Consider the following 111338-nt stretch of genomic DNA (forward strand, 5'->3'; position numbering starts at 1 on the left):
GTCGCCCTCTGAACATTTCGTCCCGAGGTGAGCCGCCCATTCTATATCGTTTTTCGTTTCCGTCAACACCCTCGTGAATCTTTTTTTCGAGGTTGCTGGTGGAGCAGAACCCCTCGTTGGAAGGCGTTTCCGTCGAGGGAGTGAAAGAATAGCCCGGTTTTTAAGATCTGTGAAGAGGTTCTGCACAAAAAGTGTAAAAAAATTTGCGCGCTACACTCGAAACCCTTACCCACACTAATAAGGTGTCCTGATGTTGATGCGCGCACTCGCCTTCTGCGCCCTCGGGCTTCCCTTCGCGGCGTTCGGCGCCAACGCTCCGTCAGTAACGCTCCACGGACGTACGTTCTCCACGGAATTTGCCACCGACGACGCCTCGCGCGAGCACGGCTTGATGGACCGGAAGCACCTGGCTCCGGATCACGGCATGCTTTTTGTGTTCCCTGATGATGAGCCGCGCTCGTTCTGGATGAAGAACACGCTCATCCCGCTGGACATCCTGTACTTCGACGGCAGCCGCCGACTGGTGTCCATGCAGCTGAACGTGCCTCCGTGCCAGGCAGACCCCTGCGCGGTCTATCCCAGCACGGGAAATGCGCGTTACGTTCTGGAACTGGCGGCAGGTACGGCATCGGGCCTGGCCCTGAAGCCCGGCGATACGTTCACTATCGAGGGCGAGCCCGGTGTCATCCGCTGATCGGACGTTCCAAGACCATGCTCACAGGGCACGCCCACGTGATACGGAACGAGCATCGCCACATCAAGGGCGTCCAGTTCGTTCCACTGGTCTTCAAAGGGGATGAATTTCTGCATGGCGGCGTATTCCACGAAAGCGCACATTGCGTGCGCACCACCATGTAAGCAGGGCGATGAGGCGAAACCATGGCCGCCTCATGCCCGATGACGGGAAAAACCCGTCAGTCCATCTCTACCATCTCGAAATCGTCTTTCGTGACGCCGCAATCGGGACACGTCCACGTATCGGGGATATCTTCCCACCGCGTACCTGGCTCCAGTCCTTCTTCAGGCAGGCCCATGGCCTCGTCGTAGATGAAGCCACACACGACGCACATCCATTTGCGAAGGGTGGTGGTATCAGGCGTGCTCTGGCTCATGGCTGGCGTATTGTCGCTGTGCTGGAAAGTCTTCCATTCTGTCACCCCCGGGGCACTGGTTAAAGCGCGCCCCATCCACGGATTTGCATCTCATGAACCTTGCAACTCAACACCGCCTCGCCGGAAAGGGCGTTTATGCCATCACGGACGGCCCGCGAGACGACCTTTTTGCCGCGGTGGAAGCGGCCCTGGCCGGGGGCGCCCGCCTGCTGCAATACCGGGACAAGACCAAGGACGCCGCGCGCCGCCTGGCCGAGGCCTCGGAGCTTTCCAGCATCTGCGCGCGCTACGACGCCACATTCATCGTCAACGACGACGTCGCGCTGGCCGCGCAGGTAGGCGCGGGAGTTCATCTGGGCCGTGAAGATGGAGATGTGGCAACGGCGCGCGCCGCGCTGGGCGAGGACGCCGTGATTGGCGTGTCCTGCTACAACTCCATTGAACGCGCGCGCGAACTGGCTTCTGCCGGCGCGGACTATCTTGCATTTGGCGCCATGTACCCCTCGACCACCAAGCCACACGCACCGCATGCGTCGCTGGATGTTCTGCGGCAAGCCGCCGCACTGGGCCTTCCCATGGTGGCCATTGGTGGAATCACACCGGAGAATGCCCCACCTGTGCTCGACGCCGGCGCGGATTACCTGGCAGTGGTGTCGGCGATTTTCGCCGCCAGCGACATCCAGACCGCGACCCGCCGTTTCGCCAACCTCTTTGACGCCACCCACGGATTTTCTGCATGACCACGAACCACGAACTGTTTCAGCGCGCCCAGGCGGTGCTTCCCGGCGGCGTGAATTCGCCTGTCCGTGCTTTCAAGTCGGTGGGCGGCGAACCGTTTTTCACCGCGCGCGCCGATGGCCCGTACCTGTGGGACGTGGAAGGCAAGCGTTATATCGACTACGTGGGCTCGTGGGGCCCCATGATCGTTGGCCACAACCATCCGCATGTACGCGCAGCCGTGGAACGTGCCGTGCGCGACGGGCTCTCGTTCGGCACGCCCTGCCCTGCTGAAGTCACCATGGCCGAATCCATCGTGGGACTCGTGCCCTCGGTGGAAATGGTGCGCATGGTCAATTCGGGCACGGAAGCCACCATGTCGGCCATCCGCCTCGCACGCGGCGCCACAGGTCGCACGAAGATCGTGAAGTTCGAAGGCTGCTATCACGGCCATGGCGACAGCTTCCTGGTGAAGGCAGGCTCCGGCGCGCTGACCTTCGGCGTGCCAACCTCGCCGGGCGTGCCCAAGGCATCGGCCGATCTGACCCTTACCCTGCCGTACAACGACATCGAGGCTGCGCGCACGATGTTTGCCGAACAGGGCCATGACATCGCGGGCCTCATCATTGAGCCGGTCGCCGGCAACATGAACTGCATTCCGCCCAACGAAGGCTACCTTCAGGCACTGCGCGAGTTGTGCACCCGTCATGGCGTGCTGCTGATCTTCGACGAAGTGATGACCGGCTTCCGCGTGGCGCTCGGTGGCGCGCAGGCGCATTACGGCATCACGCCGGACATCACCTGCTTCGGCAAGATCATCGGTGGGGGCATGCCCGTCGGTGCTTATGGCGGCCGCCGCGACCTCATGGAGCAGATTGCGCCATCGGGCCCGATTTATCAGGCAGGTACGCTTTCAGGGAACCCCGTCGCGATGGCCGCAGGCCTTGCGATGCTGGAACTGATCCGCGAAGACGGTTTCTATGAGCGCCTCACGGCACGCACGCATCAGCTGACTGATGGCCTTGCAGCGGCGGCGGCCAAAGCAGGCGTTCCTTTCAGCTTCAACCGCGTGGGCGGCATGTTTGGCCTGTTCTTCAGCAGCGAAACCGTGTCGACCTACGAACAGGCGACGCGTGCCGACGTAGCAGCCTTCAACCGCTTCTTCCACGCGATGCTGGATCGCGGTGTGTATCTCGCGCCGTCGGCCTTCGAGGCGGGTTTCGTATCAAGCTCACACGACGATGAAGCCATCGCGCAGACGCTGCACGCAGCGCAGGAAGCGTTTGTGGTGGCCGCTGGCGGCTGAGTGGCACGGAGCCTCCGGGCATGCTGCCCGGAGGCTTGCCACGCGTTACGCGACTTTCGATTCGCGCATGAATTCGGCCAGTGTCGCGGCCAAACGCGACAGACCTTCCGCCAACTCTTCATCCGTGATGGTCAGGGGCGGCACAAAACGCAGCACATCCGGACCCGCCTGCAGCACCAGCAAGCCGTGCGCCGCTGCGATATCCAGAATCTCGCCCGCGCGGCCCTTGTAGGCCGTATCGAGCACCGCGCCGATCATCAGGCCACGGCCGCGCACTTCGGCAAACAGATGATGTTCGGCGTTGAGCTTAGCCAGACCCGCACGCATGTCATTGGCCTGGCGCTCCACGTTCAACAGCACTTCGGGCGATGCCAGCTTGCGCAATGCCACGCGTGCCACCGCCGCTGCCATGGGATTGCCGCCAAATGTGGTGCCGTGCGCACCGAACTGCATCACTTCAGACACCTTCGGCCCCACCAGCATCGCGCCGATGGGGAATCCACCACCGAGTGCCTTGGCCAGCGTGACGATATCGGGCGTGACGCCGTCATGGGTGTGCGCGAACAGCGTGCCGGTGCGGCCCATGCCGCACTGAATTTCGTCCAGCACCATCAGCGCGTCATGCTGCGTGCACAGCTCCCGGACCTTCGTGAGGAAGCCCGGCGCGGCAGGCATGACACCACCCTCGCCCTGCACCGGCTCCAGCATCACGGCGGCCACATCACCGTGTGCGAACGCCGCCTCCAGCGCTTCCACGTCGTTGAACGCCACGTAGCGGAATCCGCCGGGAAGCGGCTCGTAACCTTCCTGGTATTTCGGTTGTGCGGTAGCCGTCACCGCCGCGAGCGTGCGGCCGTGGAAGGAACCGTGGAACGTCACGATCACACGCTTGTCCGCCGCGCGACCTTCAGAGGCCGCCCATTTGCGCACGAGCTTGATGGCGGCCTCGTTGGCTTCCGTGCCCGAATTGCAGAGGAACACGCGCGATGCGAACGGCGCCGCCTCGACGATTTCTTCCGCCAGCCGCAGCGGCGGCTCGGAATAAAACACATTGCTCGCGTGCCACAGCTTGTGCGCCTGATCGACCAGCGCGTTCACCAGATCCGGGTCCTGATGTCCCAACGCGTTCACCGCGATGCCAGCGCCCAGATCAATGTAGTCGCGTCCCTCGGTATCCCAGACTCGTGCGCCTTTACCGTGGTCAAGCACCACGTCGCGGGGACGATAGACGGACAGCCAGTAACGCTTGCCGAGCCCGAGGAGGTCGGTGGCTTGGGGATGAGACATGGACAACTCCCGATACCGGCTGCAGCGCCGGCATCTCAACAGGAACAAAAGCGGTCGCACGGTACGCTGCAGTCCGACATCGACCCGTAGGTCCAGCCGAGGGGTCAGGGTTCGATACACCCCTGACGCGCCGAGCTGAATCCGCATCCTATAAGGCTTCGGACCCCCGCGACAACGCGGTGTACGTGTAAACCGGGCGCTGTAACAGGATTGCGACAGGCGAGAAATCACGTTTCAGCGGGAAATTGCGGGATTTCGTGGCATCGGGTGTAACAGGGGCGCGGACGGGCGGCCTACGCCAAACGGTCTATGCCGTCGCGCACTCTCTTCGTTTTCAATCACTTACCTTTGTGGCACGACGATTGCTCTCTGTTTCGGCAGGTCCGCTTGGGTCCCACCCACCTGACGGCACCTGTGTTCGCCTTCCCGACGACCCTGCCAAGCCGGGCGGGCGGATGGAGGCTCCCGTCCCCGAAAGGGGCCGGGAGTTTCCTTTGATTCGTCCGACCGGCTCAGCGAAGCTGATCCAGTGCGAGCTGGTGTTTCTTGCACAACCGATACACCGTGACCCGCGAGACGCGCAGGCGCCTGGCGCACTCGCTCACGTTGAACGCGCTGGCTCGCAGGCAATCCATGATGGCCTCGCGTTCGGCGGAAATGCGCGCGCTTCCCAGGCTGTCGTTGATGCCGTTGCGTTGATCACCCGTCAATTCCAGATCTTCCGGCGTAATAAGCGCATCGTCCGCGACCACGGCCGCGCGCTGCACGCGGTTCATCAGCTCGCGCACGTTGCCCGGCCAGGAAAACGTATTCATGGCGCGTCGGGCGCTGGTGCTGAAGGCACGCGCCCGTGTGCCATAGCTCTCGCGGAAGGTTTCCAGGAACTGCTGCGCCAGCAGTTCGATATCCCCATCGCGTTCGCGCAACGGCGGCATGCGCAGGCGCAGCACATTCAGGCGGTAAAAAAGATCTTCGCGAAAACGCCCTTGTGCCACGGCCTTTTCCAGATCCACGTGAGTGGCAGCCAGAACGCGCACATCCACATGCAGCGACTGACAGCTGCCAATACGTTCCAGCGTTCCCTCCTGCAGAAAGCGCAGAAGGTTGGTTTGTGCGTCCAGCGGCAAATCGCCAATTTCATCGAGAAATACGGTGCCGCCGTCGGCAGATTCAAAATGGCCGATGCGCCGTGACGTTGCACCTGTGAACGAACCACGCTCGTGTCCGAACAGTTCGGACTGCACCAGATTGGCAGGCAAAGCACCGCAATTGATGGCTGCAAAGGGCTTGTCCCGTCGACGGGAAAGACGATGAAGCGCACGCGCGGCCATCTCTTTGCCCGTACCGGTCTCGCCGGTAATCAGCAGCGGCAGTTCCACGGGCGCGAACTTGTGGATATTGCGCGACAGCGCCTGGATGGCCGGACTACTCCCCGTCATCACCGCCAGCCGCTCGTCGTCAGGCAGCGTGGGAGCCCCTGCCAGACCAATGGCCCGCGCCAATGCCTGATGAAGTGCGGCCATGCCTGCCGCGCCCACGATGATTTCTGCGGCTTCGGCCAACCTTCCGGCGACCAGCGGATCCTGCCGGCCGCGCGTACCCACCATCGCGATCCACGGCAGCGGCGTGGCCGCCAGTATCTGATCCAGCGAGGTCAATGCGTCGATGGCATGAGTGCGCAGATCGACCAGCGCCAGTACGGCATCGGACCAACCTTGAGTTTCACCGCTATCACGTCCCGGATCGGCAACCAGCGTTCGCCAGCCAGCCCGTATCAAGCCGAAATGCTCTTCCGCGGACGGCCTGCCAATCCAGACGACGCAACGCCCCGATACTGAGTGGTGCGACATGCCTGCTCCTCGCCCGCGAGGCCTGCCGGCATCACGCGGACACATCCCGAACCTGCCGCCAGCACCCCCTGCAACACCGGCAAGCCCCACCCCGACGCGAATACGCATGTATTCGACGCCATGGGCAGACGGTATACCTATCGGCGTGAAGGCAACCATAAGCCAAAAGCGCTAGCCATCAGCCAGCACCGTTCGCCATCAGGCGGTCACAAAGGCGCGGATCAGAGAAACAGGTCGGGCATCAGGGGCTGGCCGGGTGCCACCGCGTAGGCGTCGAAATTACTTACGCCATTTTCCCGGAGGATCTCTTCGTCGATCACGAAGTTGCCCGTGAATGAGCGGGAGTCACGCGTCAGGACGGCGTGCGCCGCATCGGCCACGATATCGGGCTTGCGGCAGTTCTCGGCACGCACACCGTCGATCATGGCGATGGCGGCCGTGGCGATGACCGTGCGGGGCCACAGCGCATTCACGGCGATACCCATCGGAGCAAACTCCGGGCTCATGCCCAGCACGCACAGGCTCATGCCGAACTTGGCAATCGTGTACGCGGTATGCGGCGCAAACCACTCCGGGTTGAGGCTGGGCGGCGGCGACAACATCAGCACATGCGGATTGGCCGACTTTTTCAGGTACGGCAGGCAGGCCTGCGTGGTCACGAACGTGCCACGCGTGTTCACCTGCTGCATGAGGTCAAAGCGCTTCATCGGCGTGCCTTCCACGCCGGCCAGCCAGATCGCGCTGGCATTGTTCACCACGATGTCGATGCCACCGAAACGCTCCGCCGCTTCGGCGGCTGCGCGCTTCACCTCGTCCTCTTCGCGGATATCCACCTTCAGTGGAAGCGCCTTGCCGCCTGCCGCTTCGATTTCGGCGGCGGCGGTGTGGATGGTGCCGGGGAGTTTCGGATTGGCGACACTGCTTTTTGCCGCAATCACGATATTGGCACCATCGCGCGCAGCGCGCAGTGCAATGGCCAGGCCGATGCCACGCGAGGCACCGGTGATGAAAAGAGTCTTGCCGGCCAACGACGACATGATGGAAACCTTTTTTCAGGGACGCTGGAAGCGCGGAAGAATATCGCGCAGCTCGGCCAGCCGTTGCAGGGGATCATCCAGCTCAAGCATGTGCTGGCATTCGTTGGCATCCAAAGGCAGAAGCTCGGACAGACGAAAGCCCACCCAACTGGCGTCGTCGTAGCGATCCCGGTCGGCTTTCTGCCAGGGTGGCGCCATCTGCTCGGCCAGCCGCTCAAGAATGGTGGTCAGCAGACCGAATTCGGGAGGCACGGGAAGAACCTCTTCTTCCGGCCAGGGCCGTACGTCGCCGCGCAGCAGGCCATCGGAACGCACGCGCGTGCGGGTCACGCGGAAACGACGGCTGCCATCGGCAACGATGCCCAGGAGGCCGTCTTCACGCGTGTGGAAATCCGTGATGGTCGCCAGCGTGCCCACAGCGGCGGGTACCGCCGGAACGCCTGCCTCGCGCCCCTCCAGAATCATGCACACACCGAAACTGCTGTCCGATCGCGCGCACTCGCGCACGAGGTCGAGATAGCGGGGTTCGAAAATGCGCAGTTGCAGCTGCCCGCCTGGAAACAGGACGCTGGACAGTGGAAACAGCGGAAGATCGAGAGCGGGCGTGGTCGCAGCCATGCCCGTCAGTCTAACTCGCGTTCAGTGCTTCGAAGAAGCGCCGCGGTGCACCTTCAAAGCCGCCGTTGGACATGAAGACCACGTGATCACCCGCGCGCACGGTGTCCACCAGGCGCGCAATGAGTTGATCCACAGAAGACACCGCCGCCCCGCGCCCGCTGAGCGCGCCAGTGACCTTGCCAGCGTCCCAGGCGAGCTCGGGCCGGTGCAGGAACACCACCGCATCCGCATCGGCCAGAGAAGGCGCCAGCGCGTCAGCATGGGCGCCCAGACGCATGGAGTTTGAACGCGGTTCCAGCGCTACAACGATGCGCCCGTCGCCCACGCGGGCGCGCAGCCCGGCCAGGGTGGTGGCAATGGCGGTCGGATGGTGTGCGAAGTCGTCAAACACGGTGATGCCCGCGTGCTCACCAATGAACTCCATGCGGCGCTTCGCGCTCAGGAAGGTGGCAAAGGCGGGAAGCAACGCCACCGGATCGGCGCCTGCTGCGGTGGCTGCGGCGAGCGCCGCCAGCGCGTTCATCATGTTGTGCCGGCCAAGCGACGACCAGCGGATGTCGCCGATCAGCTCGTCACCACGACGGACGCGGAAATGCGAGCCGTCTGCCTCGATGGGTTCCGCGCGCCAGTGGCCTGCGTCGATGCCGAAGGTGTCTACCGGCGTCCACGCGCCCATGGCCAGCACTTCGGCCAGCAGAGGATCTTCCGCGTTGACGATCAGGCGTCCCTCACCCGGCACCGTGCGCACGAGGTGATGGAACTGGCGCTGGATGGCGGCCACGTCGGGGAAAATGTCCGCGTGGTCGTATTCCAGGTTGTTGAGGATGGCGATGCGCGGCCGGTAGTGAACGAACTTGGAGCGTTTGTCGAAGAACGCCGAATCGTATTCGTCCGCTTCGATCACGAAGGCCTTGCCGGCCCCCATCCGCGCCGAGACGCCAAAATTGCCGGGCACGCCACCGATCAGGAATCCGGGTTCAAGGCCCGCGCTTTCCATCAGATGCGCCAGCAGGCTCGTGGTGGTGGTTTTCCCGTGCGTGCCGGCCACGGCCAGCACCTGACGACCACCCAGCAGCGTCTCGCCCAGCCACTGCGGGCCAGATACGTACGCCAGTCCTTCGTTGAGCATGTACTCGATGGCCGGATTGCCACGCACCATCGCATTGCCCACCACGATCAGGTCGGGGGCAGGCTTCAGGTGTTCTGCGCTGTAGCCCTGCATCAGGCCGATACCCAGCGCCTCAAGTTGATCGCTCATGGGCGGGTATACGTTGGCATCAGAGCCTTCGACGGTCAGCCCAAGCTCGCGCGCAAGCGCCGCAACGCCGCCCATGAACGTGCCGCAGATACCAAGGATGTGCAGGCGCATGTCGATTCCGTAAGGTCCGGTCGCGGAACGCGTGCCGGAAAGCGGCCCGCCGCCGTGAGGCGGCAGGCCTTGCGATCAGCCGTTGATGGCTGCGCTGGTGCCCGGGAGCACGGCCAGGATGCGGTCGGTGACCTCGTCCAGCTCGCCCACCCCGTTCACGATTTTCAGCTCGCCCTTCTGGGCGTAGAAGTTCGCCACCGGCGCGGTCTGCTCGGCGTAAATCTCAAGACGCTTCTTCACCGTCTCGGGATTATCGTCGGCGCGGTGTTCCTTCGCGAAGCGGATTTCGCAGCGCCCGATGATGGTTTCGCCCGGCACTTCGAGCTTGACCACGGCATCCAGTGGCTGGCCAATACGCTGAAGCAGGCTGGCCAGCGCATCGGCCTGAACCAGATTGCGCGGGTAACCATCGAGGATGAAGCCGCGCGCGGCATCCGGCTGCGCGAGACGCGCTTCCAGCATGCCCAGCAGGATGTCGTCCGCCACGAGGTTGCCGGCATCCATCACGGCCTTGGCCTTCAGACCCAGCTCCGTACCCGCTTTCACCTCGGCACGCAGCAGGTCGCCGGTGGAGATGTGCAGAATGCCGAACCTGTCTTTCAGGCGCGCGGCCTGAGTGCCCTTGCCCGAACCGGGTGCACCGAGTAGCACGAGTCGCATAAATGCTCGAACCCTAGAAAATGGCTGCCAAAGTAACGGCAGCGGCCTCCCCCCGTCAAACCATTGTCTTAAAGGCGTGCTGTCGCGCTACCCTCCCCGGGGCATACCGCACCGTTCAAGAGGAACCGACGCATGGCTCAGGGAAAACTCCTTTACGCCCAGTCTGGCGGCGTTTCTGCCGTGATCAACGCCACGGCGGCAGGCGTCATAGAAACGGCCCGGGACAAGGGCATCAAGGTCTACGCAGCCCGCAACGGCATCCTGGGCGCGCTGCGCGAGGACCTGATCGATACCACGAAAGAGGCAAAGGCGAATATCGCGGCACTTCGCCACACCCCCGGTGGCGCCTTCGGGTCCTGCCGCTACAAGCTGAAGTCGTTCGAGGAAAACAGGGCCGAGTACGAGCGCCTGATCGACGTATTCCGCGCCCATGACATCCGCACGTTCCTTTACAACGGCGGCAACGACTCGGCAGACACCGCCTATAAGGTGTCTCAGGTGGGCCATGCGCTGGGTTACGAGGTCAACTGCATTGGCGTGCCGAAGACCATCGACAACGATCTGGTCGTTACCGACACCTGCCCCGGTTTCGGGTCAGTGGCCAAGTACACCGCCATCGCCGTGCGTGAGGCCAGTCTGGACGTTGCCTCGATGGCAGACACCTCGACCAAGGTCTTCATCATCGAGGTCATGGGTCGCCACGCCGGCTGGATCGCGGCAGCGGCGGGTCTCGCCGGCCAGGGCGCCGATCAGGCACCGCACGTGATCCTGTTTCCGGAGAACGTGTTCGACGAAGCGACCTTCCTGGCCAAGGTCAAAGCCACTGTCGAACGGGTGGGCTATTGCACCGTGGTGGTGTCGGAGGGTGTGAAGGGACCGGACGGCGCCTTTCTTGCCGAATCCGGCGCGCGAGACGCATTTGGCCACGCGCAGCTGGGCGGAGCCGCGCCCGTGCTTGCCGCGCTGGTGCGCGAAAAGCTGGGCTACAAATATCACTGGGCCCTCCCCGATTACCTGCAGCGCTCCGCGCGCCACATCGCGTCGAAGACCGATGCCGACCAAGCCTATGCCGTGGGCAAGGCGGCGGTGGAATTTGCTGCCGATGGGCTCAACGCGGTGATGCCGGTGATCGTGCGTCTGTCCGACGAGCCGTACAAATGGAAGATCGAAGCAGCACCGCTGCAGAAAATCGCCAACCACGAAAAGAAAATGCCGAAGAACTTCATGTCCAAGGATGGCTACGGCATCACCGCCGCCGCCCGCCGCTACCTGGCTCCCCTGATTCAGGGCGAAACGCCGCCACCTTACGGCCCCGACGGCTTGCCGGTATACGTCACGCTGCGCAACACGCCAGTGCCGAAGAAACTCAACGCGTTCAAGGCAGGCTGAGTCGCCCGTGTCCATGGATCTCATTCTTCGTAACGCCCGCCTTCCCGATGGTCAGCAGGGCGTCGACATCGGTATTCGCGGTGATCGCATTGTCGCCGTTCAACCGGCGCTGGACGCCACCGCGACGGAAGTGATCGACGTCGCGGGCCGGCTGGTCAGCCCGCCCTTCGTCGATGCCCACTTCCACATGGATGCCACGCTGTCACTGGGGCTGCCCCGGCTCAACGAGTCCGGCACGTTGCTCGAAGGCATCGCGCTGTGGGGCGAGCTGAAACCCGACCTCACGGTCGAAGCCATCGCGAAGCGCGCCATGGCGTATTGCGACATGGCCGTGGCGCAGGGCCTGCTGTCCATTCGTAGTCACGTGGATGTGTGCGACGACCGCCTGCTGGCGGTAGACGCGCTGCTGGACGTGAAGCAGCGCGTTGCACCCTACCTGGACCTGCAACTGGTCGCTTTCCCGCAGGACGGCCTGCTTCGCTCGCCCACCGCAAAGCGCAACCTGGTCCGCGCGCTGGATGCAGGCGTCGATGTGGTGGGCGGCATTCCGCATTTTGAACGCACGATGGCCGATGGCGCGGAGTCGATCCGCTGGTTGTGCGAACTGGCGGCCGAACGCGGACTGCGCGTCGACATGCATTGCGATGAGTCGGACGATCCGCTGTCGCGCCACATCGAAACCCTGGCAGCGGAAACGGTGCGTACCGGTTTGCAGGGCCGCGTCACCGGCTCACACCTCACGTCCATGCACTCGATGGACAATTACTATGTCTCCAAACTGCTGCCGCTGATCGCCGAGGCAGGCGTTCACGCCATCGCCAATCCGCTGATCAACATCACGCTGCAGGGCCGTCACGACACGTACCCGAAGCGTCGCGGCATGACGCGCGTGCCCGAACTGATGGATGCGGGCGTCAACGTGGCCTTCGGCCACGACTGCGTGATGGACCCGTGGTATGGCATGGGTTCGGGCGACATGCTGGAAGTGGCCTCCATGGGCCTGCACGTGGCACAGATGACCAGCGCCACGGGCGTGCAGCGAGCGTTTGATGCAGTCACGGTCAATGCGGCACGCGTTCTGGGCCTGGACGACTATGGCATCGCTCCCGGTCGGCGGGCTGATCTGGTCGTGCTCCAGGCGGCCGATCCGTTTGAGGCCATTCGCCTGAAAGCCACGCGCCTTGCCGTCATCCGCAGCGGCAAAGTCATTGCCAGCACGCCGGAAAAACAAACGGCGTTGCGGCTTCCGGGGCGTCCCGATCACGTATCGCTGGAGTTCACTCCGGGCTCGCTCGCCTGAACGGGCAGACGGATACCTGACGCGACAGTAAATCCTTTCACCAACCTTTCGGGCCATCCGGTATCTCGTTCAGGTTCGCAAGTTCACGATGCGAATCGCCGGTTATTGCAGCCGGGCAGAGGAGAGACCGGATGACCCTTGTTCGTAGCACCCTTGCCACCCTGGCCCTGTGTGTCGCCGCTGTTTCCGTGGCGCACGCGGCCCCGGATCGCGACGACCACGGCCGCGATCGTCACGGCTACGATCATCGCAATGATCACCGTGACAACCGCCGCTACGATGATCGTCGCGGATACCACGACGGCTACGCCCATCGTCCGCCTCCGGGCTACTACCATCGCCCGCCGCCGCCCCCGCGTTACTACGGACACTGGGAACGTGGTCACCGTTATTACGGCCCGACGTACGTGGTGAATGACTATCGCGGTTACCGCCTGCGTCCGCCGCCGCGCGGGTACCACTGGGTACGCTCGGACAACAGCAACTTCCTGCTGGTCGCCGTCGCCACCGGCGTCATTCTCGACATTGCCACACGCTGATCGCGGCGTCCCGGATAAAGAGAGGCCTTCATGAAAATCATTGCACGCACTCTGCTTTGCATCGCCGTTGCCGCCACTGCGGCACCCGCCTTCGCCTTCCAGCCGCCGCCCTACCCACCGGGCCAGGATCATCGTGACGACCATCGCGATGACCGCAACAACAACCACCCGGGCCCCGGCGACCGTCACGACGATCATCGTGACAACTACGCCGGCCGCCGTGGTCCGCCGCCGCCGCGTGGTGGCCATTGGGAGCGTGGTCACCGCGCACCGGACATCTACCGTCGCAACGACTATGTGGTGAACGACTACCGCACGTATCGCTTGCGCGAACCGCCGCGTGGCTATCACTGGGTGCGTGCCGACAATGATTTCCTGCTGGTGGCCATCACCACCGGAATCATCGCGGACATCATCAGTCACTAAGGCGTTCGTGCAACGCACAACACCTCGCAAGCCATCCCCTGCCTATACTCGGCCCAGCCGCGTCATCACGAGCGGCTTCGGGCCGATGACGGCTCATACAATCCGGGGAGGCTTCGATGCTGCAGCAGTACGGTTTATGGATCGCGCTGGCATGTTCGATCGTCGCGATTGCCTATGGCGCATGGTCAGTGCGCTGGGTGCTCGCCAAGTCCGCAGGCAATGCACGGATGCAGGAGATCGCCGCGGCGATCCAGGAAGGCGCATCGGCTTACCTCAACCGCCAGTACGGCACCATCGGCGCCGTGGGCGTCGTTCTATTCATACTCATCGGCCTATTCCTCGAGTGGGGCACCGCCATCGGCTTTGCGCTGGGGGCCGTTCTCTCCGGAGCGGCCGGCTACATCGGCATGAACGTTTCCGTCCGTGCCAACGTTCGAACCGCAGAGGCCGCCCGCAGCGGCCTTTCTTCTGCCCTGGCGGTCGCCTTCCGCGGTGGTGCCGTCACCGGCATGCTGGTGGTGGGACTCGGCTTGCTGGGTGTCGCAGGCTATTACGGCGTGCTGCGCCACATGGGCTACGAACAGACACATGCACTGCATGCCCTCGTCGGCCTGGCCTTCGGCTCGTCGCTGATTTCGATCTTCGCGCGCCTGGGTGGCGGCATCTTCACCAAGGGTGCAGACGTCGGCGCCGACCTGGTCGGCAAAGTGGAAGCAGGTATTCCCGAGGACGATCCACGCAATCCCGCCGTCATCGCCGACAACGTGGGCGACAATGTGGGTGATTGCGCCGGCATGGCCGCCGATCTGTTCGAGACCTACGCGGTGACGCTCATCGCCACCATGCTGCTCGGCGGCATCATGGCCGAGCAGACCGGGCCCTCCGGCGTACTGTTCCCGCTGGTGCTTGGCGGCGCCTCGATTGTCGCCTCCGTCATCGGCACGTTCTTCGTGAAGACCCGGGGCGGCAAGATCATGAACGCGCTGTACGCCGGCGTGTTCGTCTCTGCCCTGCTGGCGGCCATCGCGTTCTGGCCCATCACCAAGGCATTGATGAGCGACTCCGCCTACGGCGTGGGACACCTGTATGGGTGCGCCATCATCGGCCTGGTGCTGACCGGTGCGATGGTCGTCATCACCGAGTACTACACCGCCACCGAGTACAGCCCGGTGCAGCACGTGGCCCGCTCGTCCACCACCGGACATGCAACCAACATCATTGCGGGCCTGGGTGTTTCCATGAAGTCCACAGCGCTGCCCGTGCTGGCGGTATGCGCGGCCATCTGGGGTGCTTTCGACCTCGCCGGGCTGTATGGCATTGCCATTGCCGCCACCGCGATGCTGAGCATGACCGGCATGATCGTCGCACTGGATGCCTATGGCCCGATTACCGACAACGCGGGTGGCATCGCCGAAATGGCGGAATTGCCGGCTGACGTGCGCGGTGTCACCGATCCGCTGGATGCCGTGGGCAACACCACCAAGGCAGTGACCAAGGGTTACGCCATCGGTTCGGCGGGGCTTGCCGCGCTCGTGCTGTTCGCCGACTACACGCACAACCTCAGCCAGCACTTCGGTGGCGCGGACATCCGTTTTGATCTGTCCAACCACTACGTGATCATCGGCCTGCTCATCGGCGGACTCATCCCGTACCTGTTCGCGGCCATGGCGATGGAAGCCGTGGGGCGCGCAGCCGGTGCCGTCGTGGAAGAAGTGCGCCGACAGTTCCGCGAAATCGCCGGCATCATGGAAGGCACCACGCGGCCGGACTATTCCCGCGCCGTCGACATGCTGACCCGCTCGGCCATCCGCGAAATGCTTGTGCCCTCATTGCTGCCCGTCCTGGTGCCGGTCGTGGTGATGTTCGGCTTCAAGATGCTGGGAGGCGCCGAAGCGGGCGCGCAGGCGCTGGGTGGCGTGCTGATCGGCACCATCGTCACCGGCCTGTTCGTCGCCATCTCCATGACCACCGGTGGCGGTGCGTGGGACAACGCGAAAAAATACATCGAGGACGGTCATTTCGGCGGCAAGGGCTCGGACGCGCACAAGGCGGCCGTCACTGGCGATACCGTGGGCGACCCGTACAAGGACACGGCCGGCCCGGCGGTGAATCCCCTGATCAAGATCATCAATATCGTGGCACTGCTGCTGGTCCCCCTTATGTAAGAAACAGGCCTCTGGCCGTGGCCCCCCGAGGGGTCACGGCCGCCTGGCTTCGTGCTGGCTGGCGATCAGCCGCCCGGCGTATCGCAGGTGACCGTGGCCACCACACGCTGCTTGCCCGAGCTCGCGTCCAGCCCATACCGGTATGCAACCACGGGAATGATGCCGCCACGCTGATGGCACTGGCCCGGCACACGGGGCTGTACCGCCTCGAACGCGCCCGCATTGGTCGAGGCTTCGGCGGTGACGGCATAGGTCATGCCACAGACGGCGTCGCCCTCCGCCCCGCACGGAGCACTGACGCCGGACAGGTCAATGGCAACGACCGATGTGCTGAAGGCCAGCGTGACTAACACCAGCGGGATGATCCGGAGCTTGTTCATGCGCATTCCTCTTCGATGATGGATGGCTTGCTGACGGACGTCGCCTCAAGCCATGCCCGACGCTACGCCGCAGCTTTTCGGCTAAGAATCAGAAGATTCTGAAATGTCGCCCCGAATTCGCTGCATGGCGTCCGGGCGTGCCGGTCGGTCTGTCGGCGATTTTTCGCATCTGGCCCAGAAGTCACGGCTGCGTACGGGCGCGGGTCGGCTATGGTTGGTTTTTCAACCGCAACGGAATCGACCATGCACCGACGCTGGATTGCACTGGCCGTCGCCCTTACCTTGGGTGGCATGACGCACGCACAGAACGCACCTACCCCGCCCGCTTCGCCGGCCACCACGCCCGCCAGCGACGACCCTTACCTCTGGCTGGACAACATCGACGGCGCGAAGCAGCTGGACTGGGTCAAGGCCCGCAACGCGCAGACGGCCAGCAAGTACGCACAGGGCCCGGAGTTCACGGCCTTGCAGGGTCGCCTGCTGGAAATGCTCGATTCGGACGCGAAGATTCCGATGGTCAGCAAGATCGGCGACCACTTCTACAATTTCTGGCGCGACAAGCAGCACCCGAAAGGCGTGTGGCGCCGCACGACGCTGGCCGAGTACCGCAAGGACAAGCCCGCGTGGGAAACGGTCATCGACCTGGACGCCCTGGCCGCCGCCGAGAAGGAAAACTGGGTTTGGCACAGCGCCCAGTGCCTGAAGCCGGACTATCGCCGCTGCCTGGTGTCGCTGTCGCGTGGCGGCGCAGACGCTGACGTCATCCGCGAATTCGACCTTGGCACCAAGACGTTCATCGCGGATGGCTTCACGCTTCCGGAAGCCAAGAGCCAGGTCGCCTGGATCGACGATGACCACATCTACGTGGCCACCGATTTCGGCCCCGGCTCCATGACCACGTCCAGCTACCCGCGCATCGTCAAGGAGTGGAAGCGCGGCACGCCGCTCACCTCCGCCACCACGGTGTATGAGGGCAAGCCTACCGACATGTCGATTTCGGCCTACCGTGATCGCACACCCGGCTTCGAGCGCGACTTCGTGCAGCGCGCGCTGGAGTTCTACAGCAGCGAAACCTATGTGCGCGGCAAGGACGGCAAGCTCACCCGCGTGGACGTGCCCACCGACGCCAGCACCGACGTCGAGCGCGAATGGATGACCATCGAGCCGCGCACCGCGTGGACGGTCAACGGCAAGACCTATCCGTCCGGCTCCCTGCTGGCCGTGAATTTCGACGATTTCATGGCAGGCAAGCGCGATATCACGGTGTTGTTCCAGCCCGATGAACACAGTTCGCTGGCAGGCTATTCGTGGACCCGCCACCACCTCGTGCTGAACGTGATGCGCGACGTGGTCAGCAGCATCCAGGTGCTGACCCCCACGGCCAGCGGCCCCTGGAAATCCGAGGCGCTGAGCGGTGCTCCCGCACTCAGCACCGTCCAGGCCAGCGCCATCGACCCGGACAACAGCGACGAATACTTCCTGACCGTCAGCGGCTTCCTTCAGCCCACCACGCTTTATTACGGCGTGCTTGGCAAGGGTGAACGCGAAGCGCTGAAGCACAGCCCGGCCTTCTTCGACGCCTCGAAGTTTGTGGTGACCCAGCACTTCGTCACCTCGAAGGACGGCACGCGCGTGCCCTACTTTGAAATCGCGCCGAAGACGCTGAAGGCCGACGGCACCAATCCGACGCTGGTCTACGGCTACGGCGGCTTTGAGATCTCCCTGCAGCCGGCCTATGCGGCGGGTGCGGGCCGCGCGTGGCTGGAGAAGGGTGGCGTGTACGTCATCGCCAACATCCGCGGCGGTGGCGAGTACGGCCCGCGCTGGCATCAGGCGGCCCTCAAGGCCAACCGTCCGCGCGCCTATGAGGACTTCGCGGCCGTCTCCCAGGATCTCATCAACCGCAAGATCACCTCGCCCAGGCACATGGGCATGATGGGCGGCAGCAACGGCGGCCTGCTGGCCGGCAACATGCTGACGCAGTACCCGCAACTGTACGGCGCGGTGGTGAGCCAGGTGGCCCTGCTGGACATGAAGCGCTACACCCACATGTCGGCCGGCGCATCGTGGATGGCCGAATACGGCGATCCGGACAAGGCGGACGAATGGGCATACATCAAGACATTCTCCCCCTACGAGAACGTGAAGGCCGGGGTGAAATACCCGCCGGTGCTGTTCACGACCTCGACCCGCGATGACCGTGTGGGCCCGGTCCACGCCCGCAAAATGGCGGCAAAGATGCAGGCCATGGGCTTTGACGCCAGCCTGTACGAGAACATCGAGGGCGGCCACGGCGCGGCCGCAGACAACAAGCAGGCCGCCTTCATGTCGGCGCTGGCTTATACCTATCTGTGGGACCACCTGAAATAAGGTGCAGCGGGGGTGGGCTCGTCCCGCCCCCGCTCTTGGTATCCTAGGCGGCCATTTATCAGCCACCCTCAAGGATCCCCATGGGCCTCCACCTCGTTCCCGCCGGCCGTGACGTGCCGAACGAAATCAACGTCATCATCGAGATTCCGAAAGACGCCGAGCCGGTCAAGTACGAAGTGGACAAGGAAAGCGGCGCGATTTTCGTCGACCGCATCCTCTCCACCCCGATGCGCTACCCCTGCAACTACGGCTACGTGCCGGGCACGCTGGGCGGCGACGGCGATCCGCTGGACGCCCTGGTCATTCTGCCGCTGCCGCTGGTTCCCGGCTCGGTTATCCGTTGCCATCCGGTCGGCATGCTGAAGATGACCGACGAGGCCGGCGCTGATGAGAAGCTGGTTGTGGTGCCGGTTTCCAAGGTGTTCGCGGGCTACTCGCACATCAAGGACATCGAGCAGGTGTCCGGACACTGGCTGGAGCGCATCGGCCACTTCTTCGAGCACTACAAGGATCTGGAGAAGGGCAAGTGGGTCAAAGTCGACGGCTGGGTCGGCGCCGCCGAGGCCAAGGCTGAGATCGAAGCCGGCATGGCTCGCTACAACGCCGAAAACAAGTAATCAGCAGATCCAGAGCTGACCTCACACCCCGGAAACGGTACCGTTCCCGGGGTGTTTTTTTGTCCGGTCAGCCCCGGCCCAGCAGCGTTCGCAGGTCGATGATGGCCGCATTGGCGCGGGAAATGTAGTTGGCCATCACCAGGGAGTGATTGGCGAAGAAACCAAACGGCGAGCCATTCAACACCACCGGGCTGCTGAGCGCCTTCTGCGACTCTTCCAGCTCCCGGATCACCTGCTGAAGCCCCGCATCAGCATTCTTGCTGCGCAGGATGGGCGCGAAGTCGTGGCGGATGGCCTTCAGCTGCTCCAGCAGCGCCCACGTGTAGCCGCGTGCCTCGTAGAAGTTGTCGTCGATCTTGTTCCAGGGCGTGCGCACTATCTGCCCGGCGCCTGTCGACGCGTTGCCAGACGCGTCTGCATTGGGCGCTGCATCCACTTTCAGCTGACCCACGCTCGCAGACAGTCGCTGCGACAGCGAGCCCAGACGCGTGGACACAATTTGCAGATAGTCGGCCAGGTTGTCCGCGCGAGCATAGAAGTGCGCGTTGCCATCGTCCGTGTCACTCAATCGCGACAGATAGCCTTCCATGTGATCCACAGCCTTGCGGTACTGGGACTCGGAACTGGGCAACAACCAGCGATCATTCGGACTGGACAGCAGCGGATCGGCTTCAGCCAGATCCTTGTCTTCGGTGGATTGGGTCTGCGAGCGGCTGAAGTCGTTGCGCAATGCGCGAATCAGGTCCCGCGAGGCGGTCAGCGAGCCGAATTCCCAGTTGGGCATGTTGTCCAGAAACACGCCCGGCGGAAACTTGTCGTTGCTGATGTAGCCGCCGCGCTTGTCCAGCAGCGTTTCCACCGAATGAACCAGCGTGTACGTCGTGACCGCGCCCGTGCTCATGGGACGGTTGATCGACGTCATGTACGCCGTGGTGCTGGTCACCGGATCGAACTGCGGCGGCTCACGGTCCCACCACCACATCAGGGCAAGCACGATGATGGCCAGTAAGGCCACCACCGCGAGAATCAGTTGCGCTAACGGATGCCGCCGGCGCCGGTAAGGAGGGTTCACGGTAGAGGCTTCCATCGGTCGTTCCTTCGCGGTCAGGTCGACCCAAGCTTATACCGCGAACCCCGGCGGCGCCTGAAGATCAGGCCACGGCGGGTTTTGCCGGCTCGCCCTTCTTGCCCAGATTCTCCAGAAGCGTGGCCATGTCCTCGGCGTGCTCCTCTTCCTGCGCCAGAATCTCCTCCATCATGCGGCGCGTGGTCGGATCGTCCTCCCCCAGATACGTCACGATCTCCCGGTAACTGTCCACGGCGATGCGCTCGGCCACCAGGTCTTCCTTGATCATGTCCACCAGATCGTCGCCGGGCACATAATCCGCATGGCTGCGGCTCAGCAGCCCTTCGGGATTGAAATTGGGCGTGCCATTGAGCTGGGTGATGCGCTCCGCGATGCGATCGGCGTGTACCTGCTCTTCGTTGGCGTGCTCCAGAAACTCGGACTTGACGCTTTGCGAGTGAATGCCCGGCGCCATGTAGTAATGGTATTTGTAGCGAAGCACACACACGATTTCCGTGGCCAGCGCCTCGTTGAGAAGCTTGATGACCGTCTCGCGGTCAGCCTTGTAGCCGCTGGTAACAGCGCCTTTGTCGATGTGCTCGCGGGCGCGCTTGCGGATGTTTTCTATATCTGTCTGAAACGGCTTTTTCACGGCCATGACCTGCCTCCTCGTGAAGAGTGGGTTGGGTTGGATGAGCTGACCGGACCCAAGGTAGGCGGGCCACCGGGAAGGTCGGGTGAAGACGCTCCCCTCCCGGCGTGACGCCATCAGGCCTTGCGATAAACCTCCGAACCCATGGCCCTGAACTGCGCAGACATGCCGGCCATGCCTTCTTCCACATTGGGAATGGGCTGATCCCCGTGGACGGCTGCGTAGTCGCGAACATCCTGGGTGATTTTCATCGAGCAGAATTTGGGCCCGCACATCGAACAGAAATGCGCGGACTTGTGGGCATCCTTCGGCATGGTTTCATCGTGGAATTCACGCGCCTTGTCCGGGTCCAGGCCCAGGTTGAACTGGTCATCCCAGCGGAACTCAAAACGCGCCTTGGATAACGCATTGTCGCGGACCTGCGCACCCGGATGCCCTTTGGCCAGATCGGCCGCATGGGCGGCGATCTTGTACGCAATGATCCCGTCGCGGACATCCTGCTTGTTGGGCAGGCCAAGGTGTTCCTTCGGCGTGACATAGCAAAGCATCGCCGTACCGAACCAGCCAATCATCGCGGCGCCAATGGCGCTGGTGATGTGATCGTAACCGGGCGCGATATCGGTCGTCAGAGGCCCAAGCGTATAGAACGGCGCCTCATGGCATTTCTCCAGCTGGCGCTCCATGTTTTCCCGGATGAGCTGCATCGGCACGTGCCCGGGGCCTTCGATCATCACCTGCACATCGTGCTTCCACGCGATCTGCGTCAGTTCACCCAGTGTGTCCAGTTCGCCGAACTGCGCTGCGTCGTTCGCATCCGCCACGCAACCCGGGCGCAGACCATCACCCAGGCTGAAGGACACGTCATATGCCTTCATGATCTGGCAGATGTCTTCAAAGTGCGTGTAGAGAAAATTCTCGCGATGGTGGGCAAGACACCACTTCGCCATGATCGAGCCGCCGCGCGACACGATGCCTGTAACGCGCTTCGCGGTCAGCGGTACGAAGCGAAGCAGCACGCCCGCGTGGATGGTGAAGTAGTCCACTCCCTGCTCCGCCTGCTCGATGAGCGTGTCGCGGAAGATTTCCCAGGTCAGGTCTTCGGCAACGCCGTTCACTTTTTCCAGCGCTTGATAGATGGGCACCGTGCCGATGGGAACCGGCGAGTTGCGGATGATCCATTCGCGGGTTTCGTGGATGTGCTTGCCGGTGGAAAGGTCCATCACGTTGTCCGCACCCCAGCGGATCGACCACACCAGCTTTTCCACCTCTTCGGCAATGCCCGAACTCACGGCGCTGTTGCCGATGTTGGCGTTGATCTTGGTGAGGAAATTGCGACCGATGATCATCGGCTCAGCTTCGGGGTGGTTGATGTTGGAAGGAATGATGGCGCGGCCACGGGCCACTTCATCCCGCACGAATTCCGCGGTGATGCGCGCGGGCAGCGATGCACCGAACGCCTGTCCCGCATGTTGCTGGATCAGTGCGCTGTCGCGCAGCGCCTCCAGACGCTGGTTCTCGCGAATGGCGATGTATTCCATTTCCGGCGTGATGATGCCGCGGCGCGCGTAGTGCATCTGAGTCACGTTGGCGCCCGCTTTCGCGCGCAGCGGCGCACGCAGGCCGGTGAAACGGAATGCGGCAAGGCGCGGGTCCGCAGCACGCGCGCGACCGAATTCGGAACTCAGGCCCTCCAGCTGTTCCACATCGCCACGCTCCGCGATCCACGCGGCACGCAGGGGCGGCAGGCCGGCGGCAAGATCGACGGTGTATTCGGGGTCGCTATAGGGGCCGGAGGTGTCATAAACGGTAATCGGCGGATTGGCTTCGCCGCCAAACAGCGTGGGCGTCGGGTCCTGGAGAATTTCGCGCATCGCCACGCGCAGATCAGAACGCGAGCCCTGGACATGCACTTTGCGGGAGCCCGGAATCGGACGGGTGACAGATTCGGAAAGTTGCTGCGCGGCACGCGCGAGATCGGAAGGCATGGCATTCATCGGCTTGCGTCCTCTTGGATGAGCAGACGAAGCGACGGCGCCGCACACAGCCGCACCCCCGCATGAGGGCGCGTGCTGCGAACGAAGCTCCCTACACCGGTGCTAACCGGATCAGGTTCGAAGGGACTCTCTCAGCCTTGTCGGCACCCCCGCTTCTTGCCGGCTATTCAAGCACGAAGCGGGACGTGGCGCGAGCGATCAGTTCGCGCGGGGAGCGTAAGCGCGCAGGAACATGTCCACGGCGGCCAGGGCGTTGTTGGTGACTTCGTCGGCAAACTGCACGACGCAGTCTTCGCAGCCAAACAGGCGACGCAGCACCAGATCGCCCTTGAGCAGGGCCAGAAACTGCGTGGTGGCGCGCGGAACGTCGTCGATTTCCAGCTGGCCGGCCTGCACGGCGTCTTCAATCAGACGCTGCAGGAGCGTGTGCATGCGCACCGGACCTTCTTCCCACAAAAGACGGCCAAAGCGCGGATTTCCGCCCTGCTGGCAATCCGACAGGATGGCGCGGAAGGTGCCCACCGACTCCGAGTTGGTTTCCATCGCCGAATGGCGGCGCGCGATGCTGGTGAGCGTGGCACGGATATCGGTGCCCGGAGGCGCCGAGAAAAGGTCGTCCGGCAGACGGTCCTGCACGTGCGAGCGGATCACTTCGCGGAACAGGTTGTCCTTGTCGCCAAAGTGGCTGTAAACGGTGAGCTTGGACACGCTGGCCGCTGCGGCCACGGCATCCATGCTGGTCCCGGCGAATCCGCCCTGCGTGAAAAGCTGTTTGGCCGCTTCCAGAATGGCCGCGCGCTTCTCCATATCCTTTGGACGCCCGGGACCCTGGGTCTTCACTTTCGGGTTGGCGTTCATGGTCGCACCTTCACAAACAGGAAACATGGTTTTATTATACGCGTCGGTTTAGTTATTTCCATAACACCAGCCAAACAGCCTGGCACCCTTAATCCTATGTCCAACACCAGCCCGGAACTGCTTCTGAGCCCCGCTTACCGTCAGGCGCAACGCGCCCTGTCGGCGTGGATCGAACAGACCGGCACCGGGGCCCGGCAGCACGCGTTTATTGTTCGCGCCAGCCTCGGTGCGTTGTCCGCCACGGAACGGGGAAGCCTGGCCAGATGGGTGGCCTGGCTGTGCGTAGCGGGTGAATCCCGCGGCGATCTGTCGCTGTTCACCCGGATACGGCGACTCGATACGTCCATCCAGACAAGCGTGGATGAGGCACTGAGTCGTCTGCCCGGAGCGGCAACCCGGCTGGCCGGTCGTGTCCGGCAGAGTGCCTGATTACCTTATCATTAGTGGGGTCGGACCATGTCCGATTCCATGAGCCGGTTTTCCGGCCAGCCATTTCGTTCAGGTGAATGCGATGGATCACAAAAACGAGGCATGACTTCCGTCAGGCTGAGTCGATGACTTCCGGCACTTCGTCGGACAGGTCGCAGGCCGCAGCCTTGACGCTATAGGAACTCGTGCCCTAAGCGCTTATCCTTTCAGCCCTTTTTTCCGATTTCGCAAGGCACTGACATCATGGCGATGAATTTCGAGCAGGCCCGGCAGAACATGGTGGAAAACCAGGTTCGTCCGTGGGAAGTACTGGATTTCCGCGTGCTCGACGCGCTCTCTCACGTACGTCGCGAAGACTACGTGGCATCCGAACATCGCAACATGGCGTTTGCTGATCTCACGCTGCCGCTGGGTCATGGCGAAGTCATGATGAAGCCGGTGATCGAAGGTCGCCTGCTTCAGGCGCTTGAGCTTCAGCCCACCGACACCGTGCTGGAAATTGGCACCGGCTCGGGCTTCCTCACGGCCTGCATGGCGTATCTGTCGCAGCGGGTGACCTCCGTCGATGTACATGCCGACTTCGTGGAAGCCGCACGCACGCGTCTTGGCAAGGCGGGTTTCGCCAACGTGCAGGTTGATGTGGCCGAGGCAGTCAACGGCTACGAGCCCGCTGGCGTTTTCGACGCCGTAGTGGTCACCGGTGCGGTGGCGGCCATTCCGGAGAAGTTCGTGCGCTGGCTCAAAGTGGGCGGTCGCATGTTCGTCGTACACGGGGAATCCCCGGCGCAGACCGCCGTTCTGATTACGCACGAAGGTGACGGTCGCTTCCGCGAGGAATCTCTTTTTGAAACGGACCTTCCCTACCTGGCGCATGCTGCGCCGGTGAAGCGCTTCGTGCTTTGACCCACAGATTTCCCTACACCATTCACGAGGCGACCCCATGCGTTTGAAGCTCCTTACCGTCGCACTGGCACTGGCTGCATGCCCGATGCTGGTCCAAGCGGAAGACCTGCTGGACGCCTACCGTCAGGCCCGGGCCAACGATCCGGTGCTGTCGCAGGCCGACTCCACCCGACTGTCGATTGGCGAGAACGTCGTGCAGTCGCGCGCCCTTCTGCTTCCGCAGGTGAGTGCTCAGCTCAGCCTGAGCCAGACGCAGGTCGCCGGTCCCACGCCGACCGTGGATACCAATGGCAACGTGATCACGCCAGATACCGGCTATGGCCGCACGCGTGATCTCAATGCCACGGTCTCGCAGAGCGTGCTCGATTTCAGCAAGTACGCCAATCTGAAGGCTGCACACTCCGCTGCCGATTCGCAGACGGCGACGTATGAAGCCGCGCTGCAACAGTTGGCCTCCCGCGTTGCCACGGCTTACTTTGGCGTGCTGACCAGCGACGACGCCCTGACCTTCGCCAAGGCCAACGAGCAGGCGCTTGCCCGTCAGCTGGAACAGGCGCAGCAGCGCTTCGACGTGGGCCTTTCGGCCATCACGGACGTACAGGACGCGAAGGCTCAGCACGACTCCTCCGTCGCTGCCGTCATCACGGCTGAGAACACGCTGTCCGACGCCCGCGAAGCGCTGACTCAGATTACCGGCAAGCCGGCAGACAACCTGAAGAAGCTGCGCGAGCAGCTGCCGATGGACGCTCCCGCGCCGAACGATGCGAAGGCATGGGTCGAAGAGGCTGTGCAGAAGAACCCGACGATCCTCGCGTCGCAGTTCAACGTGGAATCGGCCGAGCACACCATTGATTCGGCGCGCGCCGGTCACCTTCCGACCATCGACGCCACGGCCCAGTACGGCCGTTCCAGCAGCTGGAACGAGCGCGGCGGCCTCACGGCTGCCACGCGTGCAGCCAATGGCCGCGGCGCTACCACGGTTGGCCTGACGCTGTCGGTGCCCATCTTCTCCGGCGGCGCCACCCAATCGCGCGTTCGCCAGAGCATCTACGAGCGTGACGCCGCGCAGGATTCACTGGAAGCCTCGCGTCGCCAGGTAGTGCGTGACACGCTGAACTACTTCCGCTCCGTGGTCGCCGGCATCAGCCAGGTGGAAGCCACGAAGGCTGCTGTCGAGTCGTCCGAAAGCGCACGCGATGCAACGCAGGCCGGCTTTGAAGTGGGCACGCGCACCATCGTCGACGTACTGATCGCTCAGCAGAACCTGACCCAGGCGCTCAGCAACTACTCGCAGGCCCGTCACCAGTTCATCCTCAACAAGCTGCTGCTCAAGCAGACGGCTGGCACGGTGGACATCAAGGACCTGGAAGCCATCAACTCGCTGCTTCAGTAATCAGAGAGTCAAACGGCTCCAAAGAGAAACGGCGCGAAAGCGCCGTTTTTTTTATGTCCGGGATGCGTGCCAGCCCTACTCCTGAAGCAGGTTGTCCACCAGCTTCATCACCCGCTGCACGGAACCGCGCTCGCTGTCGAATACCTTGCGCGCTTCTTTGCCCATGTGGTCGCGACGCTTCTCATCGCGCAACAGGTGCAGCACATCCTCGCCCAGCGACTCAGCCGCAGCCACCCGGGCGCCAGCCCCGGCATCCAGCAGCGCCTGGGTGATTTCCTCGAAATTGTGGGTGAACGGGCCGACCAGCACGGGCTTGCCCAGGGCGGCGGGCTCCAGCACGTTGTGACCACCGATGGGCACGAGACTGCCCCCCACGAAGGCGACATCAGAGGCCGCGAAGAAGCGCAGCAGCTCACCCATGGCATCAATGACGAAGCACTGCGTGTGCGCGGACGGCAGACGGTCGCCACTGCGCGTGGCCGTCTGGAAACCCAGGCTGCGCACCGAGGCCTCTACCGCACGGAAACGCTCCGGATGGCGGGGTGCAATAAGCAGCAATGCATCCGGCACGCGACGCAGCACTTCCAGGTGCGCCTGCAAGACCGCCAGCTCTTCGCCTTCGTGCGTGCTGGCTGCAATCCATACCGGTCGCCCCGCGCCCCACGTGGCGCGCATGCTGATGCCTTCGGCAAGCGCATCGCACGGAACGGGCATATCGAACTTGAGGTTGCCGCATACCGTGAGCTGGCTGGGCTCCGCACCCAGCAGGCGATAACGCGCCGCGTCGGTGCGCGACTGTGCCGCAATATGGCTGACGCAACGCAGCGCCTTGCGCACCAGCGAACGCATGCGGGCGTAACCGCGCAGCGAGCGCTCGGACAGGCGCGCATTGGCAATCAGCAGCGGAATGCCATGACGGCGGCAGGCGAAATAAAGGTTCGGCCAGATTTCCGTTTCCACGATAATGGCAAGACGCGGACGCACACTGCGCAGGAAGCGCTTCACGGCAAACGGCAGGTCATACGGCAGGTACACGCTGTAGACCGAATCGCCAAACAGCTGACGCACACGCTCAGAGCCGGTCGGCGTCACGGTGGTCACCAGCAGCGGCGCCTGCGGATAAGCCTCCATCAGCGCCTTCACCAGCGGCTCTGCGGCATTCACTTCACCCACCGACACGGCGTGCACCCAAAGACAACCATTGAGTCGTGGCGATGCGAAGGTGCCGAAGCGTTCGCGCCAACGCAGGTGGTAGTCGCCGTAGCGCATGCCGCGCGCCATCAGCCGCAACATGACCAGCGGCGTGAACAGATACATGGCGAAGTTATAGAGAAGGCGCAAAATTCGATTCCGCGTCAGGGCTGGCGATTATAGCCGTCAAACTCCCGCTGGCCGGACGGCGGCACCAGCACGTTACAATCCCCGACCATGCCAGGTACACCACGCCCCTCGTTCTCCCGCTCGCTGCTGATGCCGCGCCACTGGCCCGCCTGGATAGGCGTGGGCGTCATCTGGCTGATCGCCCGGCTGCCGTTTCGCGTCCTGATGGGCCTCGGCCGGCTGCTGGGCGGCCTCGCGCTTCACCTCAATTCCGGCCGTCGCCGTATCGCGGCGATCAACATCGGCCTGTGCTTTCCGCATCTGTCGCCCGATGAGCAGAAGGCGCTGGTCACCGCGAACCTGCGCGACGTGGGCATGATGCTTGTGGAGTTCGCTCTGGGCTGGCTCGGCACCAACCACGCCATTGCGCGCGTGCCCATCGACATCGAAGGGCTGGAGCATCTGGAATCCGCGCGCGCGGCAGGCCGTGGCGTGCTGCTGGTGGGCGGTCACTTCTCGCATCTGGAGCTGTGCGCGCGACTGGTGTCGCAGCGCATCCGCATCTCCGGCATGTACCGGCGCATGGACTCGGACGTATTCGAATGGATCGTGCTGCGCGCGCGCCTGGGCTACGCCGAGGCGATGTTCGACAAGGACGACCTGCGCGGCACGGTGAAGTACCTGCGTGCAGGCGGCACACTCTGGTACGCACCCGATCAGGACATGCGCAGCAAGGACAACGTGTTCGCGCCCTTCTTCGGCGTGCCAGCGGCCACCATCACGGCGACCCATCACCTGGCCCGCCTTTCCAACGCCGTGGTCATTCCTTTCTTTCATCGTCGTCGCGCGGATGCCACGGGTTACGTATTACGCCTGGGAGCACCGCTTGAGGGTTTCCCCAGCAAGGATGCCGCGGGCGATACCGAGCGAGTCAACCTCGCCATCGAGCAGATGGTTCGCGAAGCGCCCGAGCAGTACCTGTGGGTGCACAAACGCTTCAAGACCCGGCCGCCGGGCGAGCCGCCGATTTACTGAATGGCTCGCTGAACGACTTGCTGAACCGCCTGCCGAAGCAGGTTTTTCGTGAAAGTTTCGCGAAAACTTGCGGGCGTAGAACCTCTACTGTCCCCACAGTCCAAGGTTCCAGATGTCATCGCTCGCGCGATTCATTCGTTCGCTTTCCGGCCGGAGTGAATGGCACCGCTCGCGTGCGAGTGGGGCCGTGTCCACGCTGAAATATGCCGTGCGCAGCGCTGTCGAGTGGAAGGGCCACAATCGCTGGCTCACGTTCCTTGAACAGACCCCGGGCATGCCTGCCGTGGCAGCGAAAGACCGGACGCTGGTCGAACGTTACCAGCACCGCTTCATCCATCTGGGCCTCAGCCGGGCACAGAAGCTGGAGATCCTGTACGCGCATTATCTCTTCGCGTCGCAGAGCTTTCCTTCGCACCTTTTCAGCAAGCTGTATCACGAGCGCACGGCGAACCTCGGTGCGGTGATCCTGCGCGACGGCAGCGAGCTGAATCTTGTGCTCAAGGCGCCGGAACTTCGCGGCCATGAGGGGGAGTTGTCGATCTATCTGCAGAATGCGCAGGGCCAGCGACTCTCTTTTGCCACCGTGACCTTCGCCGATGGTGGCAAGACGCTCCTTATTGGCTGCATCCAGGGTGCGACGTCGGGCGCCGGGCGTGAAGCCATCCGCGAACTGACCAAACAGTGCCACGGCCTGCGCCCGAAGAACCTGCTGCTTTCGGCCATCCATGCGCTGGCCGAAGGCTTCGGCGTCCAGCGCATTCGCGCGGTGGGCAACGCGAACCATCCGTTCGCGCGCATCGCCAACAAGATCAAGGCCGACTACGACGGCTTCTGGACGGAAAGCGGCGGAATCGCCGCCCCCGATGGCTTCTTCGACCTTCCGCTGTACGAGGAAAAACGCCTGGAAGCCGATGTCGAAAGCAAGCACCGCAGTGCCTTCCGCAAGCGCGAGGCGCTGCGTCAGCAGGCATGCGCCCTGGTGACGGATGCCTTCGGCATCACCTCGCACACGACGTCAATGGCGGCCTGAATCCCGCTCGCGGCGACGTTTCTCGTAGAGCTTGGCGTACTTCAGAAACGCATAGAACGCATGGACACGGGCCGCGATGAATCCGGCCCAGCCCGCGCGGTAATGCCCGCGCACAAAGTAGTAACGGGTGAAGGCCACACCCGAATAAAAAACCATGCGCAACCGCAGCGCTCTCGGCGCGCGGGTATGACGGTCGTCTACCTGTAGCGTGGAATAGCGGTTGGCCTTGTCCACCCGACCGGCGATATCGCGCTCGCCGTAGTGGTCGATCACGGCGGCAAGCTGCTGGACCGGCCCGTCCACTTCGATGCTTTCGTGTACCTCGTGGCCGCTCATGCGCGCGCGCTCGCGGTCAAACAGCCGCACGTAGTGATTGAGCCGCGTGCGGTTTGCCTGCCACCGCCAGAACACCCACTCCCGGCGCCAGAGCTTGAACCCTGCCACCTGCGGCGCGACCAGAGCCTCGCGCACGACATCCGCTGCCAGGGCCGGCAGCGCCTCGTCGGAATCCAGCAATAGCACCCAACGATGCGTGGCCAGATCAATGGCCGCCTGTTTCTGGGCGCTGTATCCCGCGAACGGCTGCACGCGGAATACGGCACCGTAGCTCCGGGCAATCGACTCCGTGCGATCGGTTGAGCCCGAATCCAGCACCACAATTTCGTCGGCCCAGCGTACGGAGGCCAGGCACGCGTCCAGCGTGTCTTCGTTGTCCAACGTGGTCACGACCACCGACAACGGCTCACGCACGCACGGGCTCCCCATCGCTGAGGTCCGCATACAGCGCGGCCGCCCACACCGCGAGCAGCCACCAGAACACCAGGCCCCACCATGCGGAATAGAAGGCCATGTGCGTGTTCAGCGGAAACAGCATCGCGGCCAGCGCCACGGTGGCCGGGAAGGCTCGCGCGCGGCCCTCGGGCCCGGCACGACGCCACGCACGCCATGCGATCACCAGCCCCGCCGCCCAGCACAGCAATCCAAGCACGCCGGTTTCAGTCGCGATCTCCAGCAGCAGCTGGTGGGCGTGACAGGCGCCCTCGCCCACCGCGCAGCGCTCGATGCCAACGAAGCGGTCGTCGGTGGTGGTGTAGGAGGGGTAAGCATTGCGGAAGCCGCGCACGCCAACGCCATTGATCGGGTGATCGGCAAACATGCGAAGAGCGGTCTTCCAGATTTCCAGGCGGCCAGTCAGCGCCGTGTTCAGCGATGCCTCCGACCCCTGCGTCACGACCAGCGTATGCGCGATGCGGTCATGCATGCGCGGCGACACCTTCCAGCCGATACCCAGCGCAGCGACCAGCGCGAGAGCGCCCGCCGCGCAGAACGCCGCGAATCGCAAAGGCGTGCGGCTTTCACGCCACAGGAAAGCCAGGCCCACCAGCCCGTAGCAGATCCATGCCGCGCGCGCGCCCGACAGCAGCACCGGGCCTAGCACCAGCAGATAGGCGAGCAGCAGACCCCGCCAGCCCCAGCGCTCGCGCGCGGCCCACAACGCAAAGGGCGCGAATGCGGCCAGTGCGGGGCCAAGCTTCAGATTGTCGGCCCCGAACAAACCCGAAAGACGTTCGGGATTGGACATGCCGCGCAGCCCCCACCCCGTAAGAGCCTGCACCCAGGCATCTGCCACCCACAGCGCCACGACCACACCCGTCCACAGGTACAGCGCGCGGACCTTGCCCGGGCGACGCATCGCAAAGCACGTGTACACCCCCAAAGGCGCAAAACGCAGGATGCCAGCCACTGTTCCCAGTGTGCGGCCGGGAGCCACGGCATCCACGGCAGAAATGAGTGCGGCCAGTGCGTAGGCCGCAAAAAGCATCAGGAAAAGGCGCGCTCCCGGATGGCTTTCCAGCGCGCGCGGCTCGCGCGCAATCAGCAGCAGAGCGCCGATCAGCGAGAGGACCACGCCAAGCTCCGCACTGCGCCCGAACGGCAGAAGTGCCGGGACCAGCCATATCGGCAAAAGGGGCGAACGGAGCGCGGCTTTCAGCGACATGGAATGACCATAGAAGGAGACCGACGCGATTATAGACGTGCGTGCCTCCCCACCGGGCGCGGACGGGTCAGGTGCCGGCAACTACTTCGGCGTACAGCGAAAGCGTGGCGTTCTGCATGTCCACGAGGCGATAGCTGCGCGGCGGCGGAATGGACGGCGCGAAGCGAAGCAACTCCGCCGCACGCTCCACCAGCTTCTCGCGATCCCCCAGCGGAACGCGTCCCGCCGGATAAAGCTCGGCCAGAAGCTCGCCGACGCCGCCATGGGCATACCCCATGACCGGACGGCACATGGCCAGCGCTTCCACCACCGTGCGCCCGAACGACTCCGGACGGGTGGACAGCTGGAGCACCAGCGCGGACATCGCGTAGACATCCCGCACGTCCGGACGGGTGGGAGAAATCACCACCTTGTCGTCCAGGTTGCGCTCGTGAATCAACTGGCGCAGCTCGGCGACATAGGCCTCGCGCCCGGGCTCGTCGGCGCCCAGCAGCAGCAGGCGCGCGTCGATGGCGCGGTGATCCAGATCGGCCAGCAACTCGATGGCGTCACGATGGCCTTTCAGGCGCGTGCCGCGTCCGGGCAGCGTCAGCAGCGGCGCACCGGCCAACTGCGGATACTGTTCAAAAAAGGCCTGCTGCCAGCTGTCGTCCGGACGATAGCCATAAGGAAAGGCATCCGTATCAATGCCACGCGGCACGACGGCGATGCGTGCGGTGTCCAGGCTGGGATAGTGGCGCAGCACGTAATCACGCAGGGTCTGCGACACCACAATGACCCGCTCGCCGCGCATCAGCACCGCACTGTAACGGCCCGGGCTGTTCAACCCGTGCACCGTAGTGACGAAATGCGGGCGCGGCTTCACACCCCGCATGGCCCACCAGCCAATCCACGCCGGCAGGCGCGAACGGGCGTGAACCACGTCAGGCTTCAGTTCGCGAAACAGCTTGCGCAGCTTGCCAACGGTGAACAACGTGGACAACGACTTGCGTCCGATGGGCAACGTGACGTGCCGGCTGCCTTCGGCTTCCAGCTGCGCCACGAGCCCACCGCCGGCCGATACCACGACCGACGTATGACCTGCGGCCACGAGGGCGCGCGCAATCTCAAGCGTCGACCGCTCAGCTCCACCGGCATGCAACGCGGGGATCAGCTGTACGACCGTCATCGCCTTGGGGCTCTGGGTGATTTCGGCGGCCATGGTGGTTATCCGGAATGGTCTGCCGAATCGGCAATCAGGTTACGTACCGGCTTGCGCCGAATCAGTCGCGCAGGATGTAGCGGGCACCGCAATAGGAACACACCGACTCACCACCTTCCGTCTCGATAGGCAGATACACCCGCGGATGTGAATTCCACAGATGCATGCCCGGCATCGGGCATGACAGGGGCAGATCCGCACGGGTGACCTCGTAACGGTTTTCTGCGTTGGCGGGCTTCAGCGGCAGCGCCGCGTCGGTAACAGTCATGATGGTGCTCCGAAAGTACGTCGATTCGGTCGAAGAGGGCATGTTAACAGGAGATAGCCGAAGGAAGATGAGCAAAAAAAAACCCGCGCCGTCACCGGCGCGGGCTCTGAACGCGGGCCCGGAGGGCGCTGGCTCTTACTTGCCGCCCATCTTGGCCTTATAGGCTTCCGATTCGATGGCTTCGGTCGTGATGCGGATCTTGATCTCGTCCGACACGTTGGGCACATAAGCGCCCATGCCAAAGTCCGAACGCTTGATCGAGGCGACAGCGTCGAAGCCGGCCGCCTGAGCCTTCAGCATCGGGTGCTCACCCACCTTGTTGATCGTGACGGCAAGCGTCACCGGCTTGGTGACACCGTGGACCGTGAGGTCGCCGGTGACATTCAGCTTGCCCTTGCCAGCGGCAGCGACCTTCGTGCTCTTGAAGGTGATGTCCGGGTACTTGGCGGCATCGAAGAAGTCCGGCTTCTTCAGGTGATCGTCAAGCGCAGGCACATGGGTGTCCAGAGCCGACAGCGGCAGGGTCACTTCCACGCTGGACTTCGTCGGGGCGGCTTCGTCATAGACGAGCGTGCCCTGCACGCCGCCGAGGTTGGCGGTCGGGTTGGAGAAGCCCATGTGGTTCCAGCTGAACAGGACCATGGTATGGCCAGCGTCCAGGGTGTAGTTGACCGGGGCGGCCTGGGCCGAACCGGCGGCGATCAGACCGGCGAGAGCGAGGTAACGGATTGCGCGCATGGTTATCTCCAGCTGCGGGGTGGGTACTGCAAGGGGCGGACGGCAGTACGAGGCTGCCGCCCTTGGAATCAGGCGATGGTCGCCGCTTCGTCGAAATCCAGGCGCGGCAGGCGGCCGAACAGGTTGGTATTCGCGTCACCGTAACCGATGTTCACGATGAAATTGGACTTGATGGCGGTGCCGGCGAAGAACGCCGCATCGACTGCCGCGTTGTCGAAGCCGGACATCGGACCACAGTCCAGGCCCAGAGCGCGGGCCGCCATCATCAGATAGGCGCCCTGCAGCGAGCCGTTGCGGAAGCCGGTGGCCTGGATGTTGGGCTCGTTGCCCACGAACCAGGCGCGCGCATCAGCATGGGGGAACAACTTGGGAAGCTTTTCGTAGAACTCGAAATCCGTCGCCACGATGGCAGTGACCGGGGCAGCCATCGTCTTGGCCACGTTATTTTCCGAAAGTGCAGGCTTCAACTTTTCCTTGGCCTGGGCCGACTTCACAAACACCACGCGCATCGGCGAGGAGTTGGCGGCCGTCGGGCCGAACTTCGCCAGCTCATACAGGCGATGCAGTTGCTCGTCGGTCACTTCCTTCTCAAGCCACGCGTTATAGGTGCGGGCGGTCAGGAACAGCTGGTCGAGGGCGGCATCGTTCAGCGGAGCAGTCATGGTTATCCTTTATGGGTCAGTCGGGCCGGCACTGTCGGCATCCACACAGTGTAAGCGGGACAATGGTGCCGTGAACCGACGCAATGAGGAACGTAGTGTGCGAAATACGACAACAATCGACCTGACGAGGGTTCCCACCGCGTGACCACCACGGGCGAATGCTGGGTTGTGACCGATGGCGCGGCGGGCAACCGGCGCCAGGCCCTGGCGCTGGCCGAGGCACTGGGCATGCCGGTGCGCGAGTTCATCCTCTCGCTCCGGGCCCCCTGGTCGTGGCTGGCCCCCCGGATGTTGCCGGGCGTCGATCGTGCCTGCCGCCGCGATGGTGCCTGCTTTTCGCCGCCGTGGCCCCGCATTGCCATTGGCTGCGGACGGGCCGCTGCCCTGCTCACGCGGCGGCTGCGGGTGCGCTCGGGCGGCGCCACGCTCGTTGTGCAGATTCTTGACCCACGGGTTTCACCCAAGCACTGGGACGTGGTGATTGCCCCCCGGCACGACGGCCTCGCGGGGCCGAATGTCATCACAACCGCAGGATCACTCAACCCGGTCGACGATCAATGGCTGGGCGATGGGCGCGATGCGTTTGCCTCGCTGTCCGACCTGAAGGGCCCCCGGCTTGCCGTGTTGGTGGGAGGGCCGCGCCGGGACATGCCCTTTGACGCGAAGGCCGTCGGCCACCTCATCGACGCCATCGCGGCGCGCCACATCCTGGATGGCGGCAGCGTCATGACCGTGGTGTCACGCCGTACGCCCGCCCCCGCCGTGTCCGCATTGCGCGCAACCTTACGGGATCTGCCCGGATTCATCTGGGCCAGCGATGAGGACGGTCCCAATCCGTATCCGGGCGTACTGGGCTGGGCTGACCGTTTCCTGGTCACACCCGATTCGGTGAACATGATCTCCGAAGCCTGCGCCACGGGCCGCCCGGTGCACACCTTCGCCGCCAACGCCCTGCCCCCGCGCATCGCCCGGTTCCATGCCAGCCTTCGCGCCAGTGGAAGATTGCACGACACCACAGCCATCACGCCCCCAGAGCAGATCCCGCTGCGCGAAACCGAGAGCATCGCCGCCACGCTGAAAGCCCGGCTTCGCGCACGAACCTGATCGCTATCTGCGAAGCACGTGTGCGAACTCCGCCGCGATCAGCGCATTGCTGAAAGAGCGCTGCACGAAAGGACGCGCTGCCTCGGCCATCGGCGCCCTGCGGCCTGGATCACACATCGCGAGAATGGCATCGCGCCAGGCAGCGGCATCATCCGGAGGCAACAGCAGGCCCGTCACACCGGGCACCAGGGTTTCCGGCAAACCGCCCAGTTCGCTGGCAAGCACCGGCACACCCGCTGCCTGCGCCTCAGCCGACGACCGCCCGAACGTCTCCGGCTCGGTAGACGGAAAAGCCAGCATCGAAAACACGTGGTAATAGGGCGACGGGTCGTTGACCCATCCGAGCATGTGATGGCGCGCGGCAAATGAGTCGGCGGCAATGCTCGCCGTGAGGCGCGGCGTGTCGATGCCGCTGCCAAGCCACACGCAATGCAGTCTCGGCTCGGCCGCCATCGCCTCGCGCAATGCGTCAAGCAGGACGTAGACACCCTTCCCTTCGTGCAGACGCCCCACGTAGCCGACCACGATGGCGTGCTCGTCCAGCCCCAACTCATTCAACAATTTATGCCGCTGTCTGGGACAGGTTTTTCCGAGCGCACGCACGTCCATGGGGTTGTACAGCACGCGCACCCGCGCAGACGGAATGCCCTCATCCACGGCGCGACGTCGTGCGTACTCCGATACGACAAAAAAATAGTCTGCGAGCCACGGCACCAACCGTCGCGACAAGGGCTTCATGGGCCGGACCCGATGCCGGAACAGCGCGACGCGCACGCCATACAGCCAGCCCAGAAGGATGAGCGGCCAGTACTCCTTGCCGAAGTTGCTGACGAGCACATCAGGCCGCAGATCGCGCATGGCACGGACAATCGCGGCGTAGCCCCGGATATCCAGCACGTTGCGCAACGCGGCTGGATACATGCGCACGTCCGTGGCGACGAACTCGCTGGCCATAAGGCTTAAGGGATCCACGGCAGCACCCACGCTGTGCCCGGCCTCTGCCATCGCCGTGGCAAGCGCCACCATGTGCTTTTCAGCCCCGCCACCCCCGCGGGACGAACCGACAAACAGAAGCCTCATGCGCGCCTGTCCTCGTAGCGGGTGAAAGCACGCATCGCGAACTGCGGCAGGATGTGCCGATAAGACACCGCCACCCTGGGCAACCGCAGCAGGTCCGATCCAGGCACCGCGCGGCCCCGCTGCACCGTGGTCGCGCCTTCGTACCCAGCCTCGCGGGTGGCTTCCACCACTGCGTCGTTTACGTCGCCATACGGGTAGCAGAACTGGGTAACCGGCGCGCTGATCACGTCTTCCAGATCCGCTTTGCTGCCGCGCACTTCGTCTTTCATGACCCAGGGACTGCACCGGCTCAATCGTGCGTGCGTACGGGAGTGCGCACCGACCTCCATGCCTGCCGCGTGCCAGGCACGAAGCTGATCGGCATTCATCAGGGGCTTTCGCAAACCCAGACGTTCAGAGTCCCATTCGTTGTACCGACCGACTGCACCACTGACCACGTAGCAGGTAGCGGTGAAGCCGTAGTGCTGCAACAGCGCCAGTGCGTTGTCGACGTTGTCGGCGTAACCGTCATCCAGTGTGATGACGACAACGCGCCCGTGCTCGTCACCGCGCAGATAGGGCATCGCATCGGACATGGACAATGCGCGATAACCCAGCGCATGCAACAGGCCAAGCTGATGGGCAAACGCGCGGGGTTTGACGTAAAGCCCACGGTAGCGCGTGACCCCTCGCGGCAACGGCGCGATGTTGTGATACATGAAAATCGGGATAGGCGAGGAAGTCCTGAGCCCGTGGGGTACCGCCTTCGTTGAACCATGTTCGCGACTTGCCATGAACTCCCTGCGCCTCGTCAGATGGCAGATCACTTCCTGTGACCCGCAGCGTGTGCCTTCCCCATGTTACGACCGAAGGCGGCCCGGCCTGACGGCGAAGATATGCCGCGCATTTTTCGTCCGTTCATATTCGGACGTCTTTTCGCAATTGAGAATTGGCAAAAGAAAAAGTAAGCACTGACAGCACGCGCATTCTTGCGGCGCGCGCAAGAACATGACGAACGCCTACAACTAGCGGTCTATTGATGTGTTACCGATGCCGCGCGCCTGGTGCATGCACACGCGTTACGTGGCAATGGCATGATCCACACGAAAGCCGCCGTTAGGCGTGCACGTAGCGCGCCGCGTCGCCCACCCAGCGTGCAATCAACTGTTCGCAGCGGGCCGGGTGATCTTTCATCATGGCTTCCGCCACGCGCTGCACATCAGGCATCAGATCGGCATCGCGTGTGAGGTCGGCGATGCGGAACTGAAGCTGGCCGGTTTGCCGGGTGCCCAGCACTTCGCCAGGGCCGCGAAGCTCCAGGTCTTTTTCTGCGATGCGAAACCCGTCGTTCGTCTCGCGCATGACCTGCAGGCGCTCTTTCGCCAGGCGCGACAACGGTGCCTGATACAACAGCACACAATTGGATGCGATGGCACCGCGCCCTACACGACCGCGCAACTGATGCAGTTGCGCCAGTCCCAATCGTTCACTGTTCTCGATAACCATCAGGCTGGCGTTGGGCACGTCCACACCGACTTCGATCACCGTGGTAGCCACCAGAACGGCAAGTTCACCTGCCTTGAAAGCATCCATCACAGCCTGCTTTTCTTTCGGTTTCAGACGTCCGTGAATCAGGCCCACCGCGAGTCCTGGCAGCGCAGCGGTCAATTCCGCGTGCGCGACTTCAGCGGCCTGCGCCTTCAACTGCTCAGACTCCTCGATCAGGGTGCACACCCAGTACACCTGCCGTCCTTCGGAACACGCCGCATGTATGCGCCCGATCACTTCGCCGCGTCGCGCGTTGGACACGGCGATGGTCTGCACCGGCGTGCGGCCCGGAGGAAGTTCGTCGATGGAGGAGACGTCCAGATCGGCGTAAGCGCTCATGGCCAGCGTGCGTGGAATCGGTGTGGCCGTGAGCACCAGTTGATGAGGCACAAGGTCTGCTTCAGCCCCCTTGTCGCGCAACGCCAGACGCTGATGCACACCAAAGCGATGCTGCTCGTCCACGATGACCAGCCCCAGTTTGGAAAACGCCACGCCTTCCTGCATCAACGCGTGCGTACCCACGACCACATGCGCACCGTTGGCCGCACGATCCAGCGCTGCCTTGCGCGCCCTGCCCTGTACCTTGCCCGCAAGCCAGACGACTTCCAGCCCAAGCGGCTCAAGCCACGCGCGGAAATTGCGCAGGTGCTGTTCTGCAAGAAGTTCGGTCGGTGCCATCAGTGCCACCTGATAGCCGCTTTCCACCGCAGCCAGCGCGGCAAGTGCAGCGACCACCGTCTTGCCGCTGCCCACGTCGCCCTGCACGAGGCGCAGCATCGGATGCGCACGGGCGACATCGCGCGCCACTTCTGCCGCCACGCGTTGCTGCGCGCCAGTCAGTGCAAAAGGAAGGCCTGCCAGCAGTTGTTCGCGGAGCACCCCGGCGTTCTTCAGCGCGGGCGAGCGGCGCCGCTTGACCGCCGCACGCATGCGCCGCAGGGTCAGATGCTGGGTCAGCAGCTCTTCAAACGCCAGTCGCTGCTGCGCCGGGTGACGACCCGAGCCCAGCTGGCCGAGGTTGGTATCCGGCGGCGGCCGGTGCACGTACATCAGCGCATCGCGCAATGACGACAATCCGAGCGGCCGGCCGATGTCGTCAGGAATCAGTTCCAGCCTGTCGTCTGTGGGCAGCCGTCCCAGCGCTTTGCCAATCACTCCCGCCAGACGCTTCGGCCCCAGGCCTTCCGTCGTCGGATAGATCGGCGTCAGCAGTTCATCCACCACCACCGGATCTCCAGCCTCGATGATCTGGTATTGCGGATGAACGATTTCCAGCCCCTGCGCGCCGTAACGCACCTCGCCAAAGCACAGCACGCGACTGCCGACAGCGAACTGCTCGATCTGCGTCTTGCGAAAGTGGAAGAAGCGCAGCGTCAGCGAGCGGCCGGATTCGTCGCCGATCACGACCTTCAGCTGAGGGCGATAGCGAAACCCGCGTTCTACCGCTTCCACCGTGCCTTCCACCTGCGCGCGGTCACCCGGGCGCAGGTCGGCGATGGGCAGCACGTGGGTCTTGTCTTCATAGCGCAGTGGCAGATGAAACCAGAGATCCTGCACTTCCCGCAGGCCAAGCCTCGCCAGCGTCTCAGCCAGCGCCGGTCCCACGCCGCCAAGCGACGTGAGAGGAGCATGTCCCGCATCAGCGGGCAACATGGGCTTGGCCGGTGACACGTGAGGCCGCGATGGAATCAGGGCAGGACGAGGATCGCGTCCACTTCCACCTGCGCCGCCTTGGGCAGGCCGGACACTTCAATGGTGGAACGCGCCGGATACGGCTGCTGGAAGTAGTCGGCCATCACGGCGTTGACCGCTGCGAAGTTGCCCAGGTCGGTGACGTAGATGCCCACGCGCACGATATCGGCCAGCGAACCGCCAGCGGCTTCAGCCACGGCCTTCAGGTTGTCGAACACGCGACGCGTCTGCGCGGTGATGTCGCCGGCCACCATTTCGCCAGTTGCCGGGTCAAGCGGAATCTGACCGGAGAAGAACACCGTCTGCCCTGCACGCACAGCCTGCGAGTAGGGACCAATGGCGGACGGAGCCTTGTCGGTGGAGATGGTGCTGCGGGTCATGTCAAATTCTCAGGGTCGATACGAACCCTGAGTTTAAAGGAGTCTGAGCTCACGCGGCGCGACACTGTGCTGGCTACAGCGGGTGCCTGTATACGCCACTGACCACACCGGTGCGGCGCACGCGGCGCATCACGTCGGCCAGATGCTTGCGGTTCCTCACCTCGATGGCGAACAGCAGCGTGGCAGCGGTGCTGTCGCGCTCGATGTATTCCACGTTCTCGATATTCGATTCGGCATCCGCGATTGCCGCCGCGACCGTGGCAAGCACGCCGGGGCGATTGAGCACTTCGATACGCAACTCGGCGCGATAGTCACCCGCGACGTCGCGATCCCATTCGATGGCCACGCAGCGCTCGGGCGACTTGCGGAATTCGACCACGTTGGGGCATTCCACGCGATGCACGACGATGCCCTTGCCCGAGGACAGATAGCCGATGATTTCGTCGCCAGGCAGCGGATGGCAGCAGTTGCCGAAGCTGAGCACGCCGCGCTCTGCGCCACTGATGCGGATTTTCTCCGCGTTGTGCACGTGCGTGGTGATTTCGTCACGCGGACCCAGCAGCGCCATGAGCTGCGCCGCCACCTGGTCAGGCATGCGGTTGCCCAGCGCGATGTCCGACAGCAGTTCTTCCAGCCGCTTGAGCTTGGCTTCTTCGAGGAAACGGTCCAGTGCTTTCGCCGGTACGGCATCGAGGTTCATGCCGCGCGCATCCAGAGCGCGATCCAGCATGCGGTGACCGAAATCAACCGCATCCTCGTGCTGGAGATGCTTCAGGTACTGACGGATCGCCGTGCGCGCCTTGCCGGTGACCACGGCTTCCAGCCATGCCGGGTTGGGCACGGCAGAGGGCGCGGTGATGATCTCGACCTGCTGACCGGAGGTCAGGCGTGTGCGCAGCGGCACCAGCTTCTTGTCGACGCGCGCAGCCACGGCGTGGTCGCCCACATCGGTGTGCACCGCGTACGCGAAATCGAGCGCGGTGGCGTTACGCGGCAGCGAGAAAATTTCTCCGCGCGGCGTGAACAGGTACACCTCGTCCGGGAACAGGTCGATCTTCACGTTCTCAAGGAACTCGGAAGCCGACGGCGTGTGCGCCTGGCTGTCTGCCAACGCGGAAAGCCATTCGCGTGCGCGCGCCTGCGCGCTGTTGGCCGGACCCGAATCGCTCTTGTAGGCCCAGTGGGCCGCCACGCCACGCTCGGCCACCGACTCCATTTCCGAAGTGCGGATCTGGATTTCGATGGGCGCGCCAAACGGCCCCAGCAGCACGGTGTGCAGCGACTGGTAACCATTGGCCTTCGGAATGGCGATGAAATCCTTGAAACGGCCATCCACCGGCTTGTACAGGCCATGCACGGTGCCGAGCGCCTGATAGCAGTGCATCGCCGAATCGGTGATGACGCGGAAGCCGTACACGTCCATCAGCTGCGCAAACGTCTTGTGCTCATTGCGCATCTTGGAATAGATGCTCCACGCGGACTTGATGCGGCTGACCGCGCGCCCGGGAATCTTCTCGGCCGCCATGCGCGCTTCCAGGGCCATTTCGATCTTGGCCATGGCTTCGCGGCGGTTGCCCAACGCAGCACGGATGCGCTCGCCGATGACCCGGTGACGATCCGGATACAGCGCGCGGAAGCCAAGATCCTGCAACTCGGCCTTGAACTTGTTCATGCCCAGGCGCTGCGCAATCGGCGCGTAAATTTCCAGCGTTTCGCGCGCGATGCGGCGACGCGAGGTGCCGTCTTTCGCGCCCAGCGTGCGCATGTTGTGCAGCCGATCGGACAGCTTGATCAGAATGACGCGCAGGTCACGCGCCATGGCCAGCAGCATTTTGCGGAAACTCTCCGCATCCGCTTCCTGGCGGCTGCTGAAGCTCATCTTGTCGAGCTTGGTCACACCGTCGACCAGCTCTGCCACCACCGGGCCGAACTCGGCTTCCAGTTGCTCGCGACCCAGCTGCGTATCTTCCAGCGTGTCGTGGAGGATCGCGGCGATGATCGTTTCGGCATCCAGACCGAGCTCGGCCAGGATGTACGCCACCGCAACCGGATGGGTGATGTAAGGCTCACCGGATTTGCGCGTCTGCCCGGCATGCGCTTCGGCACCCACGATATAGGCGCGACGGATGCGCATGACCTGCGGCTGCGGCAGGTAAGCGGACACGCGCTCTTCCAGCGCCTGCACATACGGCGGGACGGGCGTGTTTTCCAACGACGGAGTAACGGGGATAACTTCCATGGAGGCGTCACGTCGCGTCAGGCGACGGCCTCCATGCAACCGCGTGTCAGAACGCGCGGCGCATAATCCGGCAAGCGCGACAGAACGCGCCGCGTGCCGGAGGGATACGCGGGATCAGATGACGTGCGGGGTCGACAGCGACCCGGCGTCATTAGTCATCTCCGCCCTTCGAGAGGTCGTCGTCCACTTCGGTCGCGGCCCACTCAAGCGCCTCGCGCTCGGCACGCTCACGCGCGGCCTTGTCGATCTCGTCGATCATCTGGTTGGTAACGCGACCTTCGGCGATTTCGCGCAGCGAAAGCACGGTGGGCTTGTCGTTGTTCGGATCGATGGTCGGCTCGGCACCCTTGGAGAGCTGGCGGGCGCGCTTCGTCGCCATGAGCACGAGCTCGAAGCGGTTGTCGACTACCTCAAGGCAGTCTTCGACAGTAATACGGGCCATTTCAAATCCTTGACAATAAAGATACTTCTGGTTGTGCAGTTTAGCGGTCCAGGCCGTTGGCTGGCAATTGGCCCGGGCGTATGATGCGCGGTTACCGGTCGCCAGGAAGGCTCAAGTGCAAATTAAAGAACCACGCGGTACAATAAAGCGGTACCCCTTCCCCCACCAAGCCGCCAGAATGCCAGCCAACGCCATATTCAAAGTATTTCGCCGCGCCTTGCCGCTGCTGGCGATTGCCCTGCTGGCCGCCTGCACCGTTGCCAAGCCGCGCACGGATGACCCGGCCCAGAAATTCAATCGCAAGATGTACGCGTTCAACGACTCGCTGGACAAGGCGATCATCCGCCCGGTCGCCGTGGGTTACCGGAAGGTCACCAATCCGCCCGTCCGCCGTGCGTTCAGCGACTTCTACACCAATATCCGCCTGCCCATCACGGTAGCCAACGACCTGCTCCAGGCCCGTCCGAAACAGGCGCTGCAGTCCACGGGCCGTTTCGTGGTGAACCTCACCATCGGCGCGCTGGGCTTCATGGACCCGGCGAGCCAGCTCGGTATCCCGCTGGAAGATAACGATTTTGGCGTGACCCTGGCCCGCTGGGGCGTGCCCGAAGGCGACTACCTGGTGCTGCCGTTCGTCGGTCCCACCACGGTACGCGACGTCTGGAGGCTCCCGGTCGACAGCTACTTCTTCGATCCGCTCAGCATTTACGCCCGCAACCACGACTACAAGTACAGCCAGCAATACCTGCCGCAGCTGCTCTATCTCGTGACCCTGCGTGCCCGCGCCATTGATGCGGAAAGCTTCCTGGCCTCCGCTTACGACCCGTACGTGTTCATGCGTGACGCCTACCGCCAGCAGCGCCTGTACCAGATTTACGACGGCAACCCGCCGGCAGACGTCATCGAGCAGATGCAGGGTCTGGATGAAAAGGGCTTTGACCCGGACGAACTGCTCGAAGAGCAGCACAAGTGGGAACACCAGAACGACAAGCCGGCCGAAAAGCAGTAAGCCAGCCCTCCCACTCGTTCCGCCCGCCCATGAAAAAGCCGCCGACCCTCCCGGGTCGGCGGCTTTTTTCGTACCCGAGGATGCGATCAGACCAGCTGATCGACCCCCGATACCTGCGCCAGCGCATGCAAACCCGCCGGGACATGCACAACATTCAGTGCGCGCCCCTCGCTGCGATGAGCCGCCAGCACCGCCAACAGGCAGGCAAGGCCCGCGCTGTCAGCATGGGTGACACCGGAAAGATCCAGCACCGTCTGGCCACCACGCGCCAGTTCGGCGTTGGTAGCCTCCAGTGCAGCCGCCGCCGTCGAGAACGACAGCGCACCGGCCACCTTGAGGGTGCCGGGCGTCGCGGTCGTCAGCGTGAAGGCGTCGTTGCTCACTTCTTCGCCTGACCGCTCTGGTTGGCCATGTCGTCGATAGCCTTCGAGCCCTGGGTTTCCAGGTCCAGGGTCAGCTTGTCGAGGCCTTCCTTCTTGATCTGCGCATCCACCTGGTTGCGGTAGTTGGTCACATACGAGATGCCCTCGATGATCACGTCGTACGCCTTCCAGTCGCCCGAGCTGCTCTTGCGGAAAGCGTAGTCGACCGACACCGACTTGCCGTCGTCCAGCTTGACCTGCGTGCGGACCAGCGTGCGCTTGTCGTTCGTCTCGCCCGTACCCGGAAGCACCTGCACGCGACCGCGCGTGTAGTTGACCAGGCCTTCGGCATAGCGATGGGTGATGGAGTTGTAGAACGCCTTGGCAAAGCGCTCGCGCTGCTGCGGGGAGGCACTCCTTGCGTTCTGGCCAAGCACCAGGATCGAGGCGTAGTCGATGTCGAAATGCGGCAGGAAGACGTCGTCAATGACGGCGATCATCTTCTCCGGGTCTTTCTTCAGTTCTGCCTGATGACCTTCAATGGCCTTGGACAGTTCGTCGGCGATGGTCTGCACGATAGCTGTGGGCGACTGATTGACGCCGGCCGCCGGAGCAGCAGCGTCCTGCGCGAAAGCCGGGGTGGCGACCACGCCGCCGAGGGCAAGCGCGAGAGCCAGAGTGAGTTTGCGAACCATGAGTCGTCTCCTGATACCGGCTTATTTTTTACCGGAGGATGCATCGGGCTGGCCGCCAGAATTGCCGGCGCCATTCTTGTTGTCGCTCGGCGAACCGTTCACAAGGAACTTGCCGATCAGATCCTCCAGTTGCAGTGCAGACTGGGTCAGGACCATCTCGTCGCCGTCCTTCAGGTACTCCGGCGAGCCGCCAGGCTGGATCGCAACATACTGGCTGCCGATCAAACCGCTGGTGAACACCGCCGCCGCCGAGTCATCCGGTATCTGGGAGTAGTTCTTGTCGATAGCAAGGGTGACGAACGCATCAAGATGACCCGGCTGGATCACCACGCTGTCCACGCTGCCGATGGGTACGCCGGACATCTTCACCGCGGCGCCGGTCTGCAGTGAGCCGACGTTGGTGAAATGGCCCGTGACCTTATAGGTGCCGCCCAGACGATCCGCAGCACTGCCGCCGCCGAAGAACTTGCCGATCATCTCTTCCAGCTGCTGGGCCGGACGGGTGAACCCGATGGTGCCACCTTCGGCCAGGGTCTTCTTCGACTGGCCAAACTGGATGCCCACATACTGGTCGCCCAGCAAGCCGCTGGTGAAGATCGTGGCCACCGAGTCATCGGGGATATCTTCGTGTGCCTTGTCGATCGACAGCGTGACCTTCGCCTCTTCCTTGCCGGGCACCAGATCAATGGCCTGCACGGAACCCACGCGGACACCGGCAATCTTCACCGGAGCACGTGCCTTGAGCTGGCCGACGTTGGCGAAATGGGTTTCGACCGTATAGCTGTCGCCCTGGCGGGAGTTGGCCACCGAGGTGGTCTGGGTGGCGAGGTACGCCAGTGCGGCAAAGCCAAGCACGATGAACAGGCCCGTGCCCACGGCATAGGAACGTCTCTGGGTCACGGTGCAATCCTCGAAATAATGGGCGAAAGAATGGGAGTCGTCATGGCGGGTCGGCCCCTCAGATCAGGAACGAGGTGAGGACGAAATCCAGCGCCAGGATGGCAATGGACGAGGCGACCACGGTGCGCGTGGTGGCGTAAGCCACCCCTTCGCTCGTGGGGGGCGTGGTGTAACCCTGATACACCGCGATCAGCGAGACCACGATGCCGAACGCGATGCTTTTCAGCAGTACGCCATTGATGATGTCTTTGTGCACGTCCACCGTCGCGGTCATGTTCGACCAGAAGGTGCCGTTGTCGATGCCAAGCCAGGTAACGCCGACCAGATGGCCGCCAAACACACCCATGGCGCAGAACACCACACCCAGCAGCGGCAATGCCACCACACCCGCGAGGAAGCGCGGCGCCGCTACATAGGCGATGGGGTCGACCGCCATCATTTCCATGGCGTCGAGCTGATCGGTAGCACGCATCAGGCCGATTTCAGCCGTGATGGAGGTGCCGGCACGACCGGCGAAAAGAAGCGCAGTGACCACAGGGCCCAGCTCGCGATAAATCGCGATGGCCACCACCGTGCCCGTGGCCGACGTGCCGCCGAAGATCGACAACACATCGTAAAGCTGCAGGCCAAGCACCATGCCCACGAACAGGCCGCAGGTCATCACGATGGTGAGGCTCATGGCACCCACGAACCAGATCTGGCGCAGCGTTTCGCGGAAATAGCGGAAGCTGCGCGGCACCGCCGCCAGCAGGGTCAGCAGGAACAGGCCGCACGCGCCAATCTGCGCGAGGCTCTGGGTGACCACGCCACCACGATCCATGCGGGCGTTCATAGGGAACCTCCGGGAAAACCGAGCGCCGTGGCGTAATCGCCGGCCGGGTACTGAAACGGTACGGGACCATCCGCTTCGCCGCCGAAGAACTGGCGCGTCCAGGGCGAGCCATCGGTGGCCAGCGTGGCAGCATCCCCCTGCGCCACGACCTTGCCGTTGGCGATGAGGAACACGTGGTCTGCAATGTGCTGCACGGCTGCCAGCTCATGCGCCACCAGAATGCTGGTGATGCCCAGCGTCTGGTTGAGCGTGCGGATGAGCTTCAGCACCTGATTCAGTGCAATGGGGTCAAGGCCGACAAACGGCTCGTCATAAAGAATGAGTGCCGGATCGAACACGATGGCCCGGGCCAGCGCCACACGACGGGCCATGCCACCGGAAAGCTCGGTCGGCATCAGGCGCGCGGCACCACGCAGGCCCACGGCCTGCAGTTTGGTCAGCACGATATTGCGGATGAGGACTTCCGGCAGCTTCGTGTGCTGACGCAGCGGGAAGGCCACGTTCTCGAACACGTCGAAATCGGTAAGCAGTGCGGAATTCTGAAACAGGTATCCCACCCGCTCGCGCAGGCGGAACAGGTGCTCGCGCGACAGATCGGGCACGTTTTCGCCATCTACGCGCACTTCCCCGCGATCACCGCGCATCTGCCCGGTGATGTGCTTCAGCAACGTGGTTTTGCCGGTGCCACTGGGGCCCATGATCGCGGTGATCTTGCCGCGGGGGATGTCCAGGTCCAGCGAATCGAAAATGGTCTTGCCGTTCAGGACCGTGGTAAGGCCGCGCACGCGGACGATCGTGTCGTCGGACCCGGAGCTGGCTGTGTCGGTCATGAGCAAATCATTCGCCAAGTGAAGTGGGACAAAGTAGCGGAAGCCATCGCAGCACGCCATGGGACAGGTCAGGGCGCGAGCAGTTCCTCAATGAGCGTCTCGTGGCGGCGCCACTGCAATGACGTGCGCTGACGCACGGCATGCACGATGGCCCGCAGATCAGCCAGCGCGTCCTCGAAGCGGTCGTTGACCACGATGTAATCGAACTCGTGGGCGTGCGAGATTTCCTCGCGCGAGTTGAAGAGGCGGCGCTCGATGACCTCCGGCGCATCCGAGCCCCGGCCGCGCAGGCGGCGCTCAAGCTCCGGCCGCGAAGGCGGCAGGATGAACACGCTGACGCAATCCGGTTTGCGCGAACGGATCTGGCGGGCGCCCTGCCAGTCGATTTCCAGCAGCACGTCGGAGCCGGATTTCAGCTTGTCGTTGACCACGTTGCGCGAGGTGCCATAGAGGTTGCCGTGCACCACGGCGTGCTCAAGAAAGATGTCCTCGGCGATCTCGCGTTCGAAATCCGGGCGCTCCACAAAGTAGTAGTGCCGGCCGTATTCCTCCCCCACACGCGGCGGACGCGTTGTATGGGAAATGGACAGCGAAATGCCCGGCTCGCATTCGAGCAGCGCATTGACCAGCGTGGATTTGCCAGCGCCCGAAGGGGCGGCGACCACGAAAAGGGTGCCTTCGATCATTCGGTAATCCGCACTATCCGGGGTCGGGTTTCGTCGGTGGCAGGCGATTATAGCGCCTGCCTGCCCCAACCCGCCCATTGTGGCGGTTACTCGATATTCTGCACCTGCTCGCGCATCTGCTCGATCAGCACTTTCAGCTCGACGGCGGCGTTGGTGGTACGCGAATCCACCGACTTGGAGCCGAGGGTGTTCGCCTCGCGGTTGAATTCCTGCATCAGGAAATCAAGGCGGCGACCCACCGGCTCCTTCAGCGCCAGCACGCGGCGGGCCTCGGCGATGTGCGTTTTCAGGCGATCCAGCTCTTCATCCACGTCCACGCGGGTGATCTGCAGCACCAGTTCCTGCTCCAGACGGCCCGGCTCCACCGGCTGGCGGATATCGGCAAGACGGGTTTCCAGGCGAACGCGCAGGGCGGCCTGGATCTCCGGCAGCCAGCCGCGCACATCGCCCACGATGCGCTCGATCTGGTCCAGGCGCTCGGAAATCATCTCGCCCAGCTTCGTGCCTTCACGGCCGCGCGTGTCGGCCAGGGCCACCAGCGCGCGGTCCAGTACGTCCAGAAGGGCGGCCTGAAGCGCGTCCGCGTCCGTTTCGGCCTGCTGGAGCACGCCAGGAAAACGCAGCAACTCGGTGAAATCGACCGTCATGCCGGTGAAGCGGCCCCGCATGTTCTCAGCCAGCTGGGACAGGCGCCCCAGCACCGCATCATTGACCACCAGGGTGTCTGCCGAGGCGCCGTCGCTGCGCAGGCGCACGGTCACATCCACTTTGCCACGCGACAGCTTGCCGGCGATCCGCTCGCGCAACGCACCCTCGAAATTGCGCATATCCTCGGGCAGCCGGGGGCTGATTTCGAGGTAGCGATGGTTCACCGTGCGCAGCTCGCAGGTCAGTAAACCGGAGGGGCCTGCGTGCTCCGCAGAGGCGTAGGCGGTCATGCTGCGGATCATAGGGAGGACCTGTTTGCGCGAAGGGAAAGGAGGCAATGGTAAACTTTCCCACCCGCCGCCCCCAAATCAAGCCAACCCTATGACCGTCATCCGACCCAGCGGTCGCGCCGCCGACCAGCTGCGCGCCGTCTCCATCGAACGCCACTTCACCCGCCACGCGGAGGGTTCGGTGCTCGTTTCCTTCGGCGACACCCGCGTTCTGTGCACGGCCAGCATTGAAGAGCGCGTGCCGCCCTGGCTTCGCGGCAAGGGTGAGGGCTGGGTCACGGCCGAGTACGGCATGCTGCCGCGCGCCACTTCCGACCGCACGCAGCGCGAAGCCGCGCGCGGCGGCCAGGGTGGCCGCACCATGGAAATCCAGCGACTCATCGGCCGCTCGCTGCGTGCCTGCGTGGACCGTGCCGCCCTCGGCGAGCGCGTCATCACGCTGGATTGCGACGTGATCCAGGCCGATGGCGGCACGCGTACTGCTGCCATCACCGGCGCGTACGTTGCCCTGGTGGATGCCGTCGCCACGCTGACCAAACGCGGTGCCATCAAGCGCAACCCGATCCTGGGCGCCATCGCCGCCGTATCGGTGGGTGTGTACCAGGGCATGCCGGTGCTGGATCTGGACTACGCCGAAGATGCCAACTGCGATACCGACATGAATGTCGTCATGAATGATGGCGGCGGTTTCATTGAAGTGCAGGGCACGGCCGAAGGCCACGCTTTCCGCCGCGATGAACTGAACAACCTGCTCGATCTGGCCAGCAAGGGCATCACCGAACTGGTCGCCGCACAGCGTGCTGCCCTGGAGCTGCCGTAATGGCCGATATCCGCCCCGCCACCCTGGATGATCTGGACGCCATTGCCGCCGTGCACCGCGCGGCCTTTGGCCGTGAAACCGAAGCCAACCTGACGATCGCGCTGCACAAGGCCGGTCGCGCCCCCATCTCGCTGGTCGCCGAAGACGACGGTACGGTGGTTGCGCACGTGCTGTTTTCGCCGGTCACGATTGAACAGGGTGACGACGGCAAGGCCCTGGGCCTGGCACCCGTCGCCGTGCTCCCGGACTACCAGCGCCAGGGCATTGGCCATGCGCTGATCGAAGAAGGCATCGGTGCGTGCTTCGTGGCCGATGCACGTGCCATCTTCGTGCTGGGCTCGCCGGTGTATTACTCCCGCTTTGGTTTCAGCAAGGCATCCGCGCACGCTCTGCACGACGCCTACGAAAGCGGCAACGCGTTTCAGGTGCTGCCGCTGACCGTGGACGGCCTGGGTGACTATCGCGGGCGTGTGGATTACGCGCCCGAGTTTGCAGCGGCAGGAACCTGATCGCATGCGTATCGTTCTGGGCTCCAGCAATGCCGGCAAGGTTGCCGAACTCAACCAGCTGCTGGAAGGCAGCGGCATCGACCTGGTGACCCAGACGTCGCTCGGCGTCACCGACGCGGACGAAACAGGCCTCACCTTTGTCGAGAACGCGCTAATCAAGGCGCGTCACGCAGCGCGCATCACCGGCCTGCCTGCACTCGCGGACGATTCAGGCATCTGCGTTGATGCCCTGGGCGGCGCGCCGGGCCTGTATGCGGCGCGCTACGCGGGCACGCATGGCGACAGCGCGGCAAACAACGCCAGGCTTTTGCGCGAACTCAACGGCGTGCAGCCGCCCTGCCGTCGTGCATATTTCATCGCGGTGCTCGTGCTGCTTCGCCATGCGGATGATCCGGCACCGCTGATCGCCGAAGGCCGCTGGTACGGGCAGATCCTCGACGCGCCGCGCGGTGAGAAAGGTTTCGGCTATGACCCGCTGTTCCTGCCCGATGGCCAGGACGTCAGCGCAGCCGAGCTCGATCCGGCCACCAAGAACCGCCTCAGCCATCGCGGTATCGCGCTGGACATCCTTCGCGCGCGTTTCGCGGAATTCTGATGTTGCTGACGCCGCCACCGCTGTCGCTGTACGTGCACATGCCGTGGTGTGTGAAGAAGTGTCCTTACTGCGATTTCAACTCGCACGGCGTGCGCGGTGCGCCGCCGTACGAGGCATACATCGACGTACTGCTGGCTGACCTCGATGCAGACCTTCGCGACTTTGCGCAGGCGCTGCACGGTCGTCCGGTGGAAACCGTGTTTTTCGGGGGCGGCACGCCCAGCCTGTTTGCACCCGAACTGGTCGGCCGCTTCCTGGACGGCGCGCGCGAGCGGCTGCCGTTCGCAGCGGATGCCGAGGTTACCCTGGAGACCAATCCGGGCACCGTCGAGCACGGCCGTTTCGACGGCTATCTGGCGGCCGGGGTCAACCGCATCTCCTTTGGCGTGCAGAGTTTCGACGACGACAAGCTGCGCCGCCTGGGCCGCATCCATTCGGCCGGCGAAGCCGAAGAGGCCGTGCGTCAGGCTCAGGATGCCGGGTACAGCAATATCAATCTGGACCTGATGTACGCCCTCCCCCAGCAGACCCTTGAAGGTGCGCTGGAGGACGTGGAACGAGCCATCGCGCTCGGCCCCACCCACATCTCGCATTACCAGCTCACGCTGGAACCGAACACTGTCTTTGCCGCCAATCCACCGCCCCTGCCCGATGACGATGCGGCATGGGCCATCCAGGAAGCGTGCGAAGCGCGGCTGGCCGCTGCGGGATATGGCCAGTACGAGATTTCTGCGTACGCCCAGCCGGGTCGCCGGTGCGCTCATAACCTCAACTACTGGCGCTTTGGCGACTACCTCGGCATTGGCGCGGGCGCGCACGGCAAGATCAGCGATGCGTCGGGCGTGCACCGGCGCTGGAAGTCCCGCCATCCAAACGCCTATATGGATGCCCCCGGGCTTCCGGCGCGCATCGGCGGCGACAGTCTGATCGAGGCAGCCGACCTCCCCTTCGAGTACATGCTCAACGCGCTGCGCCTCATCGACGGCGTGCCCGCTGCCGATTTTGCACAGCGGACAGGCCTGCCTGCCGCCGCGATTGCCGCCGACCGTGCCGCCTGCATTGCCCGTGGCTGGCTGCACGACGAGCCTGACCGCCTGAAGACGACCGAGCTGGGCCAACGCTTCCTCAACGACGTCATCGGCGCCTTCATGCACTGACTGGCCATATGGCCAGTCCATATGGCGCGCTGGCGCCATGCGCGGGGCACACCTAAACTAGGGCGAAGGTCGGGGAGGCCTTAACCCATGAGCGCAGAGCCGCAGGTCCCGTCGCCCAAGCCACGGGCGACCCGAGTCGCCCTTTCTGCGCGCGCCGTCCGCGAGGCTGGCGATGGACTGGAGATGTGCATCACCTGGATGCGCGTGCCGCTCCGTGATGCACTGCGCGAGTTTGATCAGCGCCTGTTTGCGCAAGCCGAACACACGCCCAATCATCTGGAGCAACAGGCGTGCTTTGAAAGTCGCGCCGCCATCCAGCGCGAAGGCGAAGCATTCCAGGAGCGCTTCATGGCGCACATCGTCCAGCGCTTCAGGCACCTGGGCGACATCGCCGAAGAACGCCCGACAACGCTCGATCACCTGACCCTGACCCTCGTCGACCCGGTAGAGCAGGAGCAGGACGACGCGCTGGCCAACATGAGCGCCCGCGCCGAAGCACGCAATGCCAGCACCCTGTTCGAGCTGGGTTACCGGATGGCCGTCCTCACTGGAACACCGCCGCTCGAAGGCACGTCCCTCCCCGTGGGACCGCGCGTGCTGACGGCTGCCCTGCGCGCTGCCGCCACACCCATCGTGCTTTCCCCGGCCCACCGGATACTGCTTTTTCAAGCCGTGGAACAGCGCCTGATCGGCCCTGCCGACGCGTTGTACGGTGCGATGAACGAACACTACAAAACGCGCGGCATCCTTCCGGGCTTTCGCGTGTTCCCGCATGCTCGCGTCCCCGCTCACGCGCATGCCGAACGACGTGCGCGACCGTCCGATGCGGTCCCGCCCTCCCTCGAAACGGCCGCCGCATCGTCCGGTGCAACGGCCGCAAGCCCCAACATCGGCGTGCTGGAAAGCCTTCGCGATCTGCTCGCTCAGCGCGTGCATCAGGCGCAGGCGACCCAGGCCGTGCAGAGCAGCCTTGCCACTGACGCCGAGCTGCAAACCGCGCTCTCCGCGCTGCAAGGCCACCTGTCTGAAGTGGCCGACAAGGCGTCGCGGGAAATCCGCAGCGCACAGCGCCTTCGTGAAGAACTGCTGGCTCAGCTGGATCTCCACCGCCCTGCCGGCTCGGGGCCCGCCGAACTCACTCCCGAGCACGGCGACACCGTCGAACTGACGGCGATGCTGTTTGAAAACCTGGCCCGGGAACTGCAAACGCACGGTGCAGGGCGCTCTGTGCTCGGTGGCCTGCAATGGCCGATTCTCCGCGCGGCAGTGAAGGACAAGGGTTTCTTCGACCAGCGCGAACATCCTGCACGACAGTTGCTCGACACCGTCGCTGAAGCCGCGCACGACTGGCTTGAGCCGTCCGATGGCGAAGCCGATCACGCGCTGGTCGCGCGCCTGGACAAGCTGGTGGAAGACGCCGGCCATGCGGACGCCATCGACCCTGCGTGGCGCGCAGACATCGAACAGCAGATCGCCCACCTGAGGCGCAAGGCACATGTTGCCGAGCGCCGCCAGATCGAGACGATGGAGGGGCGCGACCGTCTTGATCGCGCGCGCCGTCGTGCTGCCGAACTGATGCGCGAGCGCCTGGGTTTCGGCCCGAACGCGCCGCGTGGTGTCCTGCGCATCCTGCTCGAACGCACCTGGGCCGATGTGCTGTCGCTGCATATCCTTCGTGGCGGCGAGTCCAGTGAAGCCTTCGTTGCCTGTCTGGATGTGACCGATCAGCTGCTGGGGCGGCACCCGGTCACCGATCCCACGCGCCTGCGCTCGGATGTGGAAGACGGCCTTGAGCATCTGGGCATGCATCCGGATGAGGCCTCGCAGGTCGCACGTGGCCTGCTGGATGTGCCTTCGCGCGAAACGTATCCGGACGGCACAGCAAAAGAACGTCTCTCGCCCACCGACGTCGCCATGCGCCTCAAGCAGCGTCCACGTCTGGGCGACCACGGCCAGGATGCGCTGCCGGAACCCGAGCCCGCGCCACTGGATAGCCGTTCGCGCCGCATCTACGACGGATTTTCCGAGCTGCGCTTTGGCACATGGTTTGAATTCATCCACGCCGACGGAACACGCGCACACCGCAAACTCGCCTGGTTCTCGCCCGCCACCGGCCGCTGCCTGTTCGTGAATGCGCGTGGCATACGCTGCGACGATATCGACCTCACCCGCCTTGCCCGTCTGGTGTCCACGGGGGAAGCACGCGAGTGGTCGGAACAGCGATCCTCCTTCATCGACCGCGCCTGGTCAGCCGTGGCGCGCAATCTGCGCCGGGCAGGCCAGCGTCCTGATTCCATGGCGGACTCCGCATGAGCGACATCGAACAGCGCCGCGCACCGCGCAAGCGCGCCACCCAGCGAATGCCCGTGGTCGATGTCATGACCGAGCAGGTCATCGGCCAGCTGGGCAACCTGTCTGCCACCGGCCTGATGCTGATCGGACACGCGCCCCGTGCCGGTGGCGTGTATCAGGTGGCATTTGCGTTGCGCGATGCTCAACAGCGTGAGCATCACGTCCAGATCGGCATCCAGGAGCAGTGGCAGGAACCGGCCGCCACGCAGGGACAGACCTGGTCCGGCTACCGCATTGTGGCGGCCACCGATAAAGATGTACGCGCCATCGACGAGTGGATTGGCCCCGCAGCAGACTAGACCGCGATGCCTCCGGGCGCGCACCATGTCGCGCCAGAGGTTGTAAGCGGAAACGATGAATCACGACACCACGATCCTTGTGGACACCCAGCTCGAACGCGACGATGCAGCCGCGGCCGCGATGGATATCTACCTGCGTCTGGCCGGCGAAGGCATGCTTTCCCCGCAGCTGGAAAATGCCGAAACGCCGAGGTTCCGCTTGCTGGACACGCGCCTGGCCGGCCCCGGGATCCACGCAGTCACTCTGCACGCCACGGGTCACAAATGGGTGCACGACGGCATGGCGGCACGGCTGGTCGAAGGAGGCAGGGAAAACGGCATCTTCTGCCGTTACGACGGCATCTTCGTGGTGCAGTGCCCTGATTGCCGGCACGAGCTGTCGTTGGGCGACGAAGGCAGCGAAGCGCTGGAGGAAGCGCTCTCGGTGTGGTGCGAGGCGCCCGATTCGGCGTATGTCGCTTGCCCCGCGTGCGCCACATGGACACCACTGCCTGCCTGGCGCTCGCCCCGTCGTGATTTCGCGGTGGGCCACTTTGCCATTTCGTTGCACGGCACGCAGTTGCATGAGCTTTCGCGCGGCGGCGGCAGCCATGCGGCACTGGCCCTGCGTCATCGACTGGGGGATCTGGCCGGCGAATTCACCGTGGTTTACGGCCGGAGTTAGCTCGCAAGGGTTGGCTCGGGGCGCCCAGAAGCGCACCATTGGGGTTTGCCGTTTCAAGCCCACTTCCCCCGGAGTCAGCCATGACAGATACGCTCGCCGCGCTTTATCCCCAGCACCTCGCCACGCTGCGCGAGCGCACCGACACTGCGCTTGCGCGCGGTGGCTTCGACACCCTGGTGGTGCCGGCCGGCCGACCGATCACCAAGTTCCTGGACGACCAGGACTATCCGTTCATCGTCAATCCGCATTTCAAGCACTGGCTGCCGCTCACCGATGCGCCGGGCAGCTGGCTGGTCTACACGCCGGGCAACAAGCCGAAGCTCATTTTCCTGCAGCCGCGCGACTACTGGCACGTGGTGCCGGAAGCTCCGTCCGGCTACTGGGTGGACCATTTCGACATCGTGATCGTGCGCAAGCCCGCCGACGCCATTGCCGAACTTCCCGCCGCCACCGCCCGGTGCGCCATCATCGGCGACGATCACTGCTCGCTGCAGGACGTGCGCCCGAACAATCCGCAGGTCGTCATCGACCACCTGCACTATCACCGCGCCTATAAGACGCCGTACGAACTGGAACTGATGCGCGAAGCCAGCCGTCGCGGCACGCGCGGCCATCGCGCCGCAGAGCAGGCCTTCCGCGCCGGTGAAAGCGAATTCGGCATCCACATGGCCTACCTCAAGGCTGTGGGCCAGATCGACGCCGAACTGCCGTACGCCAGCATCGTGGGCCTCAACGAACACGGCGCGGTGTTGCACTACACGAACTTCGACCGCTCGGCGCCCGCCGCGCTGCGTTCGTTCCTCATCGACGCCGGTGCCAGCGCCAGCGGTTACGCCAGCGATATCACGCGCACCTACGCCAGCGCGGATGCCGGCGAGTTCCAGGCGCTCATCGACTCCGTCGACGCGGCCGAACGCGGCTTCGTGGCCAAAGTTCGCCACGGCCAGAGCTACCCGGACCTGCACGTCCACGCCCACCACGTGCTGGCTGGCGTGCTGCGCGAGCACGGCTTCATCCGCATGAGCCCGGAAAGCGCCGTGGAATCGGGCGTCTCCGCCGCCTTCTTCCCGCATGGCCTCGGCCATGGCATCGGCATGCAGGTACATGACGTCGCTGGCTTCCAGGCGTCGGAAACCGGCGGCACCATCGCCAGGCCCGAAGGTCATCCGTATCTGCGCCTCACCCGTGAGCTGGGCGCCGGCATGGTAGTCACCATCGAGCCGGGCATCTACTTCATCGACATGCTCCTTGCCGAACTGAAGAACAAGCCCGTCGCCAGCGACATCGACTGGGCAAAGGTTGATCGCTTCCGCCAGTACGGTGGCATCCGCATCGAAGACGACGTGGTGTGCACCACCGGCGAGCCGGAAAATCTCACGCGCGACGCTTTCGCAGCGCTGTAAGCAGACACGGCAGGAGCAGTCCGCCGCGATGCGGACTGCTCCTGCCGAACTTGCTGCCAGCCCAGGCGTGCCGCGACGGCGAACGTCGCCGCCGCTACACCTTGAGATAGATGCGGCGTGCGTCCATCCGCTTCACGACCAGCCACCACACCAGCACGAACACCAGGCCATAGGCCAGCGACGGTACGTATGGCCCGAACAGCGGCGTCATCCAGCCGGCGAAACCATGCTGATAAAGCGGGCCGGCCACCCCGAGTCCGATCAGCAGGTAAACCATCAGACCCGAACCCGCATAGGCCGCGATGGCGTTGACGCCAAAGGCGCGACCCAGCGCGGGCCAGCCGCGCCGGTCAATCAGATAGTGGGCAGTCGCCAGAGCCAGCATGGCCCAGCCTGCGGTCCACAGTACATACGACGGCGTCCACAGATTCTTGTTGAGCGGCTGCCACAGCGACAGCAGCGCCCCCGCCACCCCACTCACCACGGCGGCAGCCAGCAACGCCCTGAGGTTGCCTCGACGCAGCCAGTCGCCTGCCCGCATGCCAAGAATCGTGGTGGCCAGCGATGGGAGCGTGCTGAGGAGCCCCTCCGGGTCGTGCCCCCGGCCGGTGGCCGGATCAAGCGCATACACAAACGACCCCAGCACGGCGCTGTCGAAACGGCTGGCGATATTGGTCCACGGCTCGAGAGAACCGCCAGCCTGAAGCAGCAGCGCGTAACCGACCAGCAGCACCGCCATGAGCGTCCATTGCATGCGCGGTGGCGCGTGAATGGCCAGAAGCGCGGCGGCGGCAAAACACAGGCCGATGCGCTGGAGCACCCCGGGAAGGCGCAGATGCGCATCGGGTACCACCAACCACGCCAGCAGGTTAAGTAGAAACCCCAGTGCGACGATGCGAACCGCCCGCCACAATGCAGCACGCTGGACAGGAGCAGCCGGCGCGCCCGCTTCCATTTTCGGCACGATGGCAAGGGTGATCGACACACCGACGATGAAGAGAAACAGCGGGAAAATGAGGTCGGTGGGCGTGCAGCCATGCCACGAGGAATGCTCCAGCGGCCAGTACACATGCCCCCAGTCACCGGGATCGTTGACCAGCAACATCGCCGCCACGGTCAGACCGCGGAGGGCGTCGACCGAGGCGTAGCGCACAGCTCGTGATGACATGGACACGTATCGTGGACCCTGAAGGACGCTAGCCTAACGCGCCATGGCTTACTTGCCATCCCTGTTGCACAGAGCCTGCACCGACGCGCTAGGATGCAGGTCAGGGTCAAAACCGGAGCCGTTCAATGGACGCAATGGTTCGACGACGGGCACCACGCTGGCGTGATCGGCGCCCTCTCCCACGGCTAGCCCTTGAGCTGACGGGCATCGTTGTCATCAAGCTCGCCGTGCTGATGCTCATCTGGTACGTAGCCATCCGGCCCCTGCCCCGTGCAGACACCTCGCCCGATGCCGTGGGCAAGCTGCTTGGTCCCGCTTCCTCAGCCACCGTCACTCCAGCCAGGGAACACCAGCCATGATCGTCGATCCCGATGTTGTCGGGTTGTCACGCCTGCAATTCGCACTGACTGCGCTGTATCACTTCCTGTTCGTTCCACTGACGCTGGGCATGGCCTTCATGCTGGCGATCATGGAAAGCGTCTATGTGATGACGGGGCGCGAAGTCTGGAAACGCATGACGCAGTTCTGGGGCGTGCTCTTTGGCATCAACTTCGCCATGGGCGTGGCCACCGGCGTCACCATGGAATTCCAGTTCGGTACCAACTGGGCGTACTACTCCCACTACGTTGGTGACATCTTCGGCGCGCCGCTGGCCATCGAAGGCATGATGGCCTTCTTCCTGGAAGGCACGCTGGTGGGCCTGTTCTTCTTCGGCTGGGATCGCATCTCCCGCGTGAAACATCTGCTGGTCACCTGGTTTCTGGCGCTGGCCACCAGCCTGTCCGCGCTGTGGATTCTGATCGCGAATGCCTGGATGCAGAATCCCGTGGGCGCGGCATTCAACCCGCAGACCATGCGCATGGAAGTCACCTCGTTCAAGGACGTGATCTTCAATCCCGTGGCCCAGTCGAAGTTCGTGCACACGGTAAGCGCCGGCTACACGATGGGAGCGATGTTCGTGCTGTCCATCAGCGCCTGGTATCTGCTTCGCGGTCGCAATATCGATTTCGCCAAGCGATCCATGACCGTTGCTGCCAGCTTCGGACTGGCGGCCGCCCTGTCTGTCGTCGTGCTGGGTGACGAGTCCGGATACACCGTTTCGGAAAACCAGAAAATGAAGATGGCGGCCATCGAGGCCATGTGGGAAACCGAGCCCGCACCGGCATCGTTCACTCTGTTTGGCCTTCCAGACGTAAAAAACCACGAAACCCGCCTGGCTGTTCGCGTTCCCTGGGTCATGGGCCTGATCGGCACGCGATCCATCGACACGCCGATCCCGGGTATCCGCAACCTGGTGGACGATGCGAAGGTACGCATCAGCCATGGCATCGAAGCCTACGATGCCATGCTGATCCTACGTGAGAACAAGAACGACGCACAGGCCAGCGCCATCCTTGCGATGCACGACAAGGACATGGGTTATGCGCTGCTGCTGAAGCGCTTCATCGACGATCCCCGCAAGGCAACTCCCGCCGATATCGAGAAAGCAGCCGACAGCACCATTCCCAATGTGCCCGTGCTGTTCTGGGCCTTCCGCATCATGGTGGCCTGCGGCCTCTACTTCATCGCACTCTTTGGCTATGCGTTCTGGCGCGCCAGCAAACGACGTCTGGACGGAAGGGGATTCCTGCGCGTGGCACTGTGGAGCCTGCCGCTACCCTGGGTGGCCGCCGAGCTTGGCTGGATCGTGGCCGAGTACGGCCGCCAGCCGTGGGCCATCGAGGGTGTGCTGCCCACCGCACTGGGAGCCTCGTCGCTGACCAGCGGGCAAGTGTGGATATCACTGGGTGGCTTTGTGCTCTTCTACACCGCGCTGGCGGTGGTGGACGGTTATCTGATGTTGAAGTTCGCGCGTAAAGGACCGGACGGCCTCGGACTCTGGCCCAAGCGCCCGGATGCCATTCCTCCCACTGCCGCCACGGCCTGAAGGAGAACGCCATGTTCGACTACGACGTGCTGAGGGTGATCTGGTGGGCGCTGATCGGTGTGCTGCTTGCCGGCTTCGCCATCATGGACGGCTTCGATTTCGGCGTGGCCGCGCTGCTGCGCGTGCTGGGGCGCACGGAGGAAGAACGCATCGTCCTGCTCGAAACGATCGAACCTACCTGGGAAGGCAACCAGGTGTGGTTCATCCTGGGCGGCGGCGCGGTGTTTGCCGCGTGGCCGCTGCTGTACGCAGCATCGTTTTCGGGCCTGTACGTCGCGATGTTCGTGCTGCTTCTCGCGTTTATCGTGCGCCCGGTCGGCTTCAACTTTCGCGAGAAAGTGGAGAATCCGCGCTCGAAACTCATCTGGGACAGCGGACTGATCGCATCGGGCGTCATCGTGATGCTGGTGTGCGGCGTCGCGTTCGGCAATCTCTTCCTCGGATTGCCTTTCCGCTTCGACGGCGACCTGCGCATGAGCTGGGACGGCAGCTTCTTCGCACTGTTTCGTCCGTTCGCCTTGTTGGGCGGACTGGTGAGCCTCAGCATGCTGACGGCACACGGCGCCACGTGGGCGGCGATGAAGGCGGATCACAGCATCGCCGTGCGCGCCGCCAACATCGCGCGCATCGCATCGGCGTTGCACGTGGTGCTCTACGTGCTTGCCGGCATCTGGCTGGCCTATGGCATTCCCGGTTACGCGATCTCCGGCCCGGTGGTCACCGATGCCGTCTCCAACCCGATGTTCAAGCAGGTCGCCATTGGCGGCAGCTGGTTCGCCAGCTATCTGATCCACCCGTGGTTCTGGGCGGCGCCGGTCATTGCCATCGTGGGTGCGCTGGGCGTGCAGATCTTCGTGGGCAGACGCGGATTCGCGGGCTTCGGGTGCAGTGCACTGGCTGTCGGAGGCACCATCGCCTCGGCGGGCTTCGCGCTGTTCCCCTTCCTGATGCCTTCGGCGCTGGACCCGGTGTCCAGCCTTACCGTGTGGGACGCTTCATCCAGCCGCGGCACGCTTCTGACGATGCTGTTCGTCACCGCCGTGTTCATGCCGGTCATCATCCTCTACACCGCCTGGGTGTACCGGGTGATGCGCGGCCGGGTCACGCTTGAGCACGTGCGCAAATCGCACGGCATGTACTGAAGGAGGAGCAGGACGATGTGGTATTTCGCCTGGATTCTGGGTCTTGGACTCGCCTGCACGTTCGCCATTCTGAACGCAATGTGGTTCGAGGTGCATGCAGACGATGAGGCGCACGCGAAGAAGGAGGCGACGCCGTTGTCCGAAGGCACCTGAGCGTCAGTCAGCCCACTCCAGCGCGTCCATGCCCCGGGGTACGGACGCCGTCAGGATATCGGGCGCGGCGCGCGTCACCGCCACATCGTCTTCGATACGGATGCCGATGCCGCGCCAGCGCTCTGCCACACCCGTTTCGCCGGGCGGCACGTAAATGCCCGGCTCGACCGTGACCACCATGCCTTCTTCCAGCACGCGCGGCTCGCCGTCGATGCGGTAGTCGCCCACGTCGTGCACATCCAGTCCGAGCCAGTGACCGGTCTTGCTGGGGAAGAACGTGCGGTAGCTGCCATCGGCAATGGCCTGATCGGCGCCACCCCGGATGAGGCCCAGCGCACACAGGCCCTCGGTAATCACGCGCACGGCAGCATCGTGGGCCGCGCCAAAGGATCGGCCGGGGCGCACCTGTTCAATGGCGGCGTGCTGGGCTTCCAGCACGATGTCGTACAACGCGCGCTGTTCGTTCGAGAAACGCCCGTTGACCGGAAATGTTCGCGTAATGTCGGACGCATAGCACTCGACTTCCGCGCCCGCGTCGATCAGCAACAGGTCCCCCGCGCGCAAGGTGGCCCGGTTGGCCTGATAGTGCATGACGCAGGCGTTGACGCCGCCGGCTACCGTGGGCGGAAACGCTGGTACGGCACCGCGGCTGCGCATCACACGCAGCATTTCGCCTTCCACTTCGTATTCGGCGACGCCTGGCCGGGCCATGGCCATGGCCGCCATGTGTGCCGCCGACGCGACATCCGCTGCCTGGCGCATCAGTGCCAGTTCGTCGCGCGACTTGAACAGGCGCATGTCGTGCAGGAGATGCCCCAGAGCCACCAGGTCCTTCGGCACCACACCACCACCGCGCGCGGTGCGCAGACGGCGCATCCAGCCCAGCAGGCGCGCGTCGAAATCCGGTTCGCGCCCAAAGTGACAGTACACGCGTGCCCTGCCCTCGATCATGCCGGGCAGGATGTCGTCGATATCGTCGATGGGAAACGCGTCGTCGACGCGAAATTCCTTCACGGCCCGGTCGGTACCGATGCGCTCGCCATCCCAGCGCTCCCGTTCGACGTCCCGTTCGCGGCAAAACAGCACCACTTCACCGTGAGCGCGACCGGGCAAGAGGGCCAGTACGGCTTCGGGCTCGGGAAAGCCGGTGAGGTAGTGGAAGTCGGAATCCTGCCGGTACGGCCAGGGGGCATCGGCATTGCGCATGCGCTCGGGTGCGGCGGACACCAGAAGAACGGCGTCTTCGCCGGCCATGTGCATGAGTTCCCGGCGACGCCGGGCGAATTCCGCCGTGGAGATCAATGCAGGGTATCGCTGGCCGGCCGTTCCTGATTGCTGAGTTCAGCGTGCAGCAGCAGGGCACCGACGCGGACAAATTCGATGATCTCGATCAGGGCGTCCTCGTCTTCTTCTGAGTCTTCAGCGAATTCAAACTCCGTAACGGCGATGGTCGCCATGTCGCTGAGCAGTTCCTTCGCCTCGTCTGTGAGGCCGTCCTTCGCGCGATTGGCGCCGCCGCCAAGACCCAGGCCGCCAAGAAAGCCACGGGTCCAGTCGGACAGGGCTTCGGCACGTTCGGCCAGCGTGGAATCGTCATCCGGCAGCCAGGGCTGGAAGCCGAGGTCCGAATCCGCCAGTTCGCGGTCGGTCTGGTCGCGCAGGCGGACCAGGATGCGCAGTTCGTCCGGGGTGGGCGCTTCGCCGGGCTCGAAATGCAGTGCTTCAAGCACCGCACCGCCCTGAAAACGGCCGCCGCCACTGATGAACCCGGCAAGCGAGCCGTGCAGTTCGCTGACCGACGCGGAGAGCTTCACGCGGTTGACGAGATCGAAGATGTCGTCAGGTTCGACGATGGGATTGGCCGTCATGACGCGGCTCCTGGCAAGGACTGGATAAGACAGTTTAATCCACTGTAAAACCCTGTGCCTTCACCGCCTGCTGACAAGCCCATGGGTCCTGTTATAGTTCGCCGCATGAGCACTCCGGAAGCGGTCAAGACCGAAATTGAAGCCTTGAGCCAGTCCCTGGACCGGCTCGTGGAGACTGTGCGGCGTCTCACCGAGGAAAACCGCAGCCTGCGGCATAGCCAGGAACAACTGGCCAACGAACGTGCGGGCCTCATGGCGCGCAATGAACAGGCGCGCAGTCGCGTCGAAGCGATGATTCAGCGCCTCAAGGCGCTGGAAAACACCGGCTGAGAAACCCATGAGCACCGTATCCAACGCCAGCGAGCCTGTTGCACTGCGCCTGCTCGACCGCGAGTTTCACATTGCCTGCGCGCCGGATGAACGCGCGGGACTCGTTGCTGCTGCCCAGTTCCTGGACGGCAAGATGCGCGATCTCAAGTCCCATGCCAAAGCGCCCGGGTTTGATCGCATTGCCGTGCTGGCCGCAGTCAGCATCGCCCATGAACTGCTTGCGCTGCGCAAGGAGCATGAGTCGCAGGAACAGGTGCTGACTGAAGGCCTGGCTTCTTTGCGCAGAAAACTTGATGGCATGCTCGACGCACCGGTAAAATAAGCGTCAGGCGTTCCCTGCGGTGTTTGCCAGCGCACTTTACATTTGCCTTGTTCCTACATACGACCCCGGGTCGGCTTTTCATGATGGTTGTGCATGTCCGCCGCGTGCGGAAAGCCTCGAAGTCATGTAGCTCTCCCACCTGATCCTTTGGATCAAGGTCGTTTGGTGCGCAGCGGCATCGCGGAGAACGCCTCTCCTTTCCAAGGCCGACCGGTTACGCTTGTGGCCGGTCAGCGCTTCATCCGGCTTGATGGATGCAGCGGCTCGACGGCAACCCCACCTCCACCCCGGGTAACCGACCCATGCCAAAGCAATCCGAGAGAGGCGCGATTCGCGGCGATCTGGTCCAGCGCCGTCGCCAGTTGAAGCCCGCCGAGCGCGTCGCTGCCGCACAGGGCCTGCGCCACTCGCTGGAACAGCTCCCTGAATTCCTCACTGATGTGAACGTCGCCGGTTACTGGGCCACGGGCGGCGAGCTGCCGCTGAATCTTGCCATCGCGCCACTGGCCGGTCGCGGCCAGCAGTTCTATCTGCCCGTCGTTGGTACCGACAAGCGCCTGACCTTCGAACCGTGGAACACGGGCGACGAGATCAAGCCCAGCCGGCTGGGCATTCCCGAGCCCACCCCCAGCGACAACGGCATCACGCCGGACAGGCTCGACCTGGTACTGGTGCCGCTGCTCGGCTTCGACCGGCGCGGCAACCGCCTTGGATTTGGTGGCGGCTACTACGACCGCAGCTTCGCGTTCCTGCGTGAACGCACGCGTCCGACCCGGCCGCTGCTGGTTGGCATCGGTTATTCGTTTCAGGAGCTGGACGACATCGTTCGCGCAGACTGGGATGTCACGCTCGATTACATCGCCACCGACAAAGAACTGATCGACTGCACCGGCTCGAATAAATGAAATACTGGTTGATGAAGTCCGAACCGGACGCCTTCTCCATCGACGACCTCGAACGCAACGGCATCGAACCCTGGGACGGCGTACGCAATTACCAGGCACGAAACTTCATGCGTGATGGCATGAAGGTCGGCGACAAGATCTTCTTCTACCATTCCAATTGCGACGTGCCCGGCATCGTGGGCATTGCTTCGGTGGCCTCACTGGCCTATCCGGACGAGAGTCAGTTCAACCCCAAAAGCAAGTATTACGACGAGAAAGCCACGCGGGAAGAACCACGCTGGGTGCACGTCGACGTGAAGTTCGAGCGCAAGCTCAAGCGCACCATCTCGCTCGAAGAACTGAAAAACCTCGATGAACTGGCCGACATGGCACTGGTTCGCAAGGGCAACCGACTTTCTGTCATGCCGGTCGCCAAAGGCGACTGGGATTTCATCCTGTCCCTGGAAAAGAAATGAATCAGGCGAACGAGAAGCGACTGGCTGGCGAAGCGGCCATCCGTTTTGTCGAAAAAGGCGTGATCGGCGTGGGCACCGGCTCCACCGTCAACTTTTTCATCGACGCGCTGGCCGATGTGCGTGACCGCATTGAAGGCGCGGTATCCAGCTCGGAACAGTCGACCGAGCGCCTGAAGAAGCTGGGCATTCCGGTCCTTGACCTCAATGCTGCGGGTCCACTGGCGCTGTATGTGGATGGCGCCGACGAGTGCGACACGCACAAGCGCCTCATCAAGGGCGGTGGCGCGGCACTCACGCGTGAGAAGATCGTGGCTGCTGCGTCCGAACGCTTCGTCTGCATCATCGACTCCACCAAGCAGGTGGACGTCCTCGGCACGTTCCCGCTGCCTATCGAAGTTATCCCGATGGCACGCAGTCATGTCGCGCGGGAAATTGCCCGTCGCGGCGGCCAGCCCGTGTGGCGTGACGGCGTTGTCACCGACAACGGCGGCTGGATTCTCGATGTGCACGGATGGAAGATCACCGATCCGGTGGCGCTCGAAGCGGAACTCAACCAGATCACTGGCGTGGTTGCCGTAGGCCTGTTCGCCAAACGCGCCGCCGACGTGGTGCTGGTCGGCAACCGCGAAATCTGATCCATTCCAGACCATGGTGGAAGCTCGCTCCCACCATGGTTTTTCAGCTACTCACCAACGGAATCGGGCCGACGCCGTCATCGTGCGCGGATAGCCGTAGTAGCACCAGATGCCGCTGTTGCACGTCGAAACATACTGGCGATCAAACAGGTTGGCGGCGGTGACCTGGAAAGTCCAGCTATCTTTCGTGTAGTGCACGTTGGCGTCGTAAAGCACGTAACCGCCCGTGCGCCACAGGTTCGGCGCATCGCCGTAGCGTTCACCGATGTAACGGATGCCGCCGCCGAAACCGAGGCCATCCAGTGCGCCGCCGTGCATGGCATAGTCCGCCGACACTGATGCCTGCCGCTTCGGCACCAGAGCCACCTGCTTGCCAAGTGAATCGTCGTTGGCTTCCACGACCTTCGCATCGGTGTACGCATAGGCTGCCGTCATCGAGAAATTATCGGTAACAGCGACGTTCGCCTCGATCTCCGCACCGCGCGTGCGCGTCTTGCCCTGCTGCAACGACTGGAAAAGATGATCCGGGTCGACCGTCAGCGCGTTGCGCTGGGTGAGCTGGTAAACCGCCGCGCTGATGAGCGTGCGGCCATCGGCCGTCTGATACTTCATGCCCGCTTCGACCTGATCGCCCGTGGTCGGCTCAAACGCTTTGCCCGCGAACGTCTGCCCCACGATTGTCTTGAACGAGTGCGAATAGGCGACATACGGCACCAGGCCGATGTCCGTCCTGTAATTGACACCCAGTCGCCCGGAAAACGCGTTGTCGCGCTGCTCGCGGCCTGAATCGGTAAACGGATAGTCAATGTCGTTGCGGACCCAATCCTTGCGACCGCTGGCCACAATGCCCCACTTGCCGATATCCACCTGATCCTGCACGTACGCGCCCAACTGCTTCAGCGTGGTGATGGTGCGCGAGGTGTACGGCACATCAGGCAGAGCGGCGCCGTAAACCGGGTTGTAGATATCCAGCGACGGAGCGCCACCATAACCGGAGCGGTAATCGTCGTGATTGCGCTGGTAATCCACACCCATCAACACGGTGTGCTGCGCTTCGCCCGTCGCAAACTTTGCCTGTGCCTGGTTATCCACGGCGAACAGGTGCGTCTTGTCGAGAATCGGAAAGTTGTAGCGGGCAATCCTTGTCAGGCTGCCCGGTTCAAAGCCCAGGCTGCCGATGGCGCGATGATCCACGCTGGCGTACTGCACGCGCAGATCCTGCTTCACTGACCACACATCGTTGATGCGGTGGGTGAGTTCCCAACCAATCGACCGGTCCTTCTTGCGGTACTTGTCGTAACCGGGCTCACCCGGATTGGTGTCGTCCGGAATGCGGCCATTCGGATTGGGATACAACGTGCCGATGGAAGGCAGGAAGCCACCCACGCCGTTGGAGTAGGTCTGATGCCAGCGACCAAGGATGGTCAGCTTCGTGTCGTCGTCCATCTGCCAGGACAGGCTGGGCGCGAAGTAGTAACGGTTGTCTTTGGAATGCTTCAGCGATGCGTCGCCTTCGCGCCCCAGTCCCACCAGGCGATAGAACACGTTGCCGTCGTGGTCGAGCTGGCCACCCACGTCGGCCGCGAGCTGGCGCTGATCGAACGTGCCGACCGTGGCTTCCACTTCATGCGGTGCTTCCAGACTCGGACGCTTGCTGGTCATGTCGATCATGCCGCCGGGCGGTAACTGGCCGTACATCGCCGACGACGGCCCCTTGTTCACTTCGATGCGCTCAAGGCCGTAGGGCTCCACGCGCGAATCGCTGGTCCACGTACCGCTGGGCAGCGGCAAGCCATCCAGATAGCGCGCCGGGTCATAGCCACGAACCAGAATCCAGTCACTGCGCGGATCGGTGCCGTAGCCTCCGCTGACCACACCGGCCAGATAACGTACCGATTCATCCAGTCCCTGCACGCCATAGGCATGCATGCGCTCCGGCGTCACCGCACTGACCGACTGGGGGATATCCACCGCTGCCGTGACCGTCTTCGTGCTGGAATACACCACGTTCACCGCATCCAGCGGCACGACTTTGTCGGACTTGCCCGGCTCAGTGGCCTGGTCGGCGGCGGAAGCCATCGACACAAATGCGAGGGTCAGCGCAACGAGTAGTGCGCGCTTCTTGAAAGGTGCAGACATGGGAGCGGCCTGTGCAGCAAGAAATAGTGGCCATCCCTGGCCAAACGCCGGCTCCGGCCGACACATGCCACAAATGATAATTGTTCCCATTCTTCCGTGCACGCAAATTTAACAATTAAACCGCGTCATTTTGCGAACCCTGTCTCGTCGCCGGCGCGCGGGATCGCTATGCTCCGGTCTCCAACAGGGACATGGGGAGATAAGGGAAATGAAGCACTTACGCTGGCTCGGGCCTCTGGTTGCCTCGGCATGTTTTTTCGTCGCCCCAGTGACCACCGCGCAGGCTTCCCCGCCATCTTTTGCGGCTTTCGCGGCAGCTGCCCAAAAGGCGGAAGCCATCCAGGACCCGCTGGCACGCTGCCTCGCCTACCCTGACCCGGTGGGCTCCTCCTGGAATGCCCAGACCACGGCCGCCTACTGCCGCATGCGGCTGGGGGCGCCCTTCACGGCCACGCAGGCCGAAGCCCTCCTCGAAAAAGGCGAGTCTGCCGCGCTCGACAAACTGCTTGCCGGGAAATTTCGGGAGGCAAAGAAAGACCCGGTCGCCCGCGCCACGTTCGACACGGCATTCCGTACCGCGTTTGGTACGGCCGATACGCACATGCGCGCGCTTCTGGACAGGTGGGTAAAGGAACGGCCCGAAAGCGCCTTCGCGGCGGCCGCCAGCGGCTGGCAATTTCTGGCCACCGCCGAAGACGCGCGCGGCAGTGCATACGCCAGTCAGACCAGCGCCGGGCAATTGCAAACGATGCACGACTATCTCGCGCGCGCCCTGCCCGAGCTGGAGCGCGCTCAGAAGCTTGAGCCGACACTGACAACTACCTATGTCGCGATGCTCTCCGCCAGCGCCTGGGAAAGCGGCTTCGCTGACGAGAACGACATTCTGACGCGCGGACTGGCTGTCGATCCCACGAGCTTCACCTTGCGCATCGCGTCGTCCTCCCGTTCAACACCGCGCTGGGGCGGAAGTCTTCAACTGGTGGCCGCGCAGCGTGCCCAGGCGATGAAGTTTGTCGACAAGAATCCGCTGATGCGGCTCGTGGGTGCGGCACCTGGCCTGGACGATCTGGCTTGTGGTGGGGGTGACGCATTGCCTCCCGCGGATGCCGTGCGGCAAGCGGTGTCTGAAGGCGTGTCGATGTCGCAGCTGCACTGCGCAGCCTATGGCGCCATCAGCGATGTCGGGCTCTATGCCGAACTGACCTCGCAGATCTATCGCTTCGATCCCAACGACGCCCACAACATCCTGATGCGCTTCCCGGCTCTGCAACGCCTTGACCAGAAGGACTGGTACCGCGCGAGCCTGCAACAGAGCCATGAGCGCGACCCGGGCAACGCACAACTTGCCATCGCATATAGCAATTACCTGAAAGTCACGGAGACAAAGCGCGCCATCGCCGTGATGCAACGTTCGCTGGCCACAGGGGGCGACACGCCCGCCGCCCTTCATCAGCTTGCCGATCTTTATCTGCTCAATCGCCAGCCGGACAAGACACTGGAACTGGCGAACCAGATGATTGAAAAGCACCCGGACTGGCCCGACGGCTATGCGCTGCGCGCGAATGTGGAAGTCTCGTACAACAAGCCGGATCGCTACCGGTCGATTCACGCATTTCTTGACCGCTTCGGCGACCGCCCCGCATGGAGCAAGACAGCCGCCGAACTGAACCGTTACCTCGCGGAACACCCCGAGGCACCGAGTGATGCCGCGCAGCCAGTTACTTCACGTGCGGGCCAAGCAACGCCAGATCAGCCGCTCCCAGCCGATCGCTCGCGGTCAGAAGCTGATGCCAGTACGGATAGAGGATCGGCGGCGCGCTGACCTCATCCAGCCGCTGACGCTCGTCAGCGGTCAGTTGCAGATCGGCGGCAGCGAGATTGTCTTTCAGCTGTGCGTCGGTGCGTGCGCCAATCACCACCGACGTCACCGCAGGACGGCCCAGAAGCCACGCCAGAGCCACCTGTGCACCGGACACCTGTCGCGCATCCGCGATCGACACCAGTACGTCCACGATGCGCCACAGCCGCTCCTCGTCGCGAATCGGGGGCTCGGTCCAGCCACCCAGCTGACGGGAACCTTCCGGCGCCTTCACATTACGGCGATGCTTGCCCGACAACAGCCCGCCGGCCAGCGGACTCCACACAAGCACGCCCACATTCTGATCGACCGAAATCGGCAGCAGTTCGTATTCGGCTTCACGCGCTTCCAGCGTGTAGTGAATCTGCTGGCTGATGAAACGCTGACGATGCTCTCGCTCGCTGATGCCAAGCGCCTTCATCAGGTGCCATGCCGAATAGTTGGAGCAACCGATGTAACGTACCTTACCCTGGCGCACCAGCGTATCGAGCGCTTCAAGCGTCTCTTCCAGCGGGGTCTGGCCGTCCCACTGATGGACCTGGTAAAGGTCAATGACATCCGTGCGCAGCCGCTTCAGGCTGGCTTCGCATTCGCGGATGAGGTGATAGCGCGACAAGCCGCCATCGTTCGGGCCGGGGCCCATCGGGAACCGCGCTTTCGTGGCCAGCAACACACCGTGCGGGCGCTTGCCAGCCAGCACTTCGCCAATGATTTCTTCGGATGCGCCATCGGAGTAGACGTTGGCGGTGTCAATCAGATTGACGCCTGCATCCAGACACATGTCGATCTGCCGACGAGCATCATCCACGCCGGAACTGCCGACGGAGGCGAACTTGCCCTGTCCGCCAAACGTCATCGTTCCCATGGTGAGCGTGGAAACCTTGAGGCCGGATCGGCCGAGTAGTCGGTACTGCATGGTGGCACCTTCATGATCGGGGAATTTCAATTCCCAACTTAATCACCCCGCGACGCATCCGACAAATGAAGAATTGTTACAGGCGGCTCGATGGCGTGGCGGGCACGTGACGGCAGCACCCGCCCACGCAACCGAAGGAACGGACGTTCAATGCCGTAGTACAGCAACGCGCCGGCAGACACAGAGGCACATGCGTAGGTGAGAAAGACGAGCACGCCGTACTGGGCAAGCCAGGAAGGCATCCATGCATCCACCATGGCGAACACGGCCTTGTGCACCAGATACAGGCTGTATGAAATAAGTGCGAGCCAGCCTGCACCGGGAATCCGGCACCGTGCGATCAGACTGCTGGCAGGCGTCGCTGCGGCCACGAGCAACGCCATGCCCAAAGAAAGCAGAGGAAATCCCACCACGGTCGCGAAGAAGCCAACACGATGGGTGAAGACAACAAACGAAAGCGTCAGCACGACCAGTGCCGAAGGAAGCAGTACCGTGTTTGCCCGCTGCTGCAATGCCTGCCACCACGCCGGACGGAACTGTTGAATCGTCGCCAGCAACACGCCCAGAAGCAGGCCGTCCAGACGGTTATAGGTGGGGAAGTACACGTACTCCACGTAACGGTCGTTCCCATGCCAGCTGAACCCGCGCGCCAGCATGCCCGCCACCACGATGAAAATGCTTACCGCCACCACCACGCGAACCGAACGCGCGCGCCAGATACTCCAGGCCAGCAACGGAAACAGCAGGTAGAAGTGCTCTTCCACGCACAGCGACCACACATGGGAGAACGCCGGATTCTGGCGGTAGTCGATCAACAGGTTCACCGTATAGGTGAGGAACTGCCACAGCGGCTGGATGCCTTCGCGCTCACGGAATCCCGGCACGCAGAAGTACAGCGCCAGCACGACCAGATAGGCCGGCAACACGCGGAACGTCCGCCGCAGGTAGAAGCCCCCCAGATCAATCCCCTTGCCAGCAGCCATGGGCTTGAGCAGCTGCGAACCGATCAGATAGCCGCTGAGCACGAAGAACAGGTCCACACCCATCCATCCGTAGTCGCCAACGCCGGTGAATGGCGCAGGCAGTCCTCCCACCAGCCATGAATGGAAAAGCATCACCCAGACAATGGCGATGGCGCGGAGCAGATCCAGCCCTGGCATGCGACTCATGGTGTTCCCCCGGTTCTATCCGGTGAGTTTACGGATGCTTCGGGCATTTCCCGGCCGTCATGCGACCAAACGGTGGCAGGTTGCGGCGAATGGCCGGGCACACAGACTCACCCCGTGCGACACGACGCCATTACAATGCGCGCCCGTTCTCTGCGTCCCGGATCTGCGCCATGGAAATCGTCGTCATCGAGAAGCTGAAGGCTTATATCGACCCGCTGACCCCGGAAGAACACGAGGCGCTCGAAGCCAGCATCCTCGCCGAGGGCTGTCGTGACGCGCTGGTGTTGTGGGGCGACGTGCTGGTTGACGGCCACAATCGTTATGGCATCTGCAAGAAGCACGGCCTGCCCTTCCAGACCGTGCAGAACACCCGCTTCCAGTCCATGGACGATGTGCATCTGTGGATGATCGACCAGCATCTGGGCCGCCGCAGCGTGTCCGACTTCCAGCGCGGCGTCCTCGCATTGCGCCGCCGGGAAATCATGGCCGAGCGCCTGGCCGCAGAGGCAGCCGCAGCCGAAGCGGCCGCCTCTGCGGCACCGGATGCGGCATCCTCCACCGAGGAAGCACCGAAGGGTGCGAAAGCCACGTTGCCCAGCCGTGACGCTATCGCGCGTGCAGCGCGCCTGAGCAGCAGCCAGGTCGGCCTGATCGAGAAGATCCAGAACGACGCCGCGCCCGAGGTGGTCGCCGCGGTGAAGTCAGGCGCCATTTCCATCAGTGCTGCCGCCGCCGTGGCCTCGCTGCCTGAAGACGAACAGCGTGCCGCCGCCATGGGTGGTGGCAGCGAGCTGAAGCAGGCCGCCAAGCGCGTGCGCGATGCAAAGCGCAAACCGAAAGAAAAGCCACCGGCCGAAGAAACCATCGAGGAACACGAGGAAAAGCACGAACTGCGCCTGCGCATCGCTGCCCTGGAAGCCGAAAACGAAGCCCTGCGCGCTGAACTGGCAGAGCTTCGCGAAAGCCTGGGCGTGGACGCCTGAGCGTCAGTTCGTACCTTCCGCCGCCGCGCCGGTTGTTCGCGACGCACGGCGCGGCGCGAGGCAAGCCAGGGTAATCACAGCCGAAACCGCGGTGATCGCTGCGAGCACCTGCAACAACACGCGGAACGCCGCGTCGTAGTGCACGGTCAACGCTTCCCGCGACATGCCCGGAAGCATGGCCACCGCATCACGTACATTGCCCGACGCCAGTTGCATGCCCGCGATATCGGCATGCCCCATGCCAGCGGCCGCCAGTCCTCGCTGAGCCATGAACGCCAGCAATGCGGTGACGATGGCCAGCGCGATGCCTTCGCCGGCCACGCGCGTCGTGCTGAAAATGCCCGTCGCCATCCCCGCACGTTCGCGCGGCACCACGGTGATCGACAGCGCGTCCATCAGGCCCCACGGCAACCCTGTGCCCACGCCGATCACAAGCAGCGGAATGCGCAACGCCGCCCCTGTTTCGCCGTGGGATACGCCACTCAGCAAGTACAGACCAAAAGCGGCGACAAACAACCCGAACGCCGCGAGCGGTCCTGCGGCGATCCAGCGAGTGAGCCATGCGGCAATGGACGGCATGACCAGCATGGGCGCGCTGAGCGACAGCATCATCCAGCCGGCATCCAGTTCACTATGACCGTCGATACCGATGAACTTCAGCGGCAACATCATTAGCAATACGATGAAGCAGTAGCAGGTGCCGATGGGCAACACCTGCACGCCGACGAAGCGGCCATAACGAAACAGGCTCAGATCAAGCATCGGCCGCTGAACGCGCAGCTCGATCCATACAAAGGCCGCCACAAGCACCACGAAGGCTGCCAGCAACAACAGTACGAGTGCACTGCCCCATCCACTGGAGGGCGCCTGCACCACGGCAAAGGTGAAGGACGCCAGGGCGGCGGTGAACGTCAGTGCGCCCGGCCAATCGAGTCCGGCAGCTTCCGGATCGCGCGAGTCACGCATGTGCCGCAGGCCGAACAGGAGTGCGACGACGCCCACCAGCGCGATCCCGAGAAAAATGGATCGCCACCCGTGGTGCGCGATCAACCAGCCGGCCACCAGTGGCCCGAACGCCAGCCCGACGCCAAAGCTGGTGCCCAACGCACTGAAGGCCCGCGTCAGTGCGGGACCATGAAACACCTGAGCCAGCGCCGCCGAGCCACCCGCGAGCGCCGCAGCTGCCGCGAAACCCTGAAGCCCACGAAGCATGTCGATCAACAGCACGCTGGGCGCGAAGCACTGCCCCAATGACAGGAGCGCCATCGCGCCGATACCGGCAATGAAAAGCTTCTTGCGCCCGAACGCATCAGCCAGCGCACCTGCGGCCATCAGGCTGCTGCCGAAGGTGAGCATGAACGCGTTGGTGATCCAGACCAGATGCGACGCGCTGCCGCCCACTTCCCGCCCGATGGCGAGCGTGGCGACCGCGCCAGCTGAAAAATTGAGCGGAAGCACGAGGGCCGCCAGGCAAACAGCAGCCAGCACGGGAAGGCCGCGCGGCGCGGCACGGGGATGAAGATCGGACATGGGTCATTCCGGGATAGTGGAGCGGAAAGTGTTGGAGGCATGCTATCCATGCCGCAATCAAAGATAATCAGCCTTCAATTCCACGCATCACGGAATCTGGCGCTTGAATCCGACCACCGAAAACCTGTCGCGCATCCTCACCTTCGTGCAGACGGCGGAGTCGCTGAGCTTCGTCGGCGCGTCGCGCCACCTCGGCGTATCGGCCTCCGCAGTAGGTAAAACCGTGGCCAGGTTGGAGAAGACGCTGGGTGTCCGGCTGTTCCAGCGCAGTACGCGAACCGTGCGCCTGACGGACGAAGGCCGCCTCTTCTATGAGCGCTGCCGAAAGATTCTGGATGACCTTCAGGACGCCGAGGCCATGGTTTCCGAAGCGGCAGACGCACCGCGCGGCCGCCTGCGTGTGAGCCTGCCCACCATTGGCTACCGCTTCCTTGTGCCTCACCTGGCCGAGTTCCATCGGCTTTATCCCGAGGTGCAACTGGATCTGGATTTCAGCGACCGCCTGGTCGACATCATCGAAGATGGCTTCGACGCCGTGATCCGCAGCGGTGACCTGCCCGATTCGCGATTGATGTCGCGACTGCTGGGCCCCTTCCGCTTCGTGCTATGCGCCTCACCGGCCTACATTGCCGCGCATGGCATGCCGCGTAGCGTGGCCGAACTGGCCGATCACAACTGCCTGCAATTCCGCTTTCCCACAAGCGGACGCATACGGGGCTGGCCATTCGCGGACGCCATTCCAGCCAGCCAGTCACTGAGCCCCCTCACATGCAGCAACATGGAAGCCATTCGTGCCGTGACGGTGGAAGGCCTGGGCGTCGGCTACATGCCAGACTTCCTGGCGCACAGTGCCATTGAAGAAGGCACGCTGTGCCGCATTCCGCTGGAGCTTCCGGCGGATGAGGGACGCTTCTGGGTCATCTGGCCATCCAGTCGGCAGCTCTCGCCCAAGATCCGTGTCTTCGTGGATTTCGTCTGCGCGCGATTGTTCACCGCAAACTAGTCGCGACCCTTCTCGCGGGCGCACACCTCTTTGACGAGCATGTCGGCAAGCAACGCGGGCATGCCTGCATTTGCTTCCACGATGGGCACCGCCCATGCGGCATCGGACAGCACCAGATGCTGTTGCCAGTCCGGCCACGCCAGCAACTCCTCTGGCGTGAGGGCGATGGCGCCGCCGCGCTCGGCGTGACCGCCACCGATGGACTCACCCGCCACGAACAGCTTCTCCGCAAACGGCGCGAGATACACGTAATACACGTGATGATTCTGATCCTGCGCGGTCGGCGCGCGATTGGCGTAACCCAGCCGCAGCGACAGCCGTTCGCGATGCTGCTCCGTCATGGGCTGCGAGTGCTCATGGAGCCACGCGGCCGTCACGGTCTCGTCTTTTGACCAGCGCACAAGGTCGTGCGTCCAGGTCAGATGCTTGAAATGGTTCGGATACGCGAGACGTTCATACCCCTTCTTCGAACGGAGCGAACGCGAATCGAAAAGGCGATCGTCATCCTCACCGAAGGTCAGACCCAGCTCCCACGTTTCCGTCGGCACGACGCGGGTGAGCGGCGCCAGCGCATCTATCTCCCCGTTCGCGATGCGACGGAGAAACGCAGCTACATCAAACAGCGAATTCGTCATGCGTGAGTCACTGCCGTTTTTGCTTATTCGACGAGCGGGCCTACATCCATGCCATCGTATGCACCCAACTGTCGTTCCTGCGCGAAGGCGTACAGTTCGCTGTTGCGCGCATCGAGCGAATCGGGCGTATGCACTTCCTCTTTCTCGACATGCAGCCACCACAGGTCCGGATCACCGACCTCTTCCTTGTCGGCAAGAAACACATCAATGACCCGGTAGCCCTTCGCTTCCAGCAACGGTGCTGTCTCGCGCAGCTTCTCCGGCGACACGTCGGTGAAGAAATAACCCCACACCATGGGGCCATCCAGATCCCAGTCCGTGTTGTCCCGGATCTGGGCAAACATGTCCACTAGCTGTTCTTTCGTGATCACAAGCGGGCTTCCCGTATGACGTGGCGAGGCGTGAAACAACCTGCCCGATCATACGGGAGCGGCGTGTGTGTTGCTCAGAAGAACCGGGAGTTGAAGGTGACCGTGTACAGAGTGCGGCATTCCCCGGGATTGGCAGCCTGCCGGGCGCACGCTAGCCTTGCGCCCCTGGGGATCGGGGGGAACCGGTGCCATCACCATACAGGGAGTGCGCGCACGTGACTTTTTCTCGCTATGCCATCGCGCTGGCGCTGGCTTCGCTTGTGGCCACCTCGCCGATACAGGCGGGTGCCGATGATCCCGCGCTTCGTGTCGTACTGAGCAAGGCAACGTCCCCTGCCGCTGCCGAGAAGGGCAGCATCGTCGTAACCGTTACCAATACCAGCCAACGCACATGGCTGCTACCGATCCCTTTCACCCCGTTGCAGACACCGGATGGCCATCTGTACAACGAGATATTCACGGTGACCGATGCGAACGGCGCGGCGACGAAATTCATTGGCCGACGCGTGCGCGTGATACCCGAGCCGCGCGAGACGTTCTACACGCGACTTGAACCGGGTGCTACCGCATCGAAGGAAGTAGATCTGTCTGCCGACTACGATCTGCGCGCAGGCGGTCCCTACCAGGTGCGCTACACGCAGACATTTCAGGACACCGCCATCCTCACCACGGACGAAGTACACGGGCATGAAGCACAGAGCAATACGCTGGATATCTGGGTGAACGCCATGCTGCAAGACAAGCGGCAGTAGCTCCTGTGGGAGCCAGTTTGCTCCCACATTACAGGAGATGAAGCGTTCCGTTGCCGCCTTCAACCGGCGGGTCCTTGATGCTTCGTCGTCCGGCAGGCACATACAGGCGGCTGTCCTGCGCGGTGGGATCACCGCGCATCGTGTCGCTCAGAATGCCTTCAAGCCGGGTGATGCCACGCACGCTCGCGTTCGCACTGAAGGCTTCGACAATTTGCTCCGACTGTCTGTCGATGTTGTAGTGGGCTGCGCTGGCCGCGCTGGAAAAGGCGGACTGGTAAACGCGCAGAAGAAGCTCAGGGCCAAACTGCGTACGCGTGAGCACATTGAACGCAGCCTGCCCGACCAGTACCACGGTTTTCGGCGACGCGCGAAGCACACCCGCCATGGAACGGTGGCCGCGCAGCGTGTTGCCGATCAGCGCGTGATAGTACGTATCGCCATCGTAGTACGCGGCCAGATGCGAGAGCTGGTCGCCAAGCCGCTTGCCGTCACCGCCCTTCGCGGAACCCGTCTTGCTCTTCAGCTGGTGGAAGCTCGGCTTGTGGCCAGCCCAAAGCGGCGGCTGGATCACATCGGCGCCGGGGAACGGATTGGACTGCGTGTCGAAGCCTTCCTGGTCCTTGCCACGCGGTTCGGGCACGCGCACGTTGCCGCGCATCTGACCGATGAGGTCTTCGTGCAGATGGCCCATCAACCCTTCGATCATCATCAGGGCTTTATGGGCAACCGTAGCGTTGATCGCGCTCTCGAATTTGCCGCCGTACAGCAGGAATTGCGTGGCTGCCAGGATGTACGGGTCGAGAACGTCACCCGGATTCTTGCCGCACTCTATGTCGGCGGCTGTGCGCGGGAAACTTTTCGCGACGTCCATGACCTTGTCATGAGCGAATTTAATTGCCGCATCCGGGTCTTTGAACGCCACAAGAAGCTGCACGCGCTGGGCAAGCGCCACGGCGTGGTGCTCAATGGCCTGAAGCGGGAAATTCTGCGCGAGCAGGGCGGCGTGGCAAGTGAACCGCAGTTCGTTGCCGCCCAACGCCGCAAGATCGGCCACCGGCCTGTGCGCCAGTTCAGCGGGAACGCGAAACATGAGCCGAATGCCATCCGCCGCTTCGGCAAAAACCTCCGCCGCGCAGCTGTAGCTTCGCTCAAGCAGCGATTTCTGGGCGTCGATCATCTTCTTCAAAAGCGGGTTATGCACGCTGTTGAGCGGATGATCGTGCGGTAGAAATTCAAGCACTGGTCAACTTCCCTTTCCCTGCGGTTTTCTTTGCAGCCACTGCCCCTCGGGCGACCTTGTTCCTGGCTTTGGAACGCAGATGCGCCAGCGATTCGGCGAGCATGGTGTCAATGCGTACATTCGCGCGCCGCTTTCCTGGCGGACGCTTGCTGGCCTCCAGCAGTGCTTTGCCTACAACTTCGCCCAGCGCCAGTGGCACAGCGTTGCCAATCTGCAAATACTGCTGACTCATCGATCCCCAGAACTTCCACGTATCCGGGAAACCCTGCAAGCGCGCGCACTCGTGCACGGACAGAGGGCGTGTTGCCACGGGATGGCACAGCGCGCTGCCTTTGCGGTTTGGCCGTCCGACGATGGTCGGCGCTGGAGCATCCCACGGAAGACGACGATAGAACCCCGTCTTTCCGCCACCGGACTCGAACGAACCACCCAGCGCTTCCTTCTGCAACGGAACAGGAAGTGCCCGCCAGTTCTTGCCTTCGGGAATCTTCTCGAAAAACCGCCTGACTTCCGGCGTGTACGACGAATGCTGGCCCGGGTCGCCCTGCAAATCCTCGATGGCCTGCCTGACCGTGGCATACGGCAACAGGTCGCTGCCCGGCTCGCCATGCGTGGGCGTCAGCGACGGAATGGCAACATTGTCACGCGAGCAGATCATCACGAAGCGCATGCGTGCCTGAGGCGCCCCGAAGTCGGCCGCATTGACCACGGAAAACGTGGGGGTGTATCCGATGGCCTTTACGTCGTTGAAGATCTGCCTGATCGCCGAACCGGAAAGCTCGTCCGGGTCCAGTGCCAGAGCCTCGTCGCTGGACTCGTTCAAAGTGCCACTGGCGTAGCGCTTCAGGCTCCAGTGCTTGCCCGGGCGCTCGGCGATGGGGCGATGTTTCAGCGCGGCGGTCAGGATGCTGGCCACGTTCTCCAGGACAAAAAAGCGCGGCCGCACCTCGTTGACGATACGCAGGTATTCGTAAATCAGGTTGCCGCGCGGATCACTTAGCCCGGAACGCTTTCCGCCCGTGGAAAAGCTCTGGCACGGCGGGCCGCCGACGATGGCGAAAATCTCGCCATGCTCCTGGGTTCGCTCGCGAAGCTGCGCACCGGACAGCGTGGCGACATCCGCCTGCCAGACATCGAGGTCCGGCCGATTCAGCCTGAGCGTTTCACAGCAGGCCTGATCCACGTCGACGGCCAGCGTAGCCTTTATCCCGCCCCTTTCCAGGCCAAGGTCCAGGCCATAAGCGCCTGAAAATAAAGACCAGACGGGCTGGACTGGAACGGACTTGGACATCGCTGAGGCAGGGCCTTGGAAGGGTGGCAGAACGTTCGAGTATGACGGTTTGCGCCGGGTTTCGCGAAAGCTGACGAAGGGTGCCCCAAGCCAGTATCGCGCCCTGAGACCGGGCTCACGCGCCACGCGGGAGACACACAAAAGCGCCACCGGAGGGGTGTCCTGATTTTACCGGGTTCCCAGCCGCAGGCACCTTACTGGGGAACGCGATCTTTCCTGCTTGCCGAAAGCGTGGTGCCTGCCGACGCCGCGATGATCGCCGCGATGCCCAGCCACTTCATCGGAGAAAGTGTTTCGCCCAGAAAGATCATCCCAATGACGGCACCCACCGCCGGCTCGCCGCTGGTGAGAATGCCGAAGGTCTTCACCGGAAGGCGGCGCAGCGCGAACATCTCCAGCGAATAGGGGATGGCGCTGGACAGAAGGGCGACGGCCAGACCGAGACCGAGGACGCGCGTATCGAGTAGCGCCGTTCCCGCCTCCATGAGACCAAACGGCATCGCAATCGCAGCAGCTATGACGATGCCCAGGGCAGGCGTCTGTGCACCCAGTGCGTCGCCCGCCCGCTTCCCGGTAAGAATGTAGAGTCCCCAGAACACGCCGGCAGCCAGCGCGAAACCCATGCCGACCAGATCCATGCTGCCGGCAGACATGTTCAACGACAGCAACAGCAGCAAACCCACCACAGCGAGTGCCGCCCAGCCAAGGTCTGCAAGACGGCGCGACGACAGAATCGCCACCGTGAGCGGCCCGGTGAATTCAAGAGCAATGGCAATTCCCAGCGGAATGCGCTGAATGGCCATGTAGAACAAAAGATTCATCACGCCCAGCGAAATGCCATAAGGCAACACGGCCCAGAGCATCCGGCGATTCAGCCGCACCCGCCACACTCGCTGCACGATGCAAAGGATCAAAGCCGCCAGGCCCAGGCGAAGCGCCGTTGCGCCAGCCGCACCGATCAAGGGAAACAGGGATTTGGCCAGCGACGCGCCCAGGGTGATCGACAGCATGGCAACCACAACCGCTGCCAGAGGTGCCGACGTTCGGGAAGGCGATAAAGGTGTTACTGAGGAAATCACGATGGCGTTCTTGGCGGAGGATGGTCGGAAACCGTTACGTCACGGACGAGCGATCTCGTTGGCACTTTGCCTTCAACTCGATGCTTCCGACACTCTGAAGGCGTGGTATCTCATGCCGTGCTTAACTCAGGCAAATACCAAACCCCATAAACGAAAAAGCCCCTGCGTAAGCAGGGGCTTAGACGATTTGGCTGGGAGACTAGGATCTTTTCAGATTTCCAGCCAACCCGTGCCGCGTCTAAGCATGATGACGCTTGGCCTCTCGGGGTCGTTGACCTCGTGAGTTGACCAAGGGATTGCACATTATCACGACACCTGGACGGGTCCTGCCAGGGTGGCCGTGTCTCAGCAAACGAGGGCCCGGAGGCCCCCGCCGCTGTTTTTCGACTTACTTAGGCTTACGGTTGTAAGGCGACTGGTTCGTAGGCTTCAAAGAAACCCCGTCCTTACTCGCCTGGTTGCTGACCGCGGCCGGCGTGCGCCCCATCTTCAACCCGATGACCCGCGTGGGCGTATTGCCACGGGCGAGGTCCTTGAGCTGACTGTGATCCTTGGAAGTCCAAGGCTTGCCCGAGTTGGGCGGCTGCTTCGTCATAACGTTTTTGCTCCTGTCGGATATCCGACATAGAAGCCGCCCCTCTATTTGCGGTGTTGAGGCGACGGCGCTATAAAATGGAGCACTGGTCATAGGCAAGCCTGTGATCAGCGCACCCGGTGGGTGCTCACCACGACCTCCGATCAGGCTCGTTTCCAAGGCCAGACTGATCGGGGGTCTTCTTTTTTACGGCACCCGACGGGTGGGCTCGCGCCGGATGCCGATTGCTAATGTCTTGTGCATACCATTTTCTCCGGGTAAAACCCGTTACGTGCTCGACTCGGTTGCCGACCCCGGCGCCTCTGGCACTGGCGGCGGTGTTACGACAGGAGCAGCCGCGGCCTGCTGCTGCGCAAGCCAATATTTACGAATGCCTTCCAGATCACCAAAGGCGCCGACATCGGCAACGCGATCCGTAAACCGCGAGTAGATGCCGTCCTGAACCAGTTTGTGGCTGCGCATCCACTCGACGGCCACGTTGGGGTTGAGCAGAAGCACATAGTGATATTCGCCAGACGCCCCGGGTTTCGTCGCCAAGAAGTTGAGTTCTTGCAGTCGCTTCATCCGCCGGCGCCACGTGTCTACGGCTCGCGCACCTGAAAATCCGGCCTCGGCCGCGAACGTAGAGGGATTTTCAATGGAGACCACGGGGTGATCCGGGGCCCGTGCCCACAAGCAGAACAAAACGTGGCCGGCTGGCTGCCCCTTTGACTGGTCGTCAATCGCCTGCATGGCGATCGGCAAGGTGCGTGGGACAGTCGAAAACCCGTCGTTTTGCTTCCGGTGCCACAGCCACTCCGCCGGATACGTCGGAAAGTGGATCTTCCTCTGCTCCTCCGCTCGCTCGGCCATTTTCAGGCGACGTGCAGAGGACTGTTTGCTGTTGGCCATGGAAATCTCGTGCCGATGCGATAGACAGATGATCCGCCCCCAGCAGCGCGATTTCAAGGAATCGAAACGCGAAGAAATGCCCGGGACAAGGATAGACGAAATCTATTCCTGATGTTCTAAAAACACAACAAATATGCACGTCACGGCTAGTCAAGGACGCACGATACCGCACATGATCCAATCGCAAGCCACGGTAATACCTACAATATTTCTACCATCTGTGTGCTCAAAGTGATCCGGTACTTTCCGTCCTCGCCTGTGCTCGCAGTGATCCTGAGGTTCGTAAGGAGGCCTTATGGCCCCGACGGCCGTCGAAGTTGCTCCGAAAATCGGCAATCGGGGGCGTCAAAAAGAGCCAGGGACGAGGTGTGCATGCTGCTCCGCTTACCCAGCCCGGAACCCATGCCACACCCGGATCAACCATCCTCGTCCAAGGGTGTCGGTCATGCCAGCCCTCCCGGCCGTTACACCGGACCGGGGCCTCGCGGGTTAATCACTTTCGACGCCGAAACTGATCGAAGGCGAGCACCGTGCTCGTATTGAACGGCTGATCGCTCGCTGCCGAGGATGCCACGCGGCGAACTGGCAACTGGAGCACCTCGCCGCCTCCTTGAAGATAGTTTTCTGGAAGACCGGTCAGTGCCTCCACGTCGCGCTCCGACAAACCGAAATGCCGAGCAACGCCATTCACGGTCATCACCCCTTCCGTGAGAAGCAGCTCAATGGTCCTGCGCAGGAGCCTCGGCTGCTCAGGGGCCCAACCTGCATCGCCGGGCTCCGACTTGACGCCCCAGCGTGCCGATCGCCGTTTGAACAAGGAGACTTTGTCGCCCTCGGTGATCATCCCCAGGGCCTCAAGGCGCATGACGATGGCGCCAACGGAAATGCCCCAGCGCTGCTTCAACAGCAACAAGTTATCCAATGTAACGGGCAATCGCACCTCGGCGGAGAAACTCTCAGCAGGCAAAAGAAACGCGCCCGCAAAGCGATGAGCCTGCTTCTCCATTTCGTTGTGACGCAGTCGATCACTCGCCTTCGGAATAAGCCGATGAAGGACCAGGTGCCCCAACTCATGAGCGGCATCGAAGCGACTACGAAAGCCATTGGCTTTGTCCGCCGCAAGGAGAATGAAGGGGCGGCCAAGAACCTTGCTCCAGGCCGACAGCCCTTCGATCTGAGCCACACCGGTTTCTTCGCGAACGACAATAGCACCTGCATTTTCCAATGCCAGAACCACGTCCTGAACTGGGCCCGATCCCAACCCCCATACGTCACGGCATTCCTGGGCTACCGCCTCAATGTCTTCCGCGAGGATTTGATCCGGCTCTGTAAACGAGCGGGTCGGAAACGAGAGCGCTGGAAAATCCACATACTCCTGGAGCGCAGCCGAGATTTCCTGGGCCCACGACATGCGAGCCTGGAGCATTTCGCGCGCGGACTGGTGGGCCGATGCGTTACTGCGGAATAGGGGAGCAGTTGTCGCCTCCAGCACCGGACGCGTGAACCACTCCCCCTTCACGTTCACCACCGACGCCAAACGCTCCAGCGTTTCCGGTTCGGGCGTCTGCGCACCTGACCGCCACTTGCTGATGGTTGAGGGTGAAACACCAATCATGGCCGCCAACTGGACCTGAGAAAGACGACGGACCGCCAGCACTTCAAGCAGGCGGTCCGATTGGAAACCACTTATTCTTTTGGACATGATCAAGACCCCGGAGGTGTAGGTCCAACTCCCTTCTTCACCTTGAGCGTCGGCAACGCCTTATCTTCCTGCGCTGCTTGCTTGACGTAGCGACGCACGAAGAGATCGATCGGCTCATGAAACAGCCAGCCCTTCATATCTTTATCTGGGACGGCGATTTCGATGGACAGCGGTCGCTCGGCTTGCTTGACGATCGGGCTGAAAATCCCGACGAAGAACACCGATGCGGTGGCGGGAGGAACGATAGGTTCAGACGAAAATATGTCTCGGATGACCAAGGGCTCAATCGCCTTATTCGCTTCCGCCATGATCAAGCGTTGCTTGCTCCGGCGGGCGTTAGACCCTGACATTTCCCCTGGCCTGCTCGAAGCGTCAAAAACGATGCATTTCGAAAGCGACGGCAAGGGAACATGAAACCTCTAGGCAGAGGGGTTGAACCTCTCACAAATCGAGGTCGTGTCAACAGGCCAGAGGAGAAGCCGTCATCGACTGCATGCCTCGGAATCGGCGCTGTGACGCGGTTCCCGTGAACGGATGTAGCGTTTCGCCGCAGTGCGGACGTGATTCGCGAACGTGTGATCAACCCCGCCCAAAATAGGCTTGACGGCGATTTATTCTCCGCTACAAGGCGCGCTTCTCTTGCTCGGTTAGGTTGTCATGTTGAGCGCCACTCCTGTCCCCTCCGTTCCCGTTTGGGAGCCTCACCTCTACGACATCATTGCCCACGGCGACGAGGTGCGGCTGTCGCCGACCTGTGCGGAAGGCCATGCGATGGTGATGGAGATCATCGAGCGCGGTTTCTTCAATCACATGCGCACCCCACGGGCAGGCGGTGCCGAGGACAGCGGTGACGTGCTCGCTCGCCTGTTCGGCGCTCCACCAGCGGGGGCCTCGGATCCGATTGTGGTTCAACGTGGGCGTGACCAGCCTTCATCGTCGTTGCCACCGGATGCCAACCCGTTGCCCCAGGAGGCGGCGCCCATCCCTGCGACGCCCAATACTGTGACACCGGTTGCCGCCCCTCCGATGCCAGCCACGGGATCGGAAAACTTGCTGAGCGAGTTGACCTCACGTCATCTGCGCAACCTGAAGCGCGGACCGAAGAAAGCCACGCCAGCCGATCGCGAGCGCCGCTATGTCCTCGACCTGCTGCGCGAGGTCATCGGCGATAAGCCGGTGGACGCCATCACTCCCGAGGACGCCGAAACCTTCGCCGACGTGCTGGCGGTCTGGCCGGTGCGGTTGATGAACCTGCCTGAGTTTCGTCACATGTCCGCCGTCAACATCGCCGCCAAGGCGAAACGCGAAAAGCGCCAGGCGATCCAACGCAGCACCCAGCACAAGCACAAGCACAAGCACAAGCACATCATGAGCGTCAGTGCGTTCTTCAACTGGTTGGTGAATGACTTAAAAGTCATTCCGATAAACCCTTTCCGGTTCATCCAAATGTCGCGGTATCACGACAACGTGCGGAAGAAAAAAGACATCTTCTCTGTGTAGGACCTGGAGGTGCTATTCGCGCCACAACACTTTCGCCGCTTCACGGAGCCGCACAAGTATTGGATGCCGTTGATTGCGTTGTTCTCGGGCATGCGGGTCAACGAGATCTCCCAACTTTACCTCGACGATGTCGAGACCGAAACCGTGATGGACGAGACCGGCGCCAAACGGAAGATCCTATATTTCCACATCACACCCTATCGCGATGGTCAGAGCATCAAAACCCCCTATTCGCTGCGTCGCATCCCGATCCATTCGAAACTGCTGGGCCTGGGCTTCGAACGCTATGTGGCTGACGTCAAGTCGACGGGAGCCGTCCACCTGTTTCCGGGACTGCACTGGGCGGAAGGTGGACCCGGTGTCGGGGTGTCGCATTGGTTCAACCGCTGGCACCTTCGCAGGAACTGCGCCATCCACACACCGACGAAAACCCCTGCATTGCTTCCGCCACACGCTGACGACGATGGCGGAACGCCAGCGCATTCCGGTTAGTGTAATCCGCACGCTCAATGGGCATAGCGACGGTCAGGGGATCGACGAGCGAACGTATGTGGCCCGGGGAAGCCTCTTGGAATGTCAGCGGGCTTTGGAGACGCTGGAGTTTCCGCCGTTGCCCTTGGAACCGTATGTATCGGCTCGGTTCCAGGCCTACCTCACGCACGCTGTAACGGAAGACATCCACGTGGCGCGCATGACGGATGACGGCAAACCCTATGTGCGACGGAAAGGGCGACCGCCGGCGTTGCCTGCCGGCGATACGCCAATGACGGGTTGAGCCTGGGGAAGCCACCATCATGGAACCGGACGACCCGCCGAGCGCCATTCATACCGTGGTGGCTTTGGCGCTGGACCATCCATGGCCTTGCCGCGATCCGGCTCCAACCTCGCTTTCGGCAGCAACACTTCCACCTGGTGGCGATCATCCTTGGGAAGCACGGCCAGCAATGGCGGCACATGCTCGGGGCTCACCTGAGCGAACTGGCCCACGGTCGATCGCAGCAGGTTCGTAACACGTGACTGCCGCGCTTTGAGTGTGTCACCCCGACCCACCAAATCCGCCAGCTCGGCCAGATGGGTCCGCGCCGTGGTCTTTAAGTCCTGAACGTGTCGGTGGTCGAACTGGATTTCGTGGGACAGTTCCCGCCACATCCGCGGCCTTCCGCTCTTTCCATGGATCGCTTTGGCTCGCATCATCTGCCAACGATGCGTGGCCTCCCACTTTTTCAGGCGCACGTCTGCCTCCGCGCGTTGCGCGCGACTGTCATCAAGCGCGGTGTCCGTATCCAATCTTGCCACCGTGCGTCGCCGCTGATCTTCGTCGTGCTGAACCAACGCCTTGGCAAAGGATCGTAAGGCACGAAGCGCGCGCTCAATCACACGAAGAAGTTCAACGAGCCTCGCGAAAACATCGTGTTGCGCAGGCGTCACGGGGACCGGTGCAGTCGCGCGAAAGCGCGCAAGCAGCGCGGTGTCCGCCAACGGCGCCGCATCAACCGTGGATGCGCCAGCAATCTCGGGTTCGATGTTGAAGCCCTCCCACCTGGGCGACCGCGCATGCCGACGGCGGGTCAGTGGAAGGCGATCGAGCAACGCCGGCGCCTCGGACGGCTCGGGTGTCGCTATGGGCACCGAGGCTTCGCGGGAGACATCGGCAACAGCCTGGTTTGTTTGCGCCGCGACTGCGGTGACGTGAGCGAGTTCGTAGACCTTGCTCATAAGGACAATCTCGCGCACGGCGTCACCCTTGCGGGTAAAGAAGCCTTTACGTTCCAACGCAGTGGCCGGGGCGCCGAGCGTCCGCTGCGGCACGGTAGGCAGGCCTTGGCGGAGGTAACTCCGGTGGTCGTAGTCCGCAGGCAAGCCCAGGGCAGCGGTGGATTGGTTCCACAACTCCGCCCACTTGGCATTGAACTGTTCAACGATGCCCGCGGACGTGCGTTTGTTCGACAGCACGGACAACTTTGCACCGAAACCTGAGCCCGCAGGATCGTTCTCCGCCCCCGAGCAGATCAGTTGCCGCGTTGGGAAATACAAGTGCGCGTGGTAGCCAACCTTGTCCCGAGATTTGGCCACGCCGAGCGCATCCACGTCGGCATCGCGATGGAGACCAACGGAGACCGCCGTGGTCAGTTGCTGCGCAATGAACCGGGCCAGGTGCTCGGCCAGGTCACCGGCCTGCGCATCCGACAAACCGAAGGGGATTGGAATGCGATAGTCACGAGCGACCTGCGCATCCTTGCGCTTCTCCGCGGCCTCTGCACGGTTCCAGAGTTCGGTGGGGTCCGTCGCCCAGGCCGGTGCGCCGAGCGGCGCCACGGTGAGCGCACGGACAATCTCTTCGCCCAACTCGCGTTTCCGATAGTCGTGCCACGTCTGTGTGCGTTCGTCGTAGAGCCGGAGGCCCAGACGATACGCGGCGCCCGCCACGGCCGAGTGGCCTGACGAGCGCGTGTGAGTTTGAAGGTGGGGGCGGGCATGTTGCGACAATCCATCCTCCTTGATGGTCGTGCAGCGAGGCACGATGGCGGTCATCCTTGACCAAAACACGGCGGGCGTCGGGCAACACGCCCCCTCGCCCCCACGTGCAACATCAAAGCAGAGCCGCGCGACATGTCAAGGACACTTGACATGTCAGAGTTGGGCGCTGGGTCTGCGGCGGGCATCACCCCGGGGCCAGGGCCTGCCGGGGCTCGGCTCCGGACTTTGCAGTGCTTCGGCTCTGAGCGTCGTGTTCGCAGAACACTAAGACGCGCTCTTGCTGACTTTACGCGGTGTGCTTTTTCTCTGGCTTCAAGCTGAGGACACCTTTGGTTCTAGGCTTAACCTCACTGGGCTCAGAAATGACATCCTCACTTGGATCCTTTCTTGACTTCCTAACCTCAACCACGGTTGGTGGAGGTGTCACAAGAGCGAACTGAGGCTTGCGAGCCGAAGCAACACGACCTGAATAACGTCCTATTTCGGTGTCGTAAACCGATCGCGTGTATTCGTAAATCGTCGTGACGCTAAAGAAGTTGAGGAGAGGAAAATACTTCAGAATCATCAAGCACGACGGCGAAAGCGTCATGTGGACAGAAAAGTCGCCTCTCGACTGATAAACCTTACCTACTTGACCGCACTTGTCCCAGAGCATCTGAGGGACCGTTCGCTTGCACTTTTTTAGCCAGGGGCCATGACGGTGCTTAATGTGTTCGGCACCCCATTCCCTGTCTCCGAGAAAGAGGCGTATTGGCGCGTCCTCAGTAAGAAAAGGAAGCGATCCGGCGGGCATCATGCCAAAATCGGGCGAGCCATTGACTGTCCAGAACTCGGCGCCAGTCGGTATCTCATACGTTTCGAAGTCCATTGCCCCGCCTTAACTGCGTCCTACCGTCATCTTGCCATGAACGTGAAGGTCTGGTAACCTCTGCATGCCGATAACGACGATTGACCCATCTGAGTGGCACGAAGATGAGGTCCACCTGCAGCGGCACCGGGGCCACACAGCATTAGCTGACCGGCGGGCGGAGAGAACCTAAGTTGTCACCGGGATAGGATATACGGTGTTGTTGTCGCTTAGGATGGGCACCAGGTAACTGGGTCTACGGGCGCCGTCCAAATGATTTTCGCCAAAAGCCGCCTAGTGCGGCTTTTGGTTTTTTTGGTCGGCGAACACCGATTGATTGCCCACTCAGACGCACGTAGGCATGCGAGCAAGCCGGATTAGCAACTCTTCATCGCTCTGTTCTTAGCATCAAACCTAACTCATAGAAATCGATCCACTCGTCCCACCGCAATCCCGGGAAGAAAGCCGACAACTCCCTGGCGCTCCACGCCCGCATGTAGTCACCGGCATGCACGTCCTCGCCAGCCTCATGGCCGACCAGTGCGCGGCGACGCTCCGCTGGCAAATCTGATCCTTGAAGCGTTTGGATGACGGTCTTGCGCAGGCTGTGAAAACCGACGATCCCCGCTGCACGCCGTGGCTTGATGCCGAGCGTGCCCAGGTAGTAACTGAAAGATTTGGAGATGCTGTTCCCCGCACCCGCACGACTGTCAATGCGCATGTCAGGGAACAGGCGTTCCGCACCACGCGCTCGCAACGCCTCGACGCGCTCCCACAATCCGAGCCGCAGCAGGTCGGGATGGATGGGCACCAGGCGCCGGCTGCTCTCCGTCTTCAACGACTGCCCATCGCTGTCGGCGGTCAGACGCATGCACTGCACACCGTCGACGATCTCGAAGTCCCGCAGGAAGAGTTGCGCCACTTCCGAAACGCGCGCGCCGCTGTAAAGCCCGATGAGCGCACCCCAACGCACGTGATCGCCGCGGGTCCGCTTGAGGTTGGCCGGGTCAAAGATGCGCTTCAACGTGATGGGCTCAAAACTCTCCCAGGCATGGCCACCCGCGCGGAGCGCCTTTTTCTCGGCCGCCTTCAGAACCACCACACCCTTGACCGGGTTCTCGCCCTTGGAGATATGCCCCGCCCGGATCAGTGCTTCGAAGATCTGCGCGACGTGGGAAACGGTGTTCGCAACGTAACGCTTCGTCAGTCCGCTGCGCAGCAAATCGGTGGCCCAGGCTGATGCCATGGGACGGGTGATTTCGTTGACCGGAACCTTGGGGCCGATGGCTTTAACAAACGCCGCACACGACCGCCTCCGCTGCTCAAACGTGTTGGGCTTGAGGGTGCGGCCCTCGGTCTCTTCATACGTCAAGATGGCATCGGCCAGGGTCGGCGCCTTAAGCATCTTCGACTTGGCTTCGGTCAGGAGACCCGGAGGCAACTGGACGCCCTGGAGCGCGCCCTTAGCCTGGGCGCCCAGCAAGATCGTCAGCGCCGCGGCGGCGCCGTCGTTGTCTTCCTGACTGCCGTTCGTTTTGACCCCGTAGAGCCCTCCCGGGAGGGGCTGGATTTCATACCGGCGCAAGCCCTTCAGATACTCGTCGAAGTCGCTTCCCATGCTTGGCCGTCCCCTGGCTTCCCTGAAGACCTGAGCATACTGCGCGCTGAGCACGTATGCCCAGACCTGAGCCGAGGCTGGGTCACGGGTGCGGAGACTACGCTTGATGATCCGGAGCCCGAGCGCGTCATGCAGATCGCGGGGAACGGTTAGTCGGAAGTGCCAGACGCCCGAGGCATGGCGGACCAGATGATGGGGGAGACGCATGGTTGGTGTTGACCAACCGAGTGACCAAGCGCGCCTGCACCTAGAAACGAAAAAGCCCCTGCGTAAGCAGGGGCTTTGACGATTTGGCTGGGAAACTAGGATTCGAACCTAGATAAACAGAGTCAGAGTCTGTTGTCCTACCGTTAGACGATTTCCCAATAAAACCAGAACCGGTGCACTCTGACCTTGGAGCACCGACCCTTGAAGCATTTGCCCTAGTGGAACAGAGCTTAGCGCTTCGAGAACTGCGTAGCGCGGCGAGCCTTGTGGAGACCGACCTTCTTACGCTCAACTTCGCGAGCGTCGCGGGTCATGAAACCAGCCTTGCGAAGCGGCGACTTCAGCGCTTCGTCGTACTCAACCAGGGCGCGGGAGATGCCGAGGCGGATAGCGCCGGCCTGACCCGTGATGCCGCCACCGGCGACAGTCACCATGATATCAAACTTTTCGGTGTTCTCGGTCAGTTCGAGCGGCTGGCGCACGATCATGCGCGAGGTCTCGCGGCCGAAGAACTGGTCGAGGGGCTTGCCGTTGACCACGATGCCACCGGTGCCCTTGCGAAGGAACACGCGGGCGGCGGAGGTCTTGCGACGGCCGGTGCCGTAATTCTGCTGAGTCGCCATCATGATTCCTTAGAGTTCCAGCGCCTGCGGCTGCTGTGCGGTATGCGGATGCTCGGAGCCACCGTACACCTTGAGCTTGCGATACATCGCGCGGCCCAGCGGGTTCTTCGGAAGCATGCCCTTCACGGCAATTTCGATCACGCGCTCCGGATGCGTAGCCAGCAGGTCCTTGAGACTCGTGGTCTTCAGGTTGCCGACGTAGCCGGTGAAGCGGTGGTACATCTTGTCGTCCAGCTTGGCGCCGGTGACTGCCACCTTCTCTGCGTTGACCACGACGATGTAATCGCCGGTATCGACGTGCGGGGTGAACTCCGGCTTATGCTTGCCGCGAAGACGACGCGCGATCTCGGTCGACAGACGACCGAGGGTCTTGTTCGTGGCGTCTACCACGAACCAATCGCGCTTGACGCTTTCCGGCTTGGCGCTGAACGTTTTCATTTCGGAATACCTAGTCTGCCGCCGCGAGGCGGAACACGAAATCGGTGAATCAAAGGCGCGAGAGAATAGCTGAACTTTCCCTCATCGCGCAAGCCCACCGATCGGTGAGCTTTGGGCCGACGATGATAACATGACTTTTATGCCTGTCGACAACCGCGAAACAATAATTTCTCTCGCGGACCAGTGCGTCATGTGCGGACTGTGCCTTCCCCAGTGCCCAACGTATTTGCTGGACGCGCAGGAAGCCGAGTCCCCACGGGGCCGAATCGCCATGGCCGCCGCAGTCGCCAAGGATACCGTAACTGCAACGCCCGCGCTAAGGCTCCATCTGGACCATTGCCTCGGCTGCATGAGCTGCGAGAAGGTTTGCCCCGCCAAAGTGCGTTTTGGCGAGCTTCTTGTGGAAACCCGGGCCCTGCTGGGCCCCTCCCCGGCGCGGGCACGTGTTCTTTCAGATGTGGTCCGGCGTCCTTCGATCTATCGGTGGATACGCGCCGCAGCCCGGCCCGCCCCGATACGCAGGCTGATGGCCCGCGTCGCCCGTCAGCTTCCCCGCTCAAGCGCCTGGCGGGCCGCCGCCACGATTCTGCTGGGACGCTTCACCAAAAACGGGGCGCTGCCCGCGCCCCTGCCCCCGCAGGGGGCATCCATGGGGCCGTCGCAAGATCGCGTCGCCCTGTTTCCAGGCTGCGTGGCCAGCGTGGAGGACGCCGCAGCACAACGCGCCGCCGCCACGCTGCTCAGGGCAGCAGGCTATGAGGTGACGGTATTACCGGCCTTCTGCTGCGGCGCCATGGATGCTCACGCGGGCGCCGCTGCAAGCGCGCAAGCCTCGGCCGAAGCAGTACGAGAGGCATTTGCCGGTTCAGGGGCCAGCCAACTGGTCACCGCCACGCCAGGTTGCCTGTCCACGCTGCGCCATGCGCTTCCGGAACGCTCGGCCGACGATGTCATCACGCTTCTGGCCGCCCGCGCGGATCGGCTTGCTTTTCGCGCCCTCCACGAGCGCGTCGCACTGCACATTCCCTGCACTCAGACCAACGTGGCGCGCAGTGATACCGCCTTGCGCACGTTGCTATCGCGCATTCCCGGCCTCGATGCCGCTTCGCTGCCGGCCCAGCCAACCTGCTGTGGCGCGGCCGGAACTCACATGCTGGATTTCCCGGAGCGCGCACAGACCTTGCGGGACATGACGCTGCGACAAGTCACCGCGTTGGCGCCTTCACGACTTCTGTCATCCAATGTGGGCTGCCGCATGCACCTGGCAGCGGGCATGACGCCGGAAACCGCCGTGCCTGACCTGCACCCGCTTACTCTGCTTGCCGATCAACTGGAGTCACCATGACCGTCCGCACACTCAGCCCACTGGATCGCCTTCTCTCCGGCATCGAACGCGCCATGGAGGCCGTCGGCGGGTCCCCGGAAGCCGGGCGACGCTCACCGGGCGATGTGGTTCCGGACGTTGCCATGGAAGAAGCGGATCGCAGGCACGCTGCGGGCCTCATGCGCATCAATCACGTGGGCGAAGTCTGCGCCCAGGCGCTTTATGTGGGCCAGGCCGCCCTGGCGCGCACCGAGGAAACCCGCGCCCACCTCATGCATGCCGCCGCCGAGGAAACCGACCATCTGGCGTGGTGCGCCGAGCGCCTGAAGCAGTTGGACAGCCGCCCGAGCCTGCTCAATCCACTGTGGTATGCGGGCAGTTACGCCATCGGCGTGGCCGCCGCTGCCATTGGCGACCCGATCAGCCTGGGCTTCGTGGTGGAAACCGAACGTCAGGTGGAAGCCCATCTGGCGGAGCATTTGCAAAGCCTGCCCGCTGAAGACGAGCGCTCGCGTGCCATCCTGCGGCAGATGCAGGAGGACGAAATCCGCCATGCGCAGAACGCCCAGGAACGTGGCGGCGTCGACCTGCCCTGGCCAATTCCGGGGCTGATGCACGCCGCGTCCAAGGTCATGAAGACCGTGGCCTACCGCTTCTGAGGGCTGACTCACCAGCCGCATATGCAAAAAACCCCGCTTTCGCGGGGCTTGGTTGTTACATCAGGTTGCGGCCGTGGAACAGTTCTTCGATCTCCCGGCGCAGCAGCGACTCGATGCGCTGACGCTCCTTGAACGACAGATCGTCGGCCTGAGCCTCGAACAGATACGTGTCCAGGTCGAAGTCCTTGATGTGCATCTTCGTGTGGAAGATGTTTTCCTGATAGACGTTGACGTCGAACATCTCGTACTTCTGACGGATGTGCTTGGCCAGGTAGTCCTGCACCGAGTTGATCTTGTGGTCGATGAAGTGCTTCTTGCCCTTCACGTCGCGGGTAAAGCCGCGCACGCGGTAGTCCGCGATCACGATGTCCGACTCGAAGCTGTCGATCAGGTAGTTCAGGGCCTTCAGCGGCGAGATCACGCCACAGGTGGCCACGTCGATATCGGCACGGAACGTGGCAATACCGTTGTGCGGGTGGGTTTCCGGGTAGGTATGGACGGTGATGTGGCTCTTGTCCATGTGCGCTACAACGGCGCCCGAAATCGTGTCACGTCCCAGCTTTTCGACCACCGGCTCCTCGGAAATGAGGATGGTGACCGACGCGCCCTGCGGATCGTAGTCCTGACGGGCGATGTTGAGGATGTTGGCGCCGATGATCTCGGCCACGTCCGTCAGGATCTGGGTCAGGCGGTCGGCGTCGTACTGCTCATCAATGTATTCGATGTAGTTCTGACGCTGCTGCTCGGACACGGCGTAGCAGATGTCGTAGATGTTGAAGCTGAGTGCCTTGGTCAGGTTGTTGAAACCCTGAAGGCGAAGACGGGGAAGCGGTTTAACCACAGCGACTCTCCGAGGCCGGAAATCGGCCAGCAGTAGACGCGGGTTAGCTACATGGGTCCCCGCAAAGGATTGAGGCAACGAACAGGAAGTGTCCGTGACTCGTGTTACCGGTATGAGACCCTGTGAAGGGAAGCCATCATCCGAAGGGGGGAAATTATGGGGCAAGATGCTCAGAATTTGAACAAGCAGTGCCAGACGTCATACATCGCCCTAACTCTGCAATAATCCTCGACGGATGTGGCGCGTCAGTGACGCCGGTCTTCGGCCGGCCACTGCAAGGGGCCGCCACCCCCCATCGGATGACGGAATCAGCTGTGGCTCAACTTAAATATCTGCTGCAACAGGCGTTCGAACGCTCCTCGGCACCAACAGGCTTCGCTCCCGATCCCGCATCGATGGAGCGATTTCTGGAGGCATGCCATCGCCGCCGGTACCCCGGCAAGACGGCGATCATTCGCCCGGGCGACCCCGCGAACACGCTTTATTACGTGGTCGAAGGCTCGCTGGCGGTATGCACCGAGGACGAAGAAGGCCGGGAATTGATCCTTGCCTACATCAACCGGGGGCAGTTCATCGGGGAGATGGGGCTGTTCGTGGAGCAGGCCCAGCGCGAATCGCTGGTTCGCACCCGCACGGCCGTTGAAATGGCCGAAATCAGCTACGAGCGGCTTTTCCAGCTTCTGGAAGGCCCGCTTTCGGCGGAATGCCCCAAGCTACTGTTCGCCATCGGCTCGCAACTTACCCAGCGCCTGCTCCGCACGTCGCGTCAGGTCAGTCGCATGGCCTTCATGGATGTGACCAACCGCGTGTCGCGCACCCTGCTTGACCTGTGCACCGAGCCTGATGCCATGTCTCACCCGGATGGCACGCAGATCCGCATTTCCCGTCAGGAAGTCAGCCGTATCGTCGGTTGCTCGCGTGAAATGGTCGGTCGCGTCCTCAAGCAGCTGGAGGAAGAACGCATGATCGACGTAGCGGGCAAGACCATCGTGGTACGCGGTACCCGCTGAATCTGCACGAGGGTGCGCCCGCCTGCGCGGGCACCCTTTTCGCTGATCCGAGGGCGGATCAGCCCTTCCAGATCATGTAAACGTCGGCGCGGGCGTAATGCGAGCCAGGGCGAATTTCGGGCTGACGCTCGAAACCCGCACGCTCGTACATGCCCAACGCCCGCTCCAGCCGGCTGTTCGACTCCAGGAACAGATCCTGCCCGTCCACTGCACGGAAGTGCTCGATGGCGGCGTCAAGCAACTTGCGGCCAGCGCCGAGCCCGCGATAGCTCTCATCCACGCCCATCTTCGAAAGCTCAAACACCCCCTCCGATTCGCGCAACAGCGCACAGGTGCCCACTACCTCGCCCGCAAATCGGGCAAAGAAGATAGCGCCGCCGGGATCAAGCACGGTGCCTTCCGGGTCGGCAAACATGGCCCTGTCCAGGTCTTCGACCTGAAAATGACGGGCAAGCCATTGCTCATTGAGACGGCGGAAGTGGTCACGCAAAGCGGGCTCGTAGGGCACCACCTCGACCGCGCATTCCCCAAGCATCTGGCGATGCGAAAGGATGGAAGCGACCAGGGGACGTTCGCTCAGAGCCTGCTCGCATCCTTCAATGGCATCGAGCAAGGCAGCCGACTGGGTTCCCAGCGAGGCGCAGATGCCGCGGCGGATGGCAAGCCAGACCGGCCCCAGCGCAGCAAGGGCGCGCTCGGCATCGTCGGTCAGAGCAAGCACACTGCGGCGGCCGTCCTGCGGATCGCGCTGGCGTACGACCATGCCCGCCTCAACCAGCCGGTCGGCCAGCTGGCTTACGGCCGAATGGGTCTGGCCAATGGCCAATGCCACCTCGGTGACCGTGGCAGGGCCACCGTCGCGAAGCAGCCGTAAAACGGGAAACCATCGTGATTCGATGCGAGCGCCGCAAGCACGGTAGACCTCGTCCACGGCCTGGTACATCTGGTCACTGAGCGCTTTCAGCCGACTGCCAAGCGCCAGTTCGCGCAACGTGGGGAGGTACATGTTTGCCCGATCTGTCCCTGTGGTCGCCTAAGCTAGCCGCGGATGTTTGCCCTGTGCAAGTAATTCCTTCATCGCAAGAAGGCACAGGCGTCAATTAATGTGCGCGTTGGCTTTGCGACCTTCGAAATCGCCCTGATGGACTGGACTCAGTTTTTGATATTTGCCGGCGTCGGCCTGCTGGCCCAACTGGTGGATGGCGCGCTGGGCATGGCTTACGGACTGGTCTCCAACGCCGTTCTGCTGTCGCTGGGCCTGCCTCCGGCCGTGGCCAGCGCCACGGTGCATACGGCAGAAGTCTTCACTACCGGCGTCTCGGGCGGCAGCCACGCGTTCTTCGGAAATGTGGACTGGAAGATATTCCGACGCCTGGCCATTCCGGGCGTGGTGGGCGGCGTCATAGGCGCGTGGTTTCTGGCCAGCGTGCCGGGCGAGGCACTCAAGCCCTTCGTATATGCCTACCTGCTTGTTCTGGGGATCGTAGTGCTGTTGCGGGCCGTCGGCCGCAACGTGTCTCACCATCGCGTACGCCATAAAGGTGTGCTGGGCTTTGTGGCAGGGCTGCTCGATGCCATTGGCGGGGGCGGCTGGGGGCCTATCGCGACCTCCACCCTTCTGGCACGTGGCGGCGCGGTGCGCACAACCATTGGGTCGGTGAATGCCGCGGAATTCGTCGTGACACTGGCAATCTCCCTCACCCTCATCTTTCACCTGGGCATCCAGCACTGGCAGATCGTGGCCGGCCTGCTGACCGGAGGCGTGATCGCCGCTCCCCTCGCCGCATGGCTGGTAAAGAGCCTACCGCCCCGCGCCGTCATGGCCGCCGTGGGCACACTCGTCACGGCCATCAGCATCTACCAACTTTGGATGCACTTCGTTGGCCGCTAGTGGCCCGGTCAGAACCAATGGACGGTTTGCAGGGCGCTCCCTATCGCCTTGGCCGCTTTCTTGCTCAGCTTCGCGTCCGGGTTGACGATGAATGGCGTAGTCGCAGCCCGAAGCAGGGGCAAGTCCGACAGGGAGTCGGTGTAGGCGATTGCGGCGGGCAATGGCACGCCGGCCGCCTTGAGCACGGCAACTTTTTCCTTGCCAACGTTGTGAGACACCAGCCGCACCCCGAAAAGACCACCACGGGTGCGGGAGGCGAGAAGCTCGAATCCCCCGAGTCGCACCTCGTCAAGAATGGCTTCGATCAGCGGGGCGTCGTTGCCGGTGACAACCACAACCCTGTCGCCTGCATCCACGTGACGGCGCAGCGTCGCGACGGCATCCCGCAGGAATACTCCCGGACGACGCGCATACAGACGTCCGAATTCGGCCACGCGGCGACGATACACAGCCTCACTTCGGCCGAAGGTCGCCACCCGCAGAAATACCCGGGCGAGAAAACGGTTGCCAGCCGGGGAAGGCAGCAGGAAAGGGACGAACGGAATCAGCGGCAACACGAAAAGCAGGCGCCAGCTTCCACGACGCGCAATACGTTCGCGAATGAACAGTTCCAGCGTCTGATCGCGCACGATCACGCCATCGAAATCGAACAACACAACGCGCTGCGTGGCAGCGACTGCCTCGTCGGCGGCCGCTTCCGGAATCCCCTGATTCATAGATTTCAGCGCTTACCGAACAGATGCCGCAGTTCTGAGCCCGGGTCGGCGGCGCGCATGAAAGCTTCGCCTACGAGGAAACAGTCGATGCCCGCCGTGCGAAGCTTGTGCACATCCTCATGCGTGTGAATGCCCGACTCGGCCACCAGCACGTGGTCGTGCCCGATGCGGTCTTTCAAACGCAGCGACGTACCCAGGGACGTTTCGAATGTACGCAGATCGCGATTGTTTACCCCGATCAGCGACGTGGGCAGATCAAGCGCCAGCTCCAGCTCCGTTTCGGTGTGGACCTCCACGAGCACATCCATATCCAGCTCGGCTGCCAGCATCGTCAGGTCACCCAGGTGAGCGGCGTCGTACTCTTCGGGATCGCAATCCGGATGCTTCGGCGCAAACGCCGCCACGATCAGCAGGATGCAGTCCGCGCCCATGGCACGGGCCTCGTACACCTGATATTTGTCGATGATGAAATCCTTGCGGAGCACCGGCAGCGAACAGGCATTGCGAGCCGCTATGAGGTAATCCTCGCTTCCCTGGAAGAAGTCGACGTCGGTCAGGACGGAAAGGCAGGCTGCGCCACCCGCTTCATAGCTGCGCGCGATGGCGGCAGGGTCAAAATCGGCACGAATCAGGCCCTTGCTGGGGCTGGCCTTCTTCACTTCGGCGATGACCGCCGACGAACCGGCGTGAAGCTTGGCCTCGATGGCAGCGGCAAAGCCACGTGTATGGGGAAGATCTTTCACTTCGGCCGCAAGGTCATCCAGCGAGCGGACCCGGCTGCGCTCGGTGATTTCCTGAACTTTGCGATCAAGGATTCTATTGAGAATATGGGACATCGGAGCGACTTCCTTCGGTATGCGAGGCGGATAGGGCATCCGGCCCGTCTACGACTTCAAGCGCCGAGGCGCTGAGTGGCCGCCACGAACGCGTCCATTTTTACACGAGCGGCGCCGCTGGCAATGGTCTGTCTTGCCAGCGCGATGCCTTCGGCAATAGATGCGCTGACATTCGCTGCGTAGAGGGCGGCGCCGGCATTCAGGCAGACGATGTCGTGGGGCACCCCGGGAACGCCAGAGATAGCCTCGATCAGCATGGCCTTCGACTCCTCGGCATTCTCCACCCGAAGATTCCGGCTGGACGCCATGGCCAGCCCGAAGTCCTCTGGCTCCACTTCGTATTCGCGCACTTCCCCATCACGCAACTCGCCCACCAGGGTGGCCGCGCCCAGGGAAATCTCGTCCATGCCATCACGGCCCCAGACGACCAATGCATGCCTTGCACCCAGCGCCTGCAGGGCACGAACCTGAATACCCACCAGATCCGGATGAAACACACCCATCAGAATGTTGGGCGCGCCCGCCGGATTCGTGAGGGGACCCAGGATGTTGAACAGAGTACGCACTCCCATCTCACGCCGCACGGGCGACACCACCTTCATGGCGGGATGATGGTTGGGGGCAAACATGAAGCCGATGTCGGTTTGCTCCATGCACAGGGAGACCTGCTCCGGCGTCAGGTCGATCCGGGCACCAAGCGCCTCCAGCACGTCGGCGCTGCCCGACTTCGACGACACACTGCGCCCACCGTGCTTGGCCACACGAGCACCCGCCGCGGCGGCCACGAACATGGAAGCGGTCGAGATATTGAAGGTGGAGGCGCCATCGCCGCCGGTGCCCACGATATCCACGAAATGCGGATGCGGCGCAGTCGTCACGGTGGCGGCCAGCTCACGCATCACGCGGGCGGCGCCTGTGATTTCTCCTACCGTTTCCTTCTTTACGCGAAGGCCGGTCATGATCGCAGCCGTCATCAGCGGGCTGACATCTCCACGCATGATCTGCCGCATCAGCTCGATCATCTCGTCGTGGAAGATCTCGCGGTGTTCAATGGTGCGCTGGAGCGCCTCGGAAGGAGTAATCGTCATGCGTGGCACCCGGGATTACGCCGCCATCGGCAGCGGCTGACCCAAAAAATTGCGCAGCAGGTCGTGACCATGCTGGGTGAGGATCGACTCGGGGTGGAACTGCACACCCTCGATGGGTAGCGTGCGGTGGCGCAGGCCCATGATTTCGTCGATGGAGCCGTCGTCGCGCTCGGTCCAGGCCGTGACCTCCAGACAGTCAGGCACGGAAGTCTTTTCCACTACCAGCGAATGGTAGCGCGTGGCCTCAAAGGGATCAGGCAACCCGGCGAATACACCCTGGCCACGATGACGCACCGGCGAGGTTTTGCCGTGCATGATTTCGCGGGCGCGGATGACCTTGCCGCCGAAGACCTGCCCAATCGCCTGATGCCCGAGGCAGACGCCGAAAATCGGAATCTCGCCCGCAAGCTCTTTCAGGATGTTGATCGACACACCCGCATCATCCGGCGTGCCCGGCCCGGGCGAAATCATGATCCGGGCAGGCGCCAGCGCGCGGATGTCCGCGACCGTCAGCGCGTCATTACGAACGACCTTCACTTCCTGCCCCAACTCGCCCAGGTACTGCACGAGATTGAAGGTAAAGCTGTCGTAGTTGTCGATCATCAAGAGCATAAAAACGCCTAAGCTACTGATTTTACAAAATCATTCTGTCAGCTAATGAAGAAAATACCAACAGATGTGCCAACTATTGCTTCCGCTGGCCCGCTCGCATGAATGCCAGTCGGTCATTGTAGCCACAGGCTGACGCAAGAAGCGGTCGTTCATTCCTCTGGCCACCTTCCGAGGCGGTCGGCGAGCAAACAGGTTGCCCCTGAAAACGTCAGCCATGCACCGGATAAGAGCTATCCCCTGCAACCTAATGGGCGCCGCACGCATCAGTCACTGACATCAACCTGCCTGGACATCTCATGAAACGACCCGCGCTGCTCATCATTGGCCTGGCCTTAAGCCTTGCAATCATGTCGGGGACGGCTGGCGCCAGCACACCGTCTCCCGAAAGTGTCGGGAAAGCCGACGCGGTGTTTCAGCGATTGGGGACGGCGTTTGTAAAGGATGGAAAGGCCGATGCGGTTTCCATCGCCGTGGTCATGAATGGACAGGCGCGGTTTTACAACTTTGGCCAGACTGGCCAGGGCAGCGCGGCGGCGCCCACAAAAGACTCTGTCTATGAGATTGCCTCGATCACCAAGACACTTTCTTCGCTGATCCTTGCTCACGCCGTTCTGGAGGGGAAGATCCGCCTGGATGACGACATCCGCCAGTATCTGCCTGGGTCTTATCCGAATCTGCAGTGGGAAGGCACCCCCGTCACCATACGGGATCTGGTGACTACCACCTCCGCACTACCTGACAATCTGCCCGATTTCGCCTCCGTTGTTGGCAACGCTGGCCCGGATAAGGCGCCCTTACTGATCAGCGCCTCGTTGCAGACGCAAACGAAGGCTGGCCTTCTGGAAGCCCTCAAAACGGCGAAGCTCATTGGGAAGCCCGGGCAAACGCCCCGGCATTCCAACGTAGCCGCCGAACTTGTGGGGATCATCCTGGAAAAGGTTTACGGCAAACCCTACCCCGCTCTGCTCGCCCAATATGTAGAAAAGCCATTTGGCATGAAGACGGGGACGGCGGCGCGTGAGGACCAATTGGTTCCTGGCCTTGATGCCAACCACGTCCGGATGCCCGCGATGACGGGCTCCCTGATTCTTCCCGCTGGCGGCCTGCGCTACAGCTCGGCTGACATGGCACAGTTCCTGAAAGGCGAACTCGCCAGGGGAAATGCTGCCGTCGACCTGAGCCAAAAGCCGGCATGGGGCAATCCGGACGACGCGGCTGTCGCTTTCAACTGGATCGTGACCACAACGATTGATGGCAGCCAGACACTGCGATCCTCTGGCGGGGCTTTCGGCTACTCAAGCTACATCGAGATGATGCCCGGCAAGAATTACGGCATCGTGCTGCTGGCCAATCGCCCGGGTGCAACACAGGGGCAGCTGGCTGACCTCGCCAACACGGCGGTCCTGGAAATCATGGGGCCGCCGCCCGCGCAAATCGCGCTTGAGCAGGCGCTCAGCGCCAATGCGTTTCGGGATGTGGCAGCAACGGTTCAGAAGGTGAAGCAGTCCCATCCCGAGCTTAATCTGCAAGAGGCCTACATCAATCGGTGGGCATACCGGCTTATGAACGACAAGCACACCGCCGAAGCGCAGGCGCTGTTCGCCTACAACGTCGCCGTCTATCCGACCAGCTGGAATGCCTACGACAGCCTTGCCGAGAGCTACGAGTCGTCAGGCAACGCGCCGCTTGCCATTGCCAACTACAAGCGGTCACTTGAGATCAACCCGGGTAACCAGCACGCCACTGACCATCTCAAGCGACTGACGGCACCCGCCGCACGTTGAGAACCGAAGGCGCGGCACCCCGATCAACGAGGTGCCGCGCCCGCAACGCAAGTCATCGAAGAACGACGGGGCTGCGGTCTTCCAGCAGATACCGGTAGATCAGCCCACCGACGATACCGCCCACGAGCGGGACCAGCCAGAACAGCCACAGCTGATGAAGGGCCCAGGTCCCCTGAAAGAGGGCCACGCCCGTGCTGCGCGCCGGATTCACCGACGTGTTGGTGACAGGTATACAGATGAGGTGGATCAGGGTGAGGCACAGGCCGATAGCCAGCGGGCCGAATCCCGCCGGCGCCCGGGCATCCGTTGCGCCATGAACCACGATGAGAAAAAACGCGGTCAGTACGAGTTCGGCGACGGCAGAGGCGTAAAGCGAATAGCCGCCCGGAGAATGCTCGCCATAACCGTTGGATGCGAAGCCCGACGCGGTGGCATCGAACCCCACCTTTCCACTGGCAATGGCATACAGCACGGCGCCAGCGAGAATCCCTCCGACGACCTGGGCGACCATATAGGGAATCACGTCCCGTACCGGGAACCGACCACCCGCCCAAAGGCCCAGCGTGATGGCGGGATTGAAATGGCCACCGGAAATGTGACCCACGGCGTAGGCCATGGTGACGACCGTCAAGCCGAATGCCAGTGCGACGCCCGCAAAGCCAATACCCAGTTCGGGAAAAGCCGCAGCCAGCACGGCGCTACCGCATCCTCCAAAAACCAACCAGAACGTGCCGAACAATTCAGCGGCAAAACGCCTGCTCATGCTCATGACGGCTCTCCGTTGATTACGTGAGAGACGAGCGCGACCCGGATATCGGGCCAGCACGCCCCGATCACCGCCAAAATGACGGCGGGAGCAGGCTAGCACGGAAGATTTGGGGGAAAGTGGTGCTTTTACTTACATCGAATGGCTAGTATCCGGCTTCCTTGCCACGTGATATACGCCGAATCGAACCTCGTACGAGTGGCGATCTGGCCATTGGCTCATTCCGAAGCCACGCGCGATTGACTCTTGTCGTTCTCAGTCTTCGGCCGGATGGTCATCAACTGCAAGCCGGAACCATCGCTCAGCTTGATGTGCCAGCTCTTCTGCAACGCCGCCAGATCATTCAGCCGCGGACAAACATTGTCGGTGTCGGCATCCAGGCGTTTGGAGCGCACATCCATTGCCCGGTTGAGCGACTTGTCCAGAGAGTCGGCGCGTTCCTGAAGTGCAGCCATCTTTGTGCTGTCGCCACTGAGGGCGGCACTTACGGCATTGGCGGTGACCGTGCCGACGAGTTCCCCGACGGTATCGCCCACCGAATCTTCTATAAGATTCTTCGCGCGCTTTGCCTGCCAATGCCCCTGCCCCAGCGTGGCATCCACCTCACGCAATGCTTCGGCATGTTTGCGGTTGAGCTTGTCCAGCACATGAGTGCGTTCGTCGCCCACGGCAAAACTCGTGGTGACCGTAGTCATCGCAGCGAAGCCAAGGTCCAGAGCCTCATGCGCAATGCTTGCAGCAATGGGCATCAGCTGACGTACGCCGTCCTCATACTTGCGCAGAGCCTCGGCGTCGGCCGCGGAAACGCTTACATCACGACCATCCACGCGCAGCGCGCCGTCATGGATGAACACCTTTCGAGGCGTGCCGTCTTCCTGATGGAACGTGATGCCATCGCGGGCCACGTCCACGTCGAAAGGTGTGCTGTAGTCGTACGAGCACTTGCTGGTGCTGATATTGATGGTACGGGCGGTAACAGGTGCCGCCGCAGCCACAATCACGGCAGCGATAGTGCAGGCAATAAGTGAACGGTGCATGGCAAAACTCCCCAATGATATCGCTGGGTGAGATGCGCCAGCGTGCATATAGGTTTAAGCCGATTGCTTCATTCCCACATGAGCGTTAAGTCACCCATGACTTTCGGCAGGGAATGTCATCGAACGAGGATATCCTCGAAGAATGCACCTACCGGCAATGACGGATGGGCAATCTGGATTTCCAGAATCCACAGACCTCCCGTGGGCGAGGACGAAAAGTCTCCCAGGTCGCCTGCTCGCCAGATGGCGTGGGGGAAATCGCCGACCCGGTGACCCTTCGTCTCGTGGTTCAAAACCCAGCCCATGTCCGCCGCCCGCTGTGAGGCCACGTCATAAAGTGCCTGCCCCGTCGTGCCACGTTCCCGCCACTCTGCTGCGACCTGGTCGAAGATGTGGCGTGCTGCGGCGGCACAGGCAAGCGCTACCGGGTCACTTCCTGTCGTGAACGTGTCGCCGACATCGCCCTCGTGCCCTTCGAACACCAGGCCAAGATCAACGAAGAAGATGTCGTTCTCGCCCAGCACGGTGTCAGGCTCCGAACGCTCACGGAATGTCTTGAGAGTATTCGCGCCAAAACGCACGATGCTCGGATGCCATATGCGTTCGGCATCTGACGACGCAATGATGTCAGTGGCCAGCTGACGCGCCTCTTCTTCGCGCATGCCAGGACGAATGGACGACGCGATGTCCTGAAGTACGCGCCAGCTTCCATCGCGTGCGGCCAGCATGGAAGCCGCGGAGAAACGTTCGCCGACGCGTTCCTGCGGAGCGATGGTGGTCATGATGCAATACCCCGTTCACGTGCATATTCGGAAAGCCGACTGTCGTGATCCACACCAAGCTTGCGCATGGCATCGCGCTTCTGACGACTGACGGTTTTGACACTGCGACTCAACCGCTCAGCGATCTGGGTAATCGACATGCCGCCTACATACAGACGCACCACTTCGATTTCCCGGGCGGAAAGCCGGGTTTCTTCTTCGGACGCGGGCCGCACGCCATGCACCTCAAACTGGGCACGAATGGACTCACTGGTATATATCCGTCCCATGGCCACGTGACGCACGGCAACAGGCACTTCCTTCAATGGCGAGCGCTTGTCACAAAGCCCCTGAGCGCCGCGCTGACGCATCGCCTGAAGCACAGCCATGTTGTTGACCATGGTGAGCACGACGATAGGCAGCCTGGGAAAGCGTCGGCGAACGAGGTCAATCAATGACAGTCCATCGCTATGCGTGCTGCCAGGCATTGAGAAGTCGGTAACCAGGATATCGCAGGGGCGGTTGGCCAGCATGTCGACCAATTGATCGCCGTTGGCGGCCTCACCGACCACCTCGAAATCACCGGAAACCTCGAGCGCAGCCCGGGTGCCCATGAGTACGACCGGATGGTCGTCAGCAATGATTACTCGCAGAGCCATTCTTTCCCTCGCCCGACCGGATTGTGGCCGCTACTCTCCATGAGTACGTGTAATTCGTCGTACGATGATCCCCGAGATTACAGCAACCTTCGCTCGTGGTCGAAGGGCCGTCATGTCTTTATTGAAATACATCTTCGTCATCGTCCTTCTTTGTGTTGCATCGGCAGCAAATGCGACCGTGGCAGACCTGCGCCCGGACGAAAAGGCGTGGCTCGCCCAACATCCAGTCATCGAAGCGGGAAGCTACGCCGAAGGTTTCGCACCCTTCGAGATGGAGCGAGCCGGCCATATGGAAGGTGTCGCTCCGAATTATCTTAGAGAACTTGCACGAAGACTCGGCATCGAAGTGCGCTTCAAGGTCTATCCCACATGGAGTGACGCGTTGCGTGCCGCGCGCGCGGGTCAAATCGACGTGTTGATGAATGTCACACCGACTCCCGATCGAGCAGCCTATCTGCTGTTTGGACAGCCTTACTTCGAGCAGATGCCCGTCGTCATTACACGACGATCCGATACCACGGTGACACATTTCAGCGACCTGAAAGGTCGAACAGTAGCCACACAGAGAGGCTATGCAGAGGCGGAAACGATTTCACGCTACGTACCGGACGTGAATATCGTAGAGGCGGCAACAGGAGCCGAAGCGCTTCGCATGGTGGCCTCATCCAGGGCTGACGCCACCGTAGACGACCCCGACGCAGCGCGGGCAGCCATCGCTGCCGAACATCTTGAGGATCAGCTGCAAATCGGCCCCGTTGCTGCGTTGCCCATTTCAACACTGGCGTTCGCTGTACCGCGCGACAAGGATCGCGCGCCTCTGCTGTCGGCGCTGGACCGGGCCTCCGCCACGCTTTCCGCACAGGATCATGCGCGGCTTCGCGCTCCCTGGGTGGGGGGCGAAGCCGCGCATGTGACAGCGCCCACTGGCGTTCCGCTCACGGATGCGGAACGCCAGTGGCTGTCCAGACTTCCTGCATTACGCGTCGGCATTGATCCGGCAGCAGGTCCGATCACGATGACCAACGGCCAGGGACAAGCCGAGGGTATCGGTGCGGATTACCTGGCAGAAATTTCCCGCGCACTCGGCATCGAAACCACCTTTATTCCTACGCCCGACTGGGCGGTCACCCGGCGGCTTGTCGAGCGCGGCGATATCGATCTTTTGCCTTCCGCATCCCCCTTTGGTGATCTACCTGATCAACCCTTCGATTTCTCGACGCCTTATCTTGAGTTCCCCGTGATGATCGTGACCCGCGAGGGGCGACCCACGATGTCCGGACTTGCGGAGCTGGCCGGACTGCGTGTTGCTGCCAACGTCATGAAGCCGCCGATTGCCGCAGCAACACGGCAATTGCAGCAATCCACGCTGGTACCAGTGCAGAGCACGGCTCAGGGCCTTGCCGCCGTAGCTGATGGACGGGCGGATGCGTTCATCGGTGATATCGCCACCAGCGAATACATCATGCGGCGCGACTATCCCGGGCGTCTGAAATTCGCTGCACCCACGGGCGAAATTGCCGTGTATACCGTTGGCGTTCGCCACGAGTACGCGCCGCTTGTTCCGCTGATCAATCGCGTGCTTCGACACATGTCGGATCGGCGCAGTCGGGAAATTCGCAACGCGTGGCTTTCGTCGGAGTACACGTACGGCGGATCGTGGACTGCCATCGCCCGCAAGACCATGCCGGTGATCCTGCTCGTGCTGACGTTGCTCGCGGTCATCTCCTACGCGTATCTGCGGCTGCGTCGTGAAACACGCAAGCGCATGGCCACCGAGGCACAGTTGGCGGACGTCACCCGGCACATCCCCGCTGTGGTGTACCGATGCCGGTATTACGACGATGGGCGACTGGAGTTCCTGTATGTAGGCGGAAATCCCGTACCTATTTTTGGAATATCCGCCGACGTGTTCATCCAGGACGAACGCCTGGCGTTCGCCCGCATCGAACCCGCCGATCAGCCGCTGCTGATGGCTGAGGTCGCCCGCGCCGCCACGACGATCACACCCATCAAGGCAGTGATGCGCATCCGCGACACCGACCCGGTGCGCTGGGTGGCGTCGCATGCCACGCCAAGTCGTACAGGCAATGCTGTCGATTTCACGGGCTATTGGGTGGATGTGACCCACGAACGGCAGCAGGCAGAGCAGCTCGAAGCAGCGCGCGATCTGGCAGAGTCCGCCACGCGTGCGAAAAGCGAATTCCTGGCGACCATGAGCCATGAGATACGCACTCCGATGAACGGTGTCATCGGCATGCTGGAGCTTATGGGCGACACGCCCCTGGATGCCCGGCAGCGACGCATGCTGGGTACCGTGGAAACCTCGGCGGCGGCGCTGCTGCAGATTCTTGATGACGTGCTGGATGTGTCGCGCATTGAAGCCGGGCGCCTGTCCATCGAGCGTACGCCCGTGGATTTGCGGGCGCTGCTGACAGGTGTTCACGACCTGATGGCAGGTCAGGCGCAAAGCAAAGGCCTGCAATTTGAAACCACCGTGGACGACGCGCTCGCACCACGGGTTCTTACAGACGGTGTGCGTGTGCGGCAGGTCCTGTTGAATCTTGTCAGCAATGCACTCAAGTTCACTGCAAGCGGCAGCGTCCGCGTTGAACTGACAGTCACGGCCACTTACAACTCGCGGCAGAGCCTGTCGCTTGTCGTCAGCGACACAGGCATCGGCGTCACCCCTGAGCAGGCCCGACGGCTGTTTGAGCCCTTCAGCCAGGCCGAATCATCCACAACGCGACGTTACGGCGGAAGCGGGCTTGGCCTCGCCATCTCCCGGCAGCTGGTGGAGCTGCTGGGCGGCAGCATTCGCATGGAAAGCCAGCCAGACGTGGGAACGCGCCTCCTGGTGTTGCTGGACGTCGACATCGCCGGAAACGCCACGGCCGCCATCCCCGAGAGGGCGTCTTCTGCCGCGCCTGCACCGACCGTGGCCATGCCGCGCCCGCTGCACGTGCTGGTAGCCGAAGACAATCCGGTCAATCAGGCGCTGGTTGCCGCGCAGCTGGAAAAGCTGGGGCATACGAGCCATGTGGTCAGCAATGGCGAGGAAGCGCTCGCCGCGTATCGCGCGCATTCCTACGACCTGCTGGTCACGGACTGTCATATGCCGGAGATGGATGGCTACGAACTGGCCAGGGCCATCCGGCAAGACGAGGCATCCACGGGCCGGCATCTGCGCATCGTGGCCATGACCGCCAATGCCCTGGCTGGCGCCCGCCAGCGCTGCCACGACGCAGGGATGGACGACTACCTGGCCAAGCCCTTTCGCAGTGCCGATCTTGGCGCCATTCTCGGCGTTTCCAGCGACATGACCGCTCCCGCGACCGCCCTCTCATGGAACGAGGCAGAGCTGCTCGACACTTTCGGAAGTGCCGCGGTGGTGAAAGCGCTGGCGTCCCGCTTTGCTTCAACAGCACGGACGGAATTGGCCACGCTCGCAAGTCTCATAAAGAACAGAGACAGCGCCGCGGCGGCAGACTGGCTGCACCGCATGGCGGGCGGGATGCGCGTGTTCGGCAAGTCCGCAGCCGCCGACGAGGCGGAGTTCCTGGAGCACGCACTCCGGCTGAACGAAGGGTCGGATATCTGGGAACGTCTCGCCGCATTTGACGAGGTGCTAAGTCGACATCTGACGGACCTGAGCGATTTCGCCGACTCAATGCTCGACTGAATGGGACGCCGATATCAGGAAAATTCGTCCGATTTTTAAGATTTATCTTATTTTTTTGATCGACCGAGCCCTTGATCCTTGGTGGCCTGCGCGCACTTCCGTCCGCGCCCCTGGCCTCAAGGAGGCGTCGTGCTCAACTCATCCATTGATTATCACGTCACCGACGTCGGCGGCGCCTGGGGCATCTTTCGGGGTGAAGCCCAGATCGGCGTGCGGCAGTGTCCGTGCGACGCCATCGCATTCGCCAACTTTTTTGCCGATTGGGAAAGCCTGTCGTCCAGGCGTCGGGTCAACGTGCTGAGTGACCCGGATCTGCACCACACGCTGCGCAGCTATCGCGCCAACGCCTGATTCAGGGGCCCGCCGCCCGGCCTACGCTGGTCATGTCCAGGTGCAGCAGGCGAAGACGGGCAATATGGCGGGAAACAAGCGCCCGATCCGCCGATGTGGCTTCCAGCTTCAGGAAGGCGCCGAGCAGGCGGCGCTCCATGTGCTCCAGCGAGCGCACGTACGACATGTCAGGGTCGCTGGACAGACGAACCGACGCCTCCATCACCGTGCGACGGACGCCACTGACGCCTGCGTTGGCCGCCTGCGCCGCCCGACCGCCGGCTGCGCCTACTTCGCGCTGCAAATCTGCCGCGATTCCGGTTAACGCATCGGCCGATTCTTCAAGAATGACGCGGAGGCCAGGCTCACGGACACCGCGGGCTGCCTGTTGATACAGGTCGCGATCCCCGATTACCCGGCGAATCAAAGCATTGAGTACGCGAATCGAAGACCGTTCCATGGACCAAACGTTAGTCCTTTCGGACTTAGCGGCTGCTAAACGGAGCGGCCGCCGGTCAGCCAACGGTCATTGACCGGTATCGGTTTCGATCAACTGCAAAGGCTGACCGCGACTATCCCGAATGCCCGACTGCAGTTCGGCAAGCTGGCGGACGCTTGGGCAAAGCGCCTGCACGCGTGGTCGCAACTGGCTTTCAAGCTGAGCGACGATGCGATCCTGCCCGCTCGTCAGCGAACCTACCCGGTCGCGAAGCGCGGCAGCGCCGTTCAGGTCGCCCGTCATGGCAAGGTTCATGGCCTGATTGCCCACATCCTGAGTGAGGATCGGCGCAATATCGGACACGATCTGATTGGCGTACTCGCGCATGGCCGCCTCCTGCCAGTCCCTGCTGCTATGACTTACGGCGATGCGCTGACGAATCTCGGCCACCCGGGCGTTCAGCACCCGATCCAGCTCGCCGCTGGCCACGGCGTCCGGAGCGGCGGTAGCTGCCTCGCGGCGTACCGCCTGTGCGGCCAACCCGATGCCATCGGAGGCCAGCGCCCGCACGCGGGGCAGCAAATCGCGCAACTGCCGTTCAAACAGCGCGACGCGATCTTCTTCGTCCGGACGCAAGGTGACCCGGGCACCGTCCGTGGTGAGCGAGCCATCGCGCATGATGACCTGGCGAGGTGCATTCACCCCCCGGTCGAACACCACGTTGGCATTGTTGATGGTGACATCGTACGTACTGGCCACGTGGCAAACGGCGGAGAGATCTTCGGCGCTGGCGTGAAACGCGGCCAGCGCGAGGGCGACAGCAAGTACCCGACGTGGCTTCATGGAAACTCCGGAGCAAAGTCCTTCGATAGCGGGCGCATCGCCAACGGGCGCTGAATCCTCAGCCCGACGTCATCTCAAATTGCGCACG

At 62.9% G+C, this 111338-nt stretch carries 113 protein-coding genes, 1 tRNA gene, 1 other RNA gene, 1 pseudogene and 1 riboswitch (1 of these 117 running past the window's edge); of the genes and pseudogenes, 49 read left to right on the forward strand and 67 right to left on the reverse strand.

Annotation, left to right across the window (positions count from 1 at the left end):
• Positions 1-250 precede the first annotated feature (250 nt).
• Positions 251-694, forward strand: coding sequence for a DUF192 domain-containing protein (locus tag FHW69_RS11725; RefSeq protein WP_183423260.1), 444 nt, complete (start codon positions 251-253; stop codon positions 692-694).
• 220 nt (positions 695-914) lie between these two features.
• Here the strand turns inward: FHW69_RS11725 and FHW69_RS11730 are convergent, their stop codons facing one another.
• On the reverse strand, positions 915-1112 hold the full coding sequence (locus tag FHW69_RS11730; RefSeq protein ID WP_183423508.1) for a rubredoxin: 198 nt from the start codon (positions 1110-1112) through the stop codon (positions 915-917).
• A gap of 92 nt (positions 1113-1204) precedes the next feature.
• Between FHW69_RS11730 and thiE the strand changes: the two genes are divergently transcribed.
• Positions 1205-1852 (forward strand): thiamine phosphate synthase, encoded by a 648-nt coding sequence (thiE, locus tag FHW69_RS11735; RefSeq protein WP_183423261.1) that lies wholly within the window; start codon positions 1205-1207, stop codon positions 1850-1852.
• Complete coding sequence (hemL, locus tag FHW69_RS11740) at positions 1849-3135, forward strand: glutamate-1-semialdehyde 2,1-aminomutase (protein ID WP_183423262.1); 1287 nt, start codon at positions 1849-1851, stop codon at positions 3133-3135. The genes thiE and hemL overlap by 4 nt, the downstream gene beginning before the upstream one ends.
• A gap of 45 nt (positions 3136-3180) precedes the next feature.
• Here the strand turns inward: hemL and FHW69_RS11745 are convergent, their stop codons facing one another.
• The 6 genes from FHW69_RS11745 to FHW69_RS11770 all read right to left on the reverse strand — a co-directional run bounded on the left by FHW69_RS11745 (position 3181) and on the right by FHW69_RS11770 (position 9956).
• The gene (locus FHW69_RS11745; protein WP_183423263.1) at positions 3181-4422 is read right to left on the reverse strand and encodes an acetylornithine transaminase; all 1242 of its coding nucleotides are present in this window, start codon (positions 4420-4422) and stop codon (positions 3181-3183) included.
• Positions 4423-4934: 512 nt separating this feature from the next.
• Complete coding sequence (locus tag FHW69_RS11750) at positions 4935-6272, reverse strand: sigma-54 dependent transcriptional regulator (protein ID WP_183423264.1); 1338 nt, start codon at positions 6270-6272, stop codon at positions 4935-4937.
• 221 nt (positions 6273-6493) lie between these two features.
• Positions 6494-7309, reverse strand: a complete 816-nt coding sequence (locus tag FHW69_RS11755; RefSeq protein WP_183423265.1) for an NAD(P)-dependent oxidoreductase — start codon at positions 7307-7309, stop codon at positions 6494-6496.
• A 15-nt stretch (positions 7310-7324) separates the two neighbouring features.
• Entirely contained in the window at positions 7325-7927 is a 603-nt protein-coding gene (locus tag FHW69_RS11760) for an LON peptidase substrate-binding domain-containing protein (protein ID WP_183423266.1), read from the reverse strand.
• Positions 7928-7937: 10 nt separating this feature from the next.
• Positions 7938-9296: a UDP-N-acetylmuramate:L-alanyl-gamma-D-glutamyl-meso-diaminopimelate ligase gene (gene mpl, locus FHW69_RS11765; RefSeq protein WP_183423267.1), complete on the reverse strand. Its 1359-nt coding sequence runs from the start codon at positions 9294-9296 to the stop codon at positions 7938-7940.
• 75 nt (positions 9297-9371) lie between these two features.
• Positions 9372-9956 (reverse strand): adenylate kinase, encoded by a 585-nt coding sequence (locus tag FHW69_RS11770; RefSeq protein WP_183423268.1) that lies wholly within the window; start codon positions 9954-9956, stop codon positions 9372-9374.
• 132 nt (positions 9957-10088) lie between these two features.
• Between FHW69_RS11770 and FHW69_RS11775 the strand changes: the two genes are divergently transcribed.
• The 5 genes from FHW69_RS11775 to FHW69_RS11795 all read left to right on the forward strand — a co-directional run bounded on the left by FHW69_RS11775 (position 10089) and on the right by FHW69_RS11795 (position 15775).
• The gene (locus tag FHW69_RS11775) at positions 10089-11345 is read left to right on the forward strand and encodes a 6-phosphofructokinase (protein WP_183423269.1); all 1257 of its coding nucleotides are present in this window, start codon (positions 10089-10091) and stop codon (positions 11343-11345) included.
• Positions 11346-11358: 13 nt separating this feature from the next.
• Positions 11359-12645 (forward strand): amidohydrolase family protein, encoded by a 1287-nt coding sequence (locus FHW69_RS11780; RefSeq protein WP_183423509.1) that lies wholly within the window; start codon positions 11359-11361, stop codon positions 12643-12645.
• A gap of 131 nt (positions 12646-12776) precedes the next feature.
• Positions 12777-13184, forward strand: a complete 408-nt coding sequence (locus FHW69_RS11785; RefSeq protein WP_183423270.1) for an RcnB family protein — start codon at positions 12777-12779, stop codon at positions 13182-13184.
• Positions 13185-13214: 30 nt separating this feature from the next.
• On the forward strand, positions 13215-13610 hold the full coding sequence (locus FHW69_RS11790) for an RcnB family protein (protein ID WP_183423271.1): 396 nt from the start codon (positions 13215-13217) through the stop codon (positions 13608-13610).
• Between the two features lie 116 nt (positions 13611-13726).
• Positions 13727-15775, forward strand: coding sequence for a sodium-translocating pyrophosphatase (locus FHW69_RS11795; RefSeq protein ID WP_183423272.1), 2049 nt, complete (start codon positions 13727-13729; stop codon positions 15773-15775).
• 65 nt (positions 15776-15840) lie between these two features.
• Here the strand turns inward: FHW69_RS11795 and FHW69_RS11800 are convergent, their stop codons facing one another.
• Positions 15841-16155, reverse strand: a complete 315-nt coding sequence (locus FHW69_RS11800) for a hypothetical protein (RefSeq protein WP_183423273.1) — start codon at positions 16153-16155, stop codon at positions 15841-15843.
• 291 nt (positions 16156-16446) lie between these two features.
• On the opposite strand from FHW69_RS11800, the gene FHW69_RS11805 reads away from it, so the two are divergent.
• Positions 16447-18525: a prolyl oligopeptidase family serine peptidase gene (locus FHW69_RS11805; RefSeq protein WP_255494787.1), complete on the forward strand. Its 2079-nt coding sequence runs from the start codon at positions 16447-16449 to the stop codon at positions 18523-18525.
• A gap of 80 nt (positions 18526-18605) precedes the next feature.
• Complete coding sequence (gene ppa, locus FHW69_RS11810) at positions 18606-19142, forward strand: inorganic diphosphatase (protein ID WP_183423275.1); 537 nt, start codon at positions 18606-18608, stop codon at positions 19140-19142.
• Between the two features lie 67 nt (positions 19143-19209).
• On the opposite strand, the gene FHW69_RS11815 is transcribed toward ppa, so the two are convergent.
• The 4 genes from FHW69_RS11815 to FHW69_RS11830 form a co-directional block, all read right to left on the reverse strand.
• Complete coding sequence (locus FHW69_RS11815; protein WP_183423276.1) at positions 19210-20229, reverse strand: DUF2333 family protein; 1020 nt, start codon at positions 20227-20229, stop codon at positions 19210-19212.
• A 64-nt stretch (positions 20230-20293) separates the two neighbouring features.
• Positions 20294-20866, reverse strand: a complete 573-nt coding sequence (locus FHW69_RS11820) for a ferritin-like domain-containing protein (protein ID WP_183423277.1) — start codon at positions 20864-20866, stop codon at positions 20294-20296.
• Between the two features lie 110 nt (positions 20867-20976).
• Entirely contained in the window at positions 20977-22854 is a 1878-nt protein-coding gene (gene thiC, locus FHW69_RS11825; RefSeq protein ID WP_183423278.1) for a phosphomethylpyrimidine synthase ThiC, read from the reverse strand.
• Positions 22855-22925: 71 nt separating this feature from the next.
• Positions 22926-23015, reverse strand: a riboswitch (TPP riboswitch).
• 37 nt (positions 23016-23052) lie between these two features.
• Positions 23053-23712, reverse strand: a complete 660-nt coding sequence (locus tag FHW69_RS11830) for a TetR/AcrR family transcriptional regulator (protein ID WP_183423279.1) — start codon at positions 23710-23712, stop codon at positions 23053-23055.
• Between the two features lie 96 nt (positions 23713-23808).
• On the opposite strand from FHW69_RS11830, the gene FHW69_RS11835 reads away from it, so the two are divergent.
• The 3 genes from FHW69_RS11835 to FHW69_RS11845 all read left to right on the forward strand — a co-directional run bounded on the left by FHW69_RS11835 (position 23809) and on the right by FHW69_RS11845 (position 26437).
• Positions 23809-24141: a hypothetical protein gene (locus FHW69_RS11835; RefSeq protein WP_183423280.1), complete on the forward strand. Its 333-nt coding sequence runs from the start codon at positions 23809-23811 to the stop codon at positions 24139-24141.
• Positions 24142-24384: 243 nt separating this feature from the next.
• On the forward strand, positions 24385-25044 hold the full coding sequence (locus FHW69_RS11840) for a protein-L-isoaspartate O-methyltransferase (protein ID WP_183423281.1): 660 nt from the start codon (positions 24385-24387) through the stop codon (positions 25042-25044).
• 37 nt (positions 25045-25081) lie between these two features.
• Positions 25082-26437, forward strand: a complete 1356-nt coding sequence (locus tag FHW69_RS11845) for a TolC family outer membrane protein (RefSeq protein ID WP_183423282.1) — start codon at positions 25082-25084, stop codon at positions 26435-26437.
• A gap of 75 nt (positions 26438-26512) precedes the next feature.
• On the opposite strand, the gene waaA is transcribed toward FHW69_RS11845, so the two are convergent.
• Positions 26513-27778: a lipid IV(A) 3-deoxy-D-manno-octulosonic acid transferase gene (gene waaA, locus FHW69_RS11850; RefSeq protein ID WP_183423283.1), complete on the reverse strand. Its 1266-nt coding sequence runs from the start codon at positions 27776-27778 to the stop codon at positions 26513-26515.
• Positions 27779-27865: 87 nt separating this feature from the next.
• Between waaA and lpxL the strand changes: the two genes are divergently transcribed.
• Complete coding sequence (gene lpxL / locus FHW69_RS11855; RefSeq protein WP_183423284.1) at positions 27866-28792, forward strand: LpxL/LpxP family Kdo(2)-lipid IV(A) lauroyl/palmitoleoyl acyltransferase; 927 nt, start codon at positions 27866-27868, stop codon at positions 28790-28792.
• Between the two features lie 187 nt (positions 28793-28979).
• Positions 28980-29822, forward strand: a complete 843-nt coding sequence (locus tag FHW69_RS11860) for a DUF535 family protein (protein WP_183423285.1) — start codon at positions 28980-28982, stop codon at positions 29820-29822.
• Here the strand turns inward: FHW69_RS11860 and FHW69_RS11865 are convergent.
• From FHW69_RS11865 to FHW69_RS11890, 6 genes are all read right to left on the reverse strand, one after another.
• Complete coding sequence (locus tag FHW69_RS11865; protein WP_183423286.1) at positions 29808-30587, reverse strand: glycosyltransferase family 2 protein; 780 nt, start codon at positions 30585-30587, stop codon at positions 29808-29810. The two genes, FHW69_RS11860 and FHW69_RS11865, sit on opposite strands and share 15 nt — an antisense overlap.
• Positions 30565-31821, reverse strand: coding sequence for an O-antigen ligase family protein (locus FHW69_RS11870; protein WP_183423287.1), 1257 nt, complete (start codon positions 31819-31821; stop codon positions 30565-30567). Before FHW69_RS11870 ends, FHW69_RS11865 begins: the two co-directional genes overlap by 23 nt.
• 67 nt (positions 31822-31888) lie before the next feature.
• Positions 31889-33022, reverse strand: a complete 1134-nt coding sequence (locus FHW69_RS11875; protein WP_183423288.1) for a glycosyltransferase — start codon at positions 33020-33022, stop codon at positions 31889-31891.
• 61 nt (positions 33023-33083) lie between these two features.
• Positions 33084-33290: a zinc-finger domain-containing protein gene (locus tag FHW69_RS11880; RefSeq protein ID WP_183423289.1), complete on the reverse strand. Its 207-nt coding sequence runs from the start codon at positions 33288-33290 to the stop codon at positions 33084-33086.
• Between the two features lie 135 nt (positions 33291-33425).
• On the reverse strand, positions 33426-34028 hold the full coding sequence (locus FHW69_RS11885) for a YceI family protein (protein WP_183423290.1): 603 nt from the start codon (positions 34026-34028) through the stop codon (positions 33426-33428).
• A 68-nt stretch (positions 34029-34096) separates the two neighbouring features.
• Complete coding sequence (locus FHW69_RS11890) at positions 34097-34690, reverse strand: malonic semialdehyde reductase (protein WP_183423291.1); 594 nt, start codon at positions 34688-34690, stop codon at positions 34097-34099.
• 141 nt (positions 34691-34831) lie between these two features.
• Between FHW69_RS11890 and FHW69_RS11895 the strand changes: the two genes are divergently transcribed.
• Positions 34832-35794, forward strand: coding sequence for a mitochondrial fission ELM1 family protein (locus FHW69_RS11895; RefSeq protein ID WP_183423292.1), 963 nt, complete (start codon positions 34832-34834; stop codon positions 35792-35794).
• 3 nt (positions 35795-35797) lie between these two features.
• Here FHW69_RS11895 and FHW69_RS11900 read toward each other — a convergent pair whose 3' ends face one another.
• The 6 genes from FHW69_RS11900 to rpoZ all read right to left on the reverse strand — a co-directional run bounded on the left by FHW69_RS11900 (position 35798) and on the right by rpoZ (position 43154).
• The gene (locus FHW69_RS11900) at positions 35798-36874 is read right to left on the reverse strand and encodes a glycosyltransferase family 4 protein (protein WP_183423293.1); all 1077 of its coding nucleotides are present in this window, start codon (positions 36872-36874) and stop codon (positions 35798-35800) included.
• Positions 36871-37572, reverse strand: a complete 702-nt coding sequence (locus FHW69_RS11905) for a polysaccharide deacetylase family protein (RefSeq protein ID WP_183423294.1) — start codon at positions 37570-37572, stop codon at positions 36871-36873. The genes FHW69_RS11900 and FHW69_RS11905 overlap by 4 nt, the downstream gene beginning before the upstream one ends.
• Before the next feature lie 397 nt (positions 37573-37969).
• Positions 37970-40054: an ATP-dependent DNA helicase RecG gene (recG, locus tag FHW69_RS11910; RefSeq protein ID WP_183423295.1), complete on the reverse strand. Its 2085-nt coding sequence runs from the start codon at positions 40052-40054 to the stop codon at positions 37970-37972.
• A 35-nt stretch (positions 40055-40089) separates the two neighbouring features.
• Positions 40090-40473 carry a RidA family protein gene (locus FHW69_RS11915; protein ID WP_183423296.1) on the reverse strand — a complete coding sequence of 128 codons (384 nt, stop codon included), beginning with the start codon at positions 40471-40473 and terminating at the stop codon, positions 40090-40092.
• Positions 40474-40546: 73 nt separating this feature from the next.
• The gene (locus FHW69_RS11920) at positions 40547-42712 is read right to left on the reverse strand and encodes a bifunctional (p)ppGpp synthetase/guanosine-3',5'-bis(diphosphate) 3'-pyrophosphohydrolase (protein WP_183423297.1); all 2166 of its coding nucleotides are present in this window, start codon (positions 42710-42712) and stop codon (positions 40547-40549) included.
• 151 nt (positions 42713-42863) lie between these two features.
• Complete coding sequence (gene rpoZ, locus FHW69_RS11925; RefSeq protein ID WP_183423298.1) at positions 42864-43154, reverse strand: DNA-directed RNA polymerase subunit omega; 291 nt, start codon at positions 43152-43154, stop codon at positions 42864-42866.
• A gap of 178 nt (positions 43155-43332) precedes the next feature.
• Here rpoZ and FHW69_RS11930 point away from each other — a divergent pair, with 178 nt between their 5' ends.
• Complete coding sequence (locus FHW69_RS11930; RefSeq protein ID WP_183423299.1) at positions 43333-44163, forward strand: VacJ family lipoprotein; 831 nt, start codon at positions 43333-43335, stop codon at positions 44161-44163.
• A gap of 86 nt (positions 44164-44249) precedes the next feature.
• On the opposite strand, the gene FHW69_RS11935 is transcribed toward FHW69_RS11930, so the two are convergent.
• From FHW69_RS11935 to FHW69_RS11965, 7 genes are all read right to left on the reverse strand, one after another.
• On the reverse strand, positions 44250-44546 hold the full coding sequence (locus FHW69_RS11935; protein ID WP_183423300.1) for an STAS domain-containing protein: 297 nt from the start codon (positions 44544-44546) through the stop codon (positions 44250-44252).
• On the reverse strand, positions 44543-45220 hold the full coding sequence (locus FHW69_RS11940) for an ABC transporter substrate-binding protein (RefSeq protein ID WP_183423301.1): 678 nt from the start codon (positions 45218-45220) through the stop codon (positions 44543-44545). Before FHW69_RS11940 ends, FHW69_RS11935 begins: the two co-directional genes overlap by 4 nt.
• 21 nt (positions 45221-45241) lie before the next feature.
• Complete coding sequence (gene mlaD, locus FHW69_RS11945) at positions 45242-46120, reverse strand: outer membrane lipid asymmetry maintenance protein MlaD (protein WP_183423302.1); 879 nt, start codon at positions 46118-46120, stop codon at positions 45242-45244.
• A 58-nt stretch (positions 46121-46178) separates the two neighbouring features.
• Positions 46179-46952 carry a lipid asymmetry maintenance ABC transporter permease subunit MlaE gene (gene mlaE / locus FHW69_RS11950; protein ID WP_183423303.1) on the reverse strand — a complete coding sequence of 258 codons (774 nt, stop codon included), beginning with the start codon at positions 46950-46952 and terminating at the stop codon, positions 46179-46181.
• Positions 46949-47782 carry an ABC transporter ATP-binding protein gene (locus tag FHW69_RS11955; protein ID WP_183423304.1) on the reverse strand — a complete coding sequence of 278 codons (834 nt, stop codon included), beginning with the start codon at positions 47780-47782 and terminating at the stop codon, positions 46949-46951. The genes mlaE and FHW69_RS11955 overlap by 4 nt, the downstream gene beginning before the upstream one ends.
• Positions 47783-47850: 68 nt before the next feature.
• Entirely contained in the window at positions 47851-48468 is a 618-nt protein-coding gene (gene gmk, locus FHW69_RS11960; protein ID WP_183423305.1) for a guanylate kinase, read from the reverse strand.
• 86 nt (positions 48469-48554) lie between these two features.
• Positions 48555-49418, reverse strand: a complete 864-nt coding sequence (locus FHW69_RS11965) for a YicC/YloC family endoribonuclease (RefSeq protein ID WP_183423306.1) — start codon at positions 49416-49418, stop codon at positions 48555-48557.
• Between the two features lie 79 nt (positions 49419-49497).
• Between FHW69_RS11965 and rph the strand changes: the two genes are divergently transcribed.
• The 8 genes from rph to pepQ all read left to right on the forward strand — a co-directional run bounded on the left by rph (position 49498) and on the right by pepQ (position 57205).
• On the forward strand, positions 49498-50226 hold the full coding sequence (gene rph / locus FHW69_RS11970) for a ribonuclease PH (RefSeq protein WP_183423307.1): 729 nt from the start codon (positions 49498-49500) through the stop codon (positions 50224-50226).
• Entirely contained in the window at positions 50226-50735 is a 510-nt protein-coding gene (locus FHW69_RS11975; RefSeq protein WP_183423308.1) for an N-acetyltransferase, read from the forward strand. The genes rph and FHW69_RS11975 overlap by 1 nt, the downstream gene beginning before the upstream one ends.
• Positions 50736-50739: 4 nt before the next feature.
• Complete coding sequence (rdgB, locus tag FHW69_RS11980) at positions 50740-51330, forward strand: RdgB/HAM1 family non-canonical purine NTP pyrophosphatase (RefSeq protein WP_183423309.1); 591 nt, start codon at positions 50740-50742, stop codon at positions 51328-51330.
• Positions 51330-52487: a radical SAM family heme chaperone HemW gene (gene hemW, locus FHW69_RS11985; protein WP_183423310.1), complete on the forward strand. Its 1158-nt coding sequence runs from the start codon at positions 51330-51332 to the stop codon at positions 52485-52487. The genes rdgB and hemW overlap by 1 nt, the downstream gene beginning before the upstream one ends.
• A gap of 87 nt (positions 52488-52574) precedes the next feature.
• Positions 52575-54800: a DUF1631 family protein gene (locus tag FHW69_RS11990; RefSeq protein WP_183423311.1), complete on the forward strand. Its 2226-nt coding sequence runs from the start codon at positions 52575-52577 to the stop codon at positions 54798-54800.
• On the forward strand, positions 54797-55138 hold the full coding sequence (locus tag FHW69_RS11995; protein WP_183423312.1) for a PilZ domain-containing protein: 342 nt from the start codon (positions 54797-54799) through the stop codon (positions 55136-55138). The genes FHW69_RS11990 and FHW69_RS11995 overlap by 4 nt, the downstream gene beginning before the upstream one ends.
• A 55-nt stretch (positions 55139-55193) precedes the next feature.
• Positions 55194-55802 carry a hypothetical protein gene (locus FHW69_RS12000; protein WP_183423313.1) on the forward strand — a complete coding sequence of 203 codons (609 nt, stop codon included), beginning with the start codon at positions 55194-55196 and terminating at the stop codon, positions 55800-55802.
• Positions 55803-55882: 80 nt separating this feature from the next.
• A complete protein-coding gene (pepQ, locus tag FHW69_RS12005; RefSeq protein ID WP_183423314.1) occupies positions 55883-57205 on the forward strand; it encodes a Xaa-Pro dipeptidase in 1323 nt (440 codons plus the stop codon).
• Between the two features lie 94 nt (positions 57206-57299).
• Here pepQ and FHW69_RS12010 read toward each other — a convergent pair whose 3' ends face one another.
• Positions 57300-58373 carry a heparan-alpha-glucosaminide N-acetyltransferase domain-containing protein gene (locus tag FHW69_RS12010; RefSeq protein WP_183423315.1) on the reverse strand — a complete coding sequence of 358 codons (1074 nt, stop codon included), beginning with the start codon at positions 58371-58373 and terminating at the stop codon, positions 57300-57302.
• Positions 58374-58498: 125 nt separating this feature from the next.
• On the opposite strand from FHW69_RS12010, the gene cydP reads away from it, so the two are divergent.
• The 4 genes from cydP to cydX are packed head-to-tail and all read left to right on the forward strand — an operon-like array spanning position 58499 to position 61595.
• Positions 58499-58732 carry a cytochrome oxidase putative small subunit CydP gene (cydP, locus tag FHW69_RS12015; protein ID WP_183423316.1) on the forward strand — a complete coding sequence of 78 codons (234 nt, stop codon included), beginning with the start codon at positions 58499-58501 and terminating at the stop codon, positions 58730-58732.
• Positions 58732-60300, forward strand: coding sequence for a cytochrome ubiquinol oxidase subunit I (locus FHW69_RS12020; RefSeq protein WP_343204022.1), 1569 nt, complete (start codon positions 58732-58734; stop codon positions 60298-60300). Before cydP ends, FHW69_RS12020 begins: the two co-directional genes overlap by 1 nt.
• Before the next feature lie 11 nt (positions 60301-60311).
• Positions 60312-61442, forward strand: coding sequence for a cytochrome d ubiquinol oxidase subunit II (gene cydB, locus FHW69_RS12025; RefSeq protein WP_183423318.1), 1131 nt, complete (start codon positions 60312-60314; stop codon positions 61440-61442).
• A gap of 15 nt (positions 61443-61457) precedes the next feature.
• Positions 61458-61595: a cytochrome bd-I oxidase subunit CydX gene (gene cydX / locus FHW69_RS12030; protein WP_183423319.1), complete on the forward strand. Its 138-nt coding sequence runs from the start codon at positions 61458-61460 to the stop codon at positions 61593-61595.
• A gap of 3 nt (positions 61596-61598) precedes the next feature.
• Here the strand turns inward: cydX and FHW69_RS12035 are convergent, their stop codons facing one another.
• Together FHW69_RS12035 and FHW69_RS12040 are read right to left on the reverse strand one after the other, a co-directional pair.
• Positions 61599-62897, reverse strand: a complete 1299-nt coding sequence (locus tag FHW69_RS12035) for an aminopeptidase P N-terminal domain-containing protein (RefSeq protein ID WP_183423320.1) — start codon at positions 62895-62897, stop codon at positions 61599-61601.
• Positions 62894-63463: a UPF0149 family protein gene (locus FHW69_RS12040; RefSeq protein WP_183423321.1), complete on the reverse strand. Its 570-nt coding sequence runs from the start codon at positions 63461-63463 to the stop codon at positions 62894-62896. The genes FHW69_RS12035 and FHW69_RS12040 overlap by 4 nt, the downstream gene beginning before the upstream one ends.
• 105 nt (positions 63464-63568) lie before the next feature.
• On the opposite strand from FHW69_RS12040, the gene FHW69_RS12045 reads away from it, so the two are divergent.
• The 6 genes from FHW69_RS12045 (at position 63569) to rpiA (ending at position 66110) form a co-directional block, all read left to right on the forward strand.
• On the forward strand, positions 63569-63793 hold the full coding sequence (locus tag FHW69_RS12045; RefSeq protein WP_183423322.1) for a TIGR02449 family protein: 225 nt from the start codon (positions 63569-63571) through the stop codon (positions 63791-63793).
• A gap of 7 nt (positions 63794-63800) precedes the next feature.
• Positions 63801-64115 (forward strand): cell division protein ZapA, encoded by a 315-nt coding sequence (locus FHW69_RS12050; protein WP_183423323.1) that lies wholly within the window; start codon positions 63801-63803, stop codon positions 64113-64115.
• Positions 64116-64123: 8 nt separating this feature from the next.
• A non-coding RNA gene (ssrS, locus tag FHW69_RS12055) (6S RNA) lies at positions 64124-64306 on the forward strand.
• Positions 64307-64417: 111 nt separating this feature from the next.
• Complete coding sequence (locus tag FHW69_RS12060; RefSeq protein WP_183423324.1) at positions 64418-65020, forward strand: 5-formyltetrahydrofolate cyclo-ligase; 603 nt, start codon at positions 64418-64420, stop codon at positions 65018-65020.
• Positions 65017-65475, forward strand: coding sequence for an EVE domain-containing protein (locus FHW69_RS12065; protein ID WP_183423325.1), 459 nt, complete (start codon positions 65017-65019; stop codon positions 65473-65475). The genes FHW69_RS12060 and FHW69_RS12065 overlap by 4 nt, the downstream gene beginning before the upstream one ends.
• On the forward strand, positions 65472-66110 hold the full coding sequence (gene rpiA, locus FHW69_RS12070) for a ribose-5-phosphate isomerase RpiA (RefSeq protein ID WP_183423326.1): 639 nt from the start codon (positions 65472-65474) through the stop codon (positions 66108-66110). The genes FHW69_RS12065 and rpiA overlap by 4 nt, the downstream gene beginning before the upstream one ends.
• Positions 66111-66161: 51 nt before the next feature.
• On the opposite strand, the gene FHW69_RS12075 is transcribed toward rpiA, so the two are convergent.
• A complete protein-coding gene (locus tag FHW69_RS12075; protein ID WP_183423327.1) occupies positions 66162-68249 on the reverse strand; it encodes a TonB-dependent siderophore receptor in 2088 nt (695 codons plus the stop codon).
• 208 nt (positions 68250-68457) lie between these two features.
• Here FHW69_RS12075 and FHW69_RS12080 point away from each other — a divergent pair, with 208 nt between their 5' ends.
• A complete protein-coding gene (locus FHW69_RS12080) occupies positions 68458-70071 on the forward strand; it encodes a DUF4034 domain-containing protein (RefSeq protein WP_183423328.1) in 1614 nt (537 codons plus the stop codon).
• Here FHW69_RS12080 and FHW69_RS12085 read toward each other — a convergent pair.
• Positions 69968-71023, reverse strand: a complete 1056-nt coding sequence (locus FHW69_RS12085; RefSeq protein ID WP_183423329.1) for an aldo/keto reductase — start codon at positions 71021-71023, stop codon at positions 69968-69970. The genes FHW69_RS12080 and FHW69_RS12085 overlap by 104 nt on opposite strands.
• A gap of 38 nt (positions 71024-71061) precedes the next feature.
• Entirely contained in the window at positions 71062-72192 is a 1131-nt protein-coding gene (locus FHW69_RS12090) for an acyltransferase (RefSeq protein ID WP_183423330.1), read from the reverse strand.
• Between the two features lie 170 nt (positions 72193-72362).
• Here FHW69_RS12090 and FHW69_RS12095 point away from each other — a divergent pair, with 170 nt between their 5' ends.
• The gene (locus FHW69_RS12095) at positions 72363-73175 is read left to right on the forward strand and encodes a plasmid replication/partition related protein (protein WP_183423331.1); all 813 of its coding nucleotides are present in this window, start codon (positions 72363-72365) and stop codon (positions 73173-73175) included.
• A gap of 3 nt (positions 73176-73178) precedes the next feature.
• On the opposite strand, the gene FHW69_RS12100 is transcribed toward FHW69_RS12095, so the two are convergent.
• Positions 73179-74705 (reverse strand): MFS transporter, encoded by a 1527-nt coding sequence (locus tag FHW69_RS12100; protein WP_183423332.1) that lies wholly within the window; start codon positions 74703-74705, stop codon positions 73179-73181.
• 103 nt (positions 74706-74808) lie between these two features.
• Here FHW69_RS12100 and FHW69_RS12105 point away from each other — a divergent pair, with 103 nt between their 5' ends.
• Positions 74809-75708, forward strand: coding sequence for a LysR substrate-binding domain-containing protein (locus FHW69_RS12105; protein ID WP_183423333.1), 900 nt, complete (start codon positions 74809-74811; stop codon positions 75706-75708).
• On the opposite strand, the gene FHW69_RS12110 is transcribed toward FHW69_RS12105, so the two are convergent.
• Complete coding sequence (locus FHW69_RS12110; RefSeq protein WP_183423334.1) at positions 75705-76343, reverse strand: hypothetical protein; 639 nt, start codon at positions 76341-76343, stop codon at positions 75705-75707. The two genes, FHW69_RS12105 and FHW69_RS12110, sit on opposite strands and share 4 nt — an antisense overlap.
• Positions 76344-76366: 23 nt before the next feature.
• On the reverse strand, positions 76367-76714 hold the full coding sequence (locus FHW69_RS12115) for a ribonuclease E inhibitor RraB (RefSeq protein WP_343204015.1): 348 nt from the start codon (positions 76712-76714) through the stop codon (positions 76367-76369).
• 215 nt (positions 76715-76929) lie between these two features.
• Between FHW69_RS12115 and FHW69_RS12120 the strand changes: the two genes are divergently transcribed.
• The gene (locus FHW69_RS12120) at positions 76930-77466 is read left to right on the forward strand and encodes a hypothetical protein (protein WP_183423335.1); all 537 of its coding nucleotides are present in this window, start codon (positions 76930-76932) and stop codon (positions 77464-77466) included.
• A gap of 28 nt (positions 77467-77494) precedes the next feature.
• Here FHW69_RS12120 and FHW69_RS12125 read toward each other — a convergent pair whose 3' ends face one another.
• The 7 genes from FHW69_RS12125 to FHW69_RS12155 form a co-directional block, all read right to left on the reverse strand.
• Complete coding sequence (locus FHW69_RS12125; protein WP_183423336.1) at positions 77495-78706, reverse strand: hypothetical protein; 1212 nt, start codon at positions 78704-78706, stop codon at positions 77495-77497.
• Positions 78699-79997 carry a DNA cytosine methyltransferase gene (locus tag FHW69_RS12130; protein ID WP_183423337.1) on the reverse strand — a complete coding sequence of 433 codons (1299 nt, stop codon included), beginning with the start codon at positions 79995-79997 and terminating at the stop codon, positions 78699-78701. The genes FHW69_RS12125 and FHW69_RS12130 overlap by 8 nt, the downstream gene beginning before the upstream one ends.
• Positions 79998-80191: 194 nt before the next feature.
• Positions 80192-81007 (reverse strand): EamA family transporter, encoded by an 816-nt coding sequence (locus FHW69_RS12135; RefSeq protein ID WP_183423338.1) that lies wholly within the window; start codon positions 81005-81007, stop codon positions 80192-80194.
• Positions 81008-81464: 457 nt separating this feature from the next.
• Positions 81465-81671, reverse strand: a complete 207-nt coding sequence (locus FHW69_RS12140) for a hypothetical protein (protein ID WP_183423339.1) — start codon at positions 81669-81671, stop codon at positions 81465-81467.
• 267 nt (positions 81672-81938) lie between these two features.
• Positions 81939-82562, reverse strand: a complete 624-nt coding sequence (locus FHW69_RS12145; protein WP_221195521.1) for a hypothetical protein — start codon at positions 82560-82562, stop codon at positions 81939-81941.
• Positions 82563-83055: 493 nt separating this feature from the next.
• Positions 83056-84264: an XRE family transcriptional regulator gene (locus FHW69_RS12150; protein WP_183423340.1), complete on the reverse strand. Its 1209-nt coding sequence runs from the start codon at positions 84262-84264 to the stop codon at positions 83056-83058.
• Positions 84265-84266: 2 nt separating this feature from the next.
• Positions 84267-84572, reverse strand: a complete 306-nt coding sequence (locus tag FHW69_RS12155) for a hypothetical protein (RefSeq protein ID WP_183423341.1) — start codon at positions 84570-84572, stop codon at positions 84267-84269.
• 349 nt (positions 84573-84921) lie between these two features.
• On the opposite strand from FHW69_RS12155, the gene FHW69_RS12160 reads away from it, so the two are divergent.
• Both FHW69_RS12160 and FHW69_RS12165 read left to right on the forward strand, forming a co-directional pair.
• Positions 84922-85764, forward strand: coding sequence for a hypothetical protein (locus FHW69_RS12160; RefSeq protein ID WP_183423342.1), 843 nt, complete (start codon positions 84922-84924; stop codon positions 85762-85764).
• Positions 85765-85827: 63 nt separating this feature from the next.
• Positions 85828-86256 carry a hypothetical protein gene (locus FHW69_RS12165; protein WP_183423343.1) on the forward strand — a complete coding sequence of 143 codons (429 nt, stop codon included), beginning with the start codon at positions 85828-85830 and terminating at the stop codon, positions 86254-86256.
• Positions 86257-86556: 300 nt separating this feature from the next.
• On the opposite strand, the gene FHW69_RS12170 is transcribed toward FHW69_RS12165, so the two are convergent.
• The 6 genes from FHW69_RS12170 to rplM form a co-directional block, all read right to left on the reverse strand.
• The gene (locus tag FHW69_RS12170) at positions 86557-88296 is read right to left on the reverse strand and encodes a MobA/MobL family protein (RefSeq protein WP_183423344.1); all 1740 of its coding nucleotides are present in this window, start codon (positions 88294-88296) and stop codon (positions 86557-86559) included.
• Between the two features lie 232 nt (positions 88297-88528).
• Positions 88529-89110 (reverse strand): hypothetical protein, encoded by a 582-nt coding sequence (locus tag FHW69_RS12175; protein WP_183423345.1) that lies wholly within the window; start codon positions 89108-89110, stop codon positions 88529-88531.
• Between the two features lie 367 nt (positions 89111-89477).
• Positions 89478-90707, reverse strand: coding sequence for a site-specific integrase (locus FHW69_RS12180; RefSeq protein WP_183423346.1), 1230 nt, complete (start codon positions 90705-90707; stop codon positions 89478-89480).
• Positions 90708-90998: 291 nt separating this feature from the next.
• Positions 90999-91072: transfer RNA gene (locus tag FHW69_RS12185), tRNA-Gln, on the reverse strand.
• Positions 91073-91144: 72 nt separating this feature from the next.
• Positions 91145-91537, reverse strand: a complete 393-nt coding sequence (gene rpsI, locus FHW69_RS12190) for a 30S ribosomal protein S9 (RefSeq protein WP_183423347.1) — start codon at positions 91535-91537, stop codon at positions 91145-91147.
• A 9-nt stretch (positions 91538-91546) separates the two neighbouring features.
• Positions 91547-91975 carry a 50S ribosomal protein L13 gene (gene rplM / locus FHW69_RS12195; protein ID WP_183423348.1) on the reverse strand — a complete coding sequence of 143 codons (429 nt, stop codon included), beginning with the start codon at positions 91973-91975 and terminating at the stop codon, positions 91547-91549.
• A gap of 139 nt (positions 91976-92114) precedes the next feature.
• On the opposite strand from rplM, the pseudogene FHW69_RS19055 reads away from it, so the two are divergent.
• From FHW69_RS19055 to coq7, 3 genes and pseudogenes are all read left to right on the forward strand, one after another.
• Positions 92115-92345 (forward strand): annotated as a pseudogene (locus FHW69_RS19055) (4Fe-4S dicluster domain-containing protein); the annotation flags it as partial.
• Positions 92346-92501: 156 nt separating this feature from the next.
• Complete coding sequence (locus tag FHW69_RS12200) at positions 92502-93320, forward strand: (Fe-S)-binding protein (RefSeq protein WP_255494789.1); 819 nt, start codon at positions 92502-92504, stop codon at positions 93318-93320.
• Positions 93317-93958: a 2-polyprenyl-3-methyl-6-methoxy-1,4-benzoquinone monooxygenase gene (gene coq7, locus FHW69_RS12205; protein ID WP_183423350.1), complete on the forward strand. Its 642-nt coding sequence runs from the start codon at positions 93317-93319 to the stop codon at positions 93956-93958. The genes FHW69_RS12200 and coq7 overlap by 4 nt, the downstream gene beginning before the upstream one ends.
• A gap of 55 nt (positions 93959-94013) precedes the next feature.
• On the opposite strand, the gene speD is transcribed toward coq7, so the two are convergent.
• Entirely contained in the window at positions 94014-94799 is a 786-nt protein-coding gene (speD, locus tag FHW69_RS12210) for an adenosylmethionine decarboxylase (RefSeq protein ID WP_036109987.1), read from the reverse strand.
• Positions 94800-95098: 299 nt separating this feature from the next.
• Here speD and crp point away from each other — a divergent pair, with 299 nt between their 5' ends.
• Positions 95099-95809, forward strand: coding sequence for a cAMP-activated global transcriptional regulator CRP (gene crp / locus FHW69_RS12215; protein ID WP_183423351.1), 711 nt, complete (start codon positions 95099-95101; stop codon positions 95807-95809).
• A gap of 58 nt (positions 95810-95867) precedes the next feature.
• Here crp and FHW69_RS12220 read toward each other — a convergent pair whose 3' ends face one another.
• Positions 95868-96815, reverse strand: coding sequence for a bifunctional helix-turn-helix transcriptional regulator/GNAT family N-acetyltransferase (locus FHW69_RS12220; protein ID WP_183423352.1), 948 nt, complete (start codon positions 96813-96815; stop codon positions 95868-95870).
• Between the two features lie 135 nt (positions 96816-96950).
• On the opposite strand from FHW69_RS12220, the gene FHW69_RS12225 reads away from it, so the two are divergent.
• Positions 96951-97700, forward strand: a complete 750-nt coding sequence (locus FHW69_RS12225; protein ID WP_183423512.1) for a sulfite exporter TauE/SafE family protein — start codon at positions 96951-96953, stop codon at positions 97698-97700.
• Between the two features lie 8 nt (positions 97701-97708).
• Here the strand turns inward: FHW69_RS12225 and FHW69_RS12230 are convergent, their stop codons facing one another.
• The 4 genes from FHW69_RS12230 to FHW69_RS12245 are packed head-to-tail and all read right to left on the reverse strand — an operon-like array spanning position 97709 to position 100952.
• Positions 97709-98416: a haloacid dehalogenase-like hydrolase gene (locus tag FHW69_RS12230; RefSeq protein ID WP_183423353.1), complete on the reverse strand. Its 708-nt coding sequence runs from the start codon at positions 98414-98416 to the stop codon at positions 97709-97711.
• A gap of 5 nt (positions 98417-98421) precedes the next feature.
• A complete protein-coding gene (gene trpC, locus FHW69_RS12235) occupies positions 98422-99252 on the reverse strand; it encodes an indole-3-glycerol phosphate synthase TrpC (protein WP_183423354.1) in 831 nt (276 codons plus the stop codon).
• Positions 99253-99308: 56 nt separating this feature from the next.
• Positions 99309-100340, reverse strand: coding sequence for an anthranilate phosphoribosyltransferase (gene trpD, locus FHW69_RS12240; RefSeq protein WP_183423355.1), 1032 nt, complete (start codon positions 100338-100340; stop codon positions 99309-99311).
• A gap of 15 nt (positions 100341-100355) precedes the next feature.
• Positions 100356-100952, reverse strand: a complete 597-nt coding sequence (locus tag FHW69_RS12245) for an aminodeoxychorismate/anthranilate synthase component II (protein WP_183423356.1) — start codon at positions 100950-100952, stop codon at positions 100356-100358.
• Between the two features lie 296 nt (positions 100953-101248).
• Here FHW69_RS12245 and FHW69_RS12250 point away from each other — a divergent pair, with 296 nt between their 5' ends.
• Positions 101249-102736: a serine hydrolase domain-containing protein gene (locus FHW69_RS12250; RefSeq protein WP_183423357.1), complete on the forward strand. Its 1488-nt coding sequence runs from the start codon at positions 101249-101251 to the stop codon at positions 102734-102736.
• A 52-nt stretch (positions 102737-102788) separates the two neighbouring features.
• Here the strand turns inward: FHW69_RS12250 and aqpZ are convergent, their stop codons facing one another.
• The 4 genes from aqpZ to FHW69_RS12270 form a co-directional block, all read right to left on the reverse strand.
• The gene (gene aqpZ, locus FHW69_RS12255; RefSeq protein WP_221195522.1) at positions 102789-103505 is read right to left on the reverse strand and encodes an aquaporin Z; all 717 of its coding nucleotides are present in this window, start codon (positions 103503-103505) and stop codon (positions 102789-102791) included.
• Positions 103506-103720: 215 nt separating this feature from the next.
• Positions 103721-104539, reverse strand: coding sequence for a DUF2884 family protein (locus tag FHW69_RS12260; RefSeq protein WP_183423358.1), 819 nt, complete (start codon positions 104537-104539; stop codon positions 103721-103723).
• Positions 104540-104655: 116 nt separating this feature from the next.
• On the reverse strand, positions 104656-105321 hold the full coding sequence (locus FHW69_RS12265; RefSeq protein WP_183423359.1) for a M24 family metallopeptidase: 666 nt from the start codon (positions 105319-105321) through the stop codon (positions 104656-104658).
• Positions 105318-105959 carry a response regulator gene (locus FHW69_RS12270; protein ID WP_255494778.1) on the reverse strand — a complete coding sequence of 214 codons (642 nt, stop codon included), beginning with the start codon at positions 105957-105959 and terminating at the stop codon, positions 105318-105320. Before FHW69_RS12270 ends, FHW69_RS12265 begins: the two co-directional genes overlap by 4 nt.
• Positions 105960-106071: 112 nt before the next feature.
• Between FHW69_RS12270 and FHW69_RS12275 the strand changes: the two genes are divergently transcribed.
• On the forward strand, positions 106072-109638 hold the full coding sequence (locus tag FHW69_RS12275; protein WP_183423360.1) for a transporter substrate-binding domain-containing protein: 3567 nt from the start codon (positions 106072-106074) through the stop codon (positions 109636-109638).
• Positions 109639-109767: 129 nt separating this feature from the next.
• On the forward strand, positions 109768-109989 hold the full coding sequence (locus FHW69_RS12280) for a hypothetical protein (RefSeq protein ID WP_183423361.1): 222 nt from the start codon (positions 109768-109770) through the stop codon (positions 109987-109989).
• Between the two features lies 1 nt (position 109990).
• On the opposite strand, the gene FHW69_RS12285 is transcribed toward FHW69_RS12280, so the two are convergent.
• The 3 genes from FHW69_RS12285 to FHW69_RS12295 all read right to left on the reverse strand — a co-directional run.
• Positions 109991-110428 carry a PA2169 family four-helix-bundle protein gene (locus FHW69_RS12285; protein WP_183423362.1) on the reverse strand — a complete coding sequence of 146 codons (438 nt, stop codon included), beginning with the start codon at positions 110426-110428 and terminating at the stop codon, positions 109991-109993.
• Positions 110429-110494: 66 nt separating this feature from the next.
• A complete protein-coding gene (locus FHW69_RS12290; RefSeq protein WP_183423363.1) occupies positions 110495-111250 on the reverse strand; it encodes a DUF2884 family protein in 756 nt (251 codons plus the stop codon).
• A gap of 58 nt (positions 111251-111308) precedes the next feature.
• Positions 111309-111338: the final stretch of a hypothetical protein gene (locus FHW69_RS12295; RefSeq protein WP_183423364.1), read on the reverse strand. The gene runs 507 nt beyond the window's last position; the window shows 30 of its 537 coding nt (coding positions 508-537); its start codon lies off the right edge, out of view — the gene reads right to left on this strand; its stop codon occupies positions 111309-111311.

This window comes from Luteibacter sp. Sphag1AF, from assembly GCF_014192715.1.
Classification (GTDB): Bacteria; Pseudomonadota; Gammaproteobacteria; order Xanthomonadales; family Rhodanobacteraceae; genus Luteibacter.

What these genes read in the sequence shown, in the direction of transcription:
- FHW69_RS11725 (WP_183423260.1), top strand. Translation starts at nt 251, where the DNA reads ATGTTGATGCGCGCACTCGCCTTCTGCGCCCTCGGGCTTCCCTTCGCG.
- FHW69_RS11730 (WP_183423508.1), bottom strand. Translation starts at nt 1,112, where the DNA reads ATGAGCCAGAGCACGCCTGATACCACCACCCTTCGCAAATGGATGTGC.
- thiE (WP_183423261.1), top strand. Translation starts at nt 1,205, where the DNA reads ATGAACCTTGCAACTCAACACCGCCTCGCCGGAAAGGGCGTTTATGCC.
- hemL (WP_183423262.1), top strand. Translation starts at nt 1,849, where the DNA reads ATGACCACGAACCACGAACTGTTTCAGCGCGCCCAGGCGGTGCTTCCC.
- FHW69_RS11745 (WP_183423263.1), bottom strand. Translation starts at nt 4,422, where the DNA reads ATGTCTCATCCCCAAGCCACCGACCTCCTCGGGCTCGGCAAGCGTTAC.
- FHW69_RS11750 (WP_183423264.1), bottom strand. Translation starts at nt 6,272, where the DNA reads ATGTCGCACCACTCAGTATCGGGGCGTTGCGTCGTCTGGATTGGCAGG.
- FHW69_RS11755 (WP_183423265.1), bottom strand. Translation starts at nt 7,309, where the DNA reads ATGTCGTCGTTGGCCGGCAAGACTCTTTTCATCACCGGTGCCTCGCGT.
- FHW69_RS11760 (WP_183423266.1), bottom strand. Translation starts at nt 7,927, where the DNA reads ATGGCTGCGACCACGCCCGCTCTCGATCTTCCGCTGTTTCCACTGTCC.
- mpl (WP_183423267.1), bottom strand. Translation starts at nt 9,296, where the DNA reads ATGCGCCTGCACATCCTTGGTATCTGCGGCACGTTCATGGGCGGCGTT.
- FHW69_RS11770 (WP_183423268.1), bottom strand. Translation starts at nt 9,956, where the DNA reads ATGCGACTCGTGCTACTCGGTGCACCCGGTTCGGGCAAGGGCACTCAG.
- FHW69_RS11775 (WP_183423269.1), top strand. Translation starts at nt 10,089, where the DNA reads ATGGCTCAGGGAAAACTCCTTTACGCCCAGTCTGGCGGCGTTTCTGCC.
- FHW69_RS11780 (WP_183423509.1), top strand. Translation starts at nt 11,359, where the DNA reads ATGGATCTCATTCTTCGTAACGCCCGCCTTCCCGATGGTCAGCAGGGC.
- FHW69_RS11785 (WP_183423270.1), top strand. Translation starts at nt 12,777, where the DNA reads ATGACCCTTGTTCGTAGCACCCTTGCCACCCTGGCCCTGTGTGTCGCC.
- FHW69_RS11790 (WP_183423271.1), top strand. Translation starts at nt 13,215, where the DNA reads ATGAAAATCATTGCACGCACTCTGCTTTGCATCGCCGTTGCCGCCACT.
- FHW69_RS11795 (WP_183423272.1), top strand. Translation starts at nt 13,727, where the DNA reads ATGCTGCAGCAGTACGGTTTATGGATCGCGCTGGCATGTTCGATCGTC.
- FHW69_RS11800 (WP_183423273.1), bottom strand. Translation starts at nt 16,155, where the DNA reads ATGAACAAGCTCCGGATCATCCCGCTGGTGTTAGTCACGCTGGCCTTC.
- FHW69_RS11805 (WP_255494787.1), top strand. Translation starts at nt 16,447, where the DNA reads ATGACGCACGCACAGAACGCACCTACCCCGCCCGCTTCGCCGGCCACC.
- ppa (WP_183423275.1), top strand. Translation starts at nt 18,606, where the DNA reads ATGGGCCTCCACCTCGTTCCCGCCGGCCGTGACGTGCCGAACGAAATC.
- FHW69_RS11815 (WP_183423276.1), bottom strand. Translation starts at nt 20,229, where the DNA reads ATGGAAGCCTCTACCGTGAACCCTCCTTACCGGCGCCGGCGGCATCCG.
- FHW69_RS11820 (WP_183423277.1), bottom strand. Translation starts at nt 20,866, where the DNA reads ATGGCCGTGAAAAAGCCGTTTCAGACAGATATAGAAAACATCCGCAAG.
- thiC (WP_183423278.1), bottom strand. Translation starts at nt 22,854, where the DNA reads ATGAATGCCATGCCTTCCGATCTCGCGCGTGCCGCGCAGCAACTTTCC.
- FHW69_RS11830 (WP_183423279.1), bottom strand. Translation starts at nt 23,712, where the DNA reads ATGAACGCCAACCCGAAAGTGAAGACCCAGGGTCCCGGGCGTCCAAAG.
- FHW69_RS11835 (WP_183423280.1), top strand. Translation starts at nt 23,809, where the DNA reads ATGTCCAACACCAGCCCGGAACTGCTTCTGAGCCCCGCTTACCGTCAG.
- FHW69_RS11840 (WP_183423281.1), top strand. Translation starts at nt 24,385, where the DNA reads ATGGCGATGAATTTCGAGCAGGCCCGGCAGAACATGGTGGAAAACCAG.
- FHW69_RS11845 (WP_183423282.1), top strand. Translation starts at nt 25,082, where the DNA reads ATGCGTTTGAAGCTCCTTACCGTCGCACTGGCACTGGCTGCATGCCCG.
- lpxL (WP_183423284.1), top strand. Translation starts at nt 27,866, where the DNA reads ATGCCAGGTACACCACGCCCCTCGTTCTCCCGCTCGCTGCTGATGCCG.
- FHW69_RS11865 (WP_183423286.1), bottom strand. Translation starts at nt 30,587, where the DNA reads ATGGGGAGCCCGTGCGTGCGTGAGCCGTTGTCGGTGGTCGTGACCACG.
- FHW69_RS11870 (WP_183423287.1), bottom strand. Translation starts at nt 31,821, where the DNA reads ATGTCGCTGAAAGCCGCGCTCCGTTCGCCCCTTTTGCCGATATGGCTG.
- FHW69_RS11875 (WP_183423288.1), bottom strand. Translation starts at nt 33,022, where the DNA reads ATGGCCGCCGAAATCACCCAGAGCCCCAAGGCGATGACGGTCGTACAG.
- FHW69_RS11880 (WP_183423289.1), bottom strand. Translation starts at nt 33,290, where the DNA reads ATGACTGTTACCGACGCGGCGCTGCCGCTGAAGCCCGCCAACGCAGAA.
- FHW69_RS11885 (WP_183423290.1), bottom strand. Translation starts at nt 34,028, where the DNA reads ATGCGCGCAATCCGTTACCTCGCTCTCGCCGGTCTGATCGCCGCCGGT.
- FHW69_RS11890 (WP_183423291.1), bottom strand. Translation starts at nt 34,690, where the DNA reads ATGACTGCTCCGCTGAACGATGCCGCCCTCGACCAGCTGTTCCTGACC.
- FHW69_RS11900 (WP_183423293.1), bottom strand. Translation starts at nt 36,874, where the DNA reads ATGAGGCTTCTGTTTGTCGGTTCGTCCCGCGGGGGTGGCGGGGCTGAA.
- FHW69_RS11905 (WP_183423294.1), bottom strand. Translation starts at nt 37,572, where the DNA reads ATGTATCACAACATCGCGCCGTTGCCGCGAGGGGTCACGCGCTACCGT.
- recG (WP_183423295.1), bottom strand. Translation starts at nt 40,054, where the DNA reads ATGTTGCCCGCTGATGCGGGACATGCTCCTCTCACGTCGCTTGGCGGC.
- FHW69_RS11915 (WP_183423296.1), bottom strand. Translation starts at nt 40,473, where the DNA reads ATGACCCGCAGCACCATCTCCACCGACAAGGCTCCGTCCGCCATTGGT.
- FHW69_RS11920 (WP_183423297.1), bottom strand. Translation starts at nt 42,712, where the DNA reads ATGGAAGTTATCCCCGTTACTCCGTCGTTGGAAAACACGCCCGTCCCG.
- rpoZ (WP_183423298.1), bottom strand. Translation starts at nt 43,154, where the DNA reads ATGGCCCGTATTACTGTCGAAGACTGCCTTGAGGTAGTCGACAACCGC.
- FHW69_RS11930 (WP_183423299.1), top strand. Translation starts at nt 43,333, where the DNA reads ATGCCAGCCAACGCCATATTCAAAGTATTTCGCCGCGCCTTGCCGCTG.
- FHW69_RS11940 (WP_183423301.1), bottom strand. Translation starts at nt 45,220, where the DNA reads ATGGTTCGCAAACTCACTCTGGCTCTCGCGCTTGCCCTCGGCGGCGTG.
- mlaE (WP_183423303.1), bottom strand. Translation starts at nt 46,952, where the DNA reads ATGAACGCCCGCATGGATCGTGGTGGCGTGGTCACCCAGAGCCTCGCG.
- FHW69_RS11955 (WP_183423304.1), bottom strand. Translation starts at nt 47,782, where the DNA reads ATGACCGACACAGCCAGCTCCGGGTCCGACGACACGATCGTCCGCGTG.
- gmk (WP_183423305.1), bottom strand. Translation starts at nt 48,468, where the DNA reads ATGATCGAAGGCACCCTTTTCGTGGTCGCCGCCCCTTCGGGCGCTGGC.
- FHW69_RS11965 (WP_183423306.1), bottom strand. Translation starts at nt 49,418, where the DNA reads ATGATCCGCAGCATGACCGCCTACGCCTCTGCGGAGCACGCAGGCCCC.
- rph (WP_183423307.1), top strand. Translation starts at nt 49,498, where the DNA reads ATGACCGTCATCCGACCCAGCGGTCGCGCCGCCGACCAGCTGCGCGCC.
- FHW69_RS11975 (WP_183423308.1), top strand. Translation starts at nt 50,226, where the DNA reads ATGGCCGATATCCGCCCCGCCACCCTGGATGATCTGGACGCCATTGCC.
- rdgB (WP_183423309.1), top strand. Translation starts at nt 50,740, where the DNA reads ATGCGTATCGTTCTGGGCTCCAGCAATGCCGGCAAGGTTGCCGAACTC.
- hemW (WP_183423310.1), top strand. Translation starts at nt 51,330, where the DNA reads ATGTTGCTGACGCCGCCACCGCTGTCGCTGTACGTGCACATGCCGTGG.
- FHW69_RS11990 (WP_183423311.1), top strand. Translation starts at nt 52,575, where the DNA reads ATGAGCGCAGAGCCGCAGGTCCCGTCGCCCAAGCCACGGGCGACCCGA.
- FHW69_RS11995 (WP_183423312.1), top strand. Translation starts at nt 54,797, where the DNA reads ATGAGCGACATCGAACAGCGCCGCGCACCGCGCAAGCGCGCCACCCAG.
- FHW69_RS12000 (WP_183423313.1), top strand. Translation starts at nt 55,194, where the DNA reads ATGAATCACGACACCACGATCCTTGTGGACACCCAGCTCGAACGCGAC.
- pepQ (WP_183423314.1), top strand. Translation starts at nt 55,883, where the DNA reads ATGACAGATACGCTCGCCGCGCTTTATCCCCAGCACCTCGCCACGCTG.
- FHW69_RS12010 (WP_183423315.1), bottom strand. Translation starts at nt 58,373, where the DNA reads ATGTCATCACGAGCTGTGCGCTACGCCTCGGTCGACGCCCTCCGCGGT.
- cydP (WP_183423316.1), top strand. Translation starts at nt 58,499, where the DNA reads ATGGACGCAATGGTTCGACGACGGGCACCACGCTGGCGTGATCGGCGC.
- cydB (WP_183423318.1), top strand. Translation starts at nt 60,312, where the DNA reads ATGTTCGACTACGACGTGCTGAGGGTGATCTGGTGGGCGCTGATCGGT.
- cydX (WP_183423319.1), top strand. Translation starts at nt 61,458, where the DNA reads ATGTGGTATTTCGCCTGGATTCTGGGTCTTGGACTCGCCTGCACGTTC.
- FHW69_RS12040 (WP_183423321.1), bottom strand. Translation starts at nt 63,463, where the DNA reads ATGACGGCCAATCCCATCGTCGAACCTGACGACATCTTCGATCTCGTC.
- FHW69_RS12045 (WP_183423322.1), top strand. Translation starts at nt 63,569, where the DNA reads ATGAGCACTCCGGAAGCGGTCAAGACCGAAATTGAAGCCTTGAGCCAG.
- FHW69_RS12050 (WP_183423323.1), top strand. Translation starts at nt 63,801, where the DNA reads ATGAGCACCGTATCCAACGCCAGCGAGCCTGTTGCACTGCGCCTGCTC.
- FHW69_RS12060 (WP_183423324.1), top strand. Translation starts at nt 64,418, where the DNA reads ATGCCAAAGCAATCCGAGAGAGGCGCGATTCGCGGCGATCTGGTCCAG.
- FHW69_RS12065 (WP_183423325.1), top strand. Translation starts at nt 65,017, where the DNA reads ATGAAATACTGGTTGATGAAGTCCGAACCGGACGCCTTCTCCATCGAC.
- rpiA (WP_183423326.1), top strand. Translation starts at nt 65,472, where the DNA reads ATGAATCAGGCGAACGAGAAGCGACTGGCTGGCGAAGCGGCCATCCGT.
- FHW69_RS12075 (WP_183423327.1), bottom strand. Translation starts at nt 68,249, where the DNA reads ATGTCTGCACCTTTCAAGAAGCGCGCACTACTCGTTGCGCTGACCCTC.
- FHW69_RS12080 (WP_183423328.1), top strand. Translation starts at nt 68,458, where the DNA reads ATGAAGCACTTACGCTGGCTCGGGCCTCTGGTTGCCTCGGCATGTTTT.
- FHW69_RS12085 (WP_183423329.1), bottom strand. Translation starts at nt 71,023, where the DNA reads ATGCAGTACCGACTACTCGGCCGATCCGGCCTCAAGGTTTCCACGCTC.
- FHW69_RS12090 (WP_183423330.1), bottom strand. Translation starts at nt 72,192, where the DNA reads ATGAGTCGCATGCCAGGGCTGGATCTGCTCCGCGCCATCGCCATTGTC.
- FHW69_RS12095 (WP_183423331.1), top strand. Translation starts at nt 72,363, where the DNA reads ATGGAAATCGTCGTCATCGAGAAGCTGAAGGCTTATATCGACCCGCTG.
- FHW69_RS12100 (WP_183423332.1), bottom strand. Translation starts at nt 74,705, where the DNA reads ATGTCCGATCTTCATCCCCGTGCCGCGCCGCGCGGCCTTCCCGTGCTG.
- FHW69_RS12110 (WP_183423334.1), bottom strand. Translation starts at nt 76,343, where the DNA reads ATGACGAATTCGCTGTTTGATGTAGCTGCGTTTCTCCGTCGCATCGCG.
- FHW69_RS12130 (WP_183423337.1), bottom strand. Translation starts at nt 79,997, where the DNA reads ATGTCCAAGTCCGTTCCAGTCCAGCCCGTCTGGTCTTTATTTTCAGGC.
- FHW69_RS12135 (WP_183423338.1), bottom strand. Translation starts at nt 81,007, where the DNA reads ATGCTGTCGATCACCCTGGGCGCGTCGCTGGCCAAATCCCTGTTTCCC.
- FHW69_RS12140 (WP_183423339.1), bottom strand. Translation starts at nt 81,671, where the DNA reads ATGACGAAGCAGCCGCCCAACTCGGGCAAGCCTTGGACTTCCAAGGAT.
- FHW69_RS12145 (WP_221195521.1), bottom strand. Translation starts at nt 82,562, where the DNA reads ATGGCCAACAGCAAACAGTCCTCTGCACGTCGCCTGAAAATGGCCGAG.
- FHW69_RS12150 (WP_183423340.1), bottom strand. Translation starts at nt 84,264, where the DNA reads ATGTCCAAAAGAATAAGTGGTTTCCAATCGGACCGCCTGCTTGAAGTG.
- FHW69_RS12155 (WP_183423341.1), bottom strand. Translation starts at nt 84,572, where the DNA reads ATGGCGGAAGCGAATAAGGCGATTGAGCCCTTGGTCATCCGAGACATA.
- FHW69_RS12160 (WP_183423342.1), top strand. Translation starts at nt 84,922, where the DNA reads ATGTTGAGCGCCACTCCTGTCCCCTCCGTTCCCGTTTGGGAGCCTCAC.
- FHW69_RS12165 (WP_183423343.1), top strand. Translation starts at nt 85,828, where the DNA reads ATGCCGTTGATTGCGTTGTTCTCGGGCATGCGGGTCAACGAGATCTCC.
- FHW69_RS12170 (WP_183423344.1), bottom strand. Translation starts at nt 88,296, where the DNA reads ATGACCGCCATCGTGCCTCGCTGCACGACCATCAAGGAGGATGGATTG.
- FHW69_RS12175 (WP_183423345.1), bottom strand. Translation starts at nt 89,110, where the DNA reads ATGGACTTCGAAACGTATGAGATACCGACTGGCGCCGAGTTCTGGACA.
- FHW69_RS12180 (WP_183423346.1), bottom strand. Translation starts at nt 90,707, where the DNA reads ATGGGAAGCGACTTCGACGAGTATCTGAAGGGCTTGCGCCGGTATGAA.
- rpsI (WP_183423347.1), bottom strand. Translation starts at nt 91,537, where the DNA reads ATGGCGACTCAGCAGAATTACGGCACCGGCCGTCGCAAGACCTCCGCC.
- rplM (WP_183423348.1), bottom strand. Translation starts at nt 91,975, where the DNA reads ATGAAAACGTTCAGCGCCAAGCCGGAAAGCGTCAAGCGCGATTGGTTC.
- FHW69_RS12200 (WP_255494789.1), top strand. Translation starts at nt 92,502, where the DNA reads ATGGCCCGCGTCGCCCGTCAGCTTCCCCGCTCAAGCGCCTGGCGGGCC.
- coq7 (WP_183423350.1), top strand. Translation starts at nt 93,317, where the DNA reads ATGACCGTCCGCACACTCAGCCCACTGGATCGCCTTCTCTCCGGCATC.
- crp (WP_183423351.1), top strand. Translation starts at nt 95,099, where the DNA reads ATGACGGAATCAGCTGTGGCTCAACTTAAATATCTGCTGCAACAGGCG.
- FHW69_RS12220 (WP_183423352.1), bottom strand. Translation starts at nt 96,815, where the DNA reads ATGTACCTCCCCACGTTGCGCGAACTGGCGCTTGGCAGTCGGCTGAAA.
- FHW69_RS12225 (WP_183423512.1), top strand. Translation starts at nt 96,951, where the DNA reads ATGGACTGGACTCAGTTTTTGATATTTGCCGGCGTCGGCCTGCTGGCC.
- FHW69_RS12230 (WP_183423353.1), bottom strand. Translation starts at nt 98,416, where the DNA reads ATGAATCAGGGGATTCCGGAAGCGGCCGCCGACGAGGCAGTCGCTGCC.
- trpC (WP_183423354.1), bottom strand. Translation starts at nt 99,252, where the DNA reads ATGTCCCATATTCTCAATAGAATCCTTGATCGCAAAGTTCAGGAAATC.
- trpD (WP_183423355.1), bottom strand. Translation starts at nt 100,340, where the DNA reads ATGACGATTACTCCTTCCGAGGCGCTCCAGCGCACCATTGAACACCGC.
- FHW69_RS12245 (WP_183423356.1), bottom strand. Translation starts at nt 100,952, where the DNA reads ATGCTCTTGATGATCGACAACTACGACAGCTTTACCTTCAATCTCGTG.
- FHW69_RS12250 (WP_183423357.1), top strand. Translation starts at nt 101,249, where the DNA reads ATGAAACGACCCGCGCTGCTCATCATTGGCCTGGCCTTAAGCCTTGCA.
- aqpZ (WP_221195522.1), bottom strand. Translation starts at nt 103,505, where the DNA reads ATGAGCATGAGCAGGCGTTTTGCCGCTGAATTGTTCGGCACGTTCTGG.
- FHW69_RS12260 (WP_183423358.1), bottom strand. Translation starts at nt 104,539, where the DNA reads ATGCACCGTTCACTTATTGCCTGCACTATCGCTGCCGTGATTGTGGCT.
- FHW69_RS12265 (WP_183423359.1), bottom strand. Translation starts at nt 105,321, where the DNA reads ATGACCACCATCGCTCCGCAGGAACGCGTCGGCGAACGTTTCTCCGCG.
- FHW69_RS12270 (WP_255494778.1), bottom strand. Translation starts at nt 105,959, where the DNA reads ATGGCTCTGCGAGTAATCATTGCTGACGACCATCCGGTCGTACTCATG.
- FHW69_RS12275 (WP_183423360.1), top strand. Translation starts at nt 106,072, where the DNA reads ATGTCTTTATTGAAATACATCTTCGTCATCGTCCTTCTTTGTGTTGCA.
- FHW69_RS12285 (WP_183423362.1), bottom strand. Translation starts at nt 110,428, where the DNA reads ATGGAACGGTCTTCGATTCGCGTACTCAATGCTTTGATTCGCCGGGTA.
- FHW69_RS12290 (WP_183423363.1), bottom strand. Translation starts at nt 111,250, where the DNA reads ATGAAGCCACGTCGGGTACTTGCTGTCGCCCTCGCGCTGGCCGCGTTT.